At 72.8% G+C, this 113,316-nt stretch carries 99 protein-coding genes, 1 tRNA gene and 1 pseudogene (2 of these 101 only partly in view); 41 read left to right on the plus strand and 60 right to left on the minus strand.

From position 1 onward, the window contains the following. Together pheT and pheS are read right to left on the minus strand one after the other, a co-directional pair. A protein-coding gene (gene pheT / locus CEQ11_RS09275; RefSeq protein WP_088478429.1) for a phenylalanine--tRNA ligase subunit beta crosses the window boundary here: on the minus strand, window positions 1-437 show its 5' end (the start). It extends 2,113 nt beyond the left edge of the window; 437 of the gene's 2,550 nt are visible here — the first part of the coding sequence; it begins with the start codon at window positions 435-437; its stop codon lies off the left edge, out of view. A 7-nt stretch (window positions 438-444) separates the two neighbouring features. Beyond that, a complete protein-coding gene (gene pheS / locus CEQ11_RS09280) occupies window positions 445-1,524 on the minus strand; it encodes a phenylalanine--tRNA ligase subunit alpha (RefSeq protein WP_088478430.1) in 1,080 nt (359 codons plus the stop codon). 138 nt (window positions 1,525-1,662) lie between these two features. Here pheS and CEQ11_RS09285 point away from each other — a divergent pair, with 138 nt between their 5' ends. After that, window positions 1,663-2,022, plus strand: coding sequence for a CHY zinc finger protein (locus CEQ11_RS09285; RefSeq protein ID WP_088478431.1), 360 nt, complete (start codon window positions 1,663-1,665; stop codon window positions 2,020-2,022). Next, window positions 2,019-2,561, plus strand: a complete 543-nt coding sequence (locus tag CEQ11_RS09290) for a hypothetical protein (RefSeq protein ID WP_227718824.1) — start codon at window positions 2,019-2,021, stop codon at window positions 2,559-2,561. Before CEQ11_RS09285 ends, CEQ11_RS09290 begins: the two co-directional genes overlap by 4 nt. A 46-nt stretch (window positions 2,562-2,607) precedes the next feature. Here CEQ11_RS09290 and CEQ11_RS09295 read toward each other — a convergent pair whose 3' ends face one another. Further along, complete coding sequence (locus CEQ11_RS09295; RefSeq protein WP_067191884.1) at window positions 2,608-3,255, minus strand: pyroglutamyl-peptidase I; 648 nt, start codon at window positions 3,253-3,255, stop codon at window positions 2,608-2,610. Window positions 3,256-3,341: 86 nt separating this feature from the next. Here CEQ11_RS09295 and CEQ11_RS09300 point away from each other — a divergent pair, with 86 nt between their 5' ends. Further along, a complete protein-coding gene (locus CEQ11_RS09300) occupies window positions 3,342-4,553 on the plus strand; it encodes an Rv2578c family radical SAM protein (protein WP_088478432.1) in 1,212 nt (403 codons plus the stop codon). Here CEQ11_RS09300 and CEQ11_RS09305 read toward each other — a convergent pair. Then, window positions 4,531-5,028 (minus strand): (deoxy)nucleoside triphosphate pyrophosphohydrolase, encoded by a 498-nt coding sequence (locus CEQ11_RS09305; RefSeq protein ID WP_067191886.1) that lies wholly within the window; start codon window positions 5,026-5,028, stop codon window positions 4,531-4,533. The genes CEQ11_RS09300 and CEQ11_RS09305 overlap by 23 nt on opposite strands. Window positions 5,029-5,085: 57 nt before the next feature. Between CEQ11_RS09305 and CEQ11_RS09310 the strand changes: the two genes are divergently transcribed. Next, window positions 5,086-6,297 carry an MFS transporter gene (locus CEQ11_RS09310; RefSeq protein ID WP_227718825.1) on the plus strand — a complete coding sequence of 404 codons (1,212 nt, stop codon included), beginning with the start codon at window positions 5,086-5,088 and terminating at the stop codon, window positions 6,295-6,297. Window positions 6,298-6,421: 124 nt separating this feature from the next. Next, a complete protein-coding gene (locus CEQ11_RS09315; protein WP_088478433.1) occupies window positions 6,422-6,694 on the plus strand; it encodes a GlsB/YeaQ/YmgE family stress response membrane protein in 273 nt (90 codons plus the stop codon). 98 nt (window positions 6,695-6,792) lie between these two features. Here the strand turns inward: CEQ11_RS09315 and CEQ11_RS09320 are convergent, their stop codons facing one another. The 4 genes from CEQ11_RS09320 to infC all read right to left on the minus strand — a co-directional run bounded on the left by CEQ11_RS09320 (window position 6,793) and on the right by infC (window position 9,580). Beyond that, on the minus strand, window positions 6,793-7,734 hold the full coding sequence (locus tag CEQ11_RS09320; RefSeq protein ID WP_088478434.1) for an RNA methyltransferase: 942 nt from the start codon (window positions 7,732-7,734) through the stop codon (window positions 6,793-6,795). Window positions 7,735-7,784: 50 nt separating this feature from the next. Further along, complete coding sequence (gene rplT / locus CEQ11_RS09325; protein ID WP_088478435.1) at window positions 7,785-8,171, minus strand: 50S ribosomal protein L20; 387 nt, start codon at window positions 8,169-8,171, stop codon at window positions 7,785-7,787. A gap of 93 nt (window positions 8,172-8,264) precedes the next feature. After that, window positions 8,265-8,459, minus strand: a complete 195-nt coding sequence (gene rpmI, locus CEQ11_RS09330; RefSeq protein WP_088478436.1) for a 50S ribosomal protein L35 — start codon at window positions 8,457-8,459, stop codon at window positions 8,265-8,267. Between the two features lie 128 nt (window positions 8,460-8,587). Further along, on the minus strand, window positions 8,588-9,580 hold the full coding sequence (gene infC, locus CEQ11_RS09335; RefSeq protein ID WP_088478437.1) for a translation initiation factor IF-3: 993 nt from the start codon (window positions 9,578-9,580) through the stop codon (window positions 8,588-8,590). Between the two features lie 230 nt (window positions 9,581-9,810). Between infC and CEQ11_RS09340 the strand changes: the two genes are divergently transcribed. After that, window positions 9,811-10,182 (plus strand): DUF1844 domain-containing protein, encoded by a 372-nt coding sequence (locus tag CEQ11_RS09340; protein WP_067191907.1) that lies wholly within the window; start codon window positions 9,811-9,813, stop codon window positions 10,180-10,182. A gap of 147 nt (window positions 10,183-10,329) precedes the next feature. Here CEQ11_RS09340 and CEQ11_RS09345 read toward each other — a convergent pair whose 3' ends face one another. Next, the gene (locus CEQ11_RS09345) at window positions 10,330-10,764 is read right to left on the minus strand and encodes a hypothetical protein (RefSeq protein ID WP_088478438.1); all 435 of its coding nucleotides are present in this window, start codon (window positions 10,762-10,764) and stop codon (window positions 10,330-10,332) included. A 321-nt stretch (window positions 10,765-11,085) separates the two neighbouring features. Here CEQ11_RS09345 and CEQ11_RS09350 point away from each other — a divergent pair, with 321 nt between their 5' ends. Next, complete coding sequence (locus CEQ11_RS09350; protein WP_088478439.1) at window positions 11,086-11,334, plus strand: WhiB family transcriptional regulator; 249 nt, start codon at window positions 11,086-11,088, stop codon at window positions 11,332-11,334. Between the two features lie 87 nt (window positions 11,335-11,421). Here CEQ11_RS09350 and CEQ11_RS09355 read toward each other — a convergent pair whose 3' ends face one another. Beyond that, window positions 11,422-12,957 carry a sensor histidine kinase gene (locus CEQ11_RS09355; RefSeq protein ID WP_088478440.1) on the minus strand — a complete coding sequence of 512 codons (1,536 nt, stop codon included), beginning with the start codon at window positions 12,955-12,957 and terminating at the stop codon, window positions 11,422-11,424. A 117-nt stretch (window positions 12,958-13,074) separates the two neighbouring features. Between CEQ11_RS09355 and CEQ11_RS09360 the strand changes: the two are divergent. Next, window positions 13,075-14,071: pseudogene (locus CEQ11_RS09360) on the plus strand (IS481 family transposase). Here CEQ11_RS09360 and CEQ11_RS09365 read toward each other — a convergent pair. Together CEQ11_RS09365 and CEQ11_RS09370 are read right to left on the minus strand one after the other, a co-directional pair. Next, complete coding sequence (locus tag CEQ11_RS09365) at window positions 14,068-14,721, minus strand: NAD(P)-dependent oxidoreductase (protein ID WP_088478441.1); 654 nt, start codon at window positions 14,719-14,721, stop codon at window positions 14,068-14,070. The pseudogene CEQ11_RS09360 and the gene CEQ11_RS09365 sit on opposite strands and share 4 nt — an antisense overlap. Continuing rightward, entirely contained in the window at window positions 14,718-15,527 is an 810-nt protein-coding gene (locus tag CEQ11_RS09370; RefSeq protein WP_255397892.1) for an EamA family transporter, read from the minus strand. The genes CEQ11_RS09365 and CEQ11_RS09370 overlap by 4 nt, the downstream gene beginning before the upstream one ends. A 169-nt stretch (window positions 15,528-15,696) precedes the next feature. On the opposite strand from CEQ11_RS09370, the gene CEQ11_RS09375 reads away from it, so the two are divergent. Then, window positions 15,697-16,590 (plus strand): LysR family transcriptional regulator, encoded by an 894-nt coding sequence (locus tag CEQ11_RS09375; RefSeq protein WP_088478442.1) that lies wholly within the window; start codon window positions 15,697-15,699, stop codon window positions 16,588-16,590. Window positions 16,591-16,627: 37 nt separating this feature from the next. Here CEQ11_RS09375 and CEQ11_RS09380 read toward each other — a convergent pair whose 3' ends face one another. After that, window positions 16,628-18,403 carry an ATPase gene (locus CEQ11_RS09380; RefSeq protein WP_227718827.1) on the minus strand — a complete coding sequence of 592 codons (1,776 nt, stop codon included), beginning with the start codon at window positions 18,401-18,403 and terminating at the stop codon, window positions 16,628-16,630. A gap of 46 nt (window positions 18,404-18,449) precedes the next feature. Then, a complete protein-coding gene (locus tag CEQ11_RS09385; RefSeq protein WP_088478443.1) occupies window positions 18,450-19,094 on the minus strand; it encodes a flagellar biosynthesis protein FlgA in 645 nt (214 codons plus the stop codon). Between the two features lie 266 nt (window positions 19,095-19,360). Here CEQ11_RS09385 and CEQ11_RS09390 point away from each other — a divergent pair, with 266 nt between their 5' ends. Further along, window positions 19,361-19,582, plus strand: a complete 222-nt coding sequence (locus CEQ11_RS09390; RefSeq protein WP_067191302.1) for a helix-turn-helix domain-containing protein — start codon at window positions 19,361-19,363, stop codon at window positions 19,580-19,582. A gap of 50 nt (window positions 19,583-19,632) precedes the next feature. On the opposite strand, the gene CEQ11_RS09395 is transcribed toward CEQ11_RS09390, so the two are convergent. Beyond that, window positions 19,633-20,196 (minus strand): hypothetical protein, encoded by a 564-nt coding sequence (locus CEQ11_RS09395; RefSeq protein ID WP_088479002.1) that lies wholly within the window; start codon window positions 20,194-20,196, stop codon window positions 19,633-19,635. A gap of 166 nt (window positions 20,197-20,362) precedes the next feature. Here CEQ11_RS09395 and CEQ11_RS09400 point away from each other — a divergent pair, with 166 nt between their 5' ends. Further along, window positions 20,363-21,142 (plus strand): LysM peptidoglycan-binding domain-containing protein, encoded by a 780-nt coding sequence (locus CEQ11_RS09400; protein ID WP_088478444.1) that lies wholly within the window; start codon window positions 20,363-20,365, stop codon window positions 21,140-21,142. Beyond that, complete coding sequence (locus tag CEQ11_RS09405; RefSeq protein ID WP_088478445.1) at window positions 21,139-21,789, plus strand: Rv3235 family protein; 651 nt, start codon at window positions 21,139-21,141, stop codon at window positions 21,787-21,789. Before CEQ11_RS09400 ends, CEQ11_RS09405 begins: the two co-directional genes overlap by 4 nt. 121 nt (window positions 21,790-21,910) lie before the next feature. On the opposite strand, the gene secA is transcribed toward CEQ11_RS09405, so the two are convergent. The 11 genes from secA to CEQ11_RS09460 form a co-directional block, all read right to left on the minus strand. After that, window positions 21,911-24,673, minus strand: a complete 2,763-nt coding sequence (gene secA, locus CEQ11_RS09410) for a preprotein translocase subunit SecA (RefSeq protein WP_088478446.1) — start codon at window positions 24,671-24,673, stop codon at window positions 21,911-21,913. A 315-nt stretch (window positions 24,674-24,988) separates the two neighbouring features. Further along, entirely contained in the window at window positions 24,989-25,687 is a 699-nt protein-coding gene (hpf, locus tag CEQ11_RS09415) for a ribosome hibernation-promoting factor, HPF/YfiA family (RefSeq protein WP_088478447.1), read from the minus strand. Between the two features lie 153 nt (window positions 25,688-25,840). Beyond that, a complete protein-coding gene (locus CEQ11_RS09420; RefSeq protein WP_088478448.1) occupies window positions 25,841-26,656 on the minus strand; it encodes an amidophosphoribosyltransferase in 816 nt (271 codons plus the stop codon). A gap of 90 nt (window positions 26,657-26,746) precedes the next feature. Then, window positions 26,747-28,489, minus strand: coding sequence for an LpqB family beta-propeller domain-containing protein (locus CEQ11_RS09425; protein ID WP_088478449.1), 1,743 nt, complete (start codon window positions 28,487-28,489; stop codon window positions 26,747-26,749). Continuing rightward, window positions 28,486-30,336, minus strand: coding sequence for an MtrAB system histidine kinase MtrB (gene mtrB, locus CEQ11_RS09430; RefSeq protein WP_227718828.1), 1,851 nt, complete (start codon window positions 30,334-30,336; stop codon window positions 28,486-28,488). The genes CEQ11_RS09425 and mtrB overlap by 4 nt, the downstream gene beginning before the upstream one ends. Before the next feature lie 4 nt (window positions 30,337-30,340). Beyond that, window positions 30,341-31,021: an MtrAB system response regulator MtrA gene (mtrA, locus tag CEQ11_RS09435; protein WP_088478450.1), complete on the minus strand. Its 681-nt coding sequence runs from the start codon at window positions 31,019-31,021 to the stop codon at window positions 30,341-30,343. Window positions 31,022-31,173: 152 nt separating this feature from the next. Next, entirely contained in the window at window positions 31,174-32,388 is a 1,215-nt protein-coding gene (locus tag CEQ11_RS09440; RefSeq protein ID WP_088478451.1) for a hypothetical protein, read from the minus strand. Continuing rightward, entirely contained in the window at window positions 32,378-32,743 is a 366-nt protein-coding gene (locus CEQ11_RS09445) for a chorismate mutase (RefSeq protein ID WP_070637756.1), read from the minus strand. Before CEQ11_RS09445 ends, CEQ11_RS09440 begins: the two co-directional genes overlap by 11 nt. A 43-nt stretch (window positions 32,744-32,786) precedes the next feature. Beyond that, on the minus strand, window positions 32,787-33,959 hold the full coding sequence (gene mnmA, locus CEQ11_RS09450; protein ID WP_088478452.1) for a tRNA 2-thiouridine(34) synthase MnmA: 1,173 nt from the start codon (window positions 33,957-33,959) through the stop codon (window positions 32,787-32,789). A 38-nt stretch (window positions 33,960-33,997) separates the two neighbouring features. Continuing rightward, complete coding sequence (locus tag CEQ11_RS09455; protein ID WP_088478453.1) at window positions 33,998-36,106, minus strand: hypothetical protein; 2,109 nt, start codon at window positions 36,104-36,106, stop codon at window positions 33,998-34,000. A 107-nt stretch (window positions 36,107-36,213) separates the two neighbouring features. Further along, window positions 36,214-37,407: a cysteine desulfurase family protein gene (locus tag CEQ11_RS09460; protein WP_088478454.1), complete on the minus strand. Its 1,194-nt coding sequence runs from the start codon at window positions 37,405-37,407 to the stop codon at window positions 36,214-36,216. Window positions 37,408-37,598: 191 nt separating this feature from the next. Between CEQ11_RS09460 and folP the strand changes: the two genes are divergently transcribed. The 5 genes from folP to CEQ11_RS09485 all read left to right on the plus strand — a co-directional run bounded on the left by folP (window position 37,599) and on the right by CEQ11_RS09485 (window position 42,577). Beyond that, the gene (folP, locus tag CEQ11_RS09465; protein WP_227718829.1) at window positions 37,599-38,591 is read left to right on the plus strand and encodes a dihydropteroate synthase; all 993 of its coding nucleotides are present in this window, start codon (window positions 37,599-37,601) and stop codon (window positions 38,589-38,591) included. Further along, entirely contained in the window at window positions 38,588-39,472 is an 885-nt protein-coding gene (locus CEQ11_RS09470) for a dihydrofolate reductase family protein (protein WP_088478455.1), read from the plus strand. Before folP ends, CEQ11_RS09470 begins: the two co-directional genes overlap by 4 nt. Continuing rightward, entirely contained in the window at window positions 39,469-40,458 is a 990-nt protein-coding gene (locus CEQ11_RS09475; RefSeq protein ID WP_088478456.1) for a DnaJ domain-containing protein, read from the plus strand. The genes CEQ11_RS09470 and CEQ11_RS09475 overlap by 4 nt, the downstream gene beginning before the upstream one ends. Window positions 40,459-40,656: 198 nt before the next feature. Next, window positions 40,657-41,118, plus strand: a complete 462-nt coding sequence (locus CEQ11_RS09480) for a tRNA (cytidine(34)-2'-O)-methyltransferase (RefSeq protein ID WP_067191298.1) — start codon at window positions 40,657-40,659, stop codon at window positions 41,116-41,118. Window positions 41,119-41,125: 7 nt separating this feature from the next. After that, on the plus strand, window positions 41,126-42,577 hold the full coding sequence (locus CEQ11_RS09485; protein WP_088478458.1) for an anti-sigma factor domain-containing protein: 1,452 nt from the start codon (window positions 41,126-41,128) through the stop codon (window positions 42,575-42,577). Window positions 42,578-42,604: 27 nt separating this feature from the next. On the opposite strand, the gene CEQ11_RS09490 is transcribed toward CEQ11_RS09485, so the two are convergent. Beyond that, entirely contained in the window at window positions 42,605-43,378 is a 774-nt protein-coding gene (locus tag CEQ11_RS09490; RefSeq protein ID WP_088478459.1) for a PIG-L deacetylase family protein, read from the minus strand. Between the two features lie 77 nt (window positions 43,379-43,455). Further along, window positions 43,456-44,802: a S1C family serine protease gene (locus CEQ11_RS09495; RefSeq protein ID WP_088478460.1), complete on the minus strand. Its 1,347-nt coding sequence runs from the start codon at window positions 44,800-44,802 to the stop codon at window positions 43,456-43,458. Window positions 44,803-45,134: 332 nt separating this feature from the next. Here CEQ11_RS09495 and CEQ11_RS09500 point away from each other — a divergent pair, with 332 nt between their 5' ends. Beyond that, window positions 45,135-47,309 carry a YgcG family protein gene (locus CEQ11_RS09500; RefSeq protein WP_227718830.1) on the plus strand — a complete coding sequence of 725 codons (2,175 nt, stop codon included), beginning with the start codon at window positions 45,135-45,137 and terminating at the stop codon, window positions 47,307-47,309. 169 nt (window positions 47,310-47,478) lie between these two features. Further along, window positions 47,479-48,294 carry a PspA/IM30 family protein gene (locus CEQ11_RS09505; RefSeq protein ID WP_088478461.1) on the plus strand — a complete coding sequence of 272 codons (816 nt, stop codon included), beginning with the start codon at window positions 47,479-47,481 and terminating at the stop codon, window positions 48,292-48,294. Window positions 48,295-48,461: 167 nt separating this feature from the next. On the opposite strand, the gene CEQ11_RS09510 is transcribed toward CEQ11_RS09505, so the two are convergent. The 3 genes from CEQ11_RS09510 to CEQ11_RS09520 all read right to left on the minus strand — a co-directional run bounded on the left by CEQ11_RS09510 (window position 48,462) and on the right by CEQ11_RS09520 (window position 53,214). Then, a tRNA-Met gene (locus CEQ11_RS09510) sits at window positions 48,462-48,535 on the minus strand. A gap of 157 nt (window positions 48,536-48,692) precedes the next feature. Continuing rightward, window positions 48,693-51,869 (minus strand): UPF0182 family protein, encoded by a 3,177-nt coding sequence (locus tag CEQ11_RS09515; protein ID WP_088478462.1) that lies wholly within the window; start codon window positions 51,867-51,869, stop codon window positions 48,693-48,695. A 163-nt stretch (window positions 51,870-52,032) separates the two neighbouring features. Further along, window positions 52,033-53,214, minus strand: coding sequence for a PDZ domain-containing protein (locus CEQ11_RS09520; RefSeq protein WP_088478463.1), 1,182 nt, complete (start codon window positions 53,212-53,214; stop codon window positions 52,033-52,035). Window positions 53,215-53,486: 272 nt separating this feature from the next. Here CEQ11_RS09520 and CEQ11_RS09525 point away from each other — a divergent pair, with 272 nt between their 5' ends. Beyond that, on the plus strand, window positions 53,487-54,905 hold the full coding sequence (locus CEQ11_RS09525) for a zinc-dependent metalloprotease (protein WP_088478464.1): 1,419 nt from the start codon (window positions 53,487-53,489) through the stop codon (window positions 54,903-54,905). A 141-nt stretch (window positions 54,906-55,046) separates the two neighbouring features. On the opposite strand, the gene CEQ11_RS09530 is transcribed toward CEQ11_RS09525, so the two are convergent. Continuing rightward, entirely contained in the window at window positions 55,047-55,742 is a 696-nt protein-coding gene (locus CEQ11_RS09530) for a M48 family metallopeptidase (protein ID WP_088478465.1), read from the minus strand. 205 nt (window positions 55,743-55,947) lie between these two features. Between CEQ11_RS09530 and CEQ11_RS09535 the strand changes: the two genes are divergently transcribed. Beyond that, complete coding sequence (locus CEQ11_RS09535; RefSeq protein ID WP_067189072.1) at window positions 55,948-56,964, plus strand: hypothetical protein; 1,017 nt, start codon at window positions 55,948-55,950, stop codon at window positions 56,962-56,964. A 29-nt stretch (window positions 56,965-56,993) separates the two neighbouring features. Here the strand turns inward: CEQ11_RS09535 and CEQ11_RS09540 are convergent, their stop codons facing one another. Next, a complete protein-coding gene (locus tag CEQ11_RS09540) occupies window positions 56,994-59,114 on the minus strand; it encodes an ATP-dependent DNA helicase UvrD2 (RefSeq protein ID WP_067189070.1) in 2,121 nt (706 codons plus the stop codon). Between the two features lie 154 nt (window positions 59,115-59,268). On the opposite strand from CEQ11_RS09540, the gene CEQ11_RS09545 reads away from it, so the two are divergent. Next, window positions 59,269-60,357, plus strand: a complete 1,089-nt coding sequence (locus tag CEQ11_RS09545; RefSeq protein ID WP_088478466.1) for a phosphotransferase — start codon at window positions 59,269-59,271, stop codon at window positions 60,355-60,357. Window positions 60,358-60,435: 78 nt separating this feature from the next. Here the strand turns inward: CEQ11_RS09545 and CEQ11_RS09550 are convergent, their stop codons facing one another. The 3 genes from CEQ11_RS09550 to CEQ11_RS09565 are packed head-to-tail and all read right to left on the minus strand — an operon-like array spanning window position 60,436 to window position 68,171. Next, window positions 60,436-64,071 (minus strand): ATP-dependent DNA helicase, encoded by a 3,636-nt coding sequence (locus CEQ11_RS09550; RefSeq protein ID WP_227718832.1) that lies wholly within the window; start codon window positions 64,069-64,071, stop codon window positions 60,436-60,438. Beyond that, on the minus strand, window positions 64,068-67,673 hold the full coding sequence (locus CEQ11_RS13175) for an ATP-dependent helicase (protein ID WP_067189066.1): 3,606 nt from the start codon (window positions 67,671-67,673) through the stop codon (window positions 64,068-64,070). Before CEQ11_RS13175 ends, CEQ11_RS09550 begins: the two co-directional genes overlap by 4 nt. A 51-nt stretch (window positions 67,674-67,724) precedes the next feature. After that, window positions 67,725-68,171, minus strand: a complete 447-nt coding sequence (locus CEQ11_RS09565; protein ID WP_227718833.1) for an MGMT family protein — start codon at window positions 68,169-68,171, stop codon at window positions 67,725-67,727. 43 nt (window positions 68,172-68,214) lie between these two features. Here CEQ11_RS09565 and CEQ11_RS09570 point away from each other — a divergent pair, with 43 nt between their 5' ends. Continuing rightward, a complete protein-coding gene (locus tag CEQ11_RS09570) occupies window positions 68,215-68,901 on the plus strand; it encodes a 3'-5' exonuclease (protein WP_067189093.1) in 687 nt (228 codons plus the stop codon). 146 nt (window positions 68,902-69,047) lie between these two features. Here the strand turns inward: CEQ11_RS09570 and hemL are convergent, their stop codons facing one another. Continuing rightward, on the minus strand, window positions 69,048-70,358 hold the full coding sequence (hemL, locus tag CEQ11_RS09575; protein ID WP_067189064.1) for a glutamate-1-semialdehyde 2,1-aminomutase: 1,311 nt from the start codon (window positions 70,356-70,358) through the stop codon (window positions 69,048-69,050). Beyond that, complete coding sequence (gene hemB, locus CEQ11_RS09580) at window positions 70,355-71,341, minus strand: porphobilinogen synthase (protein WP_088478468.1); 987 nt, start codon at window positions 71,339-71,341, stop codon at window positions 70,355-70,357. Before hemB ends, hemL begins: the two co-directional genes overlap by 4 nt. A gap of 151 nt (window positions 71,342-71,492) precedes the next feature. Here hemB and CEQ11_RS09585 point away from each other — a divergent pair, with 151 nt between their 5' ends. From CEQ11_RS09585 to CEQ11_RS09595, 3 genes are all read left to right on the plus strand, one after another. Next, on the plus strand, window positions 71,493-72,449 hold the full coding sequence (locus tag CEQ11_RS09585; protein WP_070637730.1) for an NYN domain-containing protein: 957 nt from the start codon (window positions 71,493-71,495) through the stop codon (window positions 72,447-72,449). Continuing rightward, the gene (locus CEQ11_RS09590; protein ID WP_070637728.1) at window positions 72,449-72,970 is read left to right on the plus strand and encodes a DUF2087 domain-containing protein; all 522 of its coding nucleotides are present in this window, start codon (window positions 72,449-72,451) and stop codon (window positions 72,968-72,970) included. Before CEQ11_RS09585 ends, CEQ11_RS09590 begins: the two co-directional genes overlap by 1 nt. A 297-nt stretch (window positions 72,971-73,267) precedes the next feature. Continuing rightward, complete coding sequence (locus tag CEQ11_RS09595; RefSeq protein ID WP_067189054.1) at window positions 73,268-73,471, plus strand: hypothetical protein; 204 nt, start codon at window positions 73,268-73,270, stop codon at window positions 73,469-73,471. Window positions 73,472-73,507: 36 nt separating this feature from the next. Here the strand turns inward: CEQ11_RS09595 and CEQ11_RS09600 are convergent, their stop codons facing one another. The 6 genes from CEQ11_RS09600 to hemE all read right to left on the minus strand — a co-directional run bounded on the left by CEQ11_RS09600 (window position 73,508) and on the right by hemE (window position 81,242). Continuing rightward, window positions 73,508-75,094, minus strand: a complete 1,587-nt coding sequence (locus CEQ11_RS09600; RefSeq protein ID WP_168165751.1) for a uroporphyrinogen-III synthase — start codon at window positions 75,092-75,094, stop codon at window positions 73,508-73,510. Between the two features lie 136 nt (window positions 75,095-75,230). Beyond that, window positions 75,231-76,340, minus strand: a complete 1,110-nt coding sequence (hemC, locus tag CEQ11_RS09605) for a hydroxymethylbilane synthase (protein ID WP_067189052.1) — start codon at window positions 76,338-76,340, stop codon at window positions 75,231-75,233. A 3-nt stretch (window positions 76,341-76,343) separates the two neighbouring features. Further along, entirely contained in the window at window positions 76,344-77,705 is a 1,362-nt protein-coding gene (locus CEQ11_RS09610; RefSeq protein WP_070637725.1) for a ferrochelatase, read from the minus strand. Beyond that, on the minus strand, window positions 77,705-78,391 hold the full coding sequence (gene hemQ, locus CEQ11_RS09615; protein WP_067189089.1) for a hydrogen peroxide-dependent heme synthase: 687 nt from the start codon (window positions 78,389-78,391) through the stop codon (window positions 77,705-77,707). Before hemQ ends, CEQ11_RS09610 begins: the two co-directional genes overlap by 1 nt. Before the next feature lie 65 nt (window positions 78,392-78,456). Further along, window positions 78,457-80,043 (minus strand): NAD(P)/FAD-dependent oxidoreductase, encoded by a 1,587-nt coding sequence (locus CEQ11_RS09620; RefSeq protein WP_088478469.1) that lies wholly within the window; start codon window positions 80,041-80,043, stop codon window positions 78,457-78,459. Further along, the gene (gene hemE, locus CEQ11_RS09625) at window positions 80,040-81,242 is read right to left on the minus strand and encodes a uroporphyrinogen decarboxylase (RefSeq protein WP_369804922.1); all 1,203 of its coding nucleotides are present in this window, start codon (window positions 81,240-81,242) and stop codon (window positions 80,040-80,042) included. Before hemE ends, CEQ11_RS09620 begins: the two co-directional genes overlap by 4 nt. A 162-nt stretch (window positions 81,243-81,404) precedes the next feature. Here hemE and CEQ11_RS09630 point away from each other — a divergent pair, with 162 nt between their 5' ends. The 5 genes from CEQ11_RS09630 (at window position 81,405) to CEQ11_RS09650 (ending at window position 87,491) form a co-directional block, all read left to right on the plus strand. Further along, complete coding sequence (locus CEQ11_RS09630; protein WP_067189086.1) at window positions 81,405-82,754, plus strand: glutamyl-tRNA reductase; 1,350 nt, start codon at window positions 81,405-81,407, stop codon at window positions 82,752-82,754. Then, on the plus strand, window positions 82,751-83,356 hold the full coding sequence (locus CEQ11_RS09635) for a TetR/AcrR family transcriptional regulator (RefSeq protein ID WP_088478470.1): 606 nt from the start codon (window positions 82,751-82,753) through the stop codon (window positions 83,354-83,356). The genes CEQ11_RS09630 and CEQ11_RS09635 overlap by 4 nt, the downstream gene beginning before the upstream one ends. Window positions 83,357-83,606: 250 nt before the next feature. Then, window positions 83,607-83,831, plus strand: a complete 225-nt coding sequence (locus CEQ11_RS09640; RefSeq protein WP_067189044.1) for a DUF3107 domain-containing protein — start codon at window positions 83,607-83,609, stop codon at window positions 83,829-83,831. Between the two features lie 25 nt (window positions 83,832-83,856). Further along, complete coding sequence (locus CEQ11_RS09645; protein WP_087133769.1) at window positions 83,857-85,419, plus strand: RNB domain-containing ribonuclease; 1,563 nt, start codon at window positions 83,857-83,859, stop codon at window positions 85,417-85,419. 344 nt (window positions 85,420-85,763) lie between these two features. Continuing rightward, window positions 85,764-87,491 (plus strand): DEAD/DEAH box helicase, encoded by a 1,728-nt coding sequence (locus CEQ11_RS09650; protein ID WP_087133768.1) that lies wholly within the window; start codon window positions 85,764-85,766, stop codon window positions 87,489-87,491. Between the two features lie 242 nt (window positions 87,492-87,733). Here the strand turns inward: CEQ11_RS09650 and CEQ11_RS09655 are convergent, their stop codons facing one another. Continuing rightward, a complete protein-coding gene (locus CEQ11_RS09655) occupies window positions 87,734-88,588 on the minus strand; it encodes a PHP domain-containing protein (protein ID WP_067189040.1) in 855 nt (284 codons plus the stop codon). 89 nt (window positions 88,589-88,677) lie between these two features. On the opposite strand from CEQ11_RS09655, the gene CEQ11_RS09660 reads away from it, so the two are divergent. Continuing rightward, window positions 88,678-90,252, plus strand: coding sequence for an aminopeptidase P family protein (locus tag CEQ11_RS09660; protein ID WP_088478471.1), 1,575 nt, complete (start codon window positions 88,678-88,680; stop codon window positions 90,250-90,252). 85 nt (window positions 90,253-90,337) lie between these two features. On the opposite strand, the gene CEQ11_RS12930 is transcribed toward CEQ11_RS09660, so the two are convergent. Then, a complete protein-coding gene (locus CEQ11_RS12930; protein ID WP_088478472.1) occupies window positions 90,338-91,267 on the minus strand; it encodes a general stress protein in 930 nt (309 codons plus the stop codon). 103 nt (window positions 91,268-91,370) lie between these two features. Between CEQ11_RS12930 and CEQ11_RS09670 the strand changes: the two genes are divergently transcribed. From CEQ11_RS09670 to CEQ11_RS09680, 3 genes are read left to right on the plus strand one after another with little or no spacing between them, the layout of a single operon-like run. Further along, on the plus strand, window positions 91,371-92,642 hold the full coding sequence (locus tag CEQ11_RS09670) for a magnesium transporter MgtE N-terminal domain-containing protein (protein ID WP_088478473.1): 1,272 nt from the start codon (window positions 91,371-91,373) through the stop codon (window positions 92,640-92,642). 9 nt (window positions 92,643-92,651) lie between these two features. Continuing rightward, the gene (locus tag CEQ11_RS09675; protein ID WP_227718834.1) at window positions 92,652-93,395 is read left to right on the plus strand and encodes a DUF1003 domain-containing protein; all 744 of its coding nucleotides are present in this window, start codon (window positions 92,652-92,654) and stop codon (window positions 93,393-93,395) included. Further along, window positions 93,392-94,543 (plus strand): Mrp/NBP35 family ATP-binding protein, encoded by a 1,152-nt coding sequence (locus tag CEQ11_RS09680; protein WP_067189030.1) that lies wholly within the window; start codon window positions 93,392-93,394, stop codon window positions 94,541-94,543. The genes CEQ11_RS09675 and CEQ11_RS09680 overlap by 4 nt, the downstream gene beginning before the upstream one ends. A 42-nt stretch (window positions 94,544-94,585) precedes the next feature. On the opposite strand, the gene CEQ11_RS09685 is transcribed toward CEQ11_RS09680, so the two are convergent. Beyond that, window positions 94,586-95,218 carry a twin-arginine translocase TatA/TatE family subunit gene (locus CEQ11_RS09685; RefSeq protein ID WP_227718835.1) on the minus strand — a complete coding sequence of 211 codons (633 nt, stop codon included), beginning with the start codon at window positions 95,216-95,218 and terminating at the stop codon, window positions 94,586-94,588. A 14-nt stretch (window positions 95,219-95,232) separates the two neighbouring features. Next, window positions 95,233-96,228: a zf-HC2 domain-containing protein gene (locus CEQ11_RS13355; RefSeq protein ID WP_088478474.1), complete on the minus strand. Its 996-nt coding sequence runs from the start codon at window positions 96,226-96,228 to the stop codon at window positions 95,233-95,235. A 227-nt stretch (window positions 96,229-96,455) separates the two neighbouring features. On the opposite strand from CEQ11_RS13355, the gene CEQ11_RS09695 reads away from it, so the two are divergent. Continuing rightward, complete coding sequence (locus CEQ11_RS09695) at window positions 96,456-97,106, plus strand: O-methyltransferase (RefSeq protein ID WP_067189026.1); 651 nt, start codon at window positions 96,456-96,458, stop codon at window positions 97,104-97,106. Window positions 97,107-97,250: 144 nt separating this feature from the next. On the opposite strand, the gene CEQ11_RS09700 is transcribed toward CEQ11_RS09695, so the two are convergent. The 3 genes from CEQ11_RS09700 to CEQ11_RS09710 form a co-directional block, all read right to left on the minus strand. Further along, the gene (locus CEQ11_RS09700) at window positions 97,251-97,421 is read right to left on the minus strand and encodes a DUF3117 domain-containing protein (RefSeq protein WP_070637713.1); all 171 of its coding nucleotides are present in this window, start codon (window positions 97,419-97,421) and stop codon (window positions 97,251-97,253) included. A gap of 111 nt (window positions 97,422-97,532) precedes the next feature. Beyond that, window positions 97,533-97,862 carry a DivIVA domain-containing protein gene (locus tag CEQ11_RS09705; RefSeq protein ID WP_067189024.1) on the minus strand — a complete coding sequence of 110 codons (330 nt, stop codon included), beginning with the start codon at window positions 97,860-97,862 and terminating at the stop codon, window positions 97,533-97,535. Further along, complete coding sequence (locus CEQ11_RS09710) at window positions 97,859-98,641, minus strand: TIGR00730 family Rossman fold protein (RefSeq protein ID WP_067189022.1); 783 nt, start codon at window positions 98,639-98,641, stop codon at window positions 97,859-97,861. The genes CEQ11_RS09705 and CEQ11_RS09710 overlap by 4 nt, the downstream gene beginning before the upstream one ends. Before the next feature lie 92 nt (window positions 98,642-98,733). Here CEQ11_RS09710 and CEQ11_RS09715 point away from each other — a divergent pair, with 92 nt between their 5' ends. The 4 genes from CEQ11_RS09715 to CEQ11_RS09730 all read left to right on the plus strand — a co-directional run bounded on the left by CEQ11_RS09715 (window position 98,734) and on the right by CEQ11_RS09730 (window position 102,130). After that, entirely contained in the window at window positions 98,734-99,513 is a 780-nt protein-coding gene (locus CEQ11_RS09715) for an amino acid ABC transporter ATP-binding protein (RefSeq protein WP_067189020.1), read from the plus strand. A 62-nt stretch (window positions 99,514-99,575) separates the two neighbouring features. Next, entirely contained in the window at window positions 99,576-100,457 is an 882-nt protein-coding gene (locus CEQ11_RS09720; protein ID WP_067189018.1) for a glutamate ABC transporter substrate-binding protein, read from the plus strand. A 126-nt stretch (window positions 100,458-100,583) separates the two neighbouring features. Continuing rightward, complete coding sequence (locus tag CEQ11_RS09725; RefSeq protein ID WP_067189016.1) at window positions 100,584-101,264, plus strand: amino acid ABC transporter permease; 681 nt, start codon at window positions 100,584-100,586, stop codon at window positions 101,262-101,264. Then, entirely contained in the window at window positions 101,261-102,130 is an 870-nt protein-coding gene (locus CEQ11_RS09730; RefSeq protein WP_088478475.1) for an amino acid ABC transporter permease, read from the plus strand. Before CEQ11_RS09725 ends, CEQ11_RS09730 begins: the two co-directional genes overlap by 4 nt. Window positions 102,131-102,285: 155 nt before the next feature. On the opposite strand, the gene dapE is transcribed toward CEQ11_RS09730, so the two are convergent. Further along, complete coding sequence (gene dapE / locus CEQ11_RS09735; RefSeq protein WP_088478476.1) at window positions 102,286-103,452, minus strand: succinyl-diaminopimelate desuccinylase; 1,167 nt, start codon at window positions 103,450-103,452, stop codon at window positions 102,286-102,288. 107 nt (window positions 103,453-103,559) lie between these two features. Between dapE and dapD the strand changes: the two genes are divergently transcribed. Beyond that, a complete protein-coding gene (dapD, locus tag CEQ11_RS09740; RefSeq protein WP_088478477.1) occupies window positions 103,560-104,519 on the plus strand; it encodes a 2,3,4,5-tetrahydropyridine-2,6-dicarboxylate N-succinyltransferase in 960 nt (319 codons plus the stop codon). 119 nt (window positions 104,520-104,638) lie between these two features. On the opposite strand, the gene CEQ11_RS09745 is transcribed toward dapD, so the two are convergent. The 8 genes from CEQ11_RS09745 to CEQ11_RS09780 form a co-directional block, all read right to left on the minus strand. Next, window positions 104,639-105,919: a citrate synthase gene (locus CEQ11_RS09745; RefSeq protein WP_088478478.1), complete on the minus strand. Its 1,281-nt coding sequence runs from the start codon at window positions 105,917-105,919 to the stop codon at window positions 104,639-104,641. A gap of 91 nt (window positions 105,920-106,010) precedes the next feature. Then, window positions 106,011-107,177 carry a succinyldiaminopimelate transaminase gene (dapC, locus tag CEQ11_RS09750; protein WP_067189006.1) on the minus strand — a complete coding sequence of 389 codons (1,167 nt, stop codon included), beginning with the start codon at window positions 107,175-107,177 and terminating at the stop codon, window positions 106,011-106,013. A 4-nt stretch (window positions 107,178-107,181) separates the two neighbouring features. Continuing rightward, entirely contained in the window at window positions 107,182-107,508 is a 327-nt protein-coding gene (fdxA, locus tag CEQ11_RS09755) for a ferredoxin (RefSeq protein WP_067189004.1), read from the minus strand. Between the two features lie 53 nt (window positions 107,509-107,561). Further along, window positions 107,562-108,032 (minus strand): hypothetical protein, encoded by a 471-nt coding sequence (locus CEQ11_RS09760; protein WP_127913484.1) that lies wholly within the window; start codon window positions 108,030-108,032, stop codon window positions 107,562-107,564. A gap of 9 nt (window positions 108,033-108,041) precedes the next feature. Further along, window positions 108,042-109,952: a translational GTPase TypA gene (gene typA / locus CEQ11_RS09765; RefSeq protein WP_067189000.1), complete on the minus strand. Its 1,911-nt coding sequence runs from the start codon at window positions 109,950-109,952 to the stop codon at window positions 108,042-108,044. A 228-nt stretch (window positions 109,953-110,180) separates the two neighbouring features. After that, a complete protein-coding gene (locus CEQ11_RS09770) occupies window positions 110,181-111,884 on the minus strand; it encodes an ABC transporter ATP-binding protein (RefSeq protein ID WP_369804939.1) in 1,704 nt (567 codons plus the stop codon). Window positions 111,885-112,045: 161 nt separating this feature from the next. After that, entirely contained in the window at window positions 112,046-113,305 is a 1,260-nt protein-coding gene (locus CEQ11_RS09775; RefSeq protein ID WP_082739553.1) for an ABC transporter permease, read from the minus strand. A 5-nt stretch (window positions 113,306-113,310) separates the two neighbouring features. Beyond that, a protein-coding gene (locus CEQ11_RS09780) for an ABC transporter permease (protein WP_067188996.1) crosses the window boundary here: on the minus strand, window positions 113,311-113,316 show its final stretch. The gene runs 1,515 nt beyond the window's last position; 6 of the gene's 1,521 nt are visible here — the last part of the coding sequence; the start codon falls outside the window, past its right edge — the gene reads right to left on this strand; its stop codon occupies window positions 113,311-113,313.

Consider the following 113,316-nt stretch of genomic DNA (forward strand, 5'->3'; position numbering starts at 1 on the left):
ATGCCGAGCTCGCGGACGGAGGCGATCATGCCGGCGGAGACGTGGCCGTAGGTCTTGCGCGGGGAGATGCGGAAGTCGCCCGGCAGGACGGCGCCGGGCAGGGTCACCACGACCTTGTCCCCGACCTGGAAGTTGTGGGCACCGCAGACGATGCCCTGCACGCCGGAGGGGTCGATGCCCTCGCCGGTCAGGGTCTGCTCGGCGCCCTCGGGCACCACACGGACCTGGCACCAGTTGATGGTCTTGCCGTTCTTCTGCGGCTCGGGGACCATCTCCAGCACCTGGCCGACCACGATGGGACCGGACAGCTCGTCCGCCGGGCGGTGGACCTCCTCTTCCTCGAGGCCGACCTTCACGAGGTCGGCGAGGACGTCCTCGGCGGTGGCGTCGGCCGGGACCTGCGCGAACTCACGCAGCCAGGAAAGCGGGATACGCACGAGAAGATCAGAGCTCCATTCCGAAGTGCTGGGAGAAGCGGACGTCGCCTTCGATCATGTCCCGCATGTCCGGGACCTCGTTGCGGAACATCAGGGTGCGCTCGATGCCCATGCCGAAGGCGAAGCCGGAGTAGACCTCCGGGTCGATGCCCGCCGAGCGCAGGACGTTCGGGTGGACCATGCCGCAGCCGCCCCACTCGATCCACTGGGGTCCGCCCTTGGCCTGGGGATGCCAGATGTCCATCTCGGCCGAGGGCTCGGTGAACGGGAAGAAGTTGGGGCGCAGGCGGATCTCGGCGTCCGGGCCGAACATCTGCCGGGCGAAGTACTCGAGGGTGCCGCGCAGGTCCGCCATGGTCAGGCCCTTGTCCACGGCCAGCCCCTCGAACTGGTGGAACACCGGTGTGTGGGTGGCGTCCAGCTCGTCGGTGCGGAAGGTGCGGCCCGGGCAGAGCACGTACACGGGGGCGCCGCGCTCCAGCATGGCCCGGACCTGCACCGGCGAGGTGTGGGTGCGCAGCAGGAGGTTGGACTCCAGCGGCTCCACGAAGAAGGTGTCCTGCATCTCGCGCGCCGGGTGGTCCGGCGGGAAGTTCAGGGCGTTGAAGTTGAACCAGTCGTGCTCGAGCTCCGGGCCCTCGGCGATCTCCCAGCCCATGCCGACGAAGATGTCCGAGACGCGCTCCTGCAGCAGGGACAGCGGATGGCGGGCCCCGTTCAGGCGGCGGGAGGCGGCCGTGGTGACGTCCACGGTCTCCTCCACGAGCATGCGGGCGGCGTGCTCCTCCTCCAGGACCGCCGTGCGGGCCTTGAGGGCCTTCTCCATGCGGCCGCGGGCGGCGCCCATGGTCTTGCCGGCGGTGGCCTTGTCCTCCTTCGGGAGCGTGCCGATCCGGCGGTTCGCCAGCGTCAGCGGGGCCTTCTCGCCGGTGTGCTTCAGACGGGCGGCCTTGAGCTCGTCCAGGTCGGCGGCGGCGGCGAAGTCGGCGAGCGCCGCCTCCACTGCGGCGCCGACGGCGTCGGCGTCGGCCGGGGAGATCTGCGGGGCGCCCTCGGCGGGCGCGCCGGTCTCGGGGGACTGCGTCATGACGTGACTGCACCCTTCGATGGTCGGTGTCTGTGGGATCTGGTTCGGCGTCCAGTCTAGTGCTCGCCGGCGCGCGGTTCGGCGGCCGGGACGGCGGCGTCCGTGCTGCGGACACCGCCGGCGGGCTAGGGTGTGGCCATGTCCAGCGTCCCGTCCCTCGTGCCTGTGCACGGCGTCGAGCTCCGTGGGCTGCTCGTCGACCGGCAGAGCCGCTGCGTGCACTACGCCGGTCCGACGGACGTGGTGGCCCTGCAGCTGGCCTGCTGCCCGGACTACTGGGCCTGCCGCCGGTGTCACGACGCGCTGGCCGGGCACGACGCCGTGCCGACGCCGCTTGAGGACGTCCATCGGATGCCGGCGCTGTGCGGCGTCTGCGGCCACCGGATGCACACGCAGGACTACCTGGACGCCGAGTCCTGCCCCGCGTGCGGTGCCGGCTTCAACCCCGGCTGCCGGCTGCACCGGCACCTGTACTTCTCGCTTCCGACGAGCCCATGAGCCGCCCGTTCCGCCCTGCGCTCCGCCCCGGCGAGGGGCACACGCGCGGCCAGAGGCCGTCGTCGCGTCCCCTCCGGCAGGCCTGGAACCTGGTGAACCTCTCCACGGTGCTGGGACTGGTGGCCGCAGCGGTGCTGCGGTGTCCGCTGACTCCGGCGCCGCACGGGCTGGTGCAGGCCCGAAACTACCCGCTCGCCTTCCCGGACGGGGCGGCGTTCACGGTGGGCAACGTGGTGTTCACGCGCCCCGGGCTGCGGATGACGCCCGAGCTGTGGCGGCACGAGTCCGGCCACGCGACGCAGTACGCCGTCTGCCTCGGCCTGCCGTTCCTCCCGCTGTACTTCCTGGCGGTCGGCTGGTCGCTGTGGCGATGCGGGGACACGGCATCGGCGAACCTGTTCGAGCGCACCGCGGGGCTGACCCTGGGAGGCTATCGGGAGCGCGCGCCGATCCGCGCCTGGCACGGCCGGCGGCTGGACCGCCGTCCCGCGGAGAGGCACGACGACGGCCCGCCCAGCCCCGGCGGCACCCCCGCCTGAGCACGGGGCCGGCTCGGCGGCGGACGCCCGGGCCCTTCCCTGCCCGTCAATGCAGGGCGCCGCCGGGGAGATCGGCGTCCGGGGAGGCGTCGAGGGACTCGAGCGCGACCAGGGCGACGGCCTGCGCCAGCTGCGCCGCGGGCAGGGCGGGGACGGAGTCGTCGGCCCGGTGCTCGAGGTCCCAGGGCACGTGCACGAAGCCGGCGGCCCGGGCGGAACCGGGTTCATGGAGCACCGAGTACATCAGGTGGTTGCAGACGAAGGAGCCGGCGGACAGGGACAGCTGGGCGGGGATGCCGGCAGCGTCGAGGGCGGCGAGGGCCCGCTTGACAGGAAGGGTGGAGAAGAGGGCGGCGGGGCCGTCCGCCACGACCGGGCGGTCCACCGGCTGGTCCCCCGCATTGTCCGGGATGCGCGCGTCCTGCAGGTTCACGGCCACCCGCTCGAGCCGGACGTGGGCGGTGCCGCCGGCCAGGCCGACGCAGACCACCACGTCCGGGCGGTGCTCGGTCAGGGCGGCCTGCAGCGCCGGGCCGGAGGCGGCGAACACACACGGGACCTGCACGGCATGGGCCTCGTGCCCGGCGGCCCGGAGGATCGTGGTGGCGCCGCGGGCGGCGGCCCAGGACGGGTTCGTGGCGTCCCCGCCGAAGGGGTCGAAGCCGGTGAGCAGGATGCGAGAGGCAGCGGTCATGGGACGAACCCTAGCGAAGCGGCGCCGGCAGAAAGGGCCTCGAACACACTTGCGAAGTGATTCGAACATGTGTTCTACTCGTTGCCATGCGATGGGAAGCGCAGACCCTGCGGGCCGGGAGCGGCGCCGAGCAGACGGGGACCGGCACACCGGCCGGCACACCCGCCCTGCTGCCGCTCCCGGGCCTGCAGCGGACCGTCACCACGCCGGAGTTCGCCGGCGTCACCTTCCACGAGGTGGAGGCGAAGACGGTCCTGAACAGGGTCCCGGAGGCCTCGCAGATGCCGTTCCGCTGGACCGTCAACCCCTACCGCGGCTGCACGCACGCCTGCCGCTACTGCTTCGCCCGGAGCACCCACGAGTTCCTGGACCTGGACGCCGGTGCGGACTTCGACCGGCAGATCGTGGTCAAGGTGAACGCCCCCGAGGTCCTGCGCGCCGAGCTGGCCCGCCCCACCTGGGGCCGTGAGACCGTCGCCCTGGGCACCAACACGGATCCGTATCAGCGTGCCGAGGGCCGTTACCGGCTCATGCCCGGCATCATCTCCGCCCTCGCCGAGTCCGGCACGCCGTTCTCGATCCTGACGAAGGGCACCCTCCTGGCCCGCGACGTGCCGCTGCTCGCCGCTGCGGCACGGTCCGTACCCGTGGACGTCGGCGTCTCCCTGGCCCTGCTGGACCCGTCGATCGCCGAGGCGGTCGAGCCGGGAACGCCGTCGCCGACGGCCCGGCTGAAGCTCATCGAGAAGCTCGCCGCGGCGGGAGCGCGCGTGCACGTGATGGCAATGCCGATCCTTCCCTGGCTCACGGACGGGGACGAGCAGTTGGATCTGCTCATGCGCGCCATCGCCGCGGCCGGGGCCTCCTCTGTTCTCACCGGCGCACTGCACCTGCGCCCGGGCGCTCGCCAGTGGTACCTGGACTGGATCGCCGCCGAGCATCCGCAGCTGGTGGACGGATACCGCCGCATGTACCGTCGGTCCTCCTACGCGCCCGCGTCCTACCGTGCCGGTCTCGAACGCCGCGGCGTCGCCGCTGCCCGGCGGTACGGGCTGCGGATCGGCGGGGCGCAGGGCATCCAGCGCGAGGACGGCCCGCGCATCGAATCCCGTCCGCTGCCGGTCGGAGAGGGCCTCCTCGCAGCCGCCGCCGAGACCCGGACGAGCCGAGCCGGGCGGCCCTCCGCCACCGGGCGGTTCGCCGGCGCCGCGGCTCGGACGCATCCGGGGCGCGCCGCCGTCTCCGACGCCGCCGGGGCGGCGAGGCGTGCGCCCCTCACACAGCCGGCGCTGTTCTGAGCCGCTCCGGGGAGAGCCGCTCCAGCAGCGCATCCACGATCGGCCGATCCGCCGGGATCCAGTCGAGCGCATGCAGGTCCTGACGCGTCAGCGCGGTCCACTCCAGCCGGTCATGGTCCTCGAGCGGGGCGGGCTCGGCCGACCCCTCGGCCAGCACCCCCACGTAGACGCGCATGAAGGCACCGTTCGCCAGAAGCCAGCCGCGGGCGTCCGGGGCCCCGACCTCCGTTCCGAGGCGGACTCGGGCCCCGAGCTCCTCACGGACCTCGCGCTCGAGCGCCGCCCGGGGCTCCTCCCCCGGCTCGACCTTTCCACCCGGAAACTCCCAGAGCCCCGCCAGCGATTCCGGCGCACTGCGGCGCGCCGCGAGCAACGCCCTGGGGGCGTCGGCGGCGTCGAGGAGCGCAACCCCCACGACGAGCGGCTTCGACGGGTCGGGCTGCACGGTCGGAGGGAGTGATGTGGGGGACGTCATGACCCCAGCCTACGGACGTGGCGGGCCGGAGCGTCACGAGGGTCGTAGGCTTGCCCAGTGCATCAGCCCGAGACCTCTCCCCGCCTGACCACCGATCCGCGCCTGCACGGCCGTCGCCTGCTGTGGGCCGTCCTCGCCCTGGCGATGGGCAGCTTCGCCATCGGCACCACCGAGTTCACCATCATGGGCCTACTGCCGGAGGCGGTGGCCGACCTCGAGGTCGCGCCGGAGACCGGCGGCGTGCTGATCTCCATGTACGCCCTCGGCGTCGTGGTGGGCGCCCCGACCCTGGCCGCCGCGCTGTCCACCGTGGACCGCCGCCGCTCGTCCATGCTGCTCATGGGCCTGTTCGTCGTCGGCCACCTCGGCTCCCTCCTGGCCCCGACCATCGGCTGGATGATGGCCGCCCGCTTCCTCTCCGGCCTGCCGCACGGTGCCTTCTTCTCCGCCGCGGCGCTGGCCGCGGCACACCTGGCCGGCCCCGCCCGCCGCGGCCAGGCCGTCGGCTGGGTGCTCGCCGGCCTCTCCACGGCGAACCTGATCGGCGTCCCCGTCGCAACGGCACTGGGCCAGCAGGCCGGCTGGCGCTGGATGTTCGTGGTGGTGGCCGCGTGCGCCGCCCTGTGCATCCTGGCGACCTGGCTGCTGGTGCCTCCCGTGCCCGCCCCCGCTGGCAGCAGCATCCGCTCCGAGCTCAAGGGACTGGCCTCGGCGCGGCTGTGGAAGACCGCGCTCGTCGGCATCCTGGGATTCGCCGGCATGTTCTGCCTGTACACGTACATCGCCACACTGCTCACCGACATCGGCGGTCTGGCCCCGCAGCACCTCCCCCTCGTCCTGGCCTTCTACGGCGTGGGCATGGTGGTCGGCACCCTGATCGGCGGCGCCATGACGGACCGGGACCCCATCCGGACGCTGCGCCTGTCCTTCCTGCTGTCTGCCGTGTTCCTGGCGCTGGTGTACCTGCTGTCCCCGTGGTGGTGGGCCGTGCTCGTTCCGCTGTTCCTCGTCGCGGTGTGCGGCTCGGGCATCGCCCCGGCCCTGCAGGTGCTGCTGGTGGACGCCGCCCCAGACTCCCCGCAGCTGGCAGGCTCACTCAACCACTCCGCCCTGAACATGGCCAACGCCATCGGAGCCTGGGTGGGCGCCGGCCTCATCGGCGCCGGATTCGCCGCCGACGTCCCGTCGCTCGCCGGCGCCGGAGTCGCCGCCCTCGGACTGTTGCTGGCCTGCACTCTGATCCGGCGTCACCCTGTGCACCGACCCTGAACCGCCCGCGTGGAACACAGGAAGACACATGGCTTCTTCGCGGACGAAGAACAAGTCATCACAGCGCGATTGCCGCTAGGATGAACGTGCAACGTATTTCCGACTATCGAAAGGTGGCAAGCACATGGGTATCTTCGCTTGGCTCATCCTCGGTCTCATCGCGGGTGCCATCGCCCGCCTCATCCTTCCCGGCAAGCAGGGCACCGGATGGATCGGTGCCCTCATCACCGGCGTCGTCGGCGCCCTCCTGGGCGGCTGGATCGCCGGCGAGATCTTCAACATCGACACCATGAACTCCTTCTTCTCCCTGTCCACCTGGATCTTCGCGATCCTGGGCGGCGTGATCGTGGCGTTCATCTGGCAGGCCATCACCGGCCGCCGCGGCGCCAACCACTGACCTGTCCGGCGCACACAAGAAGGCCCCCGCCCCTTCGGGCGGGGGCCTTCTTCCATGCTCCGGGACCGCCCCCTGGTCAGCCGGGGCCCGCCGGGTGATCAGCCGGCCCGCCGGGCGGCCATCGCAGAGGCGTACAGGCACACGGTGGCCGCGGTGCCGACGTTGAGGGATTCGGCCGCGCCGTAGAGCGGCACGGCCACCGCCTGGTCCGCCAGCGCACGCTCCGTCGCCGACAGTCCCCGGGCCTCGTTCCCCAGCAGCCAGGCCGTCGGGGAACCCAACGTCTCGGGTGCCAGGGAGGTGAGCGTGTGGTCCGCATGGCCGTCTGCGGCCCACACCTGCAGGCCCGCCTGCCGCAACGCGTCCACGCAGGCATCCAGTGACAGGCCCGTCACCACGGGCAGGTGGAAGAGCGAGCCCGCCGTGGAGCGGACGACCTTCGGGTTGAACGGGTCCACGGAACCGGTCGTCAACAGCAGGGCATCGGCTCCGGCGGCGTCGGCGGCCCGCAGGATGGTGCCGGCGTTGCCCGGGTCCTGGACCCTGCACAGCACGGCGGCCAGGCGGACTCTGCTCTGTGTCAGCACCTGGTCCAGGCCCACGGCCTGCGGCAGCGCGGCGACGATCAGGATCCCCTGTCCCGTCACCGCGTCCGACATGGCGGTGAGGACCTCGTCGGAGGCACGGCGGACGGCGACCCGACGCCCGGACGGCGAGCGGCCGTCGTCGTGGCTCCGCCCGGCGATGGACGACCGCAACGAGGCGACCTCGTCCACGAGGGCGGCCAGCTCCGGGTCCCGCTGCGCCAGACGGTCCGAGACGTAGACCTCGCGGACCACTCCCCCCGCCGGCCAGGCAGCGCGGGCCTTGGCAGGTCCGCGGCCGAGGTGCGCGCGCAGCGCCTCCCGGCATCCCTGCGGGCCCTCCACCAGGAAGGCACCCGCCCTCAGACGCGCCGAACGCCCCGCCAGGCGGGCGACGGACCTCACGCGCTCGGCGCGCGGGTTCGCCATCACTTCCTGGTCGGGGCGTCCGGTCATGGTGTGCGGCCGACTCCGGTGCTCACCGGGGCCGGCAGGTCCGCCCTGGATCAGCGGGAGGCCACCGGGGCGTTCACGTCCGCCGGCAGCGCCTTGCGTGCGGTCTCCACCAGGGCGGTGAAGGTGGCGGCGTCGGAGACGGCGATCTCGGCAAGCATGCGACGGTCCAGCCCCACACCGGCCAGCTTCAGGCCCTGCATGAAGCGGTTGTAGGTCATGCCGTTGGCACGGGCCGCAGCGTTGATGCGGGTGATCCACAGCCTGCGGAAGTCGCCCTTGCGCTTGTGGCGGTGCTGGTAGTTGTAGGTGAACGAGTGGAGCAGCTGCTCCTTCGCCTTGCGGTACAGGCGAGAACGCTGACCGCGGTAGCCGGAGGCGCGGTCCAGCATCGTACGACGCTTCTTGTGGGCATTCACTGCCCGCTTCACACGTGCCACGTGTGTGCTCCTATCTGTCTGGTCCCGGGGCGCTCATCGCGCCGCTCCGGGAGGAAGGTGTCCGGTGCCACGGCACCGAGGGTGCTCAGCGGCTCAGATGCCCAGCATCCGCTTGATCTGCTTGACGCTGCCCTTGGAGACGAGCCTGTCGCCCTTGAGGCGGCGGGTCAGGCGCGAGGACTTGTGCTCCAGGTAGTGGCGGCGGTTGGCCTGCTGACGCATCAGCTTGCCGGAGCCGGTCACGCGGAAGCGCTTCTTGGCGCCGCTGTGGGTCTTCATCTTCGGCATGGCTGCCGTTCTCCTTCTTCGTCGCCGCGCGTCACTCCGCTCGGAGCGGCGCACGGTGCTGGTTCACTCGCCCGGTTGCGGACGAGCTGTGCGGTTCTGAACCCGTGCCGGGCACGGGGCAGTCCGTGTCAGGCCCTGCGGGGCCCGGGCTTCGGTGCCGAGGCTCCGCCCTTCGGGGCGGCGGGCTTCGGCGGGGCCGCCATCGGCTTCGGCTTCGCGGCCGGCCTCGGAGCGGACTCCTTGGCCGGGGCCTTGGCGGCCGGCTTGGCCTGCTGCGGGGACGACGCCTTCGCAGCGGCCTTCTTCGGAGAGTCCTTGGCCGGGGCGGCCGGCTTCGGCGCCTCCTGCTTCGGGGCCTGGTGGGCCATCTTCTTGAACTCGGCCGGGAAGGCGTCCCCCACGGAGTTGGACACCGGCTTGGCGTCCGCGGCGGCGCGCTCCTCGGCACGGGCGCGCGCCTCACGGGCGGCCTGGTCGCGACGGGAGCCGCCACCGGAGCGCTCACGCTGCGGCGCGGCGTTCTTGCGGGCCTCGGCGCGTGCCTCGGCCTTGGTGCGCAGCGGACCGACGACCATCACCATGTTGCGGCCGTCCTGACGCGGGCGGGACTCCACCGCGCCGAGGTCCTCCACATCCGTGGCGAACTTCTCGAGCAGGCGGACACCCAGCTCCGGGCGCTGCTGCTCACGGCCGCGGAACTGGATGATGGCCTTGACCTTGTCGCCGGCCGTCAGGAACTTGCGGGCACGGCCGACCTTGGTCTCGTAGTCGTGCGTGTCGATCTTCAGGCGGAAGCGGACCTCCTTGAGGACCGTGTTGGCCTGGTTCTTGCGGGACTCACGGGCCTTCACCGCGGCCTCGTACTTGAACTTGCCGAAGTCCATCAGCTTCGCCACCGGCGGCTTCGCTGCCGGGGCGACCTCGACGAGGTCCAGGTCAGCCTCGGCGGCCAGGCGCAGTGCGTCCTCGATCCGGACGATGCCGACCTGCTCGCCGTTGGGGCCGACCAGGCGGACTTCCGGAACGCGGATACGCTCGTTGATGCGGGGATCGCTAATGGTGCTTCTCCTGTAGTCGAGTCCAGTTGCTTCCGACCCGACGGCTGCCGGCCACCCCGACATGACTCGAGGCCCCGGTGCCGACGGCACGACGAGGCCTCTCCCGGTCCCGTGGAGGGGACCCTTCGCCGATCCGGTGCGTCCGAAGACGGCCGTTCGGCGGCGACCCGGCAACTCGGCCCGGCGGACACCGGACATCCTGCTGACGCGGGTGGGAGGAGGCCTCCACTTTCATGCGACCCGGGCACGGCACGTTCGTGCAGACCCAGGTGGTCTGTGGGAAGCTTACCACCATGACCGAAGAACACCAGCATTCCGAGCCGCTCTCCGTCGGCGCCGACCACGAGGTCCGCGAGATCCACGAGGTCCCCGCGGTCGAGGTGATCACCACCACCGCCGTACACCTGATGACCGCGGCCGCGGTCAAGGTGGGCCTGGCCGATTCCCCGGACGCCCGCGAGCTCGTCGACCTGGACGAGGCCCGCAAGCTCATCACCGCGCTGGCCGGCCTCATCACTGCCGCCGCCCCGGAGATCAGCAGCGCCCATGCCGGTCCGCTCCGCGACGGCCTGCGCAGCCTGCAGCTCGCCTTCCGCGAGGCCTCGCCCTACCCGGACGCCCCGGGCCAGGGCCCGGGCGAGAAGCTCACCGGCCCGGTCAACTGACCAGCCGCCCTCCCCGAGGAGGGCTTCACGACGACGGCGTCCCACCTCACGAGGCGGAGCGCACCCGTGCTGTGGCCGGGCGGGCACGGCCCCGGTGGGCCGGGGGCGGGCGGCGGGGCCGTCGTCGGGAAGGGGAAGAGGAGGCCCTCAGCCCTCGGAGTCCACGTCACGGCCGGGGTGGGCCGTACGGGCGCGGAAGTAGTCGGTCACCGGCTTCGTCAGGACGGACACCAGGCCGACGCCGGCCACCGCGAGGAGGATCAGACCCGGCACCACATCGCCCCCGGTGAAGATCCACGTGGAGATCAGGACGGCGAACACGAGGATCGCCACCGTGGCGCTGCGGCTCCACAGGCGGCCGCGGAAGACGCCGACCGCGACGGCCGCGACCCAGGCGGTGAGCGCGAGGTAGAGGATCACCAGGAACAGCTGGGCGCCGATGTTCAGCGTCCCCGTGCCCACGCTCATGGCCGCCGTCACGGTCAGCCCGGCCAACGCCGCGGCGTTCAGGCCGAGGCTGGCGGTGACGAGCACGGTGCCGAAGGGGCGGGCGGGGGTCGCGGTGGCGGAGTCGGCGTCCACGGGTTCTCCTTGCTCTTGCGGTCGCAGCCTCCACCGTAGCCGTGCGGCGGGCCGGGCCTGCACCGTGGCGCGGTTCCGCCGTACGAGCCGGCATTGTGACGAATCACTCACGCCTGCCGCCCGTGACTGCCCCTCAGACCCCTTGTCGGGGTGCAGGGCGCGTGGGAGGATTGACGCCGATGTTGTTCGGGGGCCGTTCATCTTCGGTCCCCGTTCTGTTTGCCCGGAGGTGGGCGGCGCGGCCCGGCCCCGCCCTGCCGGGACACGGGCTCTTAAGGGCCCGTTCGAGACCACCGTGACAGAAAGCGAGAGCGACCGAAGATGGATTGGCGTAGCCGTGCGGCCTGCCTGGACAAGGACCCCGAGCTGTTCTTCCCCGTGGGGAACACCGGCCCGGCCCTGCTCCAGATCGAGGAGGCCAAGGCCGTGTGCCGCTCCTGCGAGGTCGTGGACACCTGCCTGAAGTGGGCCATGGAGTCCGGCCAGGACTCCGGCGTCTGGGGCGGCATGAGCGAGGACGAGCGCCGCGCCATGAAGCGCCGCGCCGCCCGCGCCCGCCGCGCCTCCTGACGCACCGCCCAGACGACGAGGGCCGGACCCCTGTGCGGGGTCCGGCCCTCGTCGTGGTCCGGGGCGGTCGCACGCGTGGGCGGCGGCTCAGTCCGCCGGGCCCACCGGAAGGCGCACCGTGACCCGCATGCCGCCTCCGGGCAGCTCCTCCCGTTCGAGGATGCCGCCGAGGTCCGACTCGACGAGCGTGTGCACGATCTTCAGGCCGAGGCCGGACCTGGTCAGGTCCGTCATCACGGCGTCCGCACAGTCCTGACCGGTCTGCCGGGGCGGGGTGGCCGTTCCCGCACCCGAGTCCGTGACGGACACCTCGAGGACCTCCCCTGCCGGCGTCTCGACCCGGCCGGCGTGGAGGCCGAGAACGCCGCCGTCCGGGCCCGTCCCGTGCTCCACCGCATTGGAGGCGAGTTCGTTGACGACCAGGGCCAGCGGCGTGGTGACGTGCGAGGGCAGCAGGCCGAACTCACCCGTGACCTCCGTGGTCAACGGCCGACCGTCGCCGGCGATCTCCACGGCAAGGCGAAACTGACGGGACATCAGGCCGTCCACGTCCACGTGCCCGTCCACGTCCTCGCTGAGGCTCTGGTGGACCAGGGCGATGGTGTCCACCCGCTGCATCGCCTGCATCAGGGCCCGGCGCGTCTCGTCCGAGCCGGCCCTGCGGGCCTGCATCCGCAGCAGCGAGCCCACCGTCTGCAGGTTGTTCTTCACCCGGTGGTGGATCTCCCGGATGGTGGCGTCCTTGCTCATCAGGCGCTGCTCCTGGCGGCGCAGCTCGGTGACGTCGCGCAGCATCACGAGCGAGCCCGTGCGGCCGGTCGCGTCCGAGAGGCGGATCGACCGGGCGGTCACCACGGAGCGGCCGACCTGGACCTCGGTGCGGCCGCTGCGCCGCCCCATGAGCACGGACCACATGTCCTCGTCCATCGGACCCTGCGCGGACGCCAGGCCGGTCAGCACGGGCGCCACGGCATGGCCCTCGAGCGAGGTGGCCACCCCGAGGCGGGTGAGCGCGGAGACCGCGTTCGGGCTGGCGAACCGGACGACGCCCTCGGCGTCCAGGACCATGAGCCCGTCCCCCACCCGCGGGGTGCCGCCGATCCAGAAGGCCGGCGGGTCCTGCGGGTCGGGCCACCGACCGTGCTGGACCATGTCCAGCAGGCTGTCGGCCGCCGTGCCGTAGTTGCGCTCGATCGGCGAGAGCTCCGGCCGCGTGTGGGGATCGCGGTGGCCGCTGAGCACCGCGATGACCCGGCCGGCGCGGACCACGGGCCACAGACGCACGCGCAGGGTGCCGTCCGGCGCTTCGACGGGGCCGGACCCCTCGTCCGGCTCCCCGTCATGCCACACCCGGTCCAGCAGCGCGCGCAGGTCGGCGCGAGCGCGAGAGCCGACGATGTCCCGGTGGAACAGCGTCGAGGCGGTGACCGGCCTGGTCTGGGCCAGGGCCACATACCCGGCGTCGTCGTGCGGCCGTGGCAGCGGCGCCCAGAGAACGAAGTCGGCCAGGGACAGGTCCGCCAGCAGCTGCCAGTCTCCGACCAGCATCTGCAGCCAGGTCCGGTCCTCGTCGGAGAGGTCCGGGTGGCGGCGCAGCGGGTCGGTGGCGATCGAGGTGACCATGGGCTCAGCCTAGGTGTGATGTCCAGGGACGTTGTTGCGTGAACAGCTGACAGGCAAAGGCCTTCCGTTGCAAAAGTGGAGTTGTCGAGAAACCGCTCACGCGAACAGAAGGCCTTCATGTCCCACGCTCACGCCGCCCTGACCCCTCGCGCCCGCCTACGCCTGGCCAAGCTCATCGTCGAGGAACACTGACCGGTCGCCACCGCGGCCAAGATGTTCATGGTCTGCCCACCCACCGCACGCAAATGGGCCACACGCTTCCGGGCCGAGGGACCTGCAGGGATGGCAGACCGGTCCAGCCGGCCGTCCACGACGCCGACCAGAACACCGCCAGCGGTGGTGAAACAGATCGTGGCCGCCCGATGGCGCCGACGCCCGGGGCCGGCACAGATCGCCGGAGAACTCAGGATGCCGGCCTCCACCGTCCATGCCGTGCTCGTGCGCTGCCGGATCAACCGCCTCGCCCGTCTGGACCGGGTCACCGGCGAACCGATCCGCCGCTACGAGCACCCCCACCCCGGCTCGCTGATCCACGTCGACGTCACCACGTTCGGGCGCATCCCCGACGGGGGCGGACACCGATTCGTCGGGCGCCAGCAGGGCCTGAAGCACCGCGCGGCGACCTCGGACCGCGAAGGAACCCGTGATGCCCGATATCAGCCCCGGCTCGGGGTGGGCTTTCTGCACACCGTGATCGATGATCACACCCGCTTCGCCTATGTGGAGATGCACTCCGATGAACGCAGCCAGACGGCCATCGCGGTGTTGCGCCGCGCGGTCGCCCACTTCGCGCGCCTGGGCGTGGAGGTGGAGCGGGTGCTCTCGGACAACGGCTCGGCCTACCGCTCGCATGCCTGGCGTGATGCCTGCACCGAGCTCGGGATCAAGCCCAAGCGGACTCGGCCCTACCGGCCGCAGACGAACGGGAAGATTGAGCGGTTCCATCGCACGCTCGCTGACGGGTGGGCCTACGCCCGGTTCTATAGCTCAGAGACGGAGCGCAGGGGCCGCGTTGCCTGGATGGCTGCACTTCTACAATCATCATCGCGTCCACTCCGCGATCGGCGCCGCGCCTGCCACCAGGCTCAACAACCTCCCTGGACATCACATCTAGGCCAGACCCTTTGCTTGCTCGATGGCGGTGAAGTGATGTACGGCGCTGGGCTGCTCGAGCTCGTCGAGCACCGCTAGGGCCAGGTCCGCAGGGGTGATCCGCGACGTGCCATCGTGGTTGATGAGGAGCGTGTCACCGCCACGGCGATAGGCACCGGTTCCCTGTCCGGGCTCGAAGACTGCCGACGGACTCAGGTAGGTCCAGTTCTGGTTCGGATGTTCGGTACACGCGTTGAACTGGTCGAGGCTGGCCGACGCGACGTCACGCCACTGGGTCGGCACGAAGGCGGGGTCGTCCAGGACGAGCAACTCTCGATCGTGAGGTGAGCGCAAGGGCGCTGCTCCTCCCACGACCAGGACCCGGACCCCCGCGACGGCGGCGTGGTCGAGGACACGGCTGGTCAGCGGGGCCACACGGCTTTCGTCGCCGGGGGCCATGCGCACGGCGAGCACGACGGCGTCTACGTCGTTCAGGACGGGCTGCAGGGGTGCCTCGAGGTCTGTCAGATCGAGACGAGTGACGGTGGTATGCGGGTCGTTGGTCTCCTGTGGGTTCCGCGATACGGCAGTGACGTGGTGGCCGCGGCGTGTGGCCTCCTGCGCGATCGCTGCGCCGGCCATGCCGGTGGCTCCGAGAACCGTGATGTTCATGAATTGTCCTTTCGACGATGGGTGGGTGCGGGGAGCTGGCCACAGACCATGGCGGCCAGGGCGATCGCGAAGCCGAGGTATTGCTCGGCTCCGAGGTGTTCGTGCGCGATCAGGGCGCCGAGCAGGGCGGCGACCAACGGCGAGAGAAGTCCCAGGAGGGCTGTGGACGTGACGGGCAGGCGTCGGATGCCGGTGAACCAGAGGCTGTAAGAGACCAGTGCCCCGACCAGGCCGAGCCAGGCGTACCCAAGCCAGCCACGGCCGGAAATCACTGCCGGTGGCCCCTCCACCATCAGCGCCGGGATCGCCAGTAGCAGGCCGGCGGCCGTCAGCTGCCAACCGGCCAATGCGATGGGCGAGACACCTTGGGGGAGCTTCCACTTCTTGGTCAGGACCACGCCCGTGGCCATGGCCACTGCGCCACCGAGTCCTGCAGCCACACCCACCGGGTCCAGGGCGGCGCTCGGGCCAAGGACCACGAGGGCCACGCCCACGACACCCACGACACCCCATCCCAGGCGCCATCCGGAGAGTTGCTCGTGGAGGACAGCCACGGCCAGCAGGGCAACGATGATGGGCTGTACCGCACCCAGCGTGGCCGCGACCCCGCCCGGAAGACGCTGCGCCGATAAGAACAGCAGGGGGAAGAACGCGGCCATGTTCAGACCGCCCAACACGAAGCTCTTCCACCACCACGAGCCGCGCGGCAGCTGTCTCGACAGGGCCACGGCGATGATCCCTGCCGGCAGCGTCCTTATGAACGCGGCGAACAAGGGGTGTCCGGCTGGGAGGAGGTGGGTGGTCACGATGTATGTAGTCCCCCACGTAGCGGGGGCCAGCGCCGTCAGACAGGTCCACAGCAACGAACTGCGGGCCCCATGGGAAGAAGTGTTCACCGATCCATCGTCAGTCGCCCGCCAGCGGTGAGTCCAACACATTGTTCTCACCTAAACAATGATGTGTGATCATTAATGTGTGGAACTCCAACAGCTCAGGTACGTCGTGGCGATCGCCGAGGAGCGCAACTTCACGCGAGCAGCAGAACGCTGCTTCGTCGTGCAATCAGCACTGAGCCACCAGATCAAGGCCCTCGAACAGGAACTCGGCACGGCACTGTTCGTGCGCTCATCCCGCCGAGTGGAGCTGACCCCCGCCGGCGAAGCCTTCCTCACGGAAGCACGCGCCAGCCTCGCAGCCGCCGACCGTGCCGTGGCGGTCGCTGCCGAGGCCGTGGGCCAGGTCCGCGGAAGCCTATCGGTGGGTGTCATCCCGACGGTCACAGCCGTCAGCGTGCCCGACATCATCGCGGCCTTCCACGCTAGCCATCCGCACGTGGACCTCACCGTGCGGGGCGGGGGAAGCAATGAGTTCATGCGCGACCTCGGCAGCGGGAGACTCGACGTGGCCTTCCTCGGCGTGGACGCCGACGTCGCCCCAGCGTCCGGACTCACCGCGCACGAGATCGCCCGAGGGCGTCTCGTCGCCGTCATGGCGTCACAGCACCGGCTAGCGCACACGGGCACCCTGGCCCTGGCTGACTTGGTCGACGAGACGTTCATCGACTTCCCGGCCGGGTCGCCGGGCAGGCTCCAGGGCGATCGGGCATTCGCTGCCGCAGGCCTTCAGCGCCGCGTGGGCTTCGAGGCGATGTCGACCGAGTTCATGCTCGCCCTCGTCGAACGCGGGTTGGGCGTCTGCCTGCTGCCCGTCGAATGTGTGCCGGCTAACCCAGCGCTGCGAGCAGTTCCCGTGGCCGATGGCCCCTGCCGGGCCGAGTACGTCGCGTGGGGCTCTTTCAATCCGAGCCCCGCGTCTCGGGCGTTCATCGAACAGGTCAAGGAATCAATCGCCCTGCACATGGTCGGCTGATGCCGGTCCCATCGATCAACGTCTCCGGTCAGTACACCTAGTCCCGCCCAGCCGCCTCTCCGGGGGCCTCCACCACGGAGGGCACGGCCCGTTCGGCCGGGCCTGCCTCGGTCCTCGGCGCCGAAGCGCCCGCAGCGCGTCCCCTCCGCAGCGCGGCGGCCACGGCCGTGCCGAGTCGGCGCAGGGGCGAGAGGCGAGCACTCCCCGGGACGGTGACCGGACCCGGCGTCCGAGGCGGGCCCGGGTCCGCGAGCTCGCGCAGCGCCTTCCGCAGGGGGCTCTTGGGCGCCGCCTCGGCGAGCAGTTGACCGCCGAGCAGGGCCCGGTCGCAGGCCGCCGTGTCGGCCGGCAGGAACGCCGTGATGGGCAGACCCGGGCCGAACCGCCGCCAGACCGCGGTGATCTGGGACTGCGGCGCGGTCCCGGCGGCTGCGGGACGGACCTTGTTGACCACCACCTCCGGCTCCGGGCCGTCCGGCACCGCCTCGCGGAGCGCGTCCACACCGCGCATCAGCCGGGGCAGCCCGACGGAGTCGCCGCCGCCGACGGCGAGGATGCGGTCGGCGGCCCGGAGAGCGGCCAGGGTCGCCCCGTTGCGCTGGGGGGCGGGGATGTCGAAGCTGAGCTCCTCGTCCTCTTCGAGGCAGAAGCCCACGTCCACCACGACCTCGTCCCAGCCCTCACGCGCGCACCGCATCACCTCCTCGAGTGCGGCGCCGCGCAGCTCGGGCCAGCGCTCCGGCCGGGTCAGTCCCGTCAAAACGCACAGGTCCGCGCCGGCGGCCCGGACCCGCACGGCCGCGCTGTCCAGGGCGCTGCGGTCAAGCCGTCCCCGGTCCGCGGCCCGGGCGGCCTGGGCGAGTCCGGCGGACTCGTCCGTGAGCCCGAGCAGCACCCCCGCCGCCGGTGCGTAGGTGTCCGCGTCCACGAGCAACACCCGGGCCCCCAGTGCGGCAGCCTCGGCGGCGAGGTTGACGGCCACGGTGGTCCGCCCCGGAGCCCCGGCCGGACCCCAGACAGCGGTGATCCGTCCGGCCCGCGGCCGACCCGACCCGGATGCGTCCGGGGTCGCGGCCGGGCCGGAGGCTGCCGTGCCGCCGGCAGACGGGCGCCCCGCGCGGACCCGCCGAGGATCTGCCTCGCCAGTGCTCCCGGACTCCTCCGGCGCGGTGTCCTCGGAGCCGAACTCGCCGACGGTCCCCGGATCCTGTGCCTCGGATGCGTCGGCACCGCCCGCCGGGGCCCCGTCAGCGGAGGCGCCGCCCGTGCCGGACGGGGACCGGCCGCGGCCCTGCGCCGCGTCCGCCGTCCTGCCGGGTCCTCCCACCGCATGTCCGGGCCGGAAGGCACCGCCGTCCGCGACGGCGTTCTGCTCGACGCCCTGGTCGGCGGCCTGTTCCGGGCCTTGGCCGGCGTCCGGCCCTGTCCCGGTCAGCGTCTCGGGCAAGGGCTCGGCGTCGTCTGCGGCCGGGTCCTCCGCCTCGCGGACGTGGGGCAGGCCGGTCTGCGCGTCCCGAGCCGCGACGGCGAGGGCGTCCGCCAGCTCCAGCGGGTCGACGTCGGCGCGGAGCGTGCGGACGCCGAGGGCACGGGCTCGCGTCCGATCGGCCGAGACCTCGGACACCGCCACAAGGCCGACGGGACGGGGCAGGGAGTCGAGTTCGCCGAGCAGTCCCCGGGACAGCGGCGCCAGGTCTCCGGCCATGAGCAGCACATCGACGGTGCCGGAGCGGGCCACGGCGAGCAGCTCGGCGGCGTCCTCCACGCGCCGCAGGACGGTGACCTCGGACTGCACGCGCTCGAGCGGTCCCACCAGGTCCATTCCGGGGACGAGGGTGGTTGCGACGAAGACCCGCATGTCAGTGACCGCCGAGGGTGGGGACGACGGTGATGCGGGCGTCCCGCACCTTGGCCTCCAGCAGCTCCGGCAGCTGGTCGGGGCCGACCATGGCCTGGACACGGATGCCCTCCCCCGCGCCGAACGCCCCGGTGTCCTCGACCAGCTCCGAGAGCTCGACGCGCTCGGCGATTCGCTCCGGGCGGGCGTAGCCGTGCCCCTCATCTTCGGGCAGCGCCACCCAGACGTCCACCCGGTCTCCGACGCCGACGCCGGCGGGCAGCGGCTCGGCGAGGCTGAGGCCGACCGGCCTGCGCTGCTGCGGGTCTGCCTCCACGACACCGCCTGCCGGGATAAGCTCCCCCTCGCGGACCGCGGCGAGGAGCATGCTGTCCACGGGCGCCGGCTCGTCCGCCGAGAGGTAGTGTCGGTCAGCCCCGGAGAGGTTGGCCTCGACCGGGACGAAGTGGTGCTCGGCCAGGGGTGCCCCGGGGGCCAGGTCCTTCTTCGCCGCCCAGTAGGCCTGGGTGCGGTCGGCCGACTGCAGCAGGGCGACGACGCCGGCCACCGAGGCCAGTACGAGCAGCAGTCCGACGATCAGCCGCGGATCCCTCCAGCGTGGTCGGCGCAGGCGCGCGGCGGTCTCGGTCCCAGTGGATGCGGGCACGGAAGGTCCTCCCCCTCATGGCGTCGTCGGGCCGCTTCCCGTCGCGGCCCGCGTCCCCTCGTCGACCCCCGTTCCGGGCCGGAGACGCCCCGCCAGCATACTGACACGTCACCCGCCGATGCGAGCCACGCCACACCCCTGTGGACAGCGGAGCCTGTGGACGCAGGCCGCCCGATCGGCACGGAGGGTGTTCAATGGTGTGGACCGCTCCCGGGCGGGCTCCCGATCTGCACGGCGGCGCCCGCCACACGACGAACGAGGTGACCATGCCGCGCTTCCTGACCCTGACCGACGTCGCCGAGACGCTGAACGTCTCGATGTCCCAGGCCCGCGCGATGGTCCGCAGCGGCGAGCTGCCGGCGATCCAGGTCGGCGGTCGAGGCCAGTGGCGCATCGAGCAGACGGTCCTCGAGGAGTTCATCGCGGACCAGTACGCCGCGACCCGCCGCAAAGTGGAACAGTGGGCCAAGGAGGACCAGCAGGCCTGAGCGGCCCCTCCCGCACGAGCGCGGGTCGGGTCCGGGACCGATCCGCCGCCTCAGAGCGCGTGTCCGGCCGTGCGCACGAGGGCCACGGCCTCCAGCGGCACGACGAGGACCCCGCGCACGGACGATGCCCTGCGCGCGTCGTCACGGGCGTGCCTGGCGACGTCGATGTGGTCGGCACCCACCCGGTCCACCGTCCCCTCCACGACGACGGCCCCGTCCAGGGCCACGACCTCGACCGCCGCGCGCGACCTGGCCACCCGGCGCAGCACCGAACCCAAGGTCGGCCCACCGCCGACGGACCCGTCTGCGGTGACAGCCGCCGCCAAGGGGCCGTCCACCGCCGTGATCGCCGCCTGCCGGACCAACACGGAGTCTCCGCCCGGCGTCCGCCCGCCGATCCACCCCTCCCCCACAGCCTGCACGGTCAGCTCGCACTGGTGCCCGTGACGCAGCAGCAGCCTCAGCGTGCGCCCGCGGGCGCCTCGCAGGCGGGCCGCCAACGGCAGAGCGGCCCACTCGCCACGGGTCAGCTCCGCCGCCTCGGCGAGGATCTGCGCATGCAGCTGCCGTTCCCACTGGGCCTCCAGGTCTGCGAAGAGTCCGTCCCACCTCATGCCGCCAGCGTACCGAGGCGCGTCCCCCACACAGCCTCGTACATCACCACAGCACATCAAACAAGATCATCTTCTATCTCTTGACATCGTTCGACCCCGCCTGTTGACTATGGGCACGATCACACATCGGAGCGCGGGCTCCGAGACGTCACCGGAGGGGAAGACCATGACCGTGACCGCACCGAGGGCCGCATCGTCCTCCACCTGGACCGCCGCGCCGAACGACTCGGCGACGACGCCTGGCCGCCGGCTGCGAGGAGCAGACCTGCTGTCCGCCGTCGCCTGCACGGTCGCCGGTCCGGCGTTCCTGTCCCTGGCGGACCGCCTGGCCGGGACGGCCCCGCGGACCGGCACGGCACGCCTTGAGCAGCTGCTCGCCCTGGGGTGTGCCGCCCTCGGCCTCGTCCTCTGTCTCGCGTGGGCCGTCGCCCTGGTCAGCACCGCGCTCTGGGTGGTCGCGGCCCGCCGCGGAAGCAGGCATGCCGACGTCCTGGCCCGGTTCAGCCCGGCGCTGCTGCAGCGGCTGGCCGCAGCGGCCTTCGGGATCCATGTCGCCCTCGCCCCCGGTGCCGCCGCGGACGACGCGCCCTCCGCCGCTTGGCTTCCGGCGCCGCCCGTCTCCGCGCAGACCGTCGGAGACGGCCCGTCCGCCCACTGGCTGCCCGACGCCCCCTCGCCCACCGGTCCGGGCCTGGCCCCTGCGCTCCGTGCCGACGCCTCCGCCCCGACCGTGACCGTGGTCGACGGCGACTGCCTGTGGGACCTGGCCGCCGCCGAGCTCGGGCCGGACGCCACCGTGCTCGAGGTCGACGCCCGCTGGCGCGAGTGGCATCGCCACAACCGGGAGCTCATCGGAGACGATCCCCACGTCCTCTACACGGGGACCGTCCTGGAGGTCCCGCCGCATACCGGACACGTCCCACCCGCAGAGGACGGCCGGCCATGACCCGCATCACCCGAGCGACACTCTCTCAGACCGCACCGCAGACCATCCCTGAGCACCAGGAGGACACGATGACCGCCGTCGACATGACCGACACCCCCGAGACCGCCGGCCCCCGCGCGCCTCGCCTCTCGTCAGGACGACCGCTCGTGGCCCCCGCTCCGGGAGGGCGGCCCCCGGCCAGGGGCACCGTCGGCGGCAGCCCCGCCGCCGTCCGGAACACCGTCGGTCGCTGGTCCTCCCTGGCCGCGCCTGCAGGCACCCTGCCCGGCCAGGCCGAGCTCACCCGTCGCGCCCGTGAGGAGCGGGGCCGTGAGGACCACCGCGCGGTCCGGACGCTCGTGGGCGTCATCGCACTGGCCTGTGTGGAGGCGGAGGTGGGCCGCCGGCACCTGCGCGACTTGGCGGCCTGGCTCGACCTGCCGGTCTATGACAAGGTGGCCCGGCGCATCGCCCTGCTGGAGCGGACCGGTGCACGGATGACCACCGCCCAGCCGCCGCGCCCCGTCGGCGCCCGCGTCTGCGAGGTCGCCCCCGGCCGGGTCGAGGCCAGCGCCTCCATCCGCTGCGGGGACCGGGTCCGGGCCATCGCGCTGCGCATGGAGCGCCGGCTGAGCCGCTGGCGCGTGGTGGCCGTGGAGATCGGCTGACCCGCCGCCCGCCCATCCGGACACACGAGAGCGGTCCGTCGCCTCCGGGAGGTGACGGACCGTCGTCGTGGAGGGGCGTGAACCCCGGCGGGCTGCTCCGGGCGGGACCGTCCGGAGCGGGTCAGCGACCCTTCTTCTTCGCGGCCTGCTCGGCCCGACGGCGCTCGCGGCGTGAGCTGTACTGGGTGGTCGCGTCGGTCTCGCCGGAGCCCTGGCCCACGCCGTCGCCGCGATCGCGACGCACCACGGTACTGCCGTCCTCTCCGGGACCGGACATGCGCAGCTGAGCGGGGCGGCGCGGAGACTCCAGACCCTCCACGTTGACCTGCGGCAGCATCGTCGCGCCGCGGGCGTCCGCCACACCGGGCAGGGACACCGACTTCGGCGCCGCCGAGATGTCGGCGGAGAACAGGGTGCGCACGGAGTCCTCACGGATGCCGGCCATCATGGCCTGGTAGAGCAGGTAGCCCTCGCGCTGATACTCCACGAGCGGCTCGCGCTGCGCCATGGCGCGCAGGCCGATGCCCTCCTTGAGGTAGTCCATCTCGTACAGGTGCTCCTGCCATTTCTTTCCGATGACCGAGAGCACCACGCGGCGCTCGGCCTCGCGCAGGGCCTCGTCGCCGACCTGGGCCTCGCGGTCCTCGTAGGCGAGCAGGGCGTCCGAGGCGAGCTCGCGCTTGAGGGTGGCGGCCTTCAGGCGCGAGAGGCCGCCGGCCTCCTCCACGACCTCCTCATGCGTGATGCCCACCGGGTAGAGGGTGCGCAGGTCGGTCCACAGCTGGTCCAGGTCCCACTCGGCGGCGGTGCCCTCCTCCGTCGCGGCGTCCACCATGGCGCCCACCGCGTCCTCGACGAAGTTCCGGACCTTGTCCCTCAGGTCCTCGCCTTCGAGGATCGAGCGGCGGTCCGCGTAGATGGCCTCGCGCTGGCGGTTCATCACGTCGTCGTATTTCAGGACGTTCTTGCGCTGCTCGGCGTTGCGGCCCTCGACCTGGGCCTGCGCGTTCTGGATGGCCGAGGAGACCATCTTGAACTCGAGGGCCATGTCGTCCGGGATCGCGGCGGAGTTCATGATGCGCTGGGCGGCGCCCGGGTTGAAGTTGCGCATCAGCTCGTCCGTGAGGGACAGGTAGAAGCGGGACTCGCCCGGGTCGCCCTGGCGGCCGGAACGGCCGCGCAGCTGGTTGTCGATCCGGCGGGAGTCGTGGCGCTCGGTGCCGAGCACGTAGAGACCACCGGCCTCGATCACCTTGTCGTGTTCCTCCTTGACCGCGCGCTGGGCCTCCTCGAGGACCTGCGGCCACTTCTCCTCGTAGGCCTCGGAGTCGGTGTCGGGGTCCAGGCCGAGCTCCTGCATGCGGGCGACGGCGGAGAACTCGGCGTTGCCGCCGAGCATGATGTCGGTGCCGCGGCCGGCCATGTTGGTGGCGACGGTGACGGCACCGAGGCGGCCCGCCTGCGCCACGATCGCGGCCTCGCGGGCGTGGTTCTTCGCGTTGAGGACCTCGTGGCGGATGCCCTTCTTGGCGAGCAGCTTGGAGAGGTACTCGGACTTCTCCACGGACGTGGTGCCCACCAGCACCGGCTGCCCGGTGGCGTGGCGCTCGGCGATGTCCTCCACCACCGCGTCGAACTTGACCTTCTCGTTCTTGTAGACGAGGTCGTTGTTGTCGACGCGCTGCTTCTCCTTGTTCGGCGGGATGACGACCACGCCGAGCTTGTAGGTGTTGGCGAACTCGGCGGCCTCGGTCTCGGCCGTGCCGGTCATTCCGGAGAGCTTCTCGTACAGGCGGAAGTAGTTCTGCAGGGTGACGGTCGCCAGGGTCTGGTTCTCCGCCTTGATCTGCACACCCTCCTTGGCCTCGATGGCCTGGTGCATGCCTTCGTTGTAGCGGCGGCCCGGCAGCACGCGGCCGGTGTGCTCGTCGACGATCTGGACCTCGCCGTCGAGGACCACGTAGTCCTTGTCCCGCTTGAACAGCTCCTTGGCCTTGACAGCGTTGTTGAGGAACTGGATGAGGGTGGTGTTCTGCGCCTCGTAGAGGTTCTGGATGCCGAGGTGGTCCTCGACCTTCTCGATGCCGGGTTCGAGGACGCCGACGGTCTTCTTCTTCTCGTCCACCTCGTAGTCGGTGTCGCGCTCGAGGCGGCGGACCATGCGGGCGAACTCGCCGTACCATCGGTTCGCGTCCCCCTGGGCCGGTCCAGAGATGATCAGCGGGGTGCGGGCCTCGTCGATGAGGATGGAGTCGACCTCGTCGACGATCGCGAAGTGATGCTCGCGCTGGACGAGCTCGTCCAGCGACCACGCCATGTTGTCGCGCAGGAAGTCGAAGCCGAACTCGTTGTTCGTGCCGTAGGTGATGTCCGCCTGGTACTGCCGGCGGCGGGTGGCCGGGTCCTGGCCCGAGACGATGCAGCCGGTCTCCATGCCGAGGAAGCGGAACACGCGGCCCATGAGGTCGGCCTGGTAGGAGGCGAGGAAGTCGTTGACCGTGACGATGTGCACGCCCTTGCCCGTCAGGGCGTTGAGGTAGGCCGGGGCGGTGGCGACGAGGGTCTTGCCCTCGCCGGTCTTCATCTCCGCGATGTTGCCCTGGTGCAGGGCGACACCGCCCATCAGCTGCACGTCGTAGTGGCGCTGGCCCAGGGTGCGGCCGGCGGCCTCGCGCACCGCGGCGAAGGCCTCCGGGAGGATCTGGTCGAGGGTCTCGCCGTCGGCGAGGCGCTCCCTGAAGCGGTCGGTCTCCTCCCGCACCTGGGCATCCGTCATGGCCCGGAACTCGTCCTCGAGCACATTGACGGCGTCCGTGATGCCCCGCAGCCGCTTGACGGCCCGGTTGTCCGAGATCTTGAGGATGCGGTCGATGATCGAGGGCACTGGCTTCTTCAGCTCCTTGCACGGTCGGGCGCGGACCGGCGGGGGCCTGCGGGCATGGTGGTGCCCGGGATCAAGGCCTGCGCCGGAACGTGGTCTGCGTGACAGTCTACGTCCGGCCGGCCGAGTGTTCGCTGAACGTGGACCGCGCCGGGCGTGCGCCCCTCGGACGGGGCAGGCCGCTCAGCCCCCGCGCAGCTTCCGGGCCACATCGCCCGGTGCGTCGGAGGGCACGACGGGCCCGGGACACGGTCCGGACGCGGCGACGGCGCCCGTCCCTGTCAGGGCGGGCGCCGTCCGGCACGGGGCAGGTGCCGCTCACTCGGCGGCGTCCGCTGTGTTCTCACCGTAGAAGCGCTCACGGCCGCCGTCCGGCACATGGTCCGCCGGCAACGACTCGTCGAGGCTGATGACGCCGTACTGCCAGCCCTGCCGGCGGTAGACGACGCCGGGCACGCCGGTCTCGGAGTTCTGGAACAGGTAGAAGTCGTGGCCGACGAGCTCCATGGCGTCGACGGCCTCGTCCACCGTCATGGGCGTCGCGGGGAACGTCTTCTCACGGATGCGGACAGGAGTGTCCTCGGGGACGTCCATGCCCGCGGCCTCCTCCTCCGCCTTGCGGGCGGCGAGGACCTGCTCGACGAGCGAGACGTTGGGGTCGACCGGGACCATGTCCGCGGTGGCCTCGGCCACAGAAGCCTGCCGGCGGCGGTCCTTGCGGCGGTCGTGCAGCCGGCGCAGGCGCTCGGACAGGCGCGTGAAGGCCTTGTCGAAGGCCACCGTCTTGTCGTCGTCGTCCGCCTCGGTGCGGACCACGGTGCCGTCGCCGCGGAGGGTGACCTCCACCTTCACGTTCTGCTCGGAGTGGCGCTGGCTGGAGGGCCTGGACGTCTTGACCTCGATGGAGTCCGCGCCGGCGGCGAGGTGCTCGAGTCGGGCGACACGCTCGCGGACGTGCTCGCGGTAGGTCTCGCTCGGCGTGATGTTGCGGGCGATGAAGCTGACATCGATGGTCATGGCGTCCTCCTAGGGTCGTCCTGTCGCTTCCCGCGGCCCTCCCACGCCGGCCGCGGCCGGACCCGGAGAGCACAACGGCGGCTGGTGGAGAGCGTCTCACTCCTTCCAGCCGCCGGCGGGGCGGGATCGGAAGACCGACCCCGTGCATCCACCCTACGTGACGCAGGACACACTGTCAGCCTCGCCGGAGCCGCCCGCCGACGGCGAATCCGGGGGCGCGACCCCGGCCACCGCGGCAGCCGCGACCGGCACCCCGCCCGCTCTGCGGACCTGACGTGCCAGTGCCGCCAGCGTCGCACCGGTCGTGACCACGTCGTCCACCAGCACGACCGGGGTCCCCCGGGCCAGCCGACGGCCCACCCTCCAGCCGCGCCGGCGACGGCGCCGGGCCACTGAGGTGGCGCCCGCGTGGGAGGCCGTCGCCGGCGCCAACAGGTCCGCCGCACCGGGCAGGGCGGGTCGGACCACGTCGCGGCGCACCGCGGCCGGCCAGGGCAGCGGCGCCGCCAGCAGCTCGGCCACCGGATCACAGCCGCGTCGCAGGTGGCCGGTCAGGGAGCCGGGGACGGGGACGAGCACCGGCGGTGGGGCCTGCTCGCCCAGACGGCCCGCGGCGATGTGCTCGGCCGCCCAGAGCGCCCGCACGTCCGGGTCGCCCAGGGCAGCATGGACGGCCTGCAGCAGACCCGGTGCGAGCAGGCGGCGCAGGTGCAGCGCATCGTGGTCCTTGAAGGAGAGCACGGCGGTGGACAGCGGAGCCGCGTACTGCCCTGCGACGATCGTCGGCAGGGGCGCACCGGTGAGGACCAGCGGCAGGGCCGCCGCGTGCTCCTCGATGCGGACCGGCGCGGACAGGGCGTACCGCAGCGCCGCCGTGCAGTCGGGACACAGGCGCCGGCCCGGTGCGGCGCAGACGGCACAGTCGGCCGGGAGGAACAGGTCGATGACGTCGGCGAGCAGCGAGGACATGGGGCCAGTCCACCCGTCCTCGCCGCGGCCGGAGGCCCCGGTCCCGACGATGTGCGGGACGCAGCGTGCTGTGCAGGAGGGGCGGACGGGTCAGCCGGGGAAGGCCAGGTCCCGGACGGGGCGTGTGAGCTCCTGGCTGCGCCACGAGGAACCCAGAAGCAGGTACACGCCGTTTTCGGTCTCCGCGTAGAAGGACTGCGAGTCCCCCCCGGAGAACCCGGTCAGGCCAGCGAGCGGGTTCAGGGTGCGACGGGTGCCGTCGAGGGAGATCACCTGCGGTTCGATCTTGTCCTCGGCGTCGTCGGCATAGTCGGTGACCGCCAGCGTGACGTCGTCGATCCAGAAGACGTCGCGCATGGGGACGGTCGTCTCGAGTGTCTGCGGGTCGGTGAGCGAGGACGGCACACCGTCCTGGCCGCGCACCACGCCGGCCACGCGCAGGCTCACGGTGCCTTCCGACTCGACGAGCAGCGCCGCCCGGGTGCCGGTCGGTCCGACCTGCAGGGCGCGGATGGTCTCGTCCGACTTCAGCCAGGGAGTGCTGACCTCACGGGCGGTGCCGTCCTCCTGGTCGCCCAGCGGGACGGCCCGGATGCGGGAGGAGCTGCCGGAGTCCACCGTCCAGGCCCAGTCCAGTCCGTCCACGGTGGGGCGGGTCAGGGAGATGCCTGAGACGATCTGTTCCAGGGTGCCCTCGGTGTCCGCACGGTACATCTGCGTGCGATCGGAGGTGAGGAACACGAAGTCGGTGCGGGCACGGTTCATCGCAGGCTCGACCGGGTCGAGCGCCGAGACGTTCCGGAGCCCGCCGACCGGGGTCACGCTGAGGCCTTGGAAGAAGGCGAGCGTCCGGTTGGTCGGGTCGACGCCGACCTGGAGGGTGCCCTTCGAGGGGTTCACCTCGACGGGGTCGAGATGGTCTGTCTCGCCCTCCACCGCCAGCGGGTCCAGGTCCACGGTGACCTCGACGCTCTCGACGGTGCTCAGGCCCTCGAGGGTCATCTCGATCTGCTGGCGCAGCCGCTCGCGGCCGTCGGAGTCCATGCCGTCCACCGTCGAGGCGGCGAGGTCGACGGAGGCGACGCCGTCGGTCACCGGGACGGTCGGGCGGGACAGCTGGGAGCCGCTGCCGGCGGGGAAGGCCGAGACGACGGCGCCGCCGAGGGGCTTCACGGGCCCTGCCAGCAGGGCCCGGGTCATCGCCGCAGCAGTGGTGCCCCGGTTGATGAACCAGCGCACGTCCGGCACGGCATAGGTGAAGGTCGGGTCGAAGAAGTACAGCTCGTGCGGCGCATAGATCGCGGCGAACTGGGAGCCGGAGAGCATCGTCCCGTCCTCGGCGGCGCTGATGCGGCGCTGCCCGTCGACGTCGGTGACGGTCAGCTCCCAGGCCTCGGTGGTGCCGGAGGGCACCGCGGTCCTGATGCCGTTCTGGTCCACGATGGAGTCGATCTCCACCTGGACGAGGTAGGTGCCGTCCTCGTCCACACGGGTGACGGTCGGCTGCGAGGAGTAGACCACCGTGCGGCGGTGGGGGTCCCAGTCCGCGGAGGCGTCGCCGGTCAGGTACTGGCGGGCGATCGCGTAGTCGTCCTGGGGACCGACGCCGGCGGCGAGGAAGCCGCGGATGATCTCGGGGGCCTCGGCGTCGCGCACCGGACCGGCCGGGACGTACAGCGGGACGTCCTGCTCCTGCTCGGCGCCTGCCAACGGTGGGGAGGTGCCCACCGGGGAGGACGTCGGCACCTGCGCGCACGCGGACAGGGCAAGGGAGGCGGCGGCCAGCACGGCGAGGGTGAGCCGGCGGCGCCCGGCGACGGTCTCTGCGGTCATCGCGGGTCCTCCTCTCGGGACGTGTCGCGCAGCGCCTGCTCCTGCGTGCGGTCGATCTCACCGGTGTTCACGTCCTCGTCCGGACCCACCGGGTCGGGACGGTCGACGCCGGCGTCCATGAGCGGCCGGTGGGGGTCTGAGGCGAGGCGGCGTTCGCGGACGTCGTAGACGGGCGGCAGGGCCAGGGCGGCGTGGTCCACCATCGTCGCTTCGGAGTGCGGGACTCCGGCCGGGGGCTGGTCGCACGGGACCGTGAGCAGGAAGCAGGATCCGACGCCCAGCTCGCCCCAGGCGACGAGGCTGCCGCCGTGGATGCGGGTGTCCTCGGTGGCGATGGACAGGCCGAGCCCGGAGCCGCCCGTGGTGCGGGTGCGGGCCGGGTCGGCGCGCCAGAAGCGGTCGAAGACGCGCTCGACCTGTTCGGCGGACATCCCGATGCCGTGGTCCACCACACCGACGGAGACGACCTCGCCGTCTCCGGAGACCACGACGTCCACGGGATGGCCCTCGGCGTGCTCGATGGCGTTGTTCACGAGGTTGCGGACGATGCGCTCGATGCGGCGGGGGTCCACGCGGGCCAGGAAGCTGGAGCCCTGCGGGACCACGAAGACCTCCACTCCGGCGCGGTCGGCCAGGGGCTGTGAGGTGAGGATGACGTCGTTGCAGAGCGCGAAGAGGTCGGTCTCCTCGAGGGCGAGCATGGCGGCGCCGGCGTCGAAGCGGGTGATCTCGAGCAGGTCGGCCAGCATCGCCTGGAAACGGTCCACCTGGTGGTAGAGCAGCTCGGTGGATCGGCGGTTCACCGGGTCGAAGTCGTCTCGGGAGCCGTAGAGGACGTCGGCGGCCATGCGCACGGTGGTGAGCGGGGTGCGCAGCTCGTGGGAGACGTCGGAGACGAAGCGCTGCTGCATCTGGGACAGCTGGGCCAGCTGGGTGATCTGGTCCTGGATGTTGTCTGCCATGCGGTTGAAGGAGGTTCCGAGGCGGGCGACCTCGTCCTCGCCGTGGACCGGCATGCGGGCCTCGAAGTTGCCGCGGGAGAGGGTCTCGGCGGCCAGGGAGGCCTGCTGCACGGACTGCACCACGAGGCGGATCACTGCGGCGGAGACCACCACGTTGAGCAGCACGAAGCCGGAGCCGAAGAGCATGAGCACGCGCAGCACGGAGTCCAGCGAGTTCTGCACGTCGGAGAGGTCGTAGACCAGGTAGAGGGAGTAGCCGGAACCGGGCGGGAGGATCACCTGGGTGCCGAAGGCCAGTGCCGGATGGACCGTCCCTCCTTCGTCCTCCATCGCCATATGGGCGTAGTAGACGCCGGTGCCGGCGGCGACGGCGGACTTGAGGTCGGCGGGGATCGATTCCGAGTCCAGCTGCGGGGACGAGACGCGGCCGATGTCGGCCGAGTCCGTGTCCGGCAGGGGCTCGAGCATGAACCGGCGGCCGAGCGTGGAGGAGTCGCCCTCGAGGGAGCGCAGGGTCTGGGACACCATGACGTCGGTCAGTGGCGTCTCGGGGGTGCCGGCCAGGGCGAAGGTGTCGCGGACCTGGGCCAGGGAGCGGTTCGCATCGACCTCGATCTGCTCGAAGCGGGCCTCGACGAGCGCGTCGGAGATCTGCTGGGCGAAGAAGACGGCGAGCAGCCCCGAGGCCACGAAGGTGAGCACACCCACCATGATGGAGGTGCGCAGCTGCAGCGACCGCCGCCACGCGCGCCGCAGCCGGTGGAGCCAGTGCAGCGGGTTCAGCCGGGAGCGCCGGACCGGCTCGGGCTCGGCGACGACCGGGACGACTCCGGCGGCCGGCAACGTGCGGGTGTCCCGTTCCTCCTGGTCCAGGGCCTGGGCCACGGCCTCAGCCCTGGCCGGCCTTGTATCCGACGCCGCGGACGGTGAGCACGACGGTCGGGTTCTCCGGGTCCGGCTCGACCTTGGAGCGCAGGCGCTGCACGTGGACGTTCACCAGGCGGGTGTCGGCCTGGTGGCGGTAGCCCCAGACCTCCTCCAGGAGCATCTCGCGGCTGAAGACCTGCCAGGGTTTGCGGGCGAGGGCGACGAGCAGGTCGAACTCGAGCGGGGTCAGGGAGATGACCTCGTCCCCGCGGCGGACCTGGTGGCCGGCCACGTCGATGTCCAGGCCGCCGATCTTCAGGGTTTCGGGGGCACGGGTATCGCCCTCGCGCAGGCGGGCGCGGACACGGGCCACGAGCTCGGCGGGCTTGAACGGCTTGGGGACGTAGTCGTCGGCGCCGGACTCGAGGCCGCGCACCACGTCCGCGGTGTCGGACTTGGCGGTGAGCATGACGATCGGGACGTCGGACTCGGCACGGATGAGCTTGCAGACCTCGATGCCGTCGATGCCCGGCAGCATGAGGTCCAGCAGGACGAGGTCCGGGCGCACCGCGCGGAAGGTCGGAAGCGCGGAGGAACCGTCCTTCACGAACGCGGGCTCGAAGCCGTCGTTGCGCAGGACGATGCCGATCATCTCGGCCAGGGCCTCGTCGTCGTCCACGACCAGGATGGTGGCTCGGCTCATCTGGGCCTCCTCTGCTTGTCCTCTGCTGGTCCCCTGCGCCTGTGCACGGGATGCCTGGGCAGGACCTGCCCGGCCCCGCCCAATGTCTGTGGGCCAGCTTATCGTCCCTGGCCGGGCAGCCCGTCACCGTGCGCTGAGACGGACCTGCAGCCTCAGCCGGCCAGGTCCGTGCGGCGGTCCTCGAGCTCGTCCGCGGCCTGCGCCGTCCGGCGCAGCGCGTCCTTCCCGACGACGGCCGGCCCCATCAGGGTCCAGCCGACGGTCAGCGCGGGGTCCAGTCCGACGCGTTCGACGTCCCGCATCAGCGCCGCGGGTCCGCGGCCGGCCACGTGCCGGATCGCCAGCGGTCGGCCGGCCTCGCTCCAGCCGCCGACGACGTCCCAGGCGGCGGGGCCGGCAGGGACGTCCGGGTCCGGGGCGTCCACGGCCACGCCCACGGTCTGGGCAGCCGAGCCGCCGCGTCCGTCGTCCGCAGCGGGGGCAACCGGCGTCGGCAGGGCCTCGGAGGCCAGCAGGGCCAGATCGGCCGGGCCGGGGCCCTCCTCCGCGGAGCAGCCGCGACGGCCGGCGTCGATCCACGCCCGCGCGGGCGCGGCGCCCGAGGCCCGGGCCTCCTCGCCGGCAAGGACGGCCAGGGCCGCCCGCCAGTGGGTACGGGCCTCGTCACGAGGCACGGAGCGCACGGTGCGGTACCCGGACGCGGTGGGCAGGGCTCCGGCGAGCACCGCGGCGGCCAGGGGCTCGTCGATCCACAGGGCCGTGCGGCGGGCACCGGCCTCGGTGCGAAGCCGAGACAGCAGACCTGCCACGCCCTCGGTCCAGGCCGCGGCCACGTCCCGGCGGGCACCGGCGTCCACCGCCACACGCTCCCCGCCGGGCAGCCACAGGCTCCCGAGCAGACTCAGCGGCCCGACGACGCGGACGGCGAGACGGTCGATCCCGATCCCCTCGGCGCCGGCAGTGTCCGCCAGACGGTGCAGGTCCTCGGACAGGTGTGCGGTGGCACGGCGATGGTCCATGCCGTTGGACCGGGCCCCGGGCGGGCTGATGCGCCAGCCATGCGGCTGCAGGTCCACGGCGAGGTCCGGCAGCAGTGCGGCGGTGCGGCCGACCGGTTCGGCCCCGGGCCCACGGTCCGGCAGCTCGGGCAGCAGCGGCCAGTGCGCAGCCCCCGCCTCGCCGAGGGTGGCCAGGGCCGCCTCGGCCGCGTTCAGGCCCCGCCAGGTGCCGCCCACGAGGGCACGCACCCGTCCCGGCTCCGCCGGCTCGGCCGACGGGGCGAGCCCGTACCGCGAGACCTGTGCCTGATCCACCGCCAGGGACGAGCCGGCGGCGCGTGCCGTCGTCGGGGCGGGATCAGTCGTCATGCCCGGCCTGCCCGTCATGCTCCTCTTCGGCGATCGCCTGGTGGTGGCGGATGACCTCGGCGATGACGAAGTTGAGGAACTTCGCGGCAAACTCGGGCTCGAGGTCGGCGTCCTCGGCGAGCGCCCTCAGGCGTGCGATCTGGGCCGTCTCACGACCGGGATCTGAGGGCGGCAGCTCGTGCTCGGCCTTGAGCCGGCCCACACGCTGGGTGAACTTGAAGCGCTCGGCGAGCAGGTAGACCAGGGACGCGTCGATGTTGTCGATGCTCCCGCGGATCGCATAGAGCTCCTGAAGGACGGCCGGCTCCGTGGAACCGGCGAGGGAGCTGGCGTGGGGGTCGTACTGCGCGCTCATGCCAGCCACCCTACAAACGGCGGGCGGCCCGGTCCTGGCCGTCTCACTGCGCGGGCCGGTCTCGGTCCGGCTCCGCTGTCCGTTCCCCGTCCGGTCCCGGCGCCTCGTCCAGGGCCCGGTTGCGGGCGCGGTCGATCGTGACCTGGCCCAGCACGCGGGTGCCCCGGTAGAGCACGGCGGTCTGGCCCGGCGCCACGCCCCGCAGCGGACGTTCCGGCCGGATCAGCCAGCGCTCGCCGCCGTCGTCCACCCGGGCGAGGGCCGGGACGATCTCCCCGTGGGCGCGGAACTGCAGCTGACAGTCGAACCAGTCCCCCGCCGCGGCCTCGGTCAGCGGTGCACCGGCCCAGGTGGGGCGGATGCCCTCGATGCGATCCACGTCCAGCAGCTCGCGGCCGCCGACCACCACGGTGTTCTCCTTCGGCCGCACCTCCAGCACGAAGCGCGGCTTCCCGTCCGGGGCGGGACGGCCGATGGCCAGGCCCTTGCGCTGGCCCACGGTGTAGGCCTGGGCGCCGGTGTGGGTACCGAGGCGCTCGCCGTCGGTGCCGAGGATGGCCCCGGGGGCCAGGTCGATGCGCTCGGCGAGCCAGCCGCGGGTGTCCCCGTCGGGGATGAAGCAGATGTCGTGGGAGTCGGGCTTCTGCGCCACGGACAGCCCGCGCTCGGCGGCCTCGGCGCGCACGAGCTCCTTGGAGGGCGTGTCGGCCAGCGGGAAGAGGCAGTGCTCGAGCTGTTCGGCGGTGAGGACGCCGAGGACGTAGGACTGGTCCTTGGCGTCGTCGGCGGCACGGTGCAGCTCCGGAGTGCCGTCCGGGCCGGGGCGCACGGCGGCGTAGTGGCCGGTGCAGACGGCGTCGAAGCCGAGCTGCAGGGCCCGCTCGAGCAGCGCGGCGAACTTGATCTTCTCGTTGCAGCGCATGCAGGGGTTCGGGGTGCGGCCCGCGGCGTACTCGGCCACGAAGTCGTCCACCACGTCCTCCTTGAACCTCTCGGAGAAGTCCCAGGTGTAGAACGGGATGCCGAGCCGCTCGCAGGCGCGCCACGCGTCCGAGGCGTCCTCGATGGTGCAGCAGCCGCGGGAGCCGGTGCGCAGGGTGCCGGGCATGCGGGACAGCGCCAGGTGCACGCCCACCACCTCGTGCCCGGCGTCCACGGCGCGGGCGGCGGCGACGGCCGAGTCCACTCCCCCGGACATGGCGGCCAGGACCTTCACGGCGGGCTCCTCTCTCGACGACGGGTGGGCGGTCCAGTCTACGAGGGCGGGGTCGGCCGCCTCGACCCGGGCCCGGGTGCATCGTCGGTCGTGTTCGACGTCCCACCCGCCGGCGGATGGCGCCGGGCCGTCAGGGACCTCACCCCGAGCACCAGGACCGCGAGGACGATCACGACGACCGACCAGACCAGCCCCTGGACGAACAGGTCCGGGTGGGGCTCGTCGCGCACCGCCAGCGCACCGAAGATCAGGGACGGAGGGGCGAAGACCGCCGCCAGGTACTCGAAGGACTCCCGGTTGCGGCTGCGACGTCGGCGTTCCTCGTCCCTGGCCTGTTCTTGCCGGTCGGTCTCGATCTGACGCTGTCGCTGCGCCCGGGACTCCTCTGCCTCTTGGCGCTGACGGTGGCGGAAGGTCTGGATGCGGAAGATGCCTTCCTGCTCTTCCCGGACACGGTCCAGACCGGCGACCAGGCCCCACTGCTCTTGGAGCGCTGTGAGCATTCGCGTCGCCTCCGGGCGTCCGGGGACGTCCTCGAACCAACGCTGGTTGATGAACCATTGGAAGCGCTGCTCCAGGTCGATGGCGCTGTCGACGTCGGAGTCGGATCGTCCTGGCGAGCGCTCGTGCAGACGCGCCAGCGCCTGGACGTGTTCGGCCAGCAGGAACCGCTGCCGCATCCCCAGCATGGCCAGGTCGACGAATCGACCGTGGACGATGCTTCGCACCAGAGGGTCGGAGACGTAGCTGCCCACCTGCAGGTCCTTCACCCTCCTCCCCTGGCCCGCCCGGTTGCGGTACCTGTGGAAGTCGGCCTGGCTGCTGCTCAACCGGGGGTCGAGAAGCACGGCGGCGCCGGTGGAGCAGACCCGCATGTCACAGCCCAATGCGTGGACGGTCCCGGACGATGCCTCCTCGCGCGTGTCGTCCGGAAGGGCGTAGGTGCCGCTGAGCCGGTGGCCTGCCGCGAGCTGGTAGGACCACTTCTCCGCCTCCGACCAGACGTCGGACTCCTCCAGGTGGAAGAGCGAATAGGGGCTGGGCCGTCGCAGGTCGTCGAGCGGAAGACACCAGAGCGCCATCACCCTGTTCACCGACTTCGGCAGCCTGCCGACCGATCCCTGTGTCACCGGCTCGCTGCCGGGTGCGTCGCCGAGGCACCCCGTCTCGTAGACCAGCGTCGGGGGGCGTCGGTCACCAGGGAAGTAGGCTTTCCTGAGCGTGTGCTCCCGCCACCCTGACGCGTGGACCTCGGCGTCGGTGGGGACGTAGTCCACGCTCGGGTCGACCCGGCAGTCCAGGGATCCGTCGCGTCTGCGGCACGAATCGGTGTACCCGCCGCGGGAGGCCTGGACGTGCAACCCCATCCCGTGGAGGATCCTGGTGATGTCGACCGAGAGCCCCCGTCCGCCGTCGGACGGCCACCACGACGGCTTGCTGATGTACTCCGACAGGCGGGTCAGCTCGTCACTCGTGAATCCGACGGCCTTCAGGTGCAGGACGGCGAATCCGAATCCGGGGTCCTCCATGGCGTCGCCCGACCGCACGGATTCGAACTCGTGCCGCTCGGCCCCCAGAACATGCAGTCGCTTCTGCGCATCAGCTGACCGGTCGAGCACCAGGTCGCTGTAGACGTCGTAGAGGCGGCCGGGAAGAGCGGTGCCGGCCTGAGCCGAGGCGGGGTCACCGGGAACCCACGCCTCGTAGACGTTGCCCTTGCCTGTGGAGCCCGATGCCGCGCTGGTGGCGACGACACGCGCCGCCAGGTGGTCCGAGTGGAAGTACTTCGCCGGATCGAACCAGTGCTGGTATGCGGTGTCCCGCACGGTCATGCCGGGCGGCTGGTCGGTGCCTGGCTGTCCGGTGGGGTTCAGGGAGAGGGGGTCCCATGTTCGGCGCGCCACCCCGAGCTGATGTGCCTTGTCCGTGGGGACGTCGACGAGGTCGCGGGTCGGGTCGTCACCGCTGCGCAGCCGAAAGGGGCGCTTGGTGGCGCAGATCTCCCGACGTCGCCAGTCCAGGTGGTACGGGAGGAGCACAGCGACCGTGACTTCACCCCAGGGCGCGTCCGCCTGATGTTCCACGTCGACTCGCGTCGTCGTCTCCGGCATGGCGATGTCGGCGCGCAGTGGCGTTCCTCGGTCCATGATGTCCCCTCCTCCGCCGAATCCAGCGGTCCCTGCGGACACCCTCGCCCCACCCTCCATGTCACGTCAAGCAGAAGCACCACGAATGCACACAGCGGCCGAGCAGCTCAGCGCAGCAGCGTGCGCAGCGCATCGAGCAGCGCGGCCACCTCGGCCGGCGTCGTCGTCCGACCGAGGGTGAACCGCTGGGTGGCCCGCGCGTCGGCCTCCGTCCGCCCCGGCAGGGCCGCGACCACGTGCGACGGCTCGGCCACCCCGGCGGTGCACGCCGACCCGGACGAGGTGTCCAGCCCGGCCATGTCGAAGGAGAACAGCAGCGCGTCCGCCGTCCGGCCCGGCACGGTGATGTGGACGTTGCCGGGCAGCCGGCGCGTCCCCGGCGGCAGCGCCTGCCCCGTCGCCGGGTCGAGGTCCCGCGGCCCGGTCAGGCGCACCCCGTCCAGGGCGTCGACGGCGGCGATCACCTCGTCCCGCAGCGCGCCCAGCCGGGCGGCCTCGGCAGGCTGCTCCGCGACGGCCTCCGCCACGGCGGCCGCCAGTGCGGCGGCCAGGGCCACCGACACCGTGCCCGAGCGCAGACGGCGTTCCTGGCCGCCGCCATGCAGCACCGCCTCCAGCGTGACGTCCCGGCGCACCAGCAGGGCGCCGACACCCACGGGGGCGCCGACCTTGTGGCCCGAGACGGCCAGACTCGCGGCCCCGGACGCGGCGAAGTCCACGGGCACGGCCCCGAGGGCCTGGACGGCGTCGGTGTGCAACGGGACCCCGTGGTCGGCCGCGAGCCGGGCGGCCTCGGCCACGGGCTGGACCGTGCCGATCTCGTTGTTGGCCCACATCAGCGTGGCCAGGGCGGTCTGCTCGGGCGCGGCCGCCAGCGCGGTCTCCCATGCGGCGAGGTCGACCCGCCCGTCGTCGTCGACCGGGACGAGCACCGGCTCGGCGCCCTCGTGCGCGGCGAGCCAGTCGACCACATCGAGGACCGCGTGGTGCTCGATGCCGGTCAGCACGATCCGGGTGCGTTCCGGCGCCGCGGCGCGGCGGGCCCGGTACAGCCCCTGGACGGCGAGGTTGTCCGCCTCGGTGCCCCCGGACGTGAGGATCACCTCCGTCGGGTGCGCCCCGAGCGCCGCGGCGAAGCGCTCTCGCGCCTGCTCGAGGCACAGCTTGGCCCGGCGGCCGGAGGCGTGGAGGGAGGCCGGGTTGCCCGGCAGCGCGGCCGTCTCGGTCAGGGCCTTCAGCGCGGCCGGCCGCACCGCCGTGGTGGCGGCGTGGTCCAGGTGCACGCGGTCCGAAGTGGTCACCCCGTCAGTCTAGGAGCCGCGCCCGGCGTGGCCGAGGACGCCCCCAGGGTCCGGTCGCCCCGACGGGGGCAGACAGCGGCCGAACGAGGCGCCCAGGGACGGGAACCAGGGCGAGGTGCACGCCACCACCGGGGCACACAGCCCTTCCGGGTCTCACGGTCCCCGTGCGGTGCGGATGGTTGAATGAACGGGTGCTCTTCCCCGTCCCCGCCCTGAAGCATCCCGTGCACCGGTTCGCCCACACGGAGGTGGACCTGCGCACCCGCGTGCTCGTGATGGCGGTGGTCAACCGGACCCCGGACTCCTTCTACGACGCCGGGGCGACCTTCGCCTTCGATGCCGCCGTGGACGCCGCCCGCGCCGCCGCGGCCGACGGCGCCGACTGGCTGGACGTCGGCGGCGTGCCCTTCGCCCCGGGCGAGGAGCTGGACCCTGCCGAGGAGGCCGAGCGCGTCGCCCCGCTGATCGCCGCCCTGCGCGCCGGAGACGGCGGCGTGCACGGCGGCGAGGAGGCCGCCCGCGCGATCCTCTCGGCGGACACCTTCCAGCCGGCGGTCGCGGCGGCGGCCCTCGAGGCCGGCGCGGACGTCGTCAACGACACCTCCGGCCTCTACTACCCGGACCTCGGCCGCGTCGCCGCCGAGCACGGCGCCCACCTCGTGGTCACCCACTCGCTGGCCCACCTCACCGGGCCGCGCACCGTGGTGCCCCGCCCGCAGTACTCCGACGTGGTGGCCGAGGTGCGCGAGCAGCTGCTGCGCACCGTTGACCGCGCCGTGTCCCTGGGCGTGGCGCCGGAGAAGATCATCGTGGACCCGGGCCATGACCTGAACAAGACCACCGTGCACACCCTGGAGGTCACCCGTCGCCTGGAGGAGGTCGCAGACCTGGGCTTCCCCGTGCTGGCCGCGGTCTCCAACAAGGACTTCGTGGGCGAGTCGCTTCACCGCCCGAAGTCCCGGCGTCTTGCCGGGTCCCTGGCCGCCGCCGTGGCCTGCGTGGCCGGCGGCGCACGCATCCTGCGCATGCACCAGGTCCGCCCCTCCGTGGACGCCGCCCGCATGGTCGAGTGCATCGCAGGCTGGCGCGACCCCGTCCTGGCCGTCCACAACACCGGGGACCTGAATCGGGATCCCGACCTTTCCGCGGTAGCCGCGGACGAGGACTGGGAGCCCCGCGCATGAGGGCGCTGACCGGGACCGGGCAGGCCCTGACGGACGAGGACCTGCTCGCGCTCTACGCCGCGCCGCGCCGGCTCCGCGGCGCTCTGGACGGCCCGCACGGCCCGCGCTCCACCGGGTCTGCACGGCACGACCCTCTCTCCGCCCGGCCCGCCGACCGCCCGTGGACGCGGATGATGTTCATCTCCTCTGCCGATGGCGCCGCCGCTGTGGACGGCCGGTCCGGCGGCCTCGGCACTCCGGCCGATCACCGGGTCTTCGCCCTGGCCCGCAGGGATGCCGACGTGATCCTCGTGGGCGCCGGGACCGTCCGTGCGGAGGGCTACGACGGACCGCTGGTGGACGCCGAGGCCTCCGCCTGGCGCACCGCCCGCGGCCTGGACGCGCACCCGGAGGTGGCCGTGGTGTCCGGTGGCCTGCACCTGGCCGCCTCCGACCCCTTCTTCCTCCGTGCCCCGGGCCGGCCCGTGGTCCTGACCTCCGCCGCCGCCCTGCGGGACCACGCCGACCGGGCCGCAGCGCTCGCCGACGTCGCCGACGTGCTCGCCGCGGGCGAGACCGACGTGGACCCGGCGATCGCCCTGGCCCTGCTCGCCGCGCGCGGCCACCGCGTGGTCCACGGGGAAGGCGGTCCGTCCCTGTTCGGCGCCGTCGCCGCCGCCGGCCGTCTCGACGAGCTGCAGCTGAGCCTGTCCCCTGTGCTGGTCGGCGGGGACGGCCCGCGGATCCTCACGGCCGCGCAGGCGGTCGGGCTCGACCTGCGCCTGGTGCACGTGCTGCACGAGGACTCGATGCTGCTGCTCCGCTACGTCGCTGCGGGCTCCACGAACGCTCTGGAGGACGGCGCCGCCCTCGACGTGCGTCCGTCCGGGAACGACGCATGAGCGCCGCCGAGCTGGGCCCGCAGACCGCCTACGAGGTGCTCGCCGTCCGCCCGGACGTGGACGCGGAACAGCTGCGCCGGGCCTACCGCCGGGCCGCCCGCCGCGCGCACCCGGACGCCGGCGGCAGCCCCGAGGCGTTCCGCCGCGTCAGCGCGGCCTGGGAGCTCGTCGGCACCGCCGAGGCCCGCCGCCGCTACGACCTCTCCCTGGCGACTGCGGACGCGCCCACCGGCCGTGCGCGCACTGGACGGGGCACGGCCGGAGGCCGCGGCGTAGGCACGACGACGGCACGCGCCTCCGACACCTCGGCCCGCCCGGGCCCTCCCCCGCCCTCACAGCGCCCGGTGAGGTACCTCCCCCCGCTGCAGGCGGAGCCGGTGCCGAACGGGGTCCTGGACGCCGCCCGCTCGGCCCGCCGCTGGCACGGGGTGCCCCGGCGCCGCGGCCTGCTCCCGGACGAGCACCGCCAGCGCCGCCAGGCACGGGTGCTGCGCCTGTTGGACGCGGACGTCGCCCCGGTGCTGCCGGCCGCCCGCTTCCTCACCGGGCTCAGCCTGGGCGGACGCTTCCAGCGGGGACTCGACGTGGACCATGCCGTGCTCTGCGGCGACCGGCTCGCGCTGATCGGCTCCATGCAGGTGCCGGACGGGACCTACACCTGGGACGGGGCGCAGCTGTCCGCACACCGCTCGGCCGCCTCCCCGCCGCTGATGGGCCCGGCGATGATGACGCTCCAGCGGTCCCTGCCGCAGGTGACGGTCGGCGGCTTCGTGCTGGTGATGACGGACCGGGACGAGCGGCTCACCCCCGTGATCCGCCGTGTCCGCGGTGCCGACGACCCCGCCGCCCAGCAGGACCTGCTCACTGCGGCGCCCGCCGCCGGCCGGGACCTGGTCCGCGAGCTGCTCCTGTTCCTCGGCACCGGCAGCGCGCCGGACACCGTGGACCGGGCGGCGCTCGACCTGCTCGTGGACCAGCTGTACTGAGCCCGGCTGAGACGCCCCCAGGCGGAGGTGAGGCGGTGTCAGGAGGCGAACGGCCGTCGTCGGGAAGCCCGCACGCCGGGGACGGCGGACCGGCCTACCATGAAGGGCGTGTCCGCCACCGTCCCGACCCGCCGCACCGAGAACCCGCACCTGGCCGCCGAGCGCGCCCCCGCCCCCGGCACACCCGGCTTCCATCTGATGTTCCACACCCCGGAGATCCCCGGGAACACGGGCAACGCCATCCGCCTGGCCGCGATCACCGGCACGAGCCTGCACCTGGTGGAGCCCCTCGGCTTCACCTTCGCGGACGCGCACCTGCGCCGCGCCGGCCTGGACTACCACGACCTCGCGGTGGTGCAGACCCATCCCGACCTCGACGCCGCCCTGGACGCCCTGCCGGAGGCCCGCGTCTTCGCCTTCACCGCCCGCGGCGACGCACGCTATGACGAGGTCGCCTACCGCCCCGGAGACGTGCTGCTCTTCGGCCGCGAGTCCACCGGGCTGCCGGACGAGGCCCTCGCCCACCCGCGGATCACGCAGACGGTGCGTCTGCCGATGCAGCCGGCCCGCCGGTCGCTCAACCTCGCGAATGCCGCCTCAATCGTGACCTTCGAGGCGTGGCGTCAGCACGGCTTCGCCGGGTCCGCCCGCCTAGACTGACAAGACCATGGACGCGACCTGCACCGCTGAGAACGGACCCCACGACGACGCCCTGCCGTCGCTCGACGTGCTGCTCCGACTGAGCTGCGAAGGCGACCGCGCGGCCTTCGCCGCCTTCTACGACACCACGGTGTCGTGGGTCCATGCCCTCTCCCGGTCCGTGCTGGCCTCGGAGGCCGACGCCGCCGAGGCCACCGCCCTCGTCTACCTCACCGCGTGGGACGAGGCCCCGGACACCGACCTGGACCTGACCGAGGACGACGACGTCCGCCGTCGGGAGCGCACCGTCTTCACCTGGCTGGAGGTCCTGGCCCACCGCGTGGTCACCACCCTGGCCCGCACCGACTCCCTGCCGGAGCGGGGCCACGGACTGCTGCCGGAGAACGCCGGCAAGAGCGAGGATGTCACGGCCGAGCGTCCCCTCAGCTGCGCCTCGCTCAGCGACGAGCAGTACCGCGCCGTGTCCCTGGCCTGGCTCGGCGGCCGCACCTGCCGCCGCCTCGCCGAGGAGATGGGCGTCCCCGCCGCCCGTGCCAAGGAGCTCGTGCGGGACGGCGTCCAGGCCCTCGTGGCCGCCCACCGGGACGCCGAGCAGGAGCGTGGCACCCTCACGGGCCCCCTCAGCACCACCCCGCCCCGCGCCGCCGGCCTCATGGACACCGTCCGCGCAGACGTGGAGGCCGGACGAGGTCTCGAGCTGGCTGACGTCGCCGCGCTCGACGCCCTCGACGCGGACGAGCGCACGCTCGTCGAGGGATCCGTCGCCGCCCGCGGCCCGAGCGAGGGCACGCTGTGGCGCACCCGCCTGCGCGCCGCCCGCAACGCCGTCACCTGGGCGTTCCGCTCTGTCCAGGAGGAGCCGCCGTCCGAGCTGCTGGACCGCATCCTGCGCCGACTGCCCGCCCAGGACATCGGCGTGGCGCTCGTGGACCACGACGAGGTGCGGCACTCCCCCGAGGAGCAGGCCACGGGCCGCCGCCGCATGGTCGCGGTCGTCGGCACCGCGGCGCTGCTGGTGGTCGCTGCCCTGGTCGTCGCCGTAGTCCTTTTGACCGGCCCGACGCTGCCGGAGAAGGTCGACCGCGCCGACGACGTCTACACGTCCACGCCGGTGGACACCCGTGACGGCGGCACCATGCAGGTGGCCACCTCACGCGACATCGACGCCGGCTACGTCCGGCTGGAGGGCCTGCGTCCGCTGCCGCAGGGCCAGGCCTACCAGCTGTGGCTGCTCCCGAAGGACGAGTCCCAGCAGGCCCAGTCGCTGGGCGTGTTCTCCGCCGAGGACCTCACGGAGCCGGTGACCTTCCACGGCATCGACGCCCACGGGGCCGTGGGCATGACCGTGGAGCCGGAGGCCGGCGCCGAGCAGCCCTCGGACGACGTGCACTCCTCCGTGGTGCTCCGCCCGGGCAACGACGGCCCCCGCTACGGCGGCAAGTGGACGATGGACGACTGAGGCAGCCGCCACGGCGCGGACGGCGGTTCAGAAGCCGGCGATCGTGTCCGCGCCGTTGACCTCGACGAGGTGGAAGGACTCGGCCGAGCCGTCGCCCCGGCCGCCGGCCAGCGCGAACTCGTCCCGCATCTGACGGCGCACGAACGAGCGCATGCCCTCCACGTCGGGGTGCTGGGACAGGTGGGCGTCGAGCGCACGGACCTTGGCCTCCTCCAGCCCGGTGACGTCCACGGCGGTGTCTACCCGGGCGTGCGGCGCGGCGTAGAGGAGCAGATGGCGGATGCGGAAGGCCTCCAGCCCCTCGTCCTGGAGCAGCTCCGGGTAGGCGTACGGATTCTCGACGGCCGGGTAGGCGGCCCGGACGACGGCCTCGCCGCAGGCCAGGTGGTCCGGGTGGGACCGCTGCATCCGCTCCCAGTCCCGTTCGGGGTGCAGGCTGAGCACGACGTCCGGACGCACCTGCCGCATCACGCGGACAAGGGCCTTCTGCACCCGCTGGTTCGGCTCGAGGAAGCCGTCCCGCTCACCGAGGAAGCGGACCTGATCGATGCCCAGAATGGCGGCCGCGGCACGCTGCTCCGCATGCCGGCGGGCGGTCATGGCCTCCGGACCCTCGGAGTCGAAGCCGCCGGCATCGCCGTCGGTGACGATGCACTGCACCACGCGCACGCCGGCGGCGGTCAGCCCTGCGAGGGTCGCGGCGGCGCCGAAGTCGAGGTCGTCGGGATGGGCGCCGACGGCGAGCGCGGTACGCCAGCCGTGGCGCGCAGCGAGGTCGGCGGGGGTCAGGAGAGTCTGCATGGCTCCCATTCTCCCCCGCCGCCGGCCGTGGGGCGCCGCGCTGGGCGTCGGCCGGGTGCGTCCCGACGCCGGTCGCGTCAGCCCTGCTGGTCGCTGGTGGCGAAGGTGACCTCGAAGGCCTGCTCCTTGCCGTCGCGGCGCACGGTCACCTCGGCCGAGTCGCCGGGGGCGAACTGGCGCACGGTGGCGGTGAGGGACTCGCTGTCCTTGACCGGATGGCCGTTCACCTCGGTGACGACGTCCCCCTGCTTCAGCCCGGCCTGGTCCGCCGGAGAGCCGGAGACGACCTCACGGACCTCGGCTCCGGCGCTGAACTGGGTGCGGGTCCTGGCGCCGCCGCCCTGGACGTCCGCCTCCGCGGGGGTCACGGAGACGCCCAGGAACGCGTGGTCCACCTCGCCTTCCTCGATGAGTTCCTGGGCGATGCGGTGGGCGTAGTCGACCGGGATGGCGAAGCCGACGCCGATGTTGCCGGACTCGCCGCTCTGCTCCTGGCCGCCGGCCGAGGCGATGGCCACGTTGATGCCGACCAGGTCGCCGTTGGCGTCCACGAGGGCGCCGCCCGAGTTGCCCGGGTTGATGGCGGCGTCCGTCTGCATGACGTTGAGGAACACGGACCCCTGGGTCCGCTGACCGCTGCCCTGCTGCGGGAACTGGAACTCGTACGGGGATCCCTCGGAGGTGTTGTCCGGGACCTCCGAGGAGGCCACCGAGATGGTGCGGTTCAGCGTGGAGACGATGCCGTCCGTGACCGTCCCGGCCAGGCCGAGCGGGGCGCCGATGGCGACCACCTGGTCGCCGACCTGCACGTCCCCGGACGCGCCGATGCCGATCGGGGTGAGGTCCTCGGCGTCCACCTTGATGACGGCGAGGTCGGACTTCGGGTCGGTGCCGACGACCTTCGCCGCGTAGACCGAGCCGTCCGACGTCTGGACGGTCAACTCCGCGTCGGAGGTCGTGCCGCCCATGGTGACCACGTGGTTGTTGGTCAGGATGTGGCCCTCCTCGTCAAGCACGACGCCGGAGCCGGAGCCGCTGCCGGAGCTCGCGATGGTGGAGATCGTGACGACGGAGGGGGAGGCCTTCTCGGCCGCCTTGCTCACCGTGCCGGCCTCGGCGCCGCGGTCCGCCGCACCGCTCTCACCGGACCCCTGCGCGTCCTGCGGGTCCTGGGCGGTGCCATCGCCGGCCTCGGTGCCCCGGTCCTCGTCCCCGCCGTCCTGCGCGGACGACGCGGCCGGCCCGCCGCCGTTCGCGAGGGCGACCGCACCGGCCCCCGCGCCGCCCCCGACGAGTCCGGCGGCGAGCACACAGGCCGCCAGCAGTCCGGTGCCGACGCGCTTCGGGCTGCGCTCGCCGCTGCCCGCGGAAGGCGGGGTCTGGCCGTTGACGTCGGTCGGCGTCGGCTGCTGGGGGTACGACATGGTCCTGGTCCTCTCGTGCGTCGCCTCGGGGCTCGAGCCGCGGGGCGACGCCGTCCGTGCTGGTGGTGTTCGCCGGGTCGGCGTGGGGTCGATGGACTCCATGATGGAGCGGCTCTCTGGACGCATCCTGGAATCTGCCTGGAGGTCAGCCGCGGCTTCGCGGAGACAACGCTGTGCCCGCGACACGCCCGCGTCAGCTGTGGGCGGAGTATGCGTCCGATCCCTTCACCGAGGGTGTCCGCCCTGCCTAGACTGCCACCAAGCCGACGCCGCGCGTCGGACCCCGGGGAACCCGGGCATGGCCGCGGCTCCCCGACCGTCAGGAGCGTTCCGTGCAGCGACCACCTCTCCGCCGTCCCGTCCCCGTGCTCGCCCGTGCGGTCCTGGTCGGCGGCGTCGGAGCGCTCGCCGCGGCGGCCGCGACCGGGGCGCATGCGGCCATGGACGTCCCGCCCGGGATTTTCGTGGTGGACCAGGCGGACGTGCTCTCCTCCACCGAGGAGTCCCGTCTCGAGTCCGAGGTCGCACAGCTGCGGCAGGACACCGGCGAGAGCCTCTACGTGGTCTACGTGGACCAGTTCCCGAACGGGGACAAGGCCTTCGTGCAGGACTTCGCGGACACCAACAGCCTGAGCACCAACGACACGGTGCTGGCGATCGCCGTGGAGACCCGCCGCTACGCGCTCGATGCCGCGGACGGATCGCAGCTGAACGCCATGCAGGACGACATCACCCGCACCTACGTGACCCCGTCGCTGCAGAAGAACACCACCGGAGACACCCCGGACTGGCTCGCCCCCGCCGTCGCCGCAGTGCAGGGCGTGGACGACGCCGCAGACGGCACCCTGGACGGCCGTGGAGAGAGCGGCCAGGAGTACACCCCGGACGGCGCCCTGCCCCAGGGCGAGGGCGGGGGCGCGACGACCGGCTCCGACTCCGGCTCCGGTGCGGCCGCAGCGCTCACCGGTGGCCTGGTGGCCGCGGGCCTGGGCGCCGGCGGCTACCTCGTGTGGAAGCGGTCTCGGAAGGACCCTGCCCGGACCCCGGAACGGGGACGGGTCGCCTCCGCCCCTGCGGCGCCGAAGGACCCGTTGGACGAGATGCCCCTCGAGGAGCTGCACGCGAAGGCCGGCTCGAAGCTCGTCGCCGCGGACGACGCGATCCGCTCCTCAGAACAGGAGGTGGGCTTCGCGGAGGCGGCGTACGGCGCGGACGCGATCGCCACCTTCAAGGAGGACATCGCCACGGCGAAGGAGCACATGCGCGCCTCCTTCCAGCTGCAGCAGCAGATGGAGGACGACATCCCGGACACCGAGGAGGACCAGCGCCGCTGGCTCAAGGAGATCATCGGACGCTGCGACGAGGTCGGCGCCGCCCTCGCTGCCCATCAGAAGGAGTTCGAGCAGCTCCGCGACCTGGAGAACCGCGTCCCGGACGCCCTGGGGGAGCTCGGCTCCGCCGTGCCCGCAGCGGAGGAGAAGGTGGCCGAGGCGGAGCAGACCCTCGTGCGCCTGCACTCCTCCTACGCCGACTCCGCCCTCGCCGAGGTCGGGGACAACGCGGAGCAGGCCCGTGAGCGCCTGGACTTCGTGCGGACCGCAGAGGAGAAGGCCCGGACGTCCTGGGACGCCGGGGACCGCCCCACCGCGGCCCTGGCCGTGCGCGCCGCCGAGGAGGCCCTCGACCAGGTGCGCACCCTCACCGAGGCCGTCCGCCGCGCCGAGGGCACGCTCGCCGAGACCATGGAGCACCTGCGCCAGGGTGTGGCCCAGTGCCGCCAGGATGTGGCAGAGGCCCAGGCGGTGGTGGACTCCGGCCGCAGTCCCGAGCTCGCCGGACCGACCGGCGGACTCAAGGCCGTCCTGCAGGACGTTCGCACGCAGATGGACGCCGGCCGCCCGGACCCCATGGACCTGATCCACCGCCTCGAGGCGGCGCACCGTCAGCTCCACGCACCGCTGGCCGGTGTCCGCGACGCCCGCGAACACGCCATGCAGGCCTCTCGCATGCTGCCTTCGGCGATCACCCACGCCCAGGGCCAGATCGACGGCACCGCAGACTTCATCTCGGCCCGCCGCGGCGCCGTCGGCCCCGAGGCACGGTCCAAGCTCTCCGAGGCCGCCCGGACGCTCGACGCCGCCCGCGGCATGCGCACCTCGGATCCGGGCGAGGCGCTCGACGCCGCCCACCACGCCTCCGACCTGGCCGAGCGCGCCTCCGAGCTGGCCCGCCGTGACGTGACCTCGTTCGGCATGCAGTACGGCGGTGCGGGATTCGGCCAGGGCTTCGGCGGCGCCGACCGCTACCGCCGCCGCGGCGGCTCGTCCTTCGGCTCCGGCCTGGGCGGTGCCATGCTGGGAGGCATCCTGATCAACTCGATCCTGAACTCCGGTGGCTCCTCCGGCGGCTCCGACTGGGGCGGCGGAGGATTCGGCGGACTCGGCGGCGGAGGCCTGTCCGGAGGCGACTTCGGCGGATTCGGCGACCTCTCGGGAGGCAGTTTCTGATCCGGCCGGCACACGCCGTCCTTGCGGCACGCGCCGCATGCAGTCCACCGGTCCCACGGACCGGACCGACGCCCCGTGAGGGGCCTCGGACCCGGCCCTGAGGGGGCCTGTACACGATGAACACCGAGTCGGCGGCTCACGGCGCCGGCACCACAGAAGGGAAACGCCCATGGTCAAGCAGTCCATCTTCGGCCGCATCTCCACCCTGGCGAAGGCCAACATCAACGCCATGCTGGACAAGGCCGAGGACCCGCAGAAGATGCTGGACCAGATGGTCCGGGACTACACCAACAACATCGCGGAGGCCGAGTCCGCCGTGGCCCAGACCATCGGCAACCTCCGGATGATCGAGGACGACTACCGCGAGGACCAGGACGCCGCCCGCAGCTGGGGACAGAAGGCCCTCGCCGCCTCCCAGAAGGCCGACCAGTTCCGCTCCTCCGGTGACGAGGCGAACGCCGCCAAGTTCGACAACCTCGCCAAGGTCGCCATCGAGCGCCAGATGGATGCCGAGCGCCAGGCGAAGGCCGCCGAGCCGACCATCACCTCGCAGCGCGAGATCGTCGAGCGTCTCAAGACCGGCCTGGACCAGATGAAGGTCAAGCGCCAGCAGCTGGTGTCCAAGCGCGACGAGCTCACCGCCCGCGCGAAGTCCGCCAAGGCCCAGTCCGCCGTGGCCGACGCCGTGAAGTCCATCGACCTGCTGGACCCGACCTCCGAGGTCTCCCGCTTCGAGGAGAAGGTCCGCCGCGAGGAGGCCCGCGTGCGCGGCCAGCAGGAGCTCGCCGCCTCCTCCCTGGACTCCCAGTTCGAGTCCCTCGAGGACCTGGGCGAGCAGACCGAGGTCGAGGCGCGCCTGGCGGCCCTCAAGGCCGGCGGCTCCCAGCCGTCCGAGCTGACCTCCGGCGCCGGCTCCGAGGACGCCGAGCTCTCCGTGGACTACTCGGCCGAGCAGACCGGCACCGGCACCCGTACCCAGAACTGATCCGCACCGGAGGGGCCCGACGACGGCCACTCCCCCAGACGTGCGGCGGCCCCCGGACTCCCCGGTCCGGGGGCCGCCGCACGTGCGCCGTGTCTCCTGCATGCCGCGGTGCGCCGTCACCGGCATGCACAAGGCCCCCAGGACCGAAGTCCTGGGGGCCTTTCTCGTTGCGGGGGCAGGATTTGAACCTGCGACCTCCGGGTTATGAGCCCGGCGAGCTACCGAACTGCTCCACCCCGCGGCGACTTGTTCTACTTTACACACCTCCGCCGGGAGCACCAAATCGAGGGTGCCCGATCTGGGCGTGACACTGCCCACGCCGGACGGCCCCGGCCTCGTCCCCGCGTGAGGCGGGAGACGGAGGGCCGGGGCCGTCGTCGGGAAGGGCGCCGCAGGCGTCAGTCCTGCGCCTTCTTGGCCTCCTCCTCGGCGGCGATCGCCGCCTCGAGGGCCTTGTTCAGGCGGTCCTGCTGCTTGCCGTACTCGGCCCAGTCGCCCTCGGCCAGCGCCTCCTCGCCGCGCTCGATGGCGTCCTGTGCCTCCTTGAGGGCCTTCTCCAGGTCGGAGCCGGCCGGGGCCGGGGTGTCGCCGCCGGTCTCGCCCTCGTCGGAGCCGCCGTCGTCGGAGCCGCCGTTACCGGCCTCTCCGCCGCCGGTCTCACCCTTGTCGAACTCCTGCTGCTCCTCCGGCGTCACCGCGCCCGAGTCGCCGTCGAAGACCTGGTTCAGGGCCTCCTCCAGGGTGTCGGCGAAGCCGACTTGGTCGCCGAAGGAGACGAGCACCTTGCGCAGGGTCGGGTACGAGGTGGGGCCCGAGGACCGCACGTACACCGGCTGCACATAGAGGATGCCGCCGGCCACCGGGAGGGTGATCATGTTGCCGTTGATCACGTCCGAGGCGCCCTGGCGGAGCAGGTTCAGCTCCTGGGACACGCTGTCGTTCGAGTCGAAGTTCGCCTGCGCCTGGCCCGGTCCGGGGACCGTGGTCTGGCGCGGCAGCTCGAGCAGACGGAGCGTGCCGTAGGAGTCGCGCTTCTGGCCGTCCTCGCCGGTGCCGGCGTCGCCGTCGGCGGAGAGGAAGCCGTACAGCACGTTGCGCTGCTGCGCGCCCTGCGTGATCTGCGGGATGAAGGTCGAGGTCAGCGAGAACGCGGCCTCGTCCTGGCCCGGCATCTGCATGGTCATGTAGTACGGCGGCTGCTTGACGTTGTCGTCGTCCTGGGTCGGGTCCGAGGGGACCGACCAGGCGTCGTTGTTCTCGTAGAAGTCGTCCGCGTCGGTCACGTGGTAGCGGCCGAGCAGCTCACGCTGCACCTTGAACATGTCCTCCGGGTAGCGGACGTGGCCCATCAGCTCCGCGCTCATCTCGGAGTACGGGTGCATGATGTCCGGGTACACGTTCTGCCAGGCCTTCAGCAGCGGGTCCTCGGTGTCCCACGCGTAGAGCTTCACGGTGCCGTCGTAGGCGTCCACCGTGGCCTTCACGGAGTTGCGGATGTAGTTCACCTGGCCGGAGAGGTTGAACTGCTCGTTGCGGCTCAGGGCGTCGGTGGTGGCCTCGCCCAGCGCCTGCGCGGTCGAGTACGGGAACGCGTCCGAGGTGGTGTAGGCGTCCACGATCCACTGGATGCGCCCGTCCACGATCGCCGGGTAGGCGTTCGAGTCCACGGTGAGGAACGGGGCGACCTTCTGGACGCGCTCCACCGGGTCACGGTCGTACAGGATCTGCGATTCCTCGTTCACATCGGAGGACAGCACGAGCTCGGTGGAGCCGAACTTCACCGCGTAGGCGAGCTGGTTGAACAGGTTGCCCACGGACGGGCCGCCGTCGCCGGAGAAGGTGTAGGCGGTGTCCTCGGCGGAGTCGGCGGTCTGCGGGCGGTCGCGCTCCTTCGGCGCCGCGCCCTCGGGAGCGCCCACCACGGAGTACTCGGGCGAGTTGGTGCCGAAGTAGATGCGCGGCTCGTAGTCCTTCTCGTCCGCCAGCGCACCGGTGGTGGGGATGCCGGAGAGCAGGAACTTCGGGCGGCCCTGGGCGGCCACCTCGGAGGCGTCCGCGGCCACCATGCCGTAACCGTGGGTGTAGACGATGTGGCTGTTCACCCAGGACTGGTCCTCGCTGACGTTGACGTCGCGGACGGACACCACGGTGTCGCGGCTCTCCCCCTCGACCTCGTAGCGGTCCACGTGCAGCGTGTCGGGGAAGGTGTAGTACGGGCGGAACTGCTGGAGCTGGCCGTAGGTCTGCGAGAGCAGGTTCGGATCCATCAGGCGGATGTTCGCGGTGTTCGCGGACTCGCCCGCCAGCGCGCCGGCCTCGGCGTCGGTGGCGCCCTCGTAGTTCGTGGTCTCGACGTCCTGCAGGCCATAGGCCTCGCGGGTCATCTCGATGTTCCGCTTGATGTACTCGGCCTCGAGGGAGCGCTCGGAGGGCTGCACCTGGTACTGCTGCACCAGGAACGGGTAACCGGCGCCCACCACGAGCGAGGTGATCACCAGGACCGCGGTGCCCACCAGGGCGACGCGCCAGCGGCCGTTGAGGATGGTCACCACGAACAGGGCGGCCACGATCACCGCGGTCACCGCGAGGATCGCGGAGGTCGGGATCACGGCGTGCACGTCCGTGTACAGGGCGCCGGCCCAGCCGCCGTCCTGCGACTGCAGGGTGCGGTAGCGGGCGAGCCAGTAGTTCACGCCCTGCAGGAGCAGGAACAGCGCGGCGAAGACGCCCACATGGATGCGGGCGGGCTTCTCCACGGTCACGCCGCCGCGCTCCTCCACGCGGATCGAGCCGTAGAGGTAGTGGACCAGCAGGCCGGCGATGCCGGCCACCAGGGTCACGGAGATCAGGAAGCTGACCAGCATTCCGAGGAACGGCAGGGTGGCCAGGTAGAAGCTGATGTCCATGCCGAACTGCGGATCCTGCTTGCCGTAGGGCTCCTGGTTCAGGAACAGCAGGACCGTCTGCCAGCCGTTCATGGCGGCGGAGCCGGCGAACAGGCCGACCACCACGGGAACGGCGACGAACACCAGGCGGCGCATCGGCTCGAGCTGCCGCTGGTACTGGCTCAGCGAGTCGCGGCCGGCCGAGGGCGCCTTCTGTGGGCGGCCCTTCCAGGCCAGGCGCACGGACAGCCACACGGCCGCGGCCATGACGACCGCGGCGACCGCGAACAGGGCCACACGGGTCCAGATCTCCGTCCAGAACACGTCCGCGAAGCCGATCTGGTTGAACCAGAGGATCTCGGTGTAGACGCCGGTGAAGAGCACGAAGAGCCCCACCAGCACGACCACGGAGATCAGGGTGAGCACCAGGGCGCTCGGACGACCCGGTCGACGGGACTGCCCGCCCTTCCGGGCACCGCCGCCCTCGCCACCGTCGCCTCCGCCGAAGGGGCCGCGGCCCGCTCCTCCACGGCCGCCGGCGCCGTCACCGTCGTCGCCGCTGCTGCCGAACGGGTTGAAGGGCCCGAAGGCGCCGAACGGACCTTCGTTCCCCTTCCCCGGCGATCCGCCGGATCCTCCCTGATGCGGCGGGCCTCCGAAGGGCCCGCTTCCTGACTGTCCGAAGCTCACTCGTCTCCTCTGTGGTGCTTCCCGTCCCGCCGCCTGCGGGACTCGTGCTGGTGGTCTCGGCGCCCCGTCCGTCCGACGGGGGCGCCGTGGTGCCGGTGCGGGGTTGCGCGGCACGGCGTCGTGCTGCACTCCCCCTACCGTCCGGGTCGTGGTGCGGCCGGTGTCAGCCGCAGGTGCGCACCCCCTCGGGAGTGCGCCCGTGGGCCACGGCGTCCACCGTGTCCCGAGCCGCGGACAGGGTGTCCACGGCGTACACGGTCAGCCCCTCCGGGACCCGACCGTCCAGATCTGCGCAGTTCTCCATGGGGGCGAGGAACACCTCGGCCCCGGCCTCCCGGGCGCCGCGGACCTTCTGCGGGATGCCGCCGATCGCCCCGACGACGCCGTCCGGGGTGATGGTCCCCGTGCCGGCGATGTGCCGCCCGCCGGTGAGGTCGCCCGGCGAGAGCCGGTCCACGATGGACAGGGCGAACATCAGCCCGGCGGAGGGGCCGCCGATGTCCTCGAGCGCGATGTCGACCTGTACGGGAAACTCGAACGTCTGCTGCAGGTACGCGCCCATGAGCCAGCGGTCCGGCCCGTCGGTGGGGGCCGCGGACACGGGGACCTCGACCCGCGTCTGTTCGCCGTCGCGGCGCACGGTCATGGGCACCGGGTCTCCGCCCGAGGCGTTGAGGACGTTCTTGAGCGCAGGCACGTCCGACACCTGCTCGCCGTCGGCCTCCACGATCACGTCTGCCACCCGCAGCGCCCCCTCGGAGGCGCTGCCCTCGGTGAACTCCTGCACGGTCAGCTGAGTGCGGTAGTCCACGCCGAGCTCGGTGAGCGCGGCCGCGGTGGCGATCTCCTGGGACGAGGCCATGGCGGCCGTGTTGCCGGCGCTGACCTCCTCGGAGGTGGTGCCGGTCGGGTAGACGAGCTCCCGCGGGACCACGTCTGCGCCCGGGTCCAGCAGGGCCCCGAGCAGGTCCGAGGCGGTGGTGGTGCCGGCCGGCGGCCCGCCCACGAGCACGGTGGTCATGTCGAGGCGGCCCCCGGAGGCGCCGTGGTCGTCCACCTGGGCCGTGTCCTCCTCGCCGGTGACGGTGAGGACCTCGTGCCCCTCATAGGTGCCGAGGACGTCGATGGCGGGGCCGGGGCTCTCCACGATGTAGGGGGTCGGCGCGGCCACGGCGACCGTCGCGCTGGCCGCGGCGATCCAGCCGGCCAGGCGAGGCGGCCTGCGGCGGCGGGCGGCCGTCGTGGTGGCTCCGGCGGGCGGCGAGGCGTGGCGGGGTCGGGCCGCAGACGCAGGTCCCCGGGGCGCGTCCGGGCGCGGCTCCGGAGAGGGTGTCTTCTGGGGCACGCGGCACCGCTTCCTGTAGCTCGGCCGAGGCGGGCTCGGCGGGGCGGGTCCGTGCGCCGTCGGCGTGCGACGGACACGGAACGGCCCCGCCAGTCTACTCCGTTCCCCGACGACGGCCCTCGGGCATGTCCTCCCAGGTCGCCCGGGCGCCCGGCAGAGGCCGGGCGCCGGGTCCCGCGGCCGGCCCGCGGCCGTCACCTGGTGGCGAACACCGGCCCGCGGACGGGCCCCGGCACAGACAGGGCACGGCCGACGCCACTACCCTGAAGGACATGACCAACGACCCGAAGAACCCCGGATCCGGCGACGAGCGCGACCCCCTGGAGGAGATGCTCGGGCGCCTCTTCGGCGGTCAGGGCCCGGACCCGGAGGAGATCCGCCGCGCCATGGAGCAGATGGGCGGCCCCGGCGGCGGCGCCATGCCCGGCTTCGACCCGTCGCAGATGGACCCGGCGATGATGCAGCAGATGATGGCCCAGTTCCAGGCGATGATGAACCCGGCCGCGTCCGGCCAGTCCGGCCCCGTGAACTGGGACCTGGCCAAGAACGCGGCCCGCCAGGCCGTGGCCGGCACCGACCCGTCCGTGGGCTCGTTCGCCCGCCGCGAGGTCGACGAGGCGCTGCGCCTGGCCGAACTGTGGCTCGACGGCGCGACCGACACCGAGCAGTCCGGCCTGATCGGCGAGGCCATCTCCCGTGCCGAATGGGTCGAAGCGACCATGGACAGCTGGCGCCGCATGACGGAGCCGGTCGCCACCTCGCTGTCCCGGGCGATGTCCGCGGCGATCGAGCAGCAGCTCTCCCGGCAGATGCCCGAGGAGATGGCAGGCATGCTCGGCGGCCTGGAGGGCCTGAAGCCGATGCTGCAGAACATGGGCGGCACCATGTTCGGCCTGCAGCTGGGCACGGCCGTGGGCGAGATCGGCAAGGACGTTCTCTCCGGCACGGACATCGGCTTCCCCCTGGCCGGCCACACCCTGTCCATGCTGCCGGTGAACATCGAGGAGTTCGGGGACGAGCTGTCCGTCCCGGACGACCAGCTGCGCATCTACCTGGCCCTGCGCGAGGTGGCCCGGATGCGCCTGTTCCTCCACTCACCGTGGCTGGAGCGGGACCTGTTCGCGGCGATCGAGCAGTATGCCGCCGGAATCCGCCTGGACACCGAGGGCATCGAGTCCGCCGCGGCGAACGTGGACCCGATGGACCCGGAGTCCATGCAGCAGGTGTTCGACGGCCGTTCCTTCATCGCCGAGCCGGACGCCACCCAGCGCGCCGCCCTCGAGCAGCTGGAGCTGCTGCTGGCCCTGGTGGAGGGGTGGGTGGACGTGGTGGTCGCCGAGGCCGCCGCTCCCCTGGACCACGCCGCGGCGCTGCGCGAGACCATGAACCGCCGCCGCGCCTCCGGCGGCCCGGCCGAGCACGCGTTCGCCGCGCTCGTGGGTCTTGAGCTGCGCCCGCGCCGCCTGCATGCCGCCTCCGACCTGTGGGCGGAGATCACGAAGACCCACGGCAAGCAGTACCGGGAGGAGGTCTGGCGCCATCCGGAGCGCCAGCCCACCGCCGAGGACCTGGTCGATCCGACCGGCTACGCCGGCCGCCGCGAGGAGCAGGACAGGACCACCGACTCCCTCGACGACGAGCTGCGCCGCCTGCTGGACGGCGGGTTCGGGGACGCCCCGCAGGAGAAGTGATCCCCTCCTGCTGACCGCCCGGTCCTTGCCGACGACGGCCGCCCTCCGCCCGCGACAGGCGCACCCGGGACGGTCGTCCGATGGAGACGACGAGGCCGCCGCTCCCCTGCCGGGGCGGCGGCCTCCTCGCGTTCAGGACGTTCAGGACTCGGTGTCCGCAGCCTGGTCCGGGGTGGCGTCCGGCACGGCGTCCGGGCTGAGCCCGCGGCCGGTGGCGAAGGTGACGCCCTGGAGGAAGGCCATGGCCTGGGCGTAGCGGTCGTACCGGGACACCAGGCGCCGGAAGGCCGGTCCGTGGCCGGACTCGAGCAGGTGGGCCAGCTCGTGGACCAGCACGGCGTCCAGGACCCACTCCGGCATGCCGTGCACCTGGGTGGAGATGCGGAGGGTGCGACGCGACGGGGTGCAGGAGCCCCACCGCTGCCGCTGCCGGGAGGACCAGGTCACGGACGTCGGGCGGGGCGCCTCGGGCACAAGGCGAGCGCGGAGGCGCTCCGCTCGGGCGGCCAGGGAGCCGTCGTCGGGTGCGGGACCGTCGTCGTGGGCCGCCGGCGGGGCCGGGGCCTTGGCGATCATGCGCTCGATCCACTGGCGCTCCTCCCCCGCCGCCAGGCCGGCGGGCAGCAGGATGCGCAGCCGGCCGTCCCGCCAGGCCGCGGACACGGTGCGGCGACGGGCCGTGGAGCGGATGAGCGTCAGCGGGACCCCATGGACCTCGGCGAGCTCGGTGGTGCGCACGGCGGGGGCGCGGCCGGAACGGCCGCCGGACGAGGCGCGGGAGCCAGGCGCTGTGCGGCGCGGAGTCGAGCGGCGACGCGATCCTCCGTTGAAAGGCATCCCCACATTGTGCACCGTCCGGGACTCGGAGGCGGCACCTGTGGAGGACCGAACCGCACGGGCGTCGTCGGGGGACGGCCTGCTGTGGACGGCCGCGGGGCCGTCGGACGCGTCGATGCGACGCTGGAACGGACCCGCCGCGGACGGATCCGCGGCGGACCGGAGTGGTCGCAGGCGTCGTAAGGGACGCCGGAGGGGACAGAGCATGCGGATCGATCCGACGGTGTCGACGGTGCAGGTCGGCCCGGGGCAGGTGCAGGTGGGCAACGGGCCGCGGGCCGTGGTGGTGGACGTCCGGCCCCGCGGGGTGCGGACGCTGCTGGCCGAGCTGTCGGCGGGGACGGTGGCCGGACGCGGCTCCGCGGCTGCGCTGGCGCGCCGCTGCGGCATGGAGGAGACGGAGCTGGCCCTGGTGCTGGAGGGCCTGGCACCGGTGCTGGTCGAGGGCGCAGGGGCGGACGGCGCAGCGGACCCTGGGGCGGACAGCGCAGCGGACCCCGGAGCAGACGGGCGCCGGGACAGCGGCGGGAACGAGACGCAAGTTGCTCCGGCGCCGAGCCGGGCGCTGCCGGACGCCGTGCACGTGGACGGGCTCGGGCCGACCGGGGCCGCGGTGGCCGACCTGCTGGCCGCCGCCGGGGTCGGACGGTTCGGGCTGACGGACCAGCGCCCGGTGCGGGCGGAGGAGCTGGGCCACGGGCTCGTCACCGCGGACGTCGGACGGCCGCGGAACGAGGCGCTGGCCCAGCGCCTCGGAGACCGCGGGGTCGCCGCGGTGGCCTGTCACCCGGCTGGACGCCGCGCGATCGGGGCGGTCACGGTGACGGTGGCGGCGGGCGCCTGGGACGCGGACCGGCTGGCCCGGGCGCAGGCCGGCGGGCACATCGTCCTGCCGGTGGTGCTGCGTGACGAGGACACGCTCGTGGGGCCCTGGTGCGCGCCGGACGTCCCGGGATGCCCGCTGTGCTGGGAGCGCTGGGCCGGACAGGAGGACCCGCTCCGGGCGCAGCGGACCGCGGCACTGCACCGGGCCGGGGCCGGCCGGGACCCGGTGGAGCGGGCCCGCCTCACGGCCTGCGTGGTGGTCGCGGCCCTGAAGAGCGGGCCGGTGCCGGGACTCGCCTGGCGGGTGCGGGACCAGGCCCCCGGACCACGGTCGTCGCCCCTGGGCGTGGACGAGGAGTCCGTGGCGCCCTGGCCGGGCTGCGCCTGCGGCGGGTGAGGGCTCTGGCGAGGGGCGGCTCGGACAGCTCAGGCGACGTCGGTGCCGTGGAGCAGCTCGATGACCTCTTCCCCGTAGGACTCCAGCTTGATCCTGCCGACGCCGGAGATCCTGAGCAGCTCGGCCGCGGAGCGCGGCATGGTCTCGGCGATCGCGACGAGCGTGGCGTCCGTGAACACCACGAACGGCGGCTTGCGCATCTGCTTCGCCTTGGCCGTCCGCCAGTCCTTGAGCGTGTCCAGAACGGCCTCGTCATAGGTGGCCGGGCAATCGATGCAGCGCCCGATCTTTCGCTCGGCGCCGGTGTCCAGGACCTCGCCGCAGGTGCGGCAGGTCGCGGGGGCCGCGCTGCGCCGGCGGCGGGCCGGGGCGGCCGACGCCGAGGCCGCCGCGGCCTTGCGGTTGCCTCCGAGCGTGGAGTCGATCGCGGACAGGAAGCGGGACGGCCTGCGGGTGGACCGGCCGCCGCCGCGGGACAGCGTCCAGGTCAGACAGAGGTGCTTGCGCGCACGCGTGATTCCCACGTAGAGCAGGCGGCGCTCCTCGTCCACCTCCGCGGGGGTGTCCGCGAAGGAGATCGGCATGAGCCCCTCGGACAGGCCCACGAGGAAGACGGCGTCCCACTCCAGGCCCTTGGCCGAGTGCAGGGACGCCAGGGTGACGCCCTGGACCGCCGGGGCGTGCTGGTGCTCGGCGCGCTCGTCCAGCTCGGCCACCAGCTCGGTGAGGGTGAACTCCGCGCCGCGGGTGTCCGCCAGCTGCTCGGCCAAATGCACGAGCGCCCGCAGGGACTCCCACCGCTCGCGGTGGGCCCCGGAGCCGGCCGGAGGCTCGTCCGTGTAGCCGAGTGAGGACAGCACGTCCTTGACGCGCTGGATCACGTCGGCACCGGTGAGGTCCTGGGCCGCGCGGGCGGCCGCCCGCAGCTGCAGGATGCCGTCCCGGACCTCGGCGCGGGAGAAGAACCGCTCGCCGCCGCGCAGCAGGTAGCCGATGCCCGCCGTGGTCAGGGCGGTCTCGAACGCCTCGGACTGGCCGTTCGTGCGGAAGAGGACGGCGATCTCCGAGGCGGGCACGCCCTCGTCGATGAGCCGCTTCGCCTGCTCCGCGACCCAGCCGGCCTCGGCCTCGTCGTCGTCGCACTCGGCGAACACGACCTGCGGGCCGGACTCGCGCTGGGACACCAGCTGCAGCGGCTCCGGCCACGCCGGGAGGGAACGGTCGCGGGCCCCGGCGCGGGTGCGGTCGGCCAGCAGCCGGTTGGCGGCTTCGACCACCTGGGGGCTGGAGCGGTAGTCCCGGACGAGCTTCACCTGGGTGGCGTCCGGGTAGCGCTCGCGGAAGCCCGTGAGGAAATCGGAGGTCGCGCCGGTGAAGGAGTAGATGGTCTGGGAGGCGTCGCCCACCACGCAGAGGTCGTCGCGGCCGCCGAGCCACAGGTCCAGGAGCCGATGCTGCAGCGGAGAGACGTCCTGGTACTCGTCCACCACGAACACCCGGTACTGCTCGCGGACGGTGGCCGCGATGCGCTCCTCGGACTCCAGGATGGCCACCAGGATCAGGAGCACGTCCTCGAAGTCGATGGCCTGCTGCGCCGTCTTGAGCTCCTCGTAGCCGGCGTAGAGGCGGGCCACGGTGACCGGGGTCCAGCCGGAGGGCATGTCCCGCTCCGCGGCCGCCTCGGCGTAGGCCTCGGGGGCGTGCAGGGACACCTTCGCCCACTCGATCTCCGAGGCGAGGTCACGCAGGGCGGCGCGGTCCACGCTCATGCGCATGCGCTGGGCCACCTGCGTGAGCAGGCGGACCTTGTTCTCCATCACGTTGGGCATGGACCCGCCCACGGCATGGGGCCAGAAGTAGCGCAGCTGGCGCAGGGCGGCCGCGTGGAAGGTGCGGGCCTGGACGCCGTGGGCGCCGAGGTCGCGCAGGCGGGTGCGCATCTCCGCGGCGGCGCGCGCCGTGAAGGTCAGCGCCAGCGTGCGCTGCGGGTCGTAGACGCCGCAGGCCACGCCGTACGCGATGCGGTGGGTGATGGCGCGGGTCTTGCCGGTGCCGGCGCCTGCGAGGATGCAGACGGGTCCGTGGAGCGCGGTCGCGGCCTGGCGCTGCTCGGCGTCGAGGCCGCGGAGGATCTCATCGGGCGAGCTCACGGGTGTTCCAGACTCCTTCGGGCGCTTCGGCGTCGGCGTGCCCGCACGGGCAGGCGCTCCACCGTATCAACGGCGTCTGGACGGGGCCCGAGAGCCACACCGGGGCCGGTGTCGCCCCAGGGCGACGAGCCCGGACGGACCTAGGATTGTGGGCGTGAACCGTCAGCCCATGCATCTCGCCGCCCTTGCCGCCGCTGCCGTCCCGGGCCTGTCCCCGACCGGCGTGCTGGCCAGCCCGGACGACCCCGCGGACTTCTCCTCGGCGATCGTGCTGGCCGAGAGGGGCGAGCGCTGGCGCGTCCGCTCCCCGCACACCCCGGAGGCCGCCATGCGCCTGGAGACCGAGCTTCAGGTGCTCGCCGGCTTCACGCCTGCCGTGCGGGCGAACCTCCCCTTCCGCACCCCGTCCGTGGCCGGTGCCGTCCGCTTGGACGGGCTGCGCACCTTCGTCTACCAGGACATGCCGGGGGCCGTGCATCCGCTCGAGGACCTGGTGGACGCCGGCGAAGCGGCCGTGGCGGACGTCGCCCGGGTGATGGCCGCCATCCACACCCTCCCGGACCAGGTGGTGGCCCTGGCCGACCTCCCGGTGTACACCCCCGAGCAGGTCCGCACCCGCCGGCTCAACGAGCTGGACCAGGCCGCGACCACCGGCCGCATCCCGGCCACGCTGCTGCGCCGCTGGGAGACCGCCCTGGAGGAGAAGGAGCTCTGGAGCTTCGAGCCCGTCCCGGTCCACGGCGACCTGCACGAGGAGAACCTGCTGCTCGAGCGCGGCCGGGTGGTCGGGGTGACCGGATGGACCGACCTGCATGTGGGCGACCCGGCCGTGGACTTCGCCTGGCTGGCCGCCGTCGAGGACCCCGACTTCGCAGACCGCGTGCTCGAGGCCTACCGTGCGCGCCGGGGGGCCGCCGGCGCCGCCGACGACGGCGACGAGCACCTGATGCGCCGCGCCGCCCTGGTGGCCGAGTTCGCCCTCGCCCAGTGGCTGGTGCGCGGCGTGGACCGCCACGACACGGCCATGGTGGCGGAGGCGGAGGAGATGCTCGGCGAGCTCGAGGACGGGATCCGGGCGGCCGAGGAGGCCGAGCGCGCCGCCGAGCAGGCCCGCCGCGCCGAGGCGGAGCGCGCCGAGCTCGGCGCCCCCGCCTCCGACGTGGACGACGAGGCCGAGACCGGCGTGCTGCCGGCAGTGCCGCCGTCCGGCACGCCGCGCACCGGCGGCTCGCACCAGGCCTGATCCGGCGCCGGCCGCCGAGGCTCTCTGCCGGCCCGCGACGGTCGAGGAGGCCGGTCACCCCGCAGCGGCCGCCTGGTGTCAGGGGCTGCCCAGCGCCTCACGCAGGATCCGCTCCAGCTCCTCCTCCCCGGGGAGCGCCTCCATGGTGCGCTCTTCGCCGTGGGCGATGTAGACGAAGCTGGCGCCGATGTTCTCCAGCGGGATCCCGTGGAGCCGTGAGAAGGCCAGCCGGTAGACGGCCAGTTGCAGCGCCTTGTTCTCCAGATCCCGGCCAGTGGGGACCCGGCCGGTCTTCCAGTCCACGAGCTCCCACTGCGCCTGCGGGTCGAAGGGGTCGGCCGGGTCTCCTCCGGAGCGGTAGACGGCGTCCACGCGGCCGCGGAGGGTCACTCCGGCCACCGTGGTCTCCAGCGGCGCCTCCACCTGGGCGGGAATCCGGTCCGCCCAGCGGGAGGACAGGAACCACTGCTGCATCGGCTCGAGGTCGAGGGCGTCGTCCATCCACTGGTCGGCGGCGTCGTCCGGGTCGTCGATGTCCAGCATGCCGGTGGCCTCGAAGCGGTCCTCGAGCCAGGCGTGGAAGGCGGTGCCGCGGCGGGCGGCGTGGGCCGGCGGGCGGGGCATCGGCCTGCGCAGCTGCTCAGCCACGGCCTCCGGGTCCTTCGCCAACTCGCCGTACAAGGAGACGGACAGGTGCTGCGGCAGGGCCACCTCGCCGCTGGCGTCCTGCAGGGCGCGCTCGCGCAGCACGGCCCACTCCAGCTGGGCGCCGAGCGCCGAGTCCAGGTCCAGGTCGGCAGGATCGGCTCCGCGCACGGCAGCGGCGGCGGCCTCGACGGCCGCGCGGCGTCCGCGGGAACGGCGCGGCAGCTCGGTCCAGGCCTCGCGGTCCTCGGGGTCGTCCGGGTCCACGTCGTAGGCGATCGGGCCCTCGAGCGGGTCGAACGGCCAGAGGGCCGCCCGCATGCGGCCGGCGGTGGGGTTGGCGTCGGTCCGCTGCTGGTCGGTGAGGCGAGTCCCCCAGCCGACGCCGGCGACCGGTGTGGGGCCGTCCTCGGCGAGCTCGGCGGCCTCGGCGAAGAACTCGGAGACCTCCACGGGCGTCTTGTTGGTCCCCTTCCACTGGCAGGTGCTCAGCCAGAGGCGGCTGCGGGCGCGGGTGAAGGCCACGTAGGCCAGGCGCCGCTCGTCCCGGAGCGCGTGCTCGGTGAGCAGGGTGGCGAAGTCCGGGCGGGAGCCGAGCAGCTCGAGGGCGGCCTTGGCCTTCACGGTCCCGGAGCTCTGCACCCAGTCGCGGTCGTTCTCGGCCCACGAGTGGTCCCACTGCGGGAGGGCGTTCCGGTCTCCGCGCAGGGGCCACGGAAGGGCGCCGGCGCCGAGGGCCATCCAGCGGTCGGCACGGGTGGAGGGGAAGGCGCCGCGCACCAGGCCGGGCACGGCCACGACGTCCCACTCCAGGCCCTTGGAGGCGTGGGCGGTGAGGACGGAGATCGCGCGCGGGTCCGGCTCGGCGTTCTCGATGCCCAGGCCCTTCTCGTGCTCGGCGGCGGACTCGACCCAGGCGAGGAATCCGGCCAGGTCCACGGTGCGTCCGACGGCGCGGCGACCGAACTGCCGGGCGGTGTCGATGAAGGCGTTCAGGTGCCGCCGGGCGGCCACGGCGGAGGGTCCGGGGCGCAGGGCGAGCTCGACGTCCAGGCCGGTGGCGCGCTCGACCTCGCCGATCATCTCGGCCGGGTCCATGTCCGTGCGGCGGGCCAGGCGGCGGAGCATGTCCCGGGCGGCGGTGAGCCGGCGCAGCCCCTCGGCGGAGAAGGTGCGCCCGTCGCGGCCGGTCCAGCGGCTCGACTCGCGGGGCAGGTCGTCCAGGGCCTCGAGCAGCACGGCGGTGTCCGCGTCCTCCTCCGGGCTGGTGTCCTCGAGGCGGGCGGCCTCCTCGTCGCTCTGGCGCGTGCGCAGCCGGGCGACGAAGCGGGCGCGTTCCTTCAGCAGCGCCAGGTCGGCCGGGCCGATGCGCCAGCGCGGGCCGGAGAGCCAGCGAACGAGGTGGTCGGAGCGGCCGGGCTCGGCCACCACATGCAGGACGGCGAGGACCTCGGCGACCTCGGGCAGGGACAGCAGGCCGTTGAGCCCGAGGACCTGGTAGGGGGCGCCGGCGGCCTCGAGCGCGTCGATCACCGGGCCGAACTGGGCGCGTCCGCGGCAGAGGATCGCCCGCGAGGGCACGGGGCCGTCGCCGGCGTCGTCGGCGAGCCGCTGCATCCGGGCGACGAGGTCGGCGGCCTCCTCCTCGCCGGTCACGTACTCGTCCAGGCGGACCTCGCCGGCGGAGGCGCCGGGGCGCGACTGCAGGGGTTGCACCTGGACGGTGTCCGTCTCCGGCTGGGCCATGGGCGCCACGATCCGGTTGGCCAGGGCGAGGATCGACTCGTCGTTGCGCCAGGCGGTCGTCAGGTGGGACACGTCCGCCGGCCTCAGCCTCCCGACGACGGCCCCCTCCCCCGTCTGCGCCTCGCCGTCCGCGGCGGCCGGGTCGGCGCCGGGCGCCTGCCGCGCGTCCTCGTCCCTCGCCGGGAAGCGGTGAGGGAAGTCGAAGAGCTGCCCGGCGGAGGCGCCGCGGAATCCGTAGATGGACTGGTGGGGGTCGCCGACGGCGGTGACGCAGTGGCCGACGCCCTCGCCGGAGGACGCGCCGAAGAGCCCTGCGAAGATCGTCATCTGGGCGTGGGATGTGTCCTGGAACTCGTCCAGCAGGACCACTCGATAGCGGTCTCGCTCGATGTGGCCGACCTCGGGGACGTCGGCGGCGATGCGGGCAGCATGGCGGAGCAGGTCGCCGAAGTCCATGACCTCGGCCTCCTCCTTGGCGGCCGTGTAGGCCTCGACCATGTGCGCCATGAGCAGCCGGGCCCGCAGGGAGAAGAGCAGCTCGCCGGCCTCCTTGTTGCGGGCGGCCCCGGCACGGGTCGGCGGCAGGGAGGCGCCGTGGGCGATTTCGGCGGCCAGGTAGTCGCGGACGGCGTCGGGCTCGACGAGGTGCTCGGCCATGTCCCCGGCCAAGCCGAGCGCGCCGGAGACGAGCGTGGACAGGGCGGGTGCACCCTCCTGCAGGTCCACATCCGCGTCCTCGGCGATCTGCCGCATCATCCGATACGCGTCGGCGTCGGTGATCTGCACGGCACCGGGTTCGACGCCGATGCGCAGCCCGTGGTCCCGGACGAGGGCGCCGGCGTAGGAGTGGTAGGTGGAGACGGCGGCGCGGCCAAGCTCCTCGGCAGTGCCCTCGAACCCGGGGATCTCGAAGCCGGGCACGGCGAGCAGCCGCTCGAGGCGGCCGTTGATGCGGTGGGCGAGCTCGCCGGCGGCCTTGCGGGTGAAGGTGACGCCGAGGACCTGGTCCGGGCGGACGAGTCCGTTGGCCACGAGCCAGACGACGCGGTCGGCCATGGTGGCGGTCTTGCCGGAGCCGGCGCCGGCCACCACCAGGCGCGGCGTGAGCGGCGCCTGGATGACCTCGGCCTGCTGGGCGGTGGGCCGCAGCCAGGTGCCGGCCTCCTGCTCGGCCTCGGTGGCCAGGAGGCGGGCGAGCTCGTCGGGGCTGTAGCGGATCTGCATGGGCTGCTCCACGGTCTGGGCTGGGCTGCTCGGTGCTGGGCTGCTCTGGGCTGTGCCGCCGCCCGGGCGGCCGGCGGTGGTGCTGGGGGCGTCGGTCACCGGGTCCACTCGGTCACCTGCCGTCCCTCGGAGCACAGCGGGCAGAGCGCCGCGTGGCGGCAACGGTCCCCTGTGCCGTGCAGGGTCAGGTAGAACGGGCCGACCGTCCGGCCGGCGGCGAGCGCCAGCTGGGCCCATGCCCACTCGTCGTCCTCGCCGAGGGCGGGCTGGTCCTGGACCTTGACCTTCTTGGTCCCCGCGCCGAGCTGCACGAGCCCGGCGCCGCCGGGCTCGGTGGGTCGGGAGACGCCGGGGACCTCGACGCCCTCGGCGGTGAGCGCGCCCGCGGCGAGGGCCACCTGGTAGGCCGCCAGCTGGGGCTGGCGCAGCATCTCCTTCTGCGTGGGGGTGCTCCGGCCGGTCTTCAGGTCGATCACGTAGGGGCGTCCCTCGGCGTCCACCTCGAGACGGTCGATCACACCGGTGATGCGCACGGTGACGTCGGCCAGCGGCACCGGCACGTCGATCCGGATCTCCTGGGCCACGCACACACGGCCGGCGTCGCGGGACTCGGGCAGGTAGCGGATGAAGGTCTCCACGAGCTCACGGACCCGCTCCAGCTGGACCTCGCCGGTCCAGCCCGCCGGCAGGCCGAGCTCGGGCAGGCGACGCTCGACCTCGTCCCGCAGCGCTTCGGGCGGGCCGGCAGGGTGGGCCTCACAGACGCTGTGCACGAAGGTGCCCACGGACTGCGCCAGGGTGGTGGTCGCTTCGGCCCCGGCCTGGGACATGATCCAGTCGAGCGGGTTCTGCAGGAGCATCTGGGCGCGCGAGGGGGACAGCCGGACCTCTCCGGCCGGGTCCACGACCGGTTCCTGCGAGGACAGCGGGGCCAGGCCCCACCAGTGGTCCGGATGGGCTGCCTCCACGCCCTGGGCGGCGAGCCAGGCGAGGCCGCCCGCGGCCTCGGCGCCGTCCTTGCCCTCGCCCTCCTCCAGCGAACGCCGCATCCGGGCCACGAGGGCGCCGGTGGTGAGCGGGTCGGGGACCTCGGTGCAGACCAGCTCGCCCTTCTCGGTGCGTTCGGGGCGGGCGATCAGCTCGAGGAACTCGGACGGTGCCGCCTCATGGTTGACCACGGCCGTGCCGACCACCGTGTGACGGGCCCGTGAGACCGCGGCGGCGAACGTGCGCAGCTCATCCTGGCGGGTCTCCTGCAGGCGGATCCGGTGCGGGGTCGGCCAGGCCGCGCCCTGACGGTGCAGGACGAGGTCCGCCAGGTCCGTGGCGCCGAGCAGCTGGCCGCGCAGGCGGGTGTTGGGCCAGACGCCGTCCTGGATCCCGACGACCAGCACGGTGTGCCAGCCGCGGCCGGCCGCGGAGGCGGGGGTGAGCACGTGCACGGCGTCCCGTCCGGACGCGCCGCGGGCCAAGGAGTCCATCGGCAGATCCTGGGACTCCATGTAGCGGGAGAACGCTGCGGGGGCAGCGCCGGGGAACTGGTCCACATAGCGCTCGACCATCTGGAACAGGGCGACGACGGCGTCGAGGTCCGCGTCCGCGCGCCGGCCCTCGCGGGCGGCGTCCGGGCGGTCGGTCTTGCCGAGCGCAAGACGGCGCCATGCCTCCCCGCGTTCGGCGGCCTCCCAGACGGCCCAGAGGACGGTCTCCGCGGTGGCCCCCTCCTGCCGGGCGGCGTCGAGCCCGGCGTGGAGCATGCGGGACAGGCGCTGCAGGCCGTGGTGGCGAGGCGCCTCCTCCCCCAGCAGCGAGGGGTCCAGCAGGGCGGCCGGAAGCAGCACCTCGGAGCGACGGCGTCCGCCGCGGGCGCGCTCCGTGGCGAGCAGGTCCTGGCGCAGGCGGCGCAGGTGCAGCGGCGTGGTGCTGCCGTAGCGGCCGCGCAGCAGGTGCTGCACGTCGAGGGAGTCGAGGACGTCCGCGAGCACGTCCTGGCGGTCCTCCTCGGCGGTGTCCCGGCCGTCCTCGTCCACGAGGGCGGCCACCACGGTCAGCAGGTGCAGCAGCGGGGCCACCGCGGGCTCGTCCTTGAGGACGGTGCCGGCGACGTCGCGGACGACCGGCACGCCCTCCGACTCGAGGAACGCGGTGATCTCGGCGACGCGGGAACCGGCGCGGGCGATCACGGCGATCTCGTCCAGGGGCACGCCCTGGCCGTGGTGGACCTGCAGCACGCGCTGCAGGACGAGGCGGTCCTCGTGCGCGGCGGTGGGCACCACGTGGACCTCGGCCGCCGGGGCCGGGATCTGTCCGCCGTCCGGCCCCTCGGTGCTGTCCGGCCCCTCAGTGTTGTCCGGCCCCTCAGTGCTGTCCGGCCCCTCAGTGCTGTCCGGCCCCTCGGTAACGTCCGGCCCCTCAGTACCGTCGTCCGTGCGGTCCTCGGCCGCCCGGGTCAGCCCACGCACGCGCGCCAGGTCCGCGGAGGCGGTGGCCACGCGTCGGGCCACCCGCTCCCAGGCCTCGAGCACGGGGGCGGACATGCGGTGGCCCTGGGTGAGCACGTGGATCCGTTCGGCGGCCGGACGCGGCCCGCCCTCCTCGTCCAGACGGGCCGGATAGGAGCCGACCTCTGCCGGGACGGCGCCGCGGAAGCCCTGCACGGTGGTGTCCGGGGAGGCGGCGAGCAGTGCGTCGGTGCCGCGGGCGATCACCGCGAGCAGGTCGTGGACCGCCGGGGTCGCCTCCTGCAGGTCGTCCACCACCACAAGCCGCAGCCTCCGGCGCTCGGCTGCGGCGAAGGCCTCCGTGGCTGCGGCACGCTCCGGGTCGTCCGGGTCCACGTCCGTGAGCACGCGGACGGCTGCGGAGATCAGACCGGCGGGGTCGAACGCCTCGGCCATGCCCAGGTCGATGCGGTCGCGGTAGTCCTGCACGAGGATCGCGGCGGCCTCCCACTCGGGTCGGCCGTGCCGGGCGCCCAGCTCCTGCAGGTCCCCCGGCTCCACGCCGAACTCACTCATGCGGTCCACGAGCTCGCGGACCTCGCGGCGGAAGCCGCGGGTGCCGACGGCCTCGGACACGGACGGCGGCCAGTCCGGACCCACCGCGGTGCCCTCCGCGTAGCCGTCCAGCAGCTCGGCGATCACGGTGTCCTGCTCGGCGCCGGAGAGCAGGCGCGGCGGCCGGGCCAGGTGCCGTAGGGGGCCGTCCACACGGGCGCGGCGGATCAGGTCGAACGCGTAGGAGGACCAGGTGCGCACCGGTGTGACGGCGCGCGTGCCGTGGCCGGTGGCCTCGAGGCGCACGGTCAGGGCGTCCCGCAGGCGAGCCGCGGCCTGGCGGGTCGGTGCGAGCACGAGCACGGACTCCGGGTCCAGCCCCGCCTCGAGCCGGCGGGCGACGGCCTCCACGAGCGTCGCGGTGCGACCGGTGCCCGGGCCGCCGAGCAGCAGGACGGCGCCGTGCCCGGCGGTGAGCGAGGCGACGGCCTCCTGCTCCTCGGCGAAGGCTCCCGGACCCGTCTTCGCGGTGTCCGGTCCGCGCAGCCGGGCCGCCACGGTGCCCTCGACGGTGGACGTCTCCGCCCAGGACTCCTCCCACGCCTGCCGCTGCTCCTGCCGCAGGGCGGCGACCTCCTGCACGTCGTCCGCGGCCGGATGGTCGGCGACGTTCGGCGGGGCGGGGTGCTCGGTGCTCTGGTCCATGTCCCCGATTCTGTCAGGAGCACCGGACACGCTAACGGCCGCCTTCGGGCCTCAGGCCTGGCGCGACCGCTGCGCCAGCCGCTCCAGGGACCGCTGCGCCGCGGCATCGGGCTGCCAGCGCGCAGCGGACAGGTCGACCCTCGGATCATCGTGTCCGCGCAGCGGCGTCCCCTCGGTCTCCCAGTGTCCCTTCGCGACGACGGCCAGCTGAGTCGGCAGGGACCCGTCGGCCCGCACCACACGCCACCAGGGCGTGCCCTCGGCAGACTCCGCCATGGCTCTGCCCGCCTGACGGGCGCCGCCGGCGCCGAGCAGGGCGGCCAGGCCGCCGTAGGCGACGGCCCGCCCGGCCGGGATCAGCCACGCGGCGGCGGCGAGGGCCTCCAGCACGGTGAGGGGGCCGTCGTCGGGAAGGCCCGGGACGGCAGGAAGGGAGCCGTCGCCAGGCGGGCAGTCCCCGGCGAGCGGCTGTGCAGGAGGGGTCTCGGCGGTGTCCACAGGCTCATCCTGCCGTGTCCGTCGACGCGGTAGCGTGGAGGCCGTGAACTGGCATGAGCAGATCCGGGCAGGGTTCGACCTCGAGACGACCGGCCGCGATCCTTCGAAGGCGCTGATCGTCACCGCGACGATCGTCATGGTGGACGGCGCGGGCCTCGCCCGCTCCAGCGCCGAGTGGCTGCTGGACCCGGGTGTGCCGATCCCGGACGAGGCCGCCGAGGTCCACGGGGTCACCACCGCGAAGGCACAGGCTGAGGGCATGCCCGCCGCTCAGGGCGTCGCCGAGATCCTCGAGACCCTGCGTGACCTGTTCCGCGCCGGCATCCCGGTGATCGCGTTCAACGGCGTCTACGACTTCACGGTGATGGACCGAGAGGCCCGCCGCCACGGCCTGCAGCCGCTGGAGCCGACGCCGGTGATCGACCCCTTCGTCCTGGACCGTCAGATGGACCGCTTCCGCAAGGGCAAGCGCACCCTGTCCGTGGTGTCGGAGCACTACGGCGTCACCCTCGAGAACGCCCACACCTCCGCCGCGGACGCCCTCGCCGGCGTGCACGTGGCGGACGCTCTGGCCCGCAAGTACGACGCGCTGCGCATCGATCCCGCCGACCTGCACGAGCGCCAGGTCACCTGGAAGGCCGAGCAGGCCGCCAGCTTCGAGGAGTACCTGCGCCGCAAGGACCCCCAGGCCACCGTCTCGCGGGCCTGGCCGGTCGAGCCGCAGGCCTGAGGCCGCCGGCTGCCCCGCCGCCCGGCTCGGCCAGGCCGCGCACGCCACGAACAGTCGTGACGTCCGTGACACGACGACGGCGCCCCACCTCGAGCAGGTGGGGCGCCGTTCGTCTGTGCTCCGGTCCGGGAGGCAGCGGCTGCGGATCAGCCCTGCGGGGTGGCCTGCGCCGCGGCCTCGGCGGCGGCCGGCAGTGCGTCGAGGACCTGCTGGACGGCGGCGTCGTCGTGGGCGGCGGAGACGAACCAGGCCTCGAACACCGAGGGCGGCAGGTACACGCCGGAGGCCAGCATGGACTGGAAGAACGGGGCGTGGCGGAAGACCTGTTGGCCCTGGGCGTCGGCGTAGTCCTTGACGCCGTCGGCCGAGGTGCCGAAGGCGACGGAGAACAGGGTGCCGGCACGCTGGATGGAGTGGTCCACGCCGGCGGCGGTCAAGGCTGAGGTCAGGCCCTCGCGGATGGCATCGGAGGCGGCGGCCACACGGGCGTAGACGGCCTCGTCGGCGTGCTCGAGGGTGGCGTGGCCGGCGGCCATGGCGACCGGGTTCCCGGAGAGGGTGCCGGCCTGGTACACCGGGCCGAGCGGGGCCAGGTGGTCCATGATCTCGGCGGAGCCGCCGAGGGCGGCCGCGGGCATGCCGCCGCCGATCACCTTGCCGAAGCACCAGATGTCCGGGGTCCAGCCCTCGACCTCGCCGAACAGTCCCCAGCCGCCGGTGGCGGTGGCGCGGAAACCGGTGAGGACCTCGTCCCAGATCAGCAGCGCGCCGTGCTTCGCGGTGATCTCGCGCAGGAAGCGGTTGAACCCGTCGCCCGGCTCCACCACGCCCATGTTGCAGGGCACGGCCTCGGTGATCACGGCGGCGATACTCTCGCCGTGCTCGGCGAAGACGGCCTCGAGCGCCTCGGGCGAGTTGTAGTCCACCACGATGGTCTCGGAGGCGGCGGCCTCGGTGACTCCGGCGGAGCCGGGCAGGGCCTGGGTGGCGACGCCCGAGCCGGCGGCGGCGAGCAGGCCGTCCGAGTGGCCGTGGTAGCAGCCTGCGAACTTCACGATCAGGTTGCGGCCGGTGACGCCGCGCGCCAGGCGGATGGCGGTCATGGTGGCCTCGGTGCCGGTGGACACGAAGCGCACGCGCTCGACCGGCACGCGGGAGGCGATCAGCTCGGCCAGCCGGGTCTCGCCTTCCACGGAGGTGCCGAAGGACAGGCCCGCGTCGACGGCGCGGTGGACGGCCTCGACCACGGCGGGGTGCTGGTGGCCCAGGAGCATGGGGCCCCAGGAGCAGACGAGGTCCACGTAGCGCTTGCCCTCGACGTCGGTCAGGTACGGGCCCTGGGCAGAGGCCATGAAGCGGGGCGTGCCGCCGACGGAGCCGAAGGCGCGGACGGGCGAGTCGACGCCGCCGGGGATGACGGCCTGGGCTGCGGCGAAGGCCGCGGCGTTGGTGGTCACAGTGACCCCTCCTTGATCCAGCGGCCGAGTTCGGCCGCGTAGTAGGTGAGCACGGAGCCGGCGCCGGCGCGCCGGATGGAGAGCACGGACTCGGCGATCGCGGCGCGGCGGTCGATCCAGCCCTGGGCCGCGGCCGCCTCGATCATCGCGTACTCGCCGGAGATCTGGTAGGCGGACACCGGGACGTCGGCCGTCTCGGCCACGTCGCGGACGATGTCCAGGTAGGCCATGGCCGGCTTGACCATCACCATGTCCGCGCCCTCCTCCAGGTCCAGGCAGACCTCACGCAGCGCCTCGGTGCGGTTGGCCGCGTCCATCTGGTAGGTCTTGCGGTCGCCGGTGAGCTGGGAGTCGACGGCGTCCCGGAACGGTCCGTAGAACGCGGAGGAGTACTTGGCGGCGTAGGCGAAGATCACCGCGTCGGTGTGACCGGCCGCGTCGAGGGCCTCACGGATGACGCGGACCTGGCCGTCCATCATGCCGGAGGGGCCGAGCACGTCCGCCCCGGCTTCGGCCTGGGCCACGGCCATCTGCCCGTAGATCTCCAGGGTGGCGTCGTTGTCCACGGCACCGTCCTCGCGGAGCACGCCGCAGTGCCCGTGGTCGGTGAACTCGTCCAGGCAGAGGTCGGACATGACCAGCAGCCCGTCCCCGACCTCGGCTTTCACGTCCGCGATCGCCCGGTTGAGCACGCCCTGCGGGTCCAGGCCGGCGGAACCGGTGGCGTCGCGGGTCTCGGGGACTCCGAAGAGCATGATGCCGCCCAGACCCAGTTCGGCGGCCTCGGCCGCGGCGGCCTTGAGGGAGTCCGTGGTGTGCTGCACGACGCCCGGCATCGAGGCGATCGGCAGCGGCTCGTCCGCCCCCTCCTTGATGAAGGCGGGCAGGATCAGCTGGGACGGATGCAGGCGGGTCTCGGCGACCAGCCGACGCATCGCCGGGGACTGGCGCAGGCGGCGCGGACGCTGCAGCGGGAACGGCATGGGGACGTCATCTCCTGTCAGAGAGTCTTTCCGGGGGCCCGGACGGGCCGACGGTCCAGCCCTCCACTGTACCGAGACGCCACCGCCGCCCGCAGGAGAAGGCGGACAGCCGTCGTCGAGACGAGCCCGGCCCCGCCGATAGGGTGGGACCATGACCTCCCCCTCCGCCGGCACACGCATCGCCGTGCTCATCGACTGCGACAACGTCTCCCCGTCCTACGCCTCCCTGATCCTGGAGGAGCTGGCCAGCCACGGCACACCCACCATCAAGCGGGCGTACGGCGACTGGACCACCACCAACCTGAACGGCTGGAAGAAGACGCTGTCCACGCTGGCGATCCAGCCGATGCTGCAGATCGCCAACACCGTGGGGAAGAACTCCTCGGACTCCGCCCTGATCATCGACGCGATGGACCTGCTCTGGATGGGCAACGTGGACACCTTCGCCATCGTGTCCTCGGACTCCGACTTCACCCGCCTGGCCATGCGCCTGCGTGAGTCCGGCAAGCGCGTGATCGGCCTGGGCGCCCGCAAGACCCCGGCTTCCCTGCGCAACGCCGTGGACCAGTTCGTGTACCTCGAGCTGCTGGCGAAGGCGGCCGAGGACGAGCAGGCCGAGAAGCGGACCGGTGAGGCCGCCGACGAGGCCGAGGACTCGAAGCCCTCGGGACGCTCCCGCTCGCGCGGCGGCCGCGGCTCCGGCACCAGCGGGGCGAAGAGGAAGGCGGAGACGAAGGACGAGACGGACGCGGCTGCCGCCGAGGAGACGAAGCCGGCCAAGGAGCCCGCGAAGCCCGCGGGTTCGCGTGCAGACGACGTCACCCCGGCGTTCTCCGATGCCGAGCACGCCGACGACGCCCCGCGCATCAACCTGCAGTCCGCCCTGGTCAAGGCCATCAACGCCACCTCCGGCGACGACGGATGGGCCTCCCTCGGCGTCATCGGCCAGCACCTGTCCCGCACGCACGTCGACTTCGACCCGCGCGACTTCGGCTTCCGCAAGCTCTCGGACCTGGTGGAGGACCAGTCCTACCTGCAGACCCGCACCGAGGGCCGGACCATGGAGGCCGCCGTCAAGGCCCGGCGCCGCCGCAGGGCGGAGGGCTGATGGACGGACCCGAGAACGCCGGGGCGGACACCGCGGCGGGCTCCGGGCGGTCAGGGGCGGTGCGCCGCGCGCGCTCGCTGCTGGCGATGCTGCGCAACCCGAAGCTGCGCCGCAGCCTCGGCGCCGTGTTCTCCGGGACCGCGACCGCCGACGACGCCGGTCCCCTGCGCGGGGCCGTGTCGCTGGGTGCGGTCGAGCTGTCCGAGGACGGCGCTCCCGTGTTCGTCGAGTCCTTCCTGGGCGAGGCCGTGGCCGACCTGGACCGGGCGCTCGGCCCGCTCGCGGTGCTGGACGGCGCGCGGATCGACGTGAAGGACCTCGCCCTGGACGCCGTGGACGACGCCGTCCGCGCCGTGGCCGTGCGCGTGCTGGATGAAGGCGAGCGGGTGACCGAGTCCGAGCTCAACGGACGCCTGCGACTGTTCGTGCAGGACGTGGCGTTCTTCCGCCGGCACGCCTTCGACCTCGGCGTCTACGAGCGCGCCGCCGACGGCTCGGCCTACTGGCGCGTGGAGGGCTGAGCGGGGCTGGACGGCGGCTGACCCGGTTCGTGTCAGGAGCGCGTTGCGTGTATGGAAGGCACCGCCGCCTTGCGTGTATCGAAGGCACCGCCGCCTTGCGTGTATCGAAGGTGGGCCGTAACCGCTCTGATCGGGCCGATCTCGCCCAACTTTGATACATGCAAGGACGTCCGACCAGCCCCGCCCCGCAGGTCCTGAACCCCGCCCCGCAGGTCCTGACCTGTCACGGCCGCACGGCCACGCCCCATTCACCTCGGCGATACCCTGCGCTCACCTGGGATTCCTACGCTGACCGGCATGGCCAACGAACTCGAGTTCCTCAAGGGCGTGGACAAGCTGCATGCCTTCTACACCGAGAATGTCAGGATGCTGGCCCACGCCTACGACCTGACGGACGAGGAGGCCTCGAACCTGCTCTACCAGCACGACTTCCAGAACGTCTCGCGCTCCATCCTGCGGCCGCCGCGGGTGGACGTGATGGCCCCGCCGCCGGAGAACTGACCGGGGCCGGACCGGGCCCACGGCCGAGCCCGCCGCTCAGGCGATGCGGGTCAGCTGGATGAGCACGACCTCGGTCTCGTCCGGCAGCGCACCGCCCCAGAACTCCTCATGGGCCGCCCGCCAGGCGCGCACGTCCCGGTGGCCTTCCCCCTCCGCCACCACGTGCCAGTGCGGCACCCGGCCCAGGGGCACCACGGTCACGCCGGTGACCTCCACGACGGCCGCCACCTGCCCGGCCGAGTCCAGCACACGCTCCCGCGTCCCGGCCCGCGGCAGCGGCTCCTGCGCAGCCTCGTAGTCCCGCAGCAGCGCGGAGGTGGCGGTCTTCTCCCCGGCCAGGATCGCCGCGACCAGCGCATCGCGCAGCGGACCGGGCTCGGCGTACTCGCCGTCCACCTCCGCAGTGCCGCCCGCCTCCTGAAGGCTCAGCCCATGCCCCAGCGCACGCAGGATCCCCTCGGCGTCCGGCGACTGCGCCACGGCCGACAGCTCCAGCCCCAGCCGCCGCGCCTCCGCGGCCGTGGGCCGGCCGATCGCGACCAGGCGGCTGGTCAGCCGCACCCGCTCGTCGTCCAGCCCGTGGTGCGTGGCCAGCTCGCGGGCGGCCGAGGGGCTCGTGAGCACCACATCGTGGCCGGCCAGCCTCGCCACCGGCACGACGACGGCACCCGCCTCCGCCATCTCGCCCACCGGGGCATCGTGGCCCGTTCGCGCTGCACCGTGGCCCGGTCGGGCTGCATCGTGGCTCGCTCGGGCTACGCCGTGGCTCGCTCGGGCTGCGCCGTGGCCCGGTCGGGCTGTGCGCGCGGACCCCGCCCCGGGCGCCGGCCCGGCGGTGTCCCCGCTACGGTCGAGCTCGCCGGCGTGGTCGGCCCCGCCCTGAGGTTCGGGCAGCAGGCGGCGCGAGGGGTCGGCCGGGTAGGGCACGGTCCGGTAGGCCTCCACGCGGGCGACGTGCCAGCCCTTCGCCTCCAGGCCGGAGGTCAGCTCCCCGGTGGCCAGCGCGGACTGCGGAAGCAGCACCAGGGACGCCGGGGCCTCATGGGGGTCGGAGACGTCCGCATCGACACCCTGCGGAACGGCACCCTGCGGAACGGCGACGTCCGCATCGGCGCCCTGCGGAACGGACCGGTCACCGGCGACGTCCGCATCGGCGCCCTGCGGCACGGACCGGTCACCGGCGTCCCCGGCGACGTCCGCTCCGTCGGCCGTCATGGCGGCGTCTGCGGCGCAGCGGCCTGCAGGCTCCACGGACGGGAAGTCGGCCAGGATCCCGGCGGCCGACGCCTGCTCGGGCATCCACGGCTCGGCGGTGCAGCCCAGCTCGGCCAGAACCCGCGCGGTGCCGGCTCCGGTCACGGCCACCTTCGTGCTCCCGCCGACCCGGCCGGTCCAGCCGGCGGCCTGCAGGGCGCGCACGGTGTTGGGACTGGTCAGCACCAGCCATGCGCACTCCCCCGCCTCCACCCTGGCCACCACGGCCCGCAGGGGCCCCGGCTCGCCGGACAGCTCGAAGTCCGTCAGCGGGCAGAAGCGGACGTCCAGCCCCGCCGCGGCCAGGTCCGCCTCCACGGCACCGGCCTGAGACGGCTGCCGGGTGAGCACCAGCGGTCTGTGTCGCACGCCGGAAGCCCGCCCGGTGGCCGCGCCCGCCACGGGAGCACACCCACTCGTCCCCGAGGACCCCTGCCCGGCGCCCGGGCGGGGGTCCTCGGGACGGTGCGGGTCCGACGTCGTCATGTGCGGCGTGCCCCGAGGATCAGGCACCGGTGCCGCGGACGGTTCCCGGCAGCAGGTCGGCGCCCTCGGCGATGAACCCCTCGGCCATGTGCACGCCCAGCGCACCGGCCGCCGTCATCAGGGTGTCCTCGAGCCACTCGGCCGACTGCTCCGGCTCCGCATTCACCTCCTGCGGCACCGCGTCCAGCTGCACCGAGGAGGTGCGGCGCAGGATGCGGGAGCCGTCCAGGGCGGCGACCATCGCGTCCATGACGATGCGCGGGGCGGCGGCACCGGCCTCGTCCTCACCGTCCTCCACACGGGCGACCGCCCCGATCGGCGCGGCGCAGCCGGCCTCCAGGCGCAGCAGCAGGGCGCGCTCGGCGGTCACGGCGGCATGGGTGTGCAGGTCGTCCAGGCGGGCCAGGCCCTCCCGCAGGCGTCCGGCCGGCGTGGTCGGGTCCAGCAGGGCGTCGCCCACGATGCCGTCGTGGAGCGCACGGACCTCCACCGCCAGGGCGCCCTGGCCCGGGGCCGGGAGCATGACGTCCGGGTCGATGCGCTCGGTGATCACGTGCCCCAGGCCGAGACGGTCCAGGCCGGCGCAGGCCAGGACGACGGCGTCCAGGTCCCCGCGCGGGGAGCCGGCGGCGGCCGGGGCGTTGTCGTCGTGCTGCTCCAGGCCCGGCACACGGGCCAGGCGGGTCTGCACGTTGCCGCGGATGTCCACGAGCTCCAGGTCCGGACGCAGCGCCTTCAGCTGCGCCACACGGCGCGGCGAGCCGGTGCCGACCCGGGCTCCCTCCGGGAGGGTCTCCAGGGTCAGGCCGTCACGGGCGCACAGGGCGTCCCGCAGGTCCGCACGCGCCGGGACGGCGATGATCTCCAGGTCCTCCGGCTGAGCCGCCGGCAGGTCCTTGAGCGAGTGCACGGCCATGTCCACCACGCCGTCGAGGATCGAGGCGCGCAGCGCGGAGGCGAACACGCCGGTGCCGCCCAGAGAGGCGAGCGAGCCGGTGGTGACGTCCCCGTCGGTCCGGATGATCACCAGCTCGTGGTCCAGGCCCGCCTGCTCGGTCAGCGCCTGCGCCACCGTCCGGGTCTGGGTGGTGGCCAGCGCAGAGCCGCGGGTGCCGACGCGCACGGACATGGTTCAGGCCTCCTCGACGTCGGCGGCGGTCTCGGCTGCCGGGGCCCCCTCGGACGCCTCGGCGCCTCGGCCGTGCTCGGCCAGGCCGCGCACAGCGGCGTCCACGGCGGAGGTGGTCGGGCGGACGGAGCCGTCCCGCATGACCTTCACGCAGCAGTCCGGGCGGCAGACGTCCGGCCAGGCCGGGAAGCAGCCGACGGCGGCGCGGCCGGCACGCAGGCCCATGCGCTCCTCGACGATGTCCACCAGGCCGGACACGAAGCGCGCGTCGGTGCCCGGGGTGCCGGTGCGGCGGAAGCCGACGCCCAGCTCGGCCGCGGTGTCCTTCGCCTCGGTGTCCAGGTCCCAGAGGACCTCCATGTGGTCGGACACGAAGCCGAGCGGGACCACCACGAAGCCGGCCACGGCACGGCCGGAGGCGTCGGTCTGCGCCCCCTCGCCGGCGAGCGCCTCCATGGCGTCGTTGATGTCCGGCTCGAGCCACGGCACCTGCGGGGAGCCGGAACGGGACTGGTAGACCAGCGACCACTCGACCCCCTCGGCCTCCGGGACGCCGGCGAGGATCTCGCGGGCCACGTCCAGGTGCTGCGCCGAGTACAGGTCGGCGCCCTCGGCCTCGCCGGCCTCCGCGCCAGCCTCGGAGGCCAGCTGCGCGGACAGCTCGCGCGGGCCGGCGGCCTCGGCGTCGGCGGTCGGGATGGAGTGGGTGACGAACAGGACGTGGATCCGGGCGTCGTCGCCCAGCTCGCCACGCAGGGAGAGCAGGTCCTCACGCAGGCCGTCGCGGAACGGCTCCACGAACCCCGGGTGGTTGAAGTACTGGCGGGTCTTGTCCAGGTCCACCGTGCCCTCCAGGCCGGTCTTCTGCATGGCCATGCCCATGTCCTCGCGGTACTGGCGGCAGGACGAGTAGCAGGAGTAGGCGGAGGTGGTGACGGTCAGGATGCGGCGGTGGCCGTCGTCGACCATCCGCTGAAGGGTGTCCGGGAAGTACGGCTCCCAGTTGCGGTTGCCCCAGTAGACGGGCAGATCGTGGCCGCGGCGGTCCAGCTCGGCCTCGATCGCGGCGATCAGCGCACGGTTCTGGGCGTTGATCGGGCTGACGCCGCCGTTGGTGCGGTAGTGGACGGCGACCTCCTCGAGGCGCTCGTCCGGGATGCCGCGACCGCCGGTGACGTTGCGGAGGAACGGGAGGACGTCCTCCTGGCCCTCGGGGCCGCCGAAGGAGGCGAGCATGAGGGCGTCGTAGGTCTTGGGCGCCATGGTGCCGTGGGCGTCGTAGTCGACGCCGGCGGGGGCCTCCGGGACCTGCCGGACCGGGCGCTCGGCGCCGTCCGGGTGGTGGTGCGTCGGGGACAGGCTCATCAGGCGAGGACCTCCAGGATCTCGGCGGTCTCCACGCGGCGGCCGGTGTAGAACGGCACCTCTTCGCGCACGTAGTGGCGGGTCTCGTTGTCCCGCAGATGGCGCATCATGTCCACCAGGTCGGTGAGCTTCGGGGCCTCCAGCCCGAGCAGCCACTCCCAGTCGTTCAGGGCGAACGCGGACGTGGTGTTGGCCCAGACCTGCGGGAAGTCGCGGCCGAGCAGGCCGTGTTCGCGCAGCATGCGGGCGCGCTCCTTCGGATCCATGGTGTACCAGTCGTAGGAACGCACGAACGGGTAGAAGCAGAGCCACTCGAGGGGCTCGCGGCCCATGGCGAACGCCGGGATGTGCTCCTTGTTGAACTCGGCCAGGCGGTCGGCGCCCATCGCGGAGAGCACGATGTGCGTGCCGGCGAACAGGCGGGTGCGGCGGATGCGGCGGATCGCAGCCTGCAGGTCCTCAGGGACCTGGCCGTACATCCACACCATCACGTCGGCGTCGGCGCGCATGCCGGAGACGTCGTAGGTGCCGCGGACGGTCACGCCCTGCTCGCCGAGCTCGGCGACGAGGGCGTCGAACTCCTGCACGGCGTCCTCCGCCTGCGGACCGTCGAGCGGGGCGGGGCAGGAGCCGTCGTTCGGGCGGGCGAACACGGTGTAGGTGGTGAACCAGTCCTTGCCGGCCAGCGGGTTCGGCGCGTTCTCCTCGGTGGCGGCGGCGTCTGCGGTGTGCTGGGTGTCCTGCACGGGGATCACTCTCTTCCTGCTGCGGGGGTGATGGGGTCGAAGGAGCCGAAGCGGCGGTCCACGGCCTCCACGATCGAGGCCAGGCCGGTGCCGTCGGCCCAGGCGCCGACCACGTCCACGCCGTCGGTGGTCTCGGCGTAGGCGGTCAGCGCCTTCATGGCGGTGCGGGCGGGGCCGGACTGCGGCGGGATGGCGTCGCGCCAGCGGACGACCATGTGAGCGGCCACGTCCTCGGCTGCGAGGTCCACTCCGGTGAGCACGGCGACGTCGGCGATCGCCTGCTCCACAAGCTGCTCGTCCGCGGTGCGGTAGCCCAGCTGGTCCGGGCCGCCGCCGTGCCGGCCGTAGGAGAGGCGGAGCACGTGGCGGTGCCGGTGGCGGGCGGTGCCGTCCTCGCGGTCGCGGCGGACGACCTCGGCGAGCCACTCCCACTTGGCGGTGGCGTGGGTGAGCGCCTTGGCGCCCACCTCGGTGCCCTCGGCCACGAGGACTCCGGTGCCGCGCGGGGCGCAGTCGAGCCCCTCGGCGTCCACCACGAGCGTCACCAGGGCGACGCCGTCGGCAGGGTGGGGGCCGTCGTCGGGGTCGAGGGCGCCGTGCGAGGCGGGGGCGAGCAGCTCCCAGGCGTTGGGGCCGTCCACGGCGAGGACGATGCGGTCGGCCTCGAGCCCCCGGAGGACCTCCTCGTTGCGGTCGCTGATCTGCGCCCACCACTGGCCGCGCTCGTCGAAATGCTTCAGGGCGGCCACACGGACGCCGCGCAGCACGGTCACGCCGGTGTCCCGCAGCCGGGCGATCAGCCGGGTGGTCAGGATGTTCATGCCGCCGTCGAGGCCGGCCACGAGGGAGCCCGGGGTGTGCTGGCCGCGCAGCGCGGCGACGCCGGCGGACAGGCTGCCCTGCTCCACGAAGGCCTCGAGCAGACCCGGGGCCACCCGGTGCACGGCGACGGTGGACGGGTCGGCGGAGTGCACCCCCGCCACCACGGGGGCAACGAGGCGCTGCAGGACCTCGTCGCCGAGACGGTCGGCCACCAGCTCGCCGAGGGTGATCTCCTCGCCGGCGGCGATGCGCTCGGCCCAGTCGCCCACCTCGGCGGTCAGGTCCTGGCGTGCGCGCTCCAGGCCGGCGGCGGACAGGGCCGCGGCGGTGTCCTCGGCGTCCAGGTCCCCGGGGATGCCCAGCAGGCCCAGCCGTGGGGAGGGAAACGAGCCCTCGGCGGCGTGGATCCAGGACCCGCCGGCCGCCGGGGACATGATGCGTTCGTAGATGTCCAGCTCATGCAGCAGCTCCTGGACAGCGGTGCCGCGCAGCGCGAAGGCCTCCGCTCCGCCGTCCAGCTCCAGCGTCTGGTCCTGCACGGCGCCGTGCTCGTCCTCGGACGGCACGGTGAGGTAGCGCGGCGAGACGGCGCCGCCGAGCACCGAGGTGGCCTCGGCGAGGGTGACCTCCCAGCCGGACTGGCGCAGGCGCAGCGCGGAGAGCAGGCCGGCGATGCCGCCGCCGATCACCAGGGCGGTGCGGGGCGCCTGGTCCGCAGCGGGGGCCACCGGGGCCGGGATCTGCTGCACAGAGATGTCCGGGACCTTCATGCGTGCTCCTCCCCCGAGGCGGGACGCTCGGGCACGTCGATGGAGTGGATCAGCTCGACCACGCGGGTCAGCTCGGTCGGGTCGGTCTCCGGCGGGACGCCGTGGGCCAGGTTGACCACGTGTCCCGGCGCAGCGGCGCCGGAGGCGACGACCTCGCGGACGTGGGCCTCGAGCACCTCCCAGGGGGCGCCCAGCAGGGCCGGGTCGATGTTGCCCTGCAGCGGGACGGCGCCGCGGCCGTCCGGGCCCGGGTTCGCGCAGAGGCGACGGTGCGCCTCGGCCAGGGTGAGGCGGTGGTCCACGCCGACGGCGGACGCGCCGGCATCGCGCAGGTGGTGCAGGAAATCGCCGGTGCCGATGCCGAAGTGCAGCAGCGGGACGCCTCCGACCACACCCGGTCCGGCCAGGTCGGCGACGGCCTCGAAGGCGGCGGCGGAGTGACGCTGCACGTGGGCACGGTAGTCGGCCGCGGAGAGCGAGCCGGCCCACGAGTCGAAGAGCTGGGCGGCGGAGGCGCCGGAGACGATCTGGGCGCGGAGGAACTGGCCGGACACGCGGGCGGCCCAGGACGCCAGCGCGTTCCAGGTCTCCGGGTCGGCGTGCATCATGCGGCGCGGCCCGAAGTGGTCGCGGGAGGGGCGGCCCTCCACCATGTAGGCGGCCAGGGTGAACGGCGCGCCGGCGAAGCCGATGAGCGGGCGGCTGCCGAGCTCGCCCACGGTGAGCGAGACGGCCTCGCGGATGACGTCGAGGGCGGAGTCCTCGAGCTCGGGCAGTGCGGCGACGTCCGCGGCGGTGCGCACCGGGTGGTCCAGGACCGGCCCGACGCCCGGGACGATCTCCACGCCGATCCCGGCCAGGCGCAGCGGGACCACGATGTCCGAGAAGAAGATGCCGGCGTCCACGTCATGGCGGCGGACCGGCTGCATCGTGATTTCCCTCACAAGGTCGGGCATGAGGCAGGAATCGAGCATCCCGATGCCCTCGCGCACCTTCTTGTACTCCGGCAGCGAACGGCCGGCCTGGCGCATGAACCAGACGGGGTGGCGCTCGGGGCGGGCGCCGCGCAGCGCGGTGATCAACGCCGAATCGGCCGTGGATCGCGCGGATTCGGTGGTGCGCAACGGATGGTCGGCCGGCAGGGCTGCGGCCGCCGTGGACGGGGTCTGAGCAGGGGTCTCGGCGGACATGCCCCCCATTCTTCCATCGAAAGCGATTCCGGGCCCGTGGACGACGACGGCCCACCTCGCCCCACGTGACGGCCGTCACCTCAGCGTCGCCCTATCTGAGCGGATGCCCCGCTTCAGGTGAGGTGCGCCTCGGTGACGGAAGGACCGGCCCCGGCTAGGATGGACGGCGCTGTGACACTCTTCTCGCTGATCGCCTCGCACAAGGACGTCCACCTCGACACGGTCGCCCGCCTGTCCGCCGGTGCCGCGTCCGTGCTCTCCGCCCTGCCCGCCTCCGGTGCCGGCGGGGCCGTCGTGCTGACCACGTGCAACCGCGTGGAGGTCTACGCCGACGCGGACAACGGCGACGTGTCCGGCACCCACAACACCCTCGTGAAGGCGATCGCCGCCGAGACGGACCTCCCGTACGCCACCGTGGACGGCACCTTCCGCCTGCTCGGCGCCGACGCCACCGTCCGCCACCTGTTCGAGGTCGCCTCCGGCCTGGACTCCGCCGTGGTCGGCGAGCGCGAGATCGCCGGACAGGTGCGCCGGGCCCTCGTCGAGGCCCGGGAGGCCGGCACCGCCACGGGCCCGCTCGTCCGCCTGTTCGAGGGCGCGACCCGCGCGGCCAAGGACGTGGGCTCCCAGACCGCTCTCGGCGCCACCGGCCGGTCCGTCGTGACCGTGGCCCTGGACCTGGCCGAGGAGCTGCGCGGCGTCGTCACCGAGGAGGAGGCCGAGGACTTCTGGGCCGAGGCGAACGTGCTGCTGATCGGCACCGGCTCCTATGCGGGCACCACCCTGTCCCAGCTGGCGGACCGCGGCGCCACCGCCGTGGCCGTGCACTCCTCCTCCGGCCGTGCCGAGCAGTTCGTCGCCGATCGCGGCGGCTGGGCAATGGCCTTGGGCGGCGAGAGCATCGCCGGGGCACTGGCCGAGGCCGACGTGGTGATCGGCTGCTCCGGGTCCGGCCGGCAGGTCTCCCCTGAGCAGCTCGTGGCCCTCCGTGAGGGCGCCCGGCATCCGGTCACCCTGCTGGACCTGGCGCTCTCCCGTGACTTCGACCCCGCCGTGGCGGACCTGGACCAGGTCGACCTGATCACCCTCGAGGACGTCCGCCTCGCCGCACCGGAGCAGGCCGCCTCGGCCGTCTCCGAGGCACGCACCCTCGTGGAGGGCGCCCTCCGCGACTTCACCGACTCCCAGCGCGGCCGCACCGCCGACGGCGCCATCCGCGCCCTGCGCGAGCACACCCTTGCGGCCCTGGACACCGAACTGGAGCGCGTCCGCCGCCGCCATGGCTGCACCGCACCGGCCGAGGAGATCGAGTTCGCCCTGCGCCACATGGTGCGTCAGCTCCTCCACACCCCCACCGTCCGCGCCCGGCGCATGGCTGCCGAGGGACGGCTGGACGAGTACGAGCGCGCGCTGCAGGCGCTGTACGACATCGAGGTGCCCGCCGCCGCTCCGATCCCGGACTCGCCGTCCGCCTGCCCGGTCCCCCATCAGGACGCGGACGGGCAGAGACGCACCGCATGAGCGGCCACACCCGCGCGGCACGCCTGCCCCGGGCCGAACGCCGCCGGCAGCTGGTGGAGGTCGCACGTGCCCTGTTCGTGGAGCACGGCTACGCGCAGACCTCCATGGACCAGATCGCCGAGTCGGCGGCCGTGTCCAAGCCGGTGCTCTACCAGCACTTCCCCGGCAAGCACGAGCTCTTCCTCCACCTGCTCGACGTCGAGGTCGAGGCCTTCGTCGCACAGATCTCCGAGGTGCTGTCCTCGGACCTGGACAACAGGCAGCGCACCCGCCAGACGGTGGCCGCGGTCTACCGGTATGTGTCCGACCCGAGCCGCCGCCACCGGCTGCTGCTGTCCTCCGGCCGCACCCACGACCCGGAGGTCCAGCAGCGCGGCGAGGTCATCGAGGGCACCCTGGCCCGGCACATCGCCAAGCTGCTGCAGGAGGGAGCCACGGTCTCCGTCGAGGAGGCCGAGCTGGTCTCCCGCGGCCTGGTGGCCTGCATGGTCGAGGCCGCCCGCTGGTGGGCCGACGAGACCGACGAGGCCTCCCGTCCCACCCTCGAGCGCGCCGCCGAGGTCACCTTCACCATGCTCTGGCGCGGCCTCTCCAGACTCTGAGCACGCCCCGCCCCGACAGCGGGGCGCCACACACGCCCCGCCCCGCCGACGGGGGCCCCACACCGCCCGCGCCCCGCGGACGGACCTGTTCCGGCCCCTGTGTTTCGCCACGGGGTGAAACGCCTCCCGTGCCCTGCCTGCCGCCGCGCCCCGTGCCCTAGTCTGAACGGGAACAGAGCCGTTCCGGACGCGCGCGGCCCCGGCCCCGCCGTCCGACGCAGACCGCAGACCCCTGTCCTAGGAGGACCCCATGGAGATCCGCATCGGAGTGCAGCACTCGGCCCGCGAGGTGACTCTGGAGACCGAGCACACCGCCGAGGAGGTCCGCGAGCGCGTGGCCGCCGCGATCGCCGACGGCTCCCTGCTCCAGCTGGACGACGCCAAGGGCCGCACCGTGCTCGTGCCCGGCGAGAAGATCGCCTTCGTCGAGATCGGCGCCCAGAAGGCCGGCCCGCTGGGCTTCGCCGCTCGCTGAGCCGACGGGCGAAGGGGCCTGACCCATGCTGCTGCCCGCACTCGGCGTCCACGGCGCCGGTGAGGACTCCGCCCTCACCGCACGGCTGACCCGTCTCCGCCGGGACCTCGAGCTGCCGGACGCGTTCCCGGACGACGTGCTGGCCGAGGCCGAACGTGCCGCCGAGGACGTCCTCGGCTCCCTCGGGCAGGACCCCGAGCGCGTGGACCTCACCGACGTCCCCTTCGTCACGGTGGATCCCGCCGGGTCCACCGACCTGGACCAGGCCGTCTTCATCGAGCGCACGGACGTCGGCGTCCGCGTGCACTACGCCATCGCCGACGTCCCCGCGTTCGTGGCCCTCGGCGGGGCCATCGACGCGGAGGCCCGCCGACGGGGCCAGACGGTCTACCTTCCGGACGGGCGTGTCCCCCTCCACCCCGAGCGCATCAGCGAGCACGCCGGCTCCCTGCTGCCCGAGCAGGAGCGCCCCGCCTACGTCTGGTCCATGGACCTGGACGCCGAGGGCGTCCTCGGGGCCGTGGAGCTGGTCCGCGCACGGGTGCGCTCCCGCTTCCAGCTGACCTACCCGCAGGTGCAGGCCCTCGTCGGGGACGAGTTCCCGGCGGGCGGGGCACCCGGGGGCGGTGCCGTCGTCGGGAAGGACGGGCGGGCCCCGGCCGACGTGCCGGACCTGCCCGAGGATGTTGTGGCCTCGTTGCGGCTGCTCCCCGAGGTGGGCCGGCTGCGGCGCGCCCAGGAGGCGGCCCGTGGCGGCGCGTCCCTGAACATGCCGGACCAGGAGATCCACGTGGACGAGTCCGGCGCCTACCGCCTCGTGCAGCGCAACCCGCTGCCGGTGGAGGACGACAACGCCCACGTCTCCCTCATGACGGGGATGGCGGCGGCCCGCATCATGCTCGACGCCGGCGTCGGCATCCTGCGCACCATGCCCGCCCCGGACGACGAGGCGATCGCCGAGTTCCGCTCTCGCGTGGCCGCCCTCGGCCTGCCGTGGACCCACGAGCAGGACTACGGCGCCTACCTGCGCACCGTGGACCCGACCGCACCCCAGGGCCTGGCCGTCCTCCACGCCGCCACCGCCCTGTTCCGCGGCGCCGACTACACCGCATTCGACGCGTCCTCCGACGACCCTGAGCTGCACACCCCGCCGGAGGACCCGGAGCAGGCCGCCCTGGCCGCCCCCTATGCCCACACCACCGCTCCGCTGCGCCGCCTGGTGGACCGCTTCGTGCTGATCGTCTGCCATGCCCTGGTGCAGGGCCACGAAGTGCCCGCCGAGGTGCGGGCCGCCCTGCCGGAGCTGCCCGCGCTGATGGCGGACTCGGGGCGCCGCGCCTCCCAGGCCGACCGGGCGGCCGTGGACCTCGTGGAGGCCGCAGAGCTGACCGCCCACGTGGGCGAGGAGCTCGCCGGCACCGTGGTCCGCACCCGCGGCGAGGACTCCGTGGACGTGCAGCTCGTGGACCCGCCCGCCTACCTGAGCGTCCCCGCCGGTGCCGCCCCCGGCGACGAGGTGCGCGTGCGCATCGACTCCGTGGACGTGGCCTCCGGTCAGGTCGACGCGTCCCTGGCCGGAGGCCGCTGAGGCTCCCTGCCGTCCGCTCCTTCCGGCGCGCCCGCAGGCCGAGGGGCTAGACTGGCCCCCGACGACCGCGTCCCCGCAGTCGTCGTGACCACTGGATGACCGGTCGCACCTGATCACCTGTACTGCCGAATCCGGCGGCGCCTCCCCACCGTGGGGGACGGCCGAGACCGGGTTCCCGGGGCGGGGCCACGAGGCCTTGCGGCTCCGGTGTGTTCTCCCCGCGATCGGCTTCCCCCTGCAGCGCGCACACGGCGCGAGCCCGCACGCACGGGCCCGGAGGCATCCGGCCGCCCGCGCCGCGGACCGACGCCCCGCGCGCCCGAGAAGGAAACGGGAGCGTGAGCATGAGCGACACACCCACCACCCAGAACCCCGAGACCACCCCGGACAGGGCCGCCGAGGAGATGGCCGCCGTCGAGGAGATGGCCGCCGAGACCGTGACCCCTGACGAGGTCCCGGCCGTCGAGGAGAAGACCTTCGCCGACTACGGCGTCTCCGCCGAGATCGTGGACGCGCTGTCCGCGCGCGGCATCACCCATCCGTTCCCGATCCAGTCCATGACCCTCCCGGTCGCCCTGGGCGGGCATGACATCATCGGCCAGGCCAAGACCGGCACCGGCAAGACCCTCGGCTTCGGCATCCCCGCCCTGCAGCGGGCCGTCGGTCCGGGCGAGCCCGGCTGGGACAGGCTGGAGAAGGACGGCTCCGCCGGCGCCCCGCAGGCGCTCATCGTGGCACCGACCCGCGAACTGGCCGTCCAGGTGGCCGGCGACCTCACCGAGGCCGCGAAGAACCGCTCGCTGCGCATCGCCACCATCTACGGCGGCCGCGCCTATGAGCCGCAGATCGAGGAGCTGGGCCGCGGCGTGGAGATCGTGGTCGGCACCCCCGGCCGCCTGATCGACCTGATGCGCCAGCGCCACCTGCGGCTGAACCTGGTGAACACCGTGGTGCTCGACGAGGCCGACGAGATGCTCGACCTCGGCTTCCTGCCGGATGTGGAGACCCTGCTGGCCGCCGTGCCGCAGGTCCGCCAGACCATGCTGTTCTCGGCCACCATGCCGGGTCCGGTGGTCGCCATGGCCCGCCGGTACATGACCCACCCGACGCACATCCGCGCCACCGACCCGGACGACGAGGGCCTGACCAAGAAGGACATCCGCCAGCTCGTCTACCGCGCCCACCACATGGACAAGGACGAGCTCATCGCCCGTGCCCTGCAGGGCGAGGGCCGCGGCCGCACCATCATCTTCACCCGCACCAAGCGCACCGCCGCCCGTGTGGCCGACGAGCTGACCAAGCGCGGCTTCGCCGCCGGCCCGCTGCACGGCGACCTGGGCCAGGGCGCCCGCGAGCAGGCGCTGCGCGCCTTCCGCAACGGCAAGATCGACATCCTGGTGGCCACCGACGTCGCCGCCCGCGGCATCGACGTGGACGACGTGACCCACGTGTTCAACTTCCAGGCCCCGGAGGACGAGAAGACCTATGTCCACCGCGTCGGCCGCACCGGCCGCGCCGGCAACAAGGGCATCGCGGTGACCCTCGTGGACTGGGAGGACATGCCGCGCTGGTCCCTGATCGACAGGGCCCTCGGTCTCGGCCAGCCCGAGCCGGTGGAGACCTACTCCTCCTCCCCGCACCTGTTCGAGGACCTCGGCATCCCGAAGGGCACCAAGGGCCGTCTGCCGAAGGACAAGCGCACCCTCGAGGGCCTGGACGCCGAGCACGTCGAGGACCTGGGCGGTCCGGGCTCCGCAGCGCGCGGCGGCCGCAGCTCCGAGCGCGGCGGTCGCGGCGGCGGCCGGGGCCGTGGACGCGGTCGTGGCCGCGGCGGCGAGGCCCGGGGCCGTGGTGGCGAGGGCCGGAGCCGCGACAGCGAGCGCGGCGAGTCCGGCGAGTCCCGCGGCCGACGCGGCGGCGAGGGTCGTGACCGCTCCGAGGGCGGCGAGCGCTCGGGTGAGGGCGGGGGCGGGGGCCGTCGCAGGCGCTCCCGCGGAGGCCGCAACCGCACCCGCCGCCGCAACGGCGAGGTCGTGAAGGGCGGCGAGAGCGCCCCGAAGACCGAGAGGTGACCCTCCCCCGCGCACGTACTGGTGAGGACTCACCGTCATCACGGGTCCTGAGGGGCTCGAGACGGCGTGTCCTCACCAGTCGGGAAGCAGGTCGGTCGAGCACCCGGCCGCCGACGACGGCGGCGCACCTGACGCTGTCAGGCGCGCCGCCGTCGTCGTCTCGTCTGCCGCGCCCGGGGCATGGCCCCCGGGTCCCCAGCCGTCGTCGTCTCCCCGCGGCGCCGCTGGGACACGGCGCCCGCTCAGCGCAGGACGTCCGTCCCGGTTGCCTGACGTTCGATCTCGGCGAGCACCTCGGGTGCGGTGAGGTTCTCCCCCAGCCGGTTGGGCTTGCCGCTGCCGTGGTAGTCCGAGGATCCGGTGGTGAACAGGCCGTGGCGCTCGGCGATGCCGCGAAGCACGGCGCGGGCCTCGTCCGGGTTGTCGCGGTGGTCCACCTCAAGACCGCCGAGGCCGGCGCCGATCATCTCCTCGAAGGTCTCCATGCCCACCACACGTCCGCGGGCCGAGGCCAGCGGATGCGCGAACACGGGGACTCCGCCGGCGTCGCGCACGAGGCGGACGGCGTCGGCCGGATGCGGGGCGTAGTGCGGGACGTAGTACTTGGAGGAGCCGGCGAGGATGGAGCGGAACGCGGCGGTGCGGTCCGGGACCACGCCGATCCGCACGAGGGCATCCGCCAGGTGCGGTCGCCCGATGGTGGCTCCCTCCCCCGCGTGCTCGAGCACGTCGTCCCAGGTGAGGTCGAAGTCCTCGGCGAGGCGCTCCACCATCATCTGCGCGCGGTGCAGGCGGGCGTCGCGGGCGCGGGCCATCTCGGCGTTGAGGCCGTCGTGCTCCGGGTCGTGCAGGTAGGACAGCAGGTGCACGGAGACGCCCTCGTCCGTGCGGCAGGACATCTCCATCCCACGCACCAGCAGCAGGCCGTGCCTGCGGGCCGCCTCCTCGGCTTCGGCCCAGCCGGCGTTCGTGTCATGGTCGGTGAGCGCCAGCCCGTCCAGCCCCGCCGCCGCGGCCGCCGCCACGAGCTCGGCGGGAGACTCGGTGCCGTCCGAGACGGTCGAGTGCGTGTGCAGGTCGAAGCGGGGCGTGCTCATGACCCCAGCCTACGGGGCGGAGCCTGCTGCCGGTCCCCGCGGCAGCGCCCCGAGTGCGGCGCCCGGTCCCGGGTGACAAGATGGACGGCATGACCGAGCAGAACAGCGAGAAGACGACCCTCGAGACCTCCGGTGCCGAGCAGGAGCGCCAGCCGCTTCACGAGCGCGTGGAGAACCGCTCACAGCGCCCGAACTCGGACGCGTTCCGCGCGTTCATGGGTTCCCAGTGGGCCCCGGCGCGCACCGAGCTGCCGGAGGCGGACGCCTCCGCCGAGCACGCCGCCCGCCGCCGTGCCGCGGTGTCCGAGCGCTTCCAGGGCGAGCGCCTGGTGATCCCGGCCGGCCAGCTGAAGGTGCGCTCGAACGACACGGACTACCGCTTCCGCCCGCATTCGGCCTTCGCCCACCTGACCGGCCTGGGCGTGGACCACGAGCCGGACGCCGTGCTCGTCCTCGAGCCGACCGACGCCGGTGCCGGGGACGAGGGCTCCTCCCACGCGGCCACCCTCTACTTCCGACCGCTCGCCGGCCGGGACACCGAGCAGTTCTACGCGGACGCCCGCTCCGGCGAGTTCTGGATCGGCCCGCGCCCGACGCTGGCCGAGATGGCCGCCCGCACCGGCCTGCGCACCGCCTCCCTCGAGGAGCTCGAGGTGGCCGTGACCAAGGATGCGGGCTCCCCTGCCGCCGGTCAGGTCCAGCTGCGCCTGCTCCGCTCGGACGACGCGGACATGCTGCAGCTGGTGGAGTCCACCCGCTCCGCCGCGGGCGTGGACCCGGCCGAGGCCGAGGCGCAGGACGGCGAGCTCGCCGAGTTCGCCTCCGAGCTGCGCCTGGTCAAGGACGAGTGGGAGATCGAGCAGATGCGCGAGTCCGTGGCCGCGACCATCGCCGGCTTCGAGGACATCGTCCGCGTGCTGCCGCGGGCGATCGGCCACCACCGCGGTGAGCGCATCGTGGAGGGCGCCTTCTTCTCCCGTGCCCGCCTCGAGGGCAACGACCTCGGCTACGACACCATCGCCGCCTCCGGCAACAACGCGACCATCCTGCACTGGATCCGCAACACCGGCGACGTGCAGGACGGCGAGCTGCTGCTGGTGGACGCCGGCGTGGAGGCCGACTCCCTCTACACCGCGGACATCACCCGCACCCTGCCGGTCAACGGCACGTTCACGGACATCCAGCGCACGGCCTACCAGGCGGTGCTGGACGCGGCGGACGCGGCTTTCGCGATCGTGAAGCCGGGCATCCGGTTCCGCGAGATCCATGCCGAGGCCATGAAGGTCCTCGTCTCCCGCCTGCACGAGTGGGGCCTGCTGCCGGTCTCCGTGGAGGAGGCGCTGTCCGAGGACGGCCAGCACCACCGCCGCTGGATGCCGCACGGCACGAGCCACCACCTCGGCCTCGACGTGCACGACTGCGCCCAGGCCAAGCGCGAGCTCTACCTGGACGGCGTGCTCGAGCCGGGCATGGTGTTCACCATCGAGCCGGGCCTGTACTTCAAGGAGGAGGACCTGGCCGTGCCGGAGGAGTACCGCGGCATGGGCATCCGCATCGAGGACGACATCCTCGTCACCGAGGACGGTGCGGAGAACCTCTCCGCCGCGCTGCCCCGCACCCCGGACGAGGTCGAGGCCTGGATGAAGGGTCTCCAGCAGCACTGACGCCCACTCCACGACGACGGCCCCGCACCGTGCCGAGAATCGCTTCCGGCGGGTGCGGGGCCGAGTCATGTCCGGGCCGGTCGGGTCAGCGGCCGGAGCCTCCCTGCGGCGGCTCGGGCGGCTGCTGTCCGGGGGTGCCGCCGCGGGCGGCGATGATCCGGTCGACCTCCTCCTGCGACAGGCGCAGGCCGTAGGTCCTGTCCAGACCCTGCGGGGCGCCGTCGGCAGGGGCCGAGCCGTCGGCCGGCTGCGCCGGCTGGGCCTGCTGCCCGTCCTGGGTCTGCGGCCCCTCGGCCGGCCGCTGCGCCTGCGGTGCACCGTCCTGCGGCTCGTGACCGGTCTGGCCGCCCTGGCCCACGTGCGGCGTCTGGCCCGGCTGCGGCTCCTGCCCCGCGGGGATCTGTTCGGCCCGGTCCGGACCGGCGGCGCCCTGCGGGGCGGAGCCCGGTGCCGTCGTCGGGACGCCCCGCTGACCCTGCTGGGCCGACTGGCCCTGCGGACCCGGCTGGACCTCGGCGGCGGGCACGGCCTGGCCGCTCCCGGCGTTCAGGACGCCGCGGGCGCGGCCGGCGTGCTCGAAGGCGACCACCACGTCATAGGCGGCCGGCACGACCTGCTGTGTGGAGGCGAAGCCGTTGCTGTCCTTGCGCATCGCGAAGGCGATCACGCCGAGGATCATCCACAGGCCCACGCCGAGCAGCGCGGAGAACAGGATCTGCTGCGCGCCGCCCTGGGGGGCGATCAGGTACATGAACAGGCCGATCAGCGAACCGAAGAGCAGGCCGCGCAGGCCCGCGGACAGCGCCACCTGCGGATAGGACATCCGGCCGCGCACCCGCTCGACCACACGCAGGTCCTTGCCCACGATCGTCACCGCGGTGGGCGGGACGTCGCCCTGGACCAGCTTCTCCAGCTGCTCCTGGGCGGCCGCGCGGGTGGTGTGGGTGGAGACGAGCTCGCCGCGGGGCAGGCCGTCGTCACGGGAGGCGTTCGGTCCGGACATCATGAAGGACATGTGCCCATTCTGCCGTGTCAGCCCGCACACGGCCTGGTCAGCGCGGCCCTGTACGCCCAGGGCCGATCTGGGACGGCACGCACCGGACGACTAGGCTGGACCGGTGAGCTCCTCCAAGATCTTCGTGGCCCGGCTGCTGGGCCTGGACGTGTTCGACCCGCTCGGCGACCGCCTCGGCCGCCTGCGGGACGTCGTGGTGCTCGACCGCGGGCTGCGCAACGCGCCGCTGGCGATCGGCCTGGTGATCGAGGTCCCCGGCAAGAAGCGCGTGTTCGTGCCGATGACCCGCGTGACGTCCATGGACTCCGGGCAGATCATCACCACCGGCCTGATCAACCTGCGCCGGTTCTCCCGCCGCGGCGCCGAGCAGACCGTGGCCGCCGACCTCTTCGACCGCCGCATGACGCTGCTGGACGGGGAGGGCGAAGTCGTCCTCGAGGACGCCGGACTGGTGCAGCAGCGCAACGGCGACTGGCTGATGACCGAGCTGTACGTCCGCAAGGACGCCGGCCGCAGCACCTTCGGCCGCCCCCGCGGCGAGCACCGGCTCATCGCCTGGAACGAGGCCCGCTGGACCTCCGGCGCCGAGCCGCAGGGCGCCACGAGCTTCGTGGCCCACCATGAGGACCTCAAGCCCGCCGACCTGGCGGACATGATCCATGACATGCCGGCCAAGCGCCGCGTGGAGGTCGCCTCCGAGCTGCAGGACGAGCGCCTCGCGGACGTCCTCCAGGAGCTCCCGGACGACGACCAGGTGCAGATCCTCTCCCACCTGGACATCGAGCGCGCCGCGGACGTGCTGGAGGAGATGGACCCGGACGACGCTGCCGACCTGCTCCACGAGCTGCCGGACAGCCAGCAGGAGCTGCTGCTCGAGCTCATGGAGCCCGAGGACGCGGACGACGTGCGCCGTCTCCTGGAGTACGAGGAGGACACCGCCGGCTCCGTGATGACCCCGGTGCCGGTGATCATGGCCCCGGAGGACACCGTGGCCGAGGCCATGGCGACCATCCGCCAGCAGGAGATCTCCGCGGCCCGCGCCTCCCTCGTGCTGGTGGTCCGCCCCCCGCTGGAGACCCCCACCGGCCGCTACCTCGGCGCCGTGCACTTCCAGCAGCTGCTGCGCTACCCGCCGCCGGAGCCGCTGGGCAACATCCTGGACAAGGACCTCGAGCCGGTCTCCGACCTCGCCCCGATCGCTCATGTGACCCGCGAGCTGGCGACCTACAACCTCACCTGCATCCCCGTGGTGAACGAGCAGCAGCGCGTCGTCGGCGCCGTGACCGTGGACGACGTGCTGGACCACATCCTCCCGGAGGACTGGCGCGCCATGGACCCCGAGGACCTGCCGAACCCGACGACGAGCACGCAGTAAGGAGCGCCCATGGCCGAGAACGCGAACGACCCGCGCACCCGCCAGTCCGGACTGGACACCCCGCTCAGCGCGCGCCGCCGCCGCCTGCCCCGCCTCTCCCCGGACCCGGACGCCTTCGGCGAGGCCACCGAGGGCTTCGCCCGCTTCATGGGCACGCCGCAGTTCCTGCTCTGGATGACGCTGTTCTGCGCCCTCTGGCTCGGCTGGAACACCTGGGGTCCGGAGTCCCTGCGCTTCGACGACGCCGCGATCGGCTTCACCGCTCTGACCCTGATGCTCTCGCTGCAGGCGTCCTATGCCGCCCCGCTGCTGCTGCTCGCCCAGAACCGCCAGGACGACCGTGACAAGGTGGCCCTGCGCGAGGACCGCGACCGCGCCGAGCGGAACCTGGCGGACACCGAGTACCTCACCCGCGAGATCGCGGGCCTGCGCCTGGCCCTGCAGGACGTCTCCACCCGTGACTTCGTGCGCTCCGAGATGCGCAGCCTGTCCGACGACATCGTCGAACAGCTCCGCGAGTCCCTGCGCGAGGAGATCCGCAACGAGATCCGCAACGACCTCCTGGAGGCCCGCTCCGCGGACCGGGACAAGAAGGCCACGAAGAAGGATTCGGCCAAGAAGTCCAGCAAGAAGAAGCGCGGGGCTCGACCCGCTGACGCGGAGGACACCTCCACCACCACGCTGGCACTCCTGGCCGCCGAGGAGGCCGCCGAGGCAGCCGCCGAGCGCCCCCAGGAGGGACCGCAGGCATGAGCGCCCCCGAGATCGTCACCTCCACCCCGACGACGGCTCTCGAGTCCGCCGCTCTCGTCGCCCTGGCGGCGGTGCAGGACCCGGAGATCCGCCGTCCGGTCACCGAGCTCGGCATGGTCGCCTCCGTCAGGGAGTCCTCCCCGGGCCGGCTCGAGGTCGTGCTGCGCCTCACGATCGCCGGCTGCCCGCTGAAGGGCACGCTCGAGGCGGACGCCCGGGCCGCCGTCGAGGGCCTGGACGGCTGCGCGGAAGCCGAGGTGCGGCTCGAGGTGATGACCCCCGAGCAGCGCCGCGATCTGCAGGAGCGACTGCGCGGCTCCCGTCCGGCCAACCCCTTCGGAGAGGGCACGCTCACCCGGGTGGTCGGCGTCGCCTCCGGCAAGGGCGGCGTGGGCAAGTCCACCGTCACCGCCAACCTCGCGGTCGCGCTGGCCCGGCGTGGGCTGTCCGTGGGACTGATCGACGCGGACGTCCACGGCTTCTCGATCCCCGGCCTGCTCGGCACCCACGCCGCCCCGACCCGCGTGGAGGACATGATCCTGCCGCCGGTCGCGCACGGGGTGAAGGTCATCTCGATCGGCATGTTCCTGGACGAGGACCGACCGGTGGCCTGGCGCGGCCCCATGCTGCACCGTGCCCTGGAGCAGTTCGTCACCGACGTCTACTGGGGCGACCTGGACGTCCTGCTGATCGACCTGCCGCCCGGCACCGGGGACATCGCGATCTCCGCCGCCCAGCTGCTGCCGACCTCCGAGCTGATCGTGGTCACGACCCCGCAGCACGCCGCCGCCCAGGTCGCCGCCCGTGCCGGGCAGCTGGCGAAGCAGACCGGCCAGCGCGTGGCCGGCGTGGTGGAGAACATGGGCCCCATGACCCTGCCGGACGGCACCGTGCTGGAGGTCTTCGGCGCCGGGGGCGGCCAGGAGGTCGCCGACCGCCTGTCCCAGACCCTCGGGGCCGAGGTGCCGCTGCTGGGCACCGTCCCGCTCGAACCGGCCGTCCGCACCGGCGGCGACGACGGCGTGCCCGTGGTCCTCACCGAGACCGCCGCCTCCCCCGCGGCGCAGGCGCTGGAGCAGGTCGCCGCACGCCTGGCCGTCCGCCCGCGCAGCCTGCGCGGCGTCGGACTGCCGCTGTCCCCGCGCTGACCGCGGCGTGCCCGGCCGTCGTCGGGAAGGACGACAGGAGGGTCAGGTGGCGTCCACGTCGAACGGGGCGGGCGCCTTGCCGAGCAGGTCCAGCGGATCCGGCTCGGTGTCCGGGTGCGCAGCAGGGGTCTCCTGCGTCATCGCGGCCTCGGCACGGCCGGAGCCCATGAGCGCGGCGGCGGCACCTCCGGCGGCGACGGCGGCCGCTCCCCCGGCTGCTGGGGCGCCGGATGCGGCGGTCCCGGCGGTGGCCGCGGGAGCCGCAGTCTCTGCGGTGGCCGCGGAGGCGGCGGTCGAGCCGCCGCCTGAGGGGCGGAAGATCGTCCGCGGGTCCATGTCCTTGATGTCCTGACGGCTCAGGCCGCCGTGCAGGTCCTCGGCACGGACGCCGTTGCGGGCGGTGTCGCGGGTGGAGTCGACGGGCTCGCGCAGCGCCTCGCGGATCATGCGGCGCGGGTCGTACTGGCGCGGGTCGTACTTGCGCCACTCGATCTCGTCGAAGTCCTGGCCGGTCTCCTCCTTGAACTGCTCCTTCGCCCCTTCGGCCATGACCTTCATGGAGCGGAGCCAGTCCGTGAACTTCCTCGTGTACTCGGGCAGTCGCTCAGGACCCAGCACAAGAAGGGCGATGAGGACGAGGACGATGAACTCGCCGCCGTTGATACCGATATTCACAGGCTCTGACTCTACTAGAGGGCCGGGCCCCGGGCCACGCCGGTGGACAGTCCCACCGAGCCGAGCAGGCGATCGATGCCGCGTTCGAGACGGTCGGTGATCTCGTCCGGGTCGCCCAGGTCGTCCGCCACGCTCGAACGCTCGGACAGGACCATCATGGACAGCAGCTGCTCCACGCGCTCGCGCGGCATGTCCGAGGTGACCACATACCGTGCCTGGCCCACCGGCAGGACCGCCGTCCAGGTGTCTGTGCCGTCGTCCGCGGTCACGTGATAGGTGACCCCCACTGGGAGGGTGCCCTCGGTGGCCGCCGGGGCGCCGTCCTGGCCCGGACACGCGGCCGGGACCGCAGGCTCGCGTGTACTGCGGCACTCGCGCACATGCACCGAGCGCTCCTCGTCCGACCAGTCCACGGAGACCTCCACCACGTCCTGGTCGCTGGCGACCTCCAGGCCCTGGGGGCGCAGGCCGACCGTCTGCAGGGACGGGACCGCCCAGCCCTGGCGGCGCAGGGCGCGGATCGCCGCCCCGTTCTCCGCCGCCACCGCGGCCGAGGCAGCCCCTGCGGACTCGGCGGAGGCGGCCGGGTCCGCCTCGGACTCGGCGTCGGCGACGATGCTGCGGGCGTCCGCCAGGTCGGGGCTCGACGCCGCGTCGGACGGGTCTCCGGCGACCCAGACGGCCGCCAGGGCGCCGGCGGCGAGGACGAGGACGCCGAGCCCTGCGACCACGAACCGACCCGAGACGCCCTGGGCGGCCATGGCGACGCTCTGGCGGTGCGTTCCACCGGCGGCGAGGTCGGCGGCCGTGGATCCATGCCCGGCGGGCGTGACGCCGTGGGCGTGGTCGCGTTCGACGCGGCGGGCGGTGGCCAGCACGCGGGCGCGCTCGCGAACGGCGTCGGTGCAATAGGGGCACGATTCGAGGTGGGAGGCCACGCGCCGACGGCGACGACCGTTCAGGGTGCCCTCAAGGTATCCGTCGAGGCGCCCCAGGGGATGGCGGGCCATCGGTCCGAGCGCCTCCTTCCCTGGATCGGTCCGGAACGGCGGTCGTGCGGAGCCGTCCCGCTGTGCCTGTTATTCTCGTCGCCGCTACTGGGAGAAGGCTGAACCCGAGCCGCCAAGGTCCCGAGACCCCCGCGGCCACGAGGGCCGGGACGCGACACGCCGGGGTCCGTACACTGGACCGGTGGCCCGGTCCGGGCCCAGCGCGGAAGGAAGCAGCACACGTGAGCATGAAGGCCGTCAGCCCCCAGCCCTCGGACAAGCACGCCTCCTGGGCCTATGCCGAGTCCCGTCCCGTCGAGGGCGAGGTCGTGGAGCGTGCCCGTGAGCGCTCGGCCGAGCTCGGTCTGCGGGCGGTCACCCCGGGCACCTCGGCGCTGCTCACCGTGCTCGCCGCCACGCGCTCCGCGTCCGCAGTGGTGGAGGTCGGCACCGGCGCCGGCGTCTCCGGCCTCGCCCTGATGGCGGGTCTTCCCGCGAACGCCGTGCTCACCACGCTCGACGCCGACGGCGACGCGCAGCGCGCCGCCCGCGAGGCCTTCAGCGAGGCGCGCCTGCCCAGCCAGCGCACCCGCATGATCACCGGCCGGTCCCGGACGGTCCTCCCCCGCCTCAGCAGTAGCTCCTACGACATGGTCGTCCTCGACGGCGACCCGGCTTCCCTGCCCTTCGACGTCGACCAGGCCGGCCGCATGCTGCGCCGTGGCGGCCTGCTGGTGATCGTCGACGCGCTCGACCACGACCGCGTCCCCAAGCCGGCCGTCCGCGAACCGGCCACCGTCACCGCCCGCCAGGTCGAGCGCGCCCTCCGCGAGGACGAGGCCTGGAACTCGGCGTTGGTCGCCACGGGCACCGGCGTGCTGCTGGCGGTGCGCCGCTGACGACCGTGACGCGGCCCCGGTCCGGCCTGCCACAGCCTGGGATCGGTCCCGGCTGCAGCGGCCCCAGCACGAGCGAGCCCCCGCCTTTCGACCGTGCGGTCGAAAGGCGGGGGCTCGCGCTGTCTGAAGTGCAGACGCGGGGGCTCAGGCCTCGGTGACTCCCACCAGGCACTCCTTGAGCTCTGCGGCCTCCTCGTTGTTGAGCTCCAGGACCAGGCGGCCACCGCCGTCGATCGGAACTCGCATGATGAGGCTGCGGCCCTCCTTGGTCACTTCCATGGGGCCATCCCCCGTACGAGGCTTCATGGCGGCCATTGCGACTTCCCTTCTTGCTGGTCGGCTCAGGACGACGACCGCCCGGTGCAGGGCTGCGACGTCTCGGGCCCGTGCTCGCCGCCTGTCGGCGAGTCGCCCGTCACACGTTCATTATCCAGGATTCTCCTCGCTGGTGCTAACCGGACCTGCTCCGTCCGCCTCCAGCACCGCGATGCGCTCCTCGCTTCGGCGCAGCGCCTCCTGCAGGCGGGCGACGGTCGCGTCCACCTGCCCGCGGTGGTAGCCGGGCACCGAGTGCGCGAAGCGGACGTGGTCCACGTCGTCCGCCGTGGGCTCGTCCGGCAGCAGCACCGGGGCCGCCGGAGCACCGTCTCGCGGGTCCTGCAGCGGGGCGGTGAACCGTCCGGCCAGCACGGCCACCAGGACCGCGACGACCACGGCCACCGCGGCCAGCAGGGTCAGCCAGACCGGGAGCATCATGCGCGCTCCCCCTGGGCCACGGCGCGCACGGCCGCGACCGCCTCCTGCGCGGTGTCCACGACCGACACGAGGTCCAGGTCCTCGGGCGAGATCATCCCGCGGGCGGCGAGCGTGTCTCGCAGCCAGTCCACGAGCGGACCCCAGAACTCTCGGCCCACCAGGACGATCGGAAAGCGGGTGACGGTGCCGGTCTGCACCAGAGTGAGCGCCTCGAACAGCTCGTCCAGGGTGCCCATGCCGCCGGGGACCACGATGAACCCCTGGGCGTACTTCACGAACATGACTTTCCGCGCGAAGAAGTAGCGGAAGTCGATCCCGATGCCGACCCATTCGTTCATGCCCTGCTCGTGGGGCAGCTCGATGCCGAGGCCGACGGAGGTCCCCTCGGCCTCGGTGGCGCCGCGGTTGGCAGCCGCCATCGCGCCCGGGCCGCCGCCGGTGATCACCGCATACCCGGCGGTGACGAGCTCCCGGCCGACCGCCCGGGCCAGCTCGTACTCCGCGGTGCCCTCGCCGGTGCGGGCGGAGCCGAACACGGAGACGGCCGGGCCGAGCTCGGCCAGGGTGCCGAAGCCCTCCACGAACTCGGACTGGATGCGCAGCACGCGCCAGGCGTCCGTGGCAGTGGAGTGGACTTGCTCCGCCGGCGGCGCCGCGGCGTCGTGGCGGCGCGTGTCCAGCAGCATCTGGTCGAAGGTCGGCCGGCGGGCGGCCTCGCCCCGCAGGGTCTGCGGTCCGCGCCGGAGGCACCGGCGGCGGACGTCGTCGTTCTCAGCCATGACGCCAGCCTATCGGCGCACCGTGACGATCGGGGCTCGGTGCGGATGTCGGTCTGCGCAGAACCTGCGGGCGTTCGGTATATTCCCCGACTATGACGCAGCGCACACCTGAGGCCTCCGCCGCCGCGGAGACCGACGCCCTCATCCAGCTGCAGGGCGTCAACAAGCACTTCGGCGACTTCCACGCGCTCAAGGACATCGACCTGACGATCCCGCGCGGGCAGGTGGCGATCGTGCTCGGCCCCTCGGGCTCCGGCAAGTCCACCCTGTGCCGCACCATCAACCGCCTCGAGACGATCGACGACGGCGGCCGCATCCTGATCGACGGGAAGCCGCTCCCGGCGGAGGGTCGCGAGCTGGCCCGCCTGCGCGCCGAGGTCGGCATGGTGTTCCAGTCCTTCAACCTCTTCGCCCACAAGTCGATCCTCGACAACGTGACCCTCGGCCCCATCCGGGTCAAGGGGAAGAAGAAGGCCGCCGCCGAGGCCCACGCCATGGAGCTGCTCGAGCGGGTCGGCGTCGCCCACCAGGCGAAGAAGCTGCCGGCCCAGCTCTCGGGCGGCCAGCAGCAGCGCGTGGCCATCGCCCGCGCCCTCGCCATGGAGCCGAAGGCCCTGCTCTTCGACGAGCCGACCTCCGCCCTGGACCCCGAGATGGTCCAGGAGGTGCTGGACGTGATGGTCGGCCTCGCCACGGAGGGCATGACCATGGTCGTCGTCACCCATGAGATGGGCTTCGCACGCAAGGCCGGCGACCGCGTGATCTTCATGGCTGACGGCGCCATCCTCGAGGACACGGACCCGGAGTCCTTCTTCACGAACCCGCAGCACGACCGCGCCCGCGACTTCCTCGGCAAGATCCTGACCCACTGACCGGAGCACCCGGCACCGGCCCGACCCCCACACCACCGCACCTGACGCCCAAGGAGGCCACCATGGCCCGCAAGAAGTTCCTCTCCCTGACCGCCGTCGCCGCCGCGGCCGCACTGTCCCTGTCCGCCTGCTCCCCCTCCGCCACCGAGAGCAGCGAGGAGAGCTCCTCCGCCGACGGCTCCAAGAAGGGCGGCTCCGGCGAGTCGCTGACCATCGGCATCAAGTTCGACCAGCCGGGCCTCGGCTTCCGTGAGGGCTCCAACGACCCGACCGGCTTCGACGTGGAGGTCGCCAGGTTCGTCGCCAAGGAGATGGGCGTGGACGAGGCGGACATCACCTGGGTCCAGACCCCGTCCGCCAACCGCGAGAACGCGTTGGAGAACGGTGAGGTCGACATGATCTTCGCGACCTACTCCATCACCGACGAGCGCAAGGAGCGCGTGGCCTTCGCCGGTCCGTACTTCGTGGCCGGACAGGACCTGCTGGTCCGCGCGGACGAGGAGGAGATCACCGGCCCGGACTCCCTGGACGGCAAGAACCTGTGCTCGGTCACCGGCTCGACCTCCGCGCAGAAGATCAAGGACGAGTACTCCCAGGGCGTGAACCTCGTGGAGCAGGGCGGCTACGCCGAGTGCGTGACCTACCTCGAGTCCGGCCAGGTGGACGCCGTCACCACCGACGACATCATCCTCGCCGGCCTGGCGGGAACCGAGGCCAACAAGGGCAAGTTCAAGGTGGTCGGCGACCCGTTCTCGGTCGAGCGCTACGGCGTGGGCCTGAACAAGGACAACGACACCTGCCAGCAGATCAACGACGCCATCCAGAAGATGAAGGACGAGGGCGCCTGGGAGGAGGCGCTCAAGTCCAACACCGAGGGCACCGGCTACGAGGCCGACGACGAGCTCAACTCCGGCGCGGACGCCGAGTTCGAGTCCTGCGACTGATCCTGCCGTCGGTGATCGCCCACCACCGGTGACCACCCACCACCACGGAGCCGACCGGGTCGGCGGCGTCCTGCACGGACCCGCCGGCCCGTCCGGTCCGCCCCTGTCTCACCCCTGGGAAGGCCCATGGAATCCCTGACCACCCTCTTCGAGCAGTACGGCTCGCAGATCCCGGTCGCGTTCTGGATGAACATCAAGCTGACCGTCCTCGCGGCGATCGGCTCGTTCGTCCTCGGCGTCGTCCTGGCACTGTTCCGGATCTCGCCGGTCGCCTCGCTGCGCGCCGTCGGCACCGCCTACGTGCACCTCGTCCGCAACACTCCGCTGACGATCATCATGCTCATCGGCGTGCTCGCCGTCTGGGGGCAGCTGAAGATCACGTTCGCGGACGACTTCACGCTGAACTTCTTCATCTTCGCGGTCATCTCGCTCTCGCTGTACCACGCGGCGTTCATGTGCGAGGCGATCCGCTCCGGTGTGAACACGGTCCCTCAGGGGCAGGCCGAGGCCGCCCGGGCGATCGGCCTGGGCTTTTTGCCCGCCGCCCGCCTCGTGATCCTCCCGCAGGCCCTGCGCGGCGCGATCACGCCGATCGGCAACACCCTGATCGCGCTGACCAAGAACACGACCGTCGCCGCCGCGGCCTCCGTGGCCGAGGCCTCCGTCCTGATGAAGACGATGATCGAGTTCCGGCCGGACGTCATGGTGGCGATCTTCATGACCTTCGCCGTCGGCTTCTGCCTGATCGTCATTCCCATCGGGCTGCTGACCACGTGGGCCTCCGACCGTCTGGCGGTGGCACGATGAGCGCCCAGTCCGTCCTCTTCGACGCCCCGGGCCCGAAGGCCCGCCGGAACGTGTTGATCGTCAACGTCGTCGCGCTGATCGGCGTGGCGATCGTCGCCTGGATCGTGTTGGGCATGCTGAACGAGCGCGGGCAGCTCGAGCCCTCGCGCTGGATCAGCGCCGTCAACGGCAACGCCTGGTCCAACTACTACCTGCCGGGACTGCAGTTCACGCTCCAGTCCGCGGCGATCGCGGTGGTCACCTCGGTGCTCTTCGGCCTGGTGTTCGGCTTCCTCCGCCTGGCGCCCTACGCGCCGATCCGCGCCGTCTCGGGCGTGGTCGTGGAGTTCTTCCGCGCCGTGCCCGTGCTGCTGATGATGGTGTTCTTCTACCAGGTGTTCGCCATGCTCGGCCGCGCCGGCGTGATCCCCTCGGCCGACGGCCCGTACTTCGCGGTGATCGTCGGGCTGACGCTGTACAACGGCGCGGTGATCGCCGAGCTCGTGCGCTCCGGCGTGAAGTCCCTGCCGAAGGGGCAGCGCGAGGCGGCCGCGGCGATCGGCATGACACCGAACCAGTCCCTGCGCCTTGTGGAGGTCCCGCAGGCCCTCGTGGCGATGCTGCCGTCCCTGCTCAGCCAGTTCGTGGTGATCCTCAAGGACTCCGCCCTCGGCTACCTGATCGGCTTCTACGAGCTGCTGCAGTACGCGCGTCAGCTCGGCTCCGGCCAGGGCAACATCCTGCAGACCCTGGTGGTCGCCGCCGTGGTGTTCATCGTGATCAACGTCCTGCTCACGTGGCTGGCCACCCTGCTGTCCACGAAGCTCTCGTCCAAGACCGCCGGCCGCACCAAGCCGCGTGCCGGCTCCTCGGCCGTGAAGGTCTGAGCCTGCCCGCCCGGGCGGTGGACGACGACGGCGCCGGCACCTCTCGGACGGAGGTGAGGGCGCCGTCGCCTCCCCGTCGCCTCCGGATCGCCTCCGGATCGCCTCTGGATCGGCTCCGGGTCGCCTCGGGGCCGCCAGCGGCGGTGCTCGGCCGCTCAGCCGGCCAGCAGCCAGGCGCGCAGCGCCTGCAGGCAGGCGTGCACCTGCCCGCGTCCGACGTGCTCGTCGTCCGTGTGGGCGAGCAGGGCGTCTCCGGGGCCGAAGTTCACGGCGGGCACGCCGAGCTCGGAGAAGCGGGCCACGTCCGTCCACCCGTACTTGGGCTTCGGTTCGCCGCCGACCGCGGCCACGAAGCTCGCCGCCGCGGACCGGTCCAGCCCGGGGCGGGCCGCCGGTGAGGCGTCCGTGACCTCGACCTGTCCGTCCCAGTCCACCCCGGCGGCCTCGAAGACCTCACGGACGTGGGCATGGGCCTGCTCCAGGGTCTTGTCCGGGGCGAAGCGGTAGTTGACCTCCACCGTGCAGGCGTCCGGGATGACGTTGCCGGCCACGCCGCCGGTCACGCGGATCGCGTTCAAGCCCTCTCGGTATTCCAGGCCCTCCACGGTGATCGTGGCAGGCGCGTAGTCCGTCAGCGCCGTGAGCAGCTGCCCGGCGTCGTGGATGGCGTTGTGGCCGCGCCAGGCGCGGCCCGAGTGGGCGGCGACGCCGCGGAAGGTGACCCGGTACCGGTTGGTGCCGTTGCAGCCGCCCTCGACGACTCCGTCGGTGGGCTCGAGGAGCACAGCGAAGTCGGCCTCGAGCAGCTCTGGGGCCTCACGCGCCACACGGGCCAGGCCGGAGCGCATCGCGTCGACCTCCTCATGGTCGTAGAACACCCAGGTGACGTCATAGGCCGGAGCCGGCCCGTCCTCCGCGCCGACGAGGCCCGCCAGGGCCAGCTGCACGGCGACACCCGACTTCATGTCCACAGCGCCGCGGCCGTAGAGGACGTCCCCGTCCCAGGCCGAGGGGACGGTGCCGCGCGCGCCCTCCACGGTCGGCAGCGGCACGGTGTCCAGGTGGCCGGCCAGGATCACACGCTGCGGCAGTCCCAGATCCGTGCGGGCGACCACACAGTCGCCGATGCGCGTCGTCTCCAGCCGGGGCAGGGCCTGCAGCGCCTGCTCGACGGCGTCGGCCAGCGGCGTCTCCCAGTCGGAGACCGAGTAGGCGTCCAGCAGGGTCGCCGTGAGCTCGGCCACGTCCGGGCCGGCGGCCAGGTCCGGCAGGTCCACCGGACGGCCGGCGTACGGGTGCGGGGTGTCTGTGGTGGTGTCCATGGCGCCAGTCTAGGAACCTGCTGCCCTGTCCGCCCTGCGGACGACCGTGTGGTGAGACGGCAGACGGGCGGGGCGTGCGCCGTCGTCGTGCTGGCTAGGCTGTCCCTATGACCGACACCGCGCAGAACACCGCCCGCCTCGTCTCCGGCCACGGCCTGGCCACCCGCGCCGCCGACGGCTCCGTGCTGGACGTCTGGTTCCCCGCCCCCGTGGCCGGGGACCTCTCCGCAGCCGACGCCTCCGTGGCCGACACGCTCAAGGCCGCCGCCGCGGACGACGCCGACCGCGGCACGACCCAGACGGTCGTCGAGGTCACGGCTGACCTGGACGCCGCCCCCGCCGACGCCCTGGACGCCTGGATGCGTCTGCACGCCCTCTCCCACCGCCTCGTTCGCCCCAACGAGGTCAACCTGGACGGCGTCTTCGGCCTGCTCACCAACGTCGTCTGGACCAACTTCGGTCCGTGCCGTGTGGAGGGCTTCGAACTCACGCGCGCCAAACTGCGTGCCCGCGGCACCGTCAACGTCTACGGTGTGGACAAGTTCCCCCGCATGACGGACTATGTGGTGCCTTCCGGCGTGCGCATCGGCGACGCCGACCGCGTCCGCCTCGGTGCCCACCTGGCCGCCGGCACCACCGTGATGCACGAGGGCTTCGTGAACTTCAACGCCGGCACGCTGGGCACCTCCATGGTCGAGGGCCGCATCGCAGCCGGCGTGGTGGTGGGCGACGGCTCCGACCTCGGCGGAGGCGTGTCCATCATGGGCACCCTCTCCGGCGGCGGCACCCAGAAGGTCAAGGTCGGCGCGCGTGTGCTCGTCGGCGCGAACGCCGGCATCGGCATCTCGATCGGCGACGACTCCGTGGTGGAGGCCGGCCTCTATGTCACCGCCGGCACTCGCGTCACCGTCCTGCGCGAGGGCGAGGAGCCGACCGTGGTGAAGGCCGTGGAGCTCTCGAGCGTCCCGAACCTGCTGTTCCGCCGTAACTCCACCTCCGGCGTGGTGGAGGTCCTTCCCCGCGCCGGCCGCACCGTCGAGCTCAACGACGCGCTGCACGCCAACTGACCCGTCGCCGTGTGCGGGGCGGGTCCGTATCCGCCTCCGCGCGCGGCGCACCCACGGAAGGGGCCCGGAATCCGTGGCGGATTCCGGGCCCCTTCACACGCCCGGGGCGACCGGGGGCGTCAGCCCGTGACGGTGCGCAGGTCGTGGCCGGTGTAGACCTGGCGCGGACGGCCGATCTTGGTGGCCGGATCCTCGATCATCTCCCGCCACTGGGCGATCCAGCCGGGCAGGCGGCCGAGGGCGAACAGGACGGTGAACATCTTCTCCGGGAATCCCATCGCCTTGTAGATGACGCCGGTGTAGAAGTCCACGTTCGGGTAGAGCTTGCGCTCCACGAAGTAGTCGTCCGCCAGGGCCTTCTCCTCGAGGCGCTGGGCGATCTCGAGCAGCTCGTCGTTGCCGCCGACCTTGGAGAGGATGTCGGTGGCGGTCTTCTTGATGATCTTGGCGCGCGGGTCGTAGTTCTTGTACACGCGATGGCCGAAGCCCATCAGCCGGACGCCGTCCTCCTTGTTCTTCACCTTCTCCATGAAGTCCTCGGGCTTGATGCCCTCGGCCTGGATGGAGCGGAGCATGTTCAGGACGGCCTCGTTGGCGCCGCCGTGCAGCGGACCGTAGAGGGCGTTGATGCCGGCGGAGACCGAGGCGAACATGTTGGCGTGGGCCGAGCCCACCAGGCGCACGGTGGAGGTAGAGCAGTTCTGCTCGTGGTCCGCGTGCAGCATGAGCAGCAGGTCCAGGGCCTTGACCATGTCCGGGTCGATCTCATACTCCTCGGCGGGGACGCCGAAGCAGAGGCGCAGGAAGTTCTCGACGTAGTTGAGGTCGTTGTGCGGATACATCATCGGCTGGCCCAGCGACTTCTTGAAGGCGTAGGAGGCCAGCACCGGCAGCTTCGCGAGCAGGCGCACGGTGGAGATGTGCACCTGGTCCTCGTCGAACGGGTCCAGGGAGTCCGCGTAGAAGGTGGAGAGCGCGGAGACGGCGGAGGAGAGCACCGGCATCGGGTGGGCGTCGCGCGGGAAGCCGGCGAAGAAGGACTTGAGGTCCTCGTGCACCATGTTGTGGCGCAGGATGTTGGTCTCCCAGGACTCGGACTGCTCGGCGGTCGGCAGCTCTCCGTTGATGAGCAGGTAGGCCACGTCCATGAAGGTCGAGTTCTCGGCCAGGTCCTCGATGGCGTAGCCGCGGTAGCGCAGGATGCCCTCGTCGCCGTCGATGAAGGTGATGGCGGACTTGGTGTTCGCCGTGTTCATGAAGCCCGGGTCGTAGGTGACCTTGCCGGTCTCCTTCAGCAGCGGAGCGATGCTCAACGCTTCGGTGCCGACAGTGGACTCCTCGACGGGCAGGTCGAGCGTCTTCTCGCCGACGGTGAGTCGAGCGGAGGCGTTCTCAGTCACGGTGCACTTCCTCATCTTCAGTGGTGACGCCTGCACGAAGGCGTCGGGATGCTCGCCGACACGGATGCCGACCGCCTCCTAACCTACCAAGTCAGCCACGGGCGGCGGAATCCAGCCGCCGGGCGGCCTCGTCCACGGCCGCGCACGGCGCGGTGAGCGCCACACGCACGTAGCCGTTACCGGCCTCGCCGTAGAAGACGCCCGGACCGGCCACGATGCCCAGGTCCGCCAGCTCGCCCAGCAGCGCCCAGGAGTCGTCCGCGGTGGCCACAGCCGGGTCCACGTCGGACCGACGGGTCCACAGGTACAGGCCGGCCTGAGAGGAGTCGACGGTGTACCCGGCACCGCGCAGCGCCGGCAGCAGAACCTCCCGACGACGGCGGTAGCGGGCCTTCTGCTCCTCGACGTGGGCGTCGTCGCCGAGCGCCACGGCCATGGCGTGCTGGACCGGTCCCGGCACGATCATGCCCGCGTGCTTGCGGGTGTTCACGAGCGTGGCGATCAGCTGCGGGTCGCCGACGGCGAACGCCGCGCGGTAGCCGGCCAGGTTCGACTGCTTGGACAGCGAATAGACGCTGAGCAGGCCGGTCGGCTCGCCGCCGGAGACGGCCGGGTCCAGCAGGCAGGGCACCTGCTGACCGGTGCCGCCGTGCTCGGCGTCGTCCCAGCGGTCCCAGCCGAGCTCGGCGTAGCACTCGTCCGCGCACACGATCGCACCGAGGGCGCGGCCCTGGTCCGCGATCCGCTTCAGCGCGGGCACGTCCAGCACCGCACCGGTCGGGTTGGCCGGCGAGTTGGTCCAGACCAGCTTCACCCGGGAGCGCACGGACTCGTCCAGCTCGTCCAGGTCGTCGGCGGCCACGGCCTCGGCCCCGCAGAGCAGGGCGCCGATGTCATAGGTCGGATAGGCCACCGACGGGCGGACGACCACGTCCCCGGCGCCCAGTCCCAGCAGCGTCGGCAGCCAGGCGATGAACTCCTTCGAGCCCACCGTGGGCAGCACGGCCTGTGGGTCCAGGCCCTCCACGCCGCGGCGCCGGGCATACCAGGCGACGATCGCCTCGCGCACCTCGGCGGTGCCGTGGGTCGTCGGGTAGCCGTGCGCGTCCGACGCGGCGGTGAGCGCCTCCCGGATCAGCTCCGGCGCGGGGTCCACCGGGGTGCCGATCGACAGGTCCACGGTGCCGCCGGGGTGCTGCGCGGCGCGCTCACGGTACGGGGTGAGCGTGTCCCACGGGTAGTCCGGGAGGGTGCGCATACGCTCAGGCGTCCTGGTTCTGCGGGGGCAGGGCGGCGATGATCGGGTGGTCCTTCGGGATCAGGCCCATCTTGGCGGCGCCGCCCGGCGAGCCCAGGTCGTCGAAGAACTCGACGTTCGCCTTGTAGTACTCGGCCCACTCCTGGGGCGTGTCGTCCTCGTAGTAGATGGCCTCCACCGGGCAGACCGGCTCGCAGGCACCGCAGTCCACGCACTCGTCCGGGTGGATGTACAGGGAGCGCTCGCCCTCGTAGATGCAGTCCACGGGGCACTCCTCGATGCACGCCTTGTCCTTGACGTCCACGCACGGCAGGGCAATCACATAGGTCATGGCCGACCCTTCACCTTTCCTTCAGGCACGGTCTTGTCTCTCGGCGTCCCAGCCTACTCTGCGACCGGCACGGCACGCGGTCTGCGACGGTGCTCCCGGCCGGCCACGACCAGCACGGACACCACCACGAGCGGCAGGCCCAGCAGCCACAGCCCGGAGGCGAGCATCGCCCCCGGCAACACCTCGAGCAGGCGGGCATGCCAGGGCAGGCCGAGGTCGTCGTGTCCGGGCAGCAGCTGCAGCGCCCACGCCGCGGTGAACGCGACGGCACCCAGCAGACCCCCGGCCACCGGCCAGGCGACCCGGCGGCTCCACCACAGCTGGGTGGAACCGACCAAGACGAGGGCGAGCGCGGCGCCCCACGGCAGCGTCCAGGTGCCGGTCGGGGCCCACAGCTGCAGATGCAGCACGGTCCCCAGCAGACCCACGCCCACGCCCAGGGCGACGGCCCCTACCAGGGCGCCGGTCCGTCGTCGGGAGGCCGGCCGCCGGGAGACGGACGGGCGCACAGATGCCGGACTCATGCGTCCGGGTCAGGCACGGGCACGGGCGCGTGCGGCCTTGAGACGGTCGTTGGCGTCCAGGATCACCTTGCGGAGGCGGATGTGCTCCGGGGTGATCTCCACGCACTCGTCCTCGCGGGCGAACTCCAGGGACTCCTCCAGGGTGAGGAGGGTCGGCGGGGTCAGGCCCTCGAAGGAGTCGGCGGTGGCCGAGCGCATGTTGGTGAGCTTCTTCTCCTTGGTGATGTTCACGTCCATGTCCTCCGCACGCGAGTTCTCCCCCACGATCATGCCCTCGTACACCTCGGAGCCGGGCTTGATGAAGAAGGTGCCCCGCTCCTGCAGGTTGATCATGGCGAACGGCGTGGCCGAGCCGGCGCGGTCCGCCACCAGGGAGCCGTTGGTGCGGTACTCGATCTCCCCCGCCCACGGCTCGTAGCCGGCCGCATAGGAGGAGGCGATGCCCGCGCCGCGGGTCTCGGTGAGGAAGCGGGTGCGGAAGCCGATCAGGCCACGGGCCGGCACCAGGAACTCCATGCGGATCCAGCCGGTGCCGTTGTTGGACATCTCCTGCATGCGGCCCTTGCGGGCGGCCATCAGCTGGGTGACGGCGCCCATGAACTCCTCGGGGATGTCGATGGTCATGTGCTCCATCGGCTCGTGGACCTTGCCGTCCACGGTCCGGGTGACCACCTGCGGCTTGCCCACGGTCAGCTCGAAGCCCTCACGGCGCATCTGCTCCACCAGGATGGCCAGGGCGAGCTCGCCGCGGCCCTGGACCTCCCAGGCGTCCGGACGCTCGGTCGGCAGGACCTTCAGGGACACGTTGCCGATGAGCTCCTTGTCCAGGCGGTCCTTCACCTGGCGCGCGGTGACCTTGGCGCCCTTGACGCGGCCGGCCAGCGGGGAGGTGTTGATGCCGACGGTCATGGAGATCGCCGGGTCGTCCACGGTGATCAGCGGCAGCGGCTTCGGGTTCTCCACGTCCGTGAGGGTCTCGCCGATCATGATGTCCTCGATGCCGGCGACGGCCACGATCTCCCCCGGACCGGCCTGCTCGGCGGGCACACGCTCCAGGCCCTTGGTGGCCAGCAGCTCGGTGATCTTCACGGTCTTGGTGGTGCCGTCCTGCCGGGCCCACGCCACCTGCTGGCCCTTCTTCAGGGTGCCGTTGAAGATGCGCAGCAGCGCCAGGCGGCCGAGGAACGGGGAGGCGTCCAGGTTGGTGACGTGCGCCTGCAGGACCTCGCCGTCGTCGTAGGTCGGGGCCGGGACGCGTTCCATGATGACGTTGAACAGCGGCTCGAGGTCCTCAGACTCCGGCAGGGAGCCGTCGGCCGGCTGCTCGAGGGAGGCACGGCCGGCCTTGCCGGAGGCGTAGACCACCGGCACGTCCAGCACGGCGTCCAGGTCCAGGTCCTCGACCTCCTCGGCCAGGTCCGAGGCCAGGCCCAGCAGCAGGTCCATGGAGTCGGAGACCACGCCGTCGATGCGGGCGTCCGGGCGGTCGGTCTTGTTCACCACCAGCACCACGGGGAGCTTGGCGGCCAGGGCCTTGCGGAGGACGAAGCGGGTCTGCGGCAGCGGGCCCTCGGAGGCGTCCACCAGCAGCACGACGCCGTCCACCATGGACAGGCCGCGCTCCACCTCGCCGCCGAAGTCGGCGTGGCCCGGGGTGTCGATGACGTTGATGGTCACGGTCTGGCCCTCCGGTGCTGACGGACCGGAGTAGAACACGGTGGTGTTCTTGGCCAGGATCGTGATGCCCTTCTCCTTCTCCAGGTCACCGGAGTCCATGACGCGCTCCTGGACCTCGCCGTGCGTGGAGAAGGCGCCCGTCTGGCGCAGCATCGCGTCCACCATCGTGGTCTTGCCGTGGTCCACGTGGGCCACAATGGCCACATTGCGCAGGTCGGTGCGGGCGGTCGGATTCGAGGTCATGAAGGTCCTGTCCGGGAGGGTGGAGGAATGCTCGGGGAACACGCCGACGGCGGCCCCCGTGAGATTGTACGCGCGTGGGGCCGCCGTCGTGGTCGGGCGGTGCGGAACGTCACCGCTCGGTGAGGCCCCCGCAGAGACGGCGACGACGGCCGGGCGGGTGCCCGACCGTCGTCGCCTGCCGCTGTGGTGCGGCCCGCTGTGGTGCGGCGTCAGGGGATCCGATGTGGATCAGTAGGCGTGTTCGCCGAAGGAGGCGAGCAGCTCACGGCGCGCCTGGCGGCGCTCGGCCTGCTCGTCCGGGTCCGGCACCGGGGCCGCGGCCAGCAGACGCTGGGTGTACTCGGCCTGCGGGTTGTGCAGCACGTCGTCCGTGAGGCCCTTCTCGACCTCGCGGCCGTCCTTGAGCACGAGCACCTTGTGCGCCAGCATGTCCACCACCGCGAGGTCGTGCGAGACGAACAGGCAGGCGAACTCGTAGCGGGACTGCAGATCGGCGAACATGTCCAGCACGGCGGCCTGGACGGACACGTCGAGGGCCGAGGTCGGCTCGTCCGCGATGAGGACGTCCGGGTCCAGGGTCAGCGCGCGGGCGATCGAGATGCGCTGGCGCTGACCGCCGGAGAGCTCATGCGGGTACCGGTTCACCACGGAGCGCGGCAGCTTCACGGCGTCGAGCAGCTCGTAGGCCCGCTCGAGGCGTGCCTTCCTGTCCCCCACGCCGTGGACCACCATCGGCTCGGTGATGACGTCGCCGATCGGGAAGCGGGGATCCAGCGAGGCCGCCGGATCCTGGAACACCACGCCGATGCGCTTGCGCAGGGCACGCTGCTCCTTGACCGGCATGGAGGCCAGTTCCTGGCCGTAGATCTTCAGCGAGCCCGAGGCCACCGGCAGCAGGCCGAGGACCGAGCGGGCGATGGTGGACTTGCCGGAGCCCGACTCGCCCACCAGGCCCATGATCTCGCCGGGCGCCACGGAGAAGGACACGTCATGGACCACGCGGTTCTTCTTGCCGCGGTGGTCGTACTCCAGGCACAGGCCCTCCGCCTCGATCGCGTACTTCGCCTTGGTCTGGGTCGCGGTCACGGTCTCCGGCTCGGCCACCTCGAAGGAGGTGCCCAGGCGCGGGACGGCGGAGAGCAGGCGCTGGGTGTAGGGGTGCTGCGGGTGCTGCATCACCTGGTGCACCGGACCGGACTCCACCAGCTCGCCGTGCAGCATCACGCAGACGCGGTCGGCCATGTCCGCCACCACGCCCATGTTGTGCGTGATCAGCAGGATGCCGGTGTTCATCTTGTTCTTCAGCGACCGCAGCAGCTCGAGGATCTCGGCCTGCACGGTCACGTCGAGCGCGGTGGTCGGCTCGTCCGCGATGATCGCCTTCGGCGAGCAGCTGATGGCCATCGCGATGACGATGCGCTGGCGCTGGCCGCCGGAGAACTGGTGTGGGTACTGCTTCAGGCGGTTGTGGGCGTCCGGGATGCCCACCATGGTGAGCAGCTCGACGGCCATCTTGTCCGCCTCGGTGCCGTAGGCCAGGCCGTGCAGCTGGATGGACTCGGTCAGCTGGTCGCCGACCGTGAGCACCGGGTTCAGCGCGGTCATCGGCTCCTGGAACACCATGGCGATGTCCTTGCCGCGGACGCTGCGCAGCTTGGCGGGGCTCATGCTGAGCACTTCCTCGCCGGCGAGCTTCACCGAGCCGGTGATGTCCGCGTTGCCCGGCAGCAGGCCCATGGCGGTGGAGCTGGTCACGGACTTGCCGGAGCCGGACTCGCCCACCAGGGCGACGACCTCGCCGGGCTTCACGTCGAACGTGACGCCCTTGACGGCGTGGACCTGGCCGAACTCGGTGTCGAACTTGACGTCGACGTCCGTGAAGGACAGGACCGGCTGGCCGCCGAGGTTGTCGTGGCGCTTCACGATGCCCATGGCCGTGGTGGTCGGGCCGGCGACGGGGCCGCCCCCGCCCTGCGGGGCGTCGGCAGCGGTCGAGCCGGTCGGGGTGCCCTGGGCGGATGCGCCCTGCGCCGCCGCGGCGGCGTCGTTCTTCTTCTTTCCGAACATGGAATGCACTTCCTTCTCAGCTCGTGTCACTGACCACGCGGGGTGCCGGGATGGCCGCGGTCGGTGTTCTTGTCCACACGGGCGATCGGCCCCTCGGCGGACGCGGGGGCGTCGTTGGGGCCCTCACCGGCGGTCGTCGTGGCCGTGGGCTTGACGTCCGTGGCCACAGCACCGCCGGAGGCGGTGGCGGCAGCGGCCGGCGTGGTGGAGGCGGTGGCCTCGTCCAGGGCCTTCTTGCGGCCGGAGAAGCCAAGGAAGCCCTTCTTCTTGCGGGCACCGCCGCCCTGACGCGGGTCGAAGGCGTCACGGAGGCCGTCGCCGAGGAAGTTCACGGACAGGGCGATCGCCAGGATCAGCATGCCGGGCCACCAGAACAGCCAGGGGCGCGTGGTGAACGCGTTCTGGTACTGGGAGATCAGCAGGCCGAGCGAGGACTCCGGCGGCTGGACGCCGAAGCCCAGGAAGGACAGGGAGGTCTCCAGGAGCACCGCGCCGGCGATCGCGAAGGTCGCGTTCACCACGATCACGCCGATGGTGTTCGGCAGCAGGTGCTTGAAGATGACGCGGCCGGGCTTGGCGCCCATGGCCACGGCGGCGGAGACGAACTCCTTCTCCCGCAGCGAGAGGACCTCACCGCGGACCAGGCGGGCCAGGGAGGTCCAGGACACCAGGCCCAGGACGATGGCCAGCGGGATGATGCCGCCCGGCAGATTGTTGGACATCTTGCCGAGCACGGCGGCCAGCACGAGCAGCGGGATCACGATGATCAGGTCCGTCAGGCGCATCAGCAGCGAGTCCACCCAGCCGCGGAAGTAGCCGGAGAGGGCGCCGACCAGCGCACCGATGGCGGTGGACACCAGGCCCACGATCACGGCGATGATCAGCGACTGCTGGGTGCCGCGCATCACGAGGGCGAACCAGTCCTTGCCGGACGAGTCCTGGCCGAACGGGTGCTCGCCCCAGCGCAGGCCCTCCCCGCCCAGGAACTCCGGCACGACCGACAGGGTCGGCTTGCCGCCGTTGATCACGTTGCCGGCGGCCAGGTAGGACTTGTCCCACCAGCCCGGGATCGGGCCGAAGCCGATCGAGGTGAAGGCGAACACGGTGATCACGATCAGCACGACGGTGGAGATCATCGCCGCGCGGTGCTTGAAGAAGCGCTTCCGGACCAGCTGGCCCTGGGAGAAGGACTTCCCCGTCTTCTGACGGAGCTTGGCGTCCTCGGCCTCGGCGAGGTCGAACGCCTTCTGCGCCTCTGTGGGCGCGGTGGTGTTGTTCTGCGTCATCGCGATCACAC

This window comes from Micrococcus sp. FDAARGOS_333 (assembly GCF_002206575.2).
In the GTDB taxonomy this organism is placed as follows: Bacteria; Actinomycetota; Actinomycetes; order Actinomycetales; family Micrococcaceae; genus Micrococcus; species Micrococcus lylae.

Bases quoted from the DNA above. Each gene is read 5' to 3' on its own strand.
- CEQ11_RS13355 (WP_088478474.1), bottom strand. From the start codon at position 96,228: ATGGCCCGCCATCCCCTGGGGCGCCTCGACGGATACCTTGAGGGCACC.
- pheS (WP_088478430.1), bottom strand. From the start codon at position 1,524: ATGACGCAGTCCCCCGAGACCGGCGCGCCCGCCGAGGGCGCCCCGCAG.
- CEQ11_RS09290 (WP_227718824.1), top strand. From the start codon at position 2,019: ATGAGCCGCCCGTTCCGCCCTGCGCTCCGCCCCGGCGAGGGGCACACG.
- CEQ11_RS09485 (WP_088478458.1), top strand. From the start codon at position 41,126: ATGGACGCGACCTGCACCGCTGAGAACGGACCCCACGACGACGCCCTG.
- CEQ11_RS09320 (WP_088478434.1), bottom strand. From the start codon at position 7,734: ATGACCGGACGCCCCGACCAGGAAGTGATGGCGAACCCGCGCGCCGAG.
- CEQ11_RS09700 (WP_070637713.1), bottom strand. From the start codon at position 97,421: ATGGCCGCCATGAAGCCTCGTACGGGGGATGGCCCCATGGAAGTGACC.
- CEQ11_RS09400 (WP_088478444.1), top strand. From the start codon at position 20,363: ATGACCGTGACCGCACCGAGGGCCGCATCGTCCTCCACCTGGACCGCC.
- CEQ11_RS09295 (WP_067191884.1), bottom strand. From the start codon at position 3,255: ATGACCGCTGCCTCTCGCATCCTGCTCACCGGCTTCGACCCCTTCGGC.
- hemC (WP_067189052.1), bottom strand. From the start codon at position 76,340: ATGTCCGTGCGCGTCGGCACCCGCGGCTCTGCGCTGGCCACCACCCAG.
- CEQ11_RS09635 (WP_088478470.1), top strand. From the start codon at position 82,751: ATGAGCGGCCACACCCGCGCGGCACGCCTGCCCCGGGCCGAACGCCGC.
- CEQ11_RS09590 (WP_070637728.1), top strand. From the start codon at position 72,449: ATGGACGGACCCGAGAACGCCGGGGCGGACACCGCGGCGGGCTCCGGG.
- mtrA (WP_088478450.1), bottom strand. From the start codon at position 31,021: ATGAGCCGAGCCACCATCCTGGTCGTGGACGACGACGAGGCCCTGGCC.
- CEQ11_RS09725 (WP_067189016.1), top strand. From the start codon at position 100,584: ATGGAATCCCTGACCACCCTCTTCGAGCAGTACGGCTCGCAGATCCCG.
- CEQ11_RS09655 (WP_067189040.1), bottom strand. From the start codon at position 88,588: ATGAGCACGCCCCGCTTCGACCTGCACACGCACTCGACCGTCTCGGAC.
- CEQ11_RS09775 (WP_082739553.1), bottom strand. From the start codon at position 113,305: ATGACGCAGAACAACACCACCGCGCCCACAGAGGCGCAGAAGGCGTTC.
- CEQ11_RS09650 (WP_087133768.1), top strand. From the start codon at position 85,764: ATGAGCGACACACCCACCACCCAGAACCCCGAGACCACCCCGGACAGG.
- CEQ11_RS09405 (WP_088478445.1), top strand. From the start codon at position 21,139: ATGACCCGCATCACCCGAGCGACACTCTCTCAGACCGCACCGCAGACC.
- CEQ11_RS09300 (WP_088478432.1), top strand. From the start codon at position 3,342: ATGCGATGGGAAGCGCAGACCCTGCGGGCCGGGAGCGGCGCCGAGCAG.
- CEQ11_RS09645 (WP_087133769.1), top strand. From the start codon at position 83,857: ATGCTGCTGCCCGCACTCGGCGTCCACGGCGCCGGTGAGGACTCCGCC.
- CEQ11_RS09355 (WP_088478440.1), bottom strand. From the start codon at position 12,957: ATGGTCACCTCGATCGCCACCGACCCGCTGCGCCGCCACCCGGACCTC.
- CEQ11_RS09305 (WP_067191886.1), bottom strand. From the start codon at position 5,028: ATGACGTCCCCCACATCACTCCCTCCGACCGTGCAGCCCGACCCGTCG.
- CEQ11_RS09610 (WP_070637725.1), bottom strand. From the start codon at position 77,705: ATGAGCCTGTCCCCGACGCACCACCACCCGGACGGCGCCGAGCGCCCG.
- CEQ11_RS09350 (WP_088478439.1), top strand. From the start codon at position 11,086: ATGGATTGGCGTAGCCGTGCGGCCTGCCTGGACAAGGACCCCGAGCTG.
- CEQ11_RS12930 (WP_088478472.1), bottom strand. From the start codon at position 91,267: ATGTCCTTCATGATGTCCGGACCGAACGCCTCCCGTGACGACGGCCTG.
- fdxA (WP_067189004.1), bottom strand. From the start codon at position 107,508: ATGACCTATGTGATTGCCCTGCCGTGCGTGGACGTCAAGGACAAGGCG.
- CEQ11_RS09710 (WP_067189022.1), bottom strand. From the start codon at position 98,641: ATGGCTGAGAACGACGACGTCCGCCGCCGGTGCCTCCGGCGCGGACCG.
- CEQ11_RS09660 (WP_088478471.1), top strand. From the start codon at position 88,678: ATGACCGAGCAGAACAGCGAGAAGACGACCCTCGAGACCTCCGGTGCC.
- dapD (WP_088478477.1), top strand. From the start codon at position 103,560: ATGACCGACACCGCGCAGAACACCGCCCGCCTCGTCTCCGGCCACGGC.
- CEQ11_RS09365 (WP_088478441.1), bottom strand. From the start codon at position 14,721: ATGAACATCACGGTTCTCGGAGCCACCGGCATGGCCGGCGCAGCGATC.
- CEQ11_RS09480 (WP_067191298.1), top strand. From the start codon at position 40,657: ATGTTCCACACCCCGGAGATCCCCGGGAACACGGGCAACGCCATCCGC.
- CEQ11_RS09525 (WP_088478464.1), top strand. From the start codon at position 53,487: ATGACCAACGACCCGAAGAACCCCGGATCCGGCGACGAGCGCGACCCC.
- infC (WP_088478437.1), bottom strand. From the start codon at position 9,580: ATGTCGGGGTGGCCGGCAGCCGTCGGGTCGGAAGCAACTGGACTCGAC.
- CEQ11_RS09285 (WP_088478431.1), top strand. From the start codon at position 1,663: ATGTCCAGCGTCCCGTCCCTCGTGCCTGTGCACGGCGTCGAGCTCCGT.
- CEQ11_RS09730 (WP_088478475.1), top strand. From the start codon at position 101,261: ATGAGCGCCCAGTCCGTCCTCTTCGACGCCCCGGGCCCGAAGGCCCGC.
- CEQ11_RS09595 (WP_067189054.1), top strand. From the start codon at position 73,268: ATGGCCAACGAACTCGAGTTCCTCAAGGGCGTGGACAAGCTGCATGCC.
- CEQ11_RS09620 (WP_088478469.1), bottom strand. From the start codon at position 80,043: ATGAAGGTCCCGGACATCTCTGTGCAGCAGATCCCGGCCCCGGTGGCC.
- CEQ11_RS09395 (WP_088479002.1), bottom strand. From the start codon at position 20,196: ATGAGGTGGGACGGACTCTTCGCAGACCTGGAGGCCCAGTGGGAACGG.
- CEQ11_RS09640 (WP_067189044.1), top strand. From the start codon at position 83,607: ATGGAGATCCGCATCGGAGTGCAGCACTCGGCCCGCGAGGTGACTCTG.
- hpf (WP_088478447.1), bottom strand. From the start codon at position 25,687: ATGACCATCGATGTCAGCTTCATCGCCCGCAACATCACGCCGAGCGAG.
- CEQ11_RS09530 (WP_088478465.1), bottom strand. From the start codon at position 55,742: ATGCCTTTCAACGGAGGATCGCGTCGCCGCTCGACTCCGCGCCGCACA.
- CEQ11_RS13175 (WP_067189066.1), bottom strand. From the start codon at position 67,673: ATGGACCAGAGCACCGAGCACCCCGCCCCGCCGAACGTCGCCGACCAT.
- CEQ11_RS09470 (WP_088478455.1), top strand. From the start codon at position 38,588: ATGAGGGCGCTGACCGGGACCGGGCAGGCCCTGACGGACGAGGACCTG.
- CEQ11_RS09425 (WP_088478449.1), bottom strand. From the start codon at position 28,489: ATGACCGCAGAGACCGTCGCCGGGCGCCGCCGGCTCACCCTCGCCGTG.
- rpmI (WP_088478436.1), bottom strand. From the start codon at position 8,459: ATGCCGAAGATGAAGACCCACAGCGGCGCCAAGAAGCGCTTCCGCGTG.
- CEQ11_RS09340 (WP_067191907.1), top strand. From the start codon at position 9,811: ATGACCGAAGAACACCAGCATTCCGAGCCGCTCTCCGTCGGCGCCGAC.
- CEQ11_RS09440 (WP_088478451.1), bottom strand. From the start codon at position 32,388: ATGACGACTGATCCCGCCCCGACGACGGCACGCGCCGCCGGCTCGTCC.
- CEQ11_RS09715 (WP_067189020.1), top strand. From the start codon at position 98,734: ATGACGCAGCGCACACCTGAGGCCTCCGCCGCCGCGGAGACCGACGCC.
- CEQ11_RS09495 (WP_088478460.1), bottom strand. From the start codon at position 44,802: ATGTCGTACCCCCAGCAGCCGACGCCGACCGACGTCAACGGCCAGACC.
- CEQ11_RS09420 (WP_088478448.1), bottom strand. From the start codon at position 26,656: ATGTCCTCGCTGCTCGCCGACGTCATCGACCTGTTCCTCCCGGCCGAC.
- CEQ11_RS09760 (WP_127913484.1), bottom strand. From the start codon at position 108,032: ATGAGTCCGGCATCTGTGCGCCCGTCCGTCTCCCGGCGGCCGGCCTCC.
- CEQ11_RS09695 (WP_067189026.1), top strand. From the start codon at position 96,456: ATGAAGGCCGTCAGCCCCCAGCCCTCGGACAAGCACGCCTCCTGGGCC.
- CEQ11_RS09675 (WP_227718834.1), top strand. From the start codon at position 92,652: ATGGCCGAGAACGCGAACGACCCGCGCACCCGCCAGTCCGGACTGGAC.
- CEQ11_RS09490 (WP_088478459.1), bottom strand. From the start codon at position 43,378: ATGCAGACTCTCCTGACCCCCGCCGACCTCGCTGCGCGCCACGGCTGG.
- CEQ11_RS09315 (WP_088478433.1), top strand. From the start codon at position 6,422: ATGGGTATCTTCGCTTGGCTCATCCTCGGTCTCATCGCGGGTGCCATC.
- hemB (WP_088478468.1), bottom strand. From the start codon at position 71,341: ATGCCGTTCCCGCTGCAGCGTCCGCGCCGCCTGCGCCAGTCCCCGGCG.
- dapC (WP_067189006.1), bottom strand. From the start codon at position 107,177: ATGCGCACCCTCCCGGACTACCCGTGGGACACGCTCACCCCGTACCGT.
- typA (WP_067189000.1), bottom strand. From the start codon at position 109,952: ATGACCTCGAATCCGACCGCCCGCACCGACCTGCGCAATGTGGCCATT.
- CEQ11_RS09390 (WP_067191302.1), top strand. From the start codon at position 19,361: ATGCCGCGCTTCCTGACCCTGACCGACGTCGCCGAGACGCTGAACGTC.
- CEQ11_RS09475 (WP_088478456.1), top strand. From the start codon at position 39,469: ATGAGCGCCGCCGAGCTGGGCCCGCAGACCGCCTACGAGGTGCTCGCC.
- hemE (WP_369804922.1), bottom strand. From the start codon at position 81,242: ATGGGGGGCATGTCCGCCGAGACCCCTGCTCAGACCCCGTCCACGGCG.
- CEQ11_RS09505 (WP_088478461.1), top strand. From the start codon at position 47,479: ATGGTCAAGCAGTCCATCTTCGGCCGCATCTCCACCCTGGCGAAGGCC.
- dapE (WP_088478476.1), bottom strand. From the start codon at position 103,452: ATGGACACCACCACAGACACCCCGCACCCGTACGCCGGCCGTCCGGTG.
- CEQ11_RS09770 (WP_369804939.1), bottom strand. From the start codon at position 111,884: ATGGGCATCGTGAAGCGCCACGACAACCTCGGCGGCCAGCCGGTCCTG.
- CEQ11_RS09705 (WP_067189024.1), bottom strand. From the start codon at position 97,862: ATGATGCTCCCGGTCTGGCTGACCCTGCTGGCCGCGGTGGCCGTGGTC.
- CEQ11_RS09445 (WP_070637756.1), bottom strand. From the start codon at position 32,743: ATGAGCGCGCAGTACGACCCCCACGCCAGCTCCCTCGCCGGTTCCACG.
- CEQ11_RS09535 (WP_067189072.1), top strand. From the start codon at position 55,948: ATGCGGATCGATCCGACGGTGTCGACGGTGCAGGTCGGCCCGGGGCAG.
- CEQ11_RS09585 (WP_070637730.1), top strand. From the start codon at position 71,493: ATGACCTCCCCCTCCGCCGGCACACGCATCGCCGTGCTCATCGACTGC.
- CEQ11_RS09455 (WP_088478453.1), bottom strand. From the start codon at position 36,106: ATGGACCGAGGAACGCCACTGCGCGCCGACATCGCCATGCCGGAGACG.
- CEQ11_RS09720 (WP_067189018.1), top strand. From the start codon at position 99,576: ATGGCCCGCAAGAAGTTCCTCTCCCTGACCGCCGTCGCCGCCGCGGCC.
- CEQ11_RS09680 (WP_067189030.1), top strand. From the start codon at position 93,392: ATGAGCGCCCCCGAGATCGTCACCTCCACCCCGACGACGGCTCTCGAG.